This is a genomic window from Microvirga sp. 2MCAF38 (genome assembly GCF_052115485.1).
Classification (GTDB): Bacteria; Pseudomonadota; Alphaproteobacteria; order Rhizobiales; family Beijerinckiaceae; genus Microvirga.
On the sequence record NZ_JBFRGU010000002.1, the window covers coordinates 282,961 to 395,052 of the forward strand.

Sequence of the window (112,092 nt, forward strand, 5' to 3'; positions counted from 1 at the left end):
GGAATTTCTCTGCCATATCGTCCACGAAAGCCTTCGGCGTGGTGTTGTTGCGATCCGCCGTCTGCTGGATCTTGAGGCCGTGCTCGTCCGTGCCGGTCATGAAGAAGACGTCGTAGCCGTCGATACGCTTGAAGCGCGCGATGGCATCCGACGCGACGATCTCATAGGCGTGCCCGATATGCGGGGCACCATTGGGGTAGGAAATGGCCGTTGTGATGTAGTATTTTTTCTTGTCGGCCATAGCGGTCCTCTTGCTTCTAGAGCATGATCAGAACAAGTGGAAACCGGTTGTTCGCCCGGATCATGCGGCACCAAATCTAGAGCTTGATCGTGTTTCAAGCAGCCATGATCTAGCTCTAGGAACTGCTTTGAACCCAATCATGCTCTAGGCCGCTCTCCGAACCGCTTCAGCAAGATCGTCGAATAGCGCCAGGATGAATGGGCGGCGGTCGAGGTTGTAGACATCGATCTCGCGCGCCGAGCGGGCGATCTTGTCACACACCTCCACCAGCGGCGCAAGGCGGGAAGCGCCGAGATGCGCCTTCTCATGGAGCTTGTCGCTGACCCAGCGATGAATGGTCTCCAGAGTCAGTTCATAGTTTTCATCGGCATCGCGACGGGCAAGTCCTTCGGCGAGTGCGATGAACTGTTTGGTATCGGTGCCGGGAAGTGTGTCGAGAAGCGACATGACACGGTCGATAGAGGCGACCTTGTCGGCATCCAGCAATTCGAGCGTCCGGCGGGCGGACCCTTCGCTCAAGGCGATGGCGCGGCTCAAGACGCCCTCCTCCGTGTCGCTCCAGGGAGAGCCGAGGGAGCCGATCACCGATTTAATGTCCGGTTCGCTCAGAGACCGCAGCAACAGGCGGCGGCAGCGGGAACGAATGGTCGGGAGCAGCCGTTGCGGCGCATGGCTCACGATCAGAAAGATCGAGCGCGGAGGCGGTTCCTCGATGACCTTCAGAAGTGCGTTCGCACTGGCGATGGTGAGATCGTCCGCACTGTCGACGATGCAGACGCGGTAACCGCCATTTGCGGCGGTGGACGAGAACATACCAAGCGCTTTGCGAACGGCGTCGACCGGTATCGTGGCGGATGCGGCTTTCTTGTCCGTGCCCGGAGCGCGGCGCAGGACCGCGAGGTTGGGGTGGGATAACGCGGCGACCTGATGAGCGGCGCGCGACGCTTGCGAAACGTCCAGGCTCGCCGGGGCCTCAGCACGAGGATCGAGATCGAGAACCGCCCGCGCGACCCGATAGGCCAGGGTCGCCTTGCCGATGCCCTGCGGGCCGCCGATCAGCCAGGCATGGTGGAGCCGCCCGCTACGCAGCCCCTCCAGAAAGGCCGCCTCGCCTTCTCTATGCCCGAAGAACGCGAGTTGCTCACGCGGATGCCTCACCCCTTCCAGGCGATCCGTCTCGACGTTGTCCTCGGTGTCACGAGCCATGAGCTACGGCATCCCTTGAAGCAGCCGCGAGTTGCGGAAGTCTCCCCTGTATAGCCCTCCAGATCGAAGCCTCGACCTCGTCCGGATCGTGATCCGCATCAATGACCACGCACCGTCCAGGCTCGTTCGCCGCTATATCGAGATAGGCTTGGCGAAGCCTCTCATGGAAGGCAAGCCCTTCCCCTTCAAAGCGGTCGACCCTCTCTCCGTTGCCTTCGCGCCTCAGGTCGGCGCGCCGTAATCCGGCCTCGACCGGAAGATCGAGGATCAGCGTGAGGTTCGGCTTGTTGTTGCCGACGACGACCCTTTCTATGCCTTCTATCAAATGCTTATCGACGTTTCCTGATGCGCCTTGGTAAGCCCTCGTCGAGTCGGAAAACCGATCGCAGAGCACATGAATGCCCTTCATGAGCGCTGGGCGGATCGTATGCTCCAGGTGATCGAAGCGGGCGGCATAGAAAAGCAGCGCCTCGGCGAATGCGCCGAAAGGCTTTGCGCCTCCGCTCAGGAGAAAAGCCCGGATTTCCTCGGCCCGCGGAGAGCCGCCCGGCTCGCGCGTCACGATGACGGATTGCCCGCGCTCTTCGAGGCGCCGACGCAGACGGTCGATCTGGGTCGATTTTCCCGCGCCCTCGCCGCCTTCAAAGGTAATGAAAAAGCCCGTCATCAGATCCGGTGAGCGATGCTCGAAAATGCTTTCGAAAAGGTGCGGCGCGCCCAACCGGTGCTGACTTCAACCAGGCCGTCGAGCGCGCGTTGTGTGAGTGTTCCTACCCCGACATCGTCCGCTGCATAAAGCGGAATCTCAAGCGCCAGAACGTTACCCCTATTAATCTGAAGACGGGCGACTTTGGCCCCTTTGACAATCGGCGCCGTCAGAGGACCTGTATAAACGATATGTGCCGTAAGACGCTCGTTGTCGCCGCGCGGCATCAGAATACGGACGGGCTTCATGGCCGCCAACGGCAACGCCCCTTGCGACCCGCCAAAGACTTGGGCCTCGCCGACAACATCGGTTGCGGAAAAGATCGCGCGGGATTCAAACGAGCGGAAGCCCCACTCCAGAAGCTTTCGGGCCTCGCTTTCGCGGTCGCGGGCACTCTTCATGCTTGCGACCACGATGATCAGGCGTTGCTCGTTTTGAACAGCCGAACCGATCAGCCCATAACCGGATTCCTCAATATAGCCGGTCTTGAGGCCATCGGCACCGATACCCATTGCAAGCAAAGGATTTCGGTTCTTCTGGCGTATCTTGTTCCAGGTGAATTCCTCTTCCCCGAACATCTTGTAGAGATTCGGATAAGTCTCAATGACATGCAAAGCGAGTTTGGCGAGATCGCGCGCCGTAACTTTCTGCTCGGGGTCGAAATAGCCGGTTGAATTGCGGAAAGTTGAACCGGTCAGACCGATCTGTTGCGCCCGCTCGTTCATGAGCCTCGCAAAATTCTCTTCCGTGCCCGAAATCCCCTCCGCAATGGCGATGGCGGCATCATTGCCGGATTGGACTATCAGGCCACGCAGCAGGTCTTCCAGCCGAACCGTGCTGTGCACCTTCGCGAACATGGCGGAGCCGCCAGAGGGCGCCCCACCCTTTCGCCACGCATTCTCCGAAACGGTGAACTCTTTATCGAAATTCAAACGCCCATTTTTGATTTCATTGAAGACGACTTCGGCCGTCATGGTCTTGACCATGCTGGCGGGCTCAATCGGTTCGTCTGCGTTCTTTTCGAAGAGGACGGACCGCGTATCCGCGTCAATGAGAATGGCCACGGGGGCGGACGTCTGAAAGCTCTGCGCAGCGGCCGAACGAGCGCCTGCAAGCGATGCCGCGACAGCGACACCTAAAATCAGAATACAAACTGGAGATGTTCGACCAAGACCCCACCGCGAAAACCACATGACCGCATCTCCCCCAAGGGAAAGATGAATCTGTGGTCGAAGCTCGCGTAAATCAACGAGCTTGCGGCAAATCTAGCTATTTTGTCCTAGCGCGTGACGAACTTGGACTGATCAAGCGCACCAAAGGTTTCGCCACGGTGGAACTTCTGCGCGGTCGGCTCAGGCGCAGCATAGTACAGACCCGCGACCATCGGACGGGACGGCGGCAGCACGTTCACGTTGGCGGAAGAAACCACCATGGGAACCGGTGTTGCGGCACCCGGAATCGTACCGAGATCGAAGGGACGCTCGGGCGGCAACGGAATCAGGCTGACAGCCGTGCTCCGAAGCACTGGCGCGGACGGCGTAGCCGGAACGTTAGGCCCTGCCTCGGCTACCTCGTCGTTGGCTTCAAAGCTCTGGACCGCAATCGTCTCGCGGACCGGGGCCGGACGCGGAGTGGCGGCAGCTAGCATGGTTGGACCACTGCTGGTCAGGCTAGCCGGCTGCCCGTCTGTTCTCAGGCTGGCCAGAAGAATTCTATCGTCGCTGCCATTGACCGAAGCCCGGCCAACGTAGTCGACGCGAACGCGCGCGGTACCCGAGCGCTTGAAGCCAAGTGCGTCGGCGGCCCGCTCGGACACGTCGACAATCCGGTTGCCGTGATACGGGCCGCGATCATTGACGCGGACAATCATCGAATGGCCGTTCGCCATATTGGTGACGCGCGCATAGCTGGGGAGAGGCATCGTCGGGTGAGCTGCCGCGACAGAGGCGCGATCAAAAACCTCGCCATTCGCCGTCAACCGCCCGTGGAAATTCACGCCATACCACGAGGCAAGGCCTTCGCGGCTGTAGTTTTGATTTTCGCCCGGAACGTAAGTTTTTCCGGCAACGGTATAGGGCTTTCCGACCAATTGCCGCCCCCCGCCCTTCGGAACAGGCTCCCCATCGCGCACGACGCGCGGGCTGGCGGCGACGCCGTATTTCGAGTCGATGCCCCCATTCTTGGAGCAATTGGCGACGGCCAGGGCAATGAGAGTCACACCAGCCAGGCGAAACAGGGTGGAACTTGCAAAAGAGGCCGCAACCTCCTTCGAGCCTTTGGTTGAATCGGCGCGATCAAAAATCATACCGTCCGCATTCCCTAATCCGACCGAATGGTCCCGGCGAGCCAATGTGCTGGAAAATGGATTCCGGCACGATGCAATCTGGCGCTAAGGAAATGTTAAAGAGCCGAGCTTGTCAATGCCCAAGCTTCAAGCAGGCTATTATAAGGTGAATAAGAGGTTGTTCTTAAGCTTCCAGCGCAGCGAGCGGCAAGTCGAATCAAGCGGATTCATGACCCGCTCTCCACAAGATCCTCCGGGTAGGCCCGCGATAACGTTCAGTTGGCTCTACGTGACCATTCACAATTGTCCCGTACTCACGCGAACCCCTTTAAGCGAAAGCCCTCTCCCGCAGTGAGGCGCCATGGACCGAGCCAGAAATCTCTTGACGTTCCGCCCGCCGCCTTTAAGGCGTAATCTGAAATCACGCGTGCTGGAGCTCTGTCTCCTGTTTTCTGCCGAGAAGCCCTTCGGGCCTTCGCCGGAACCCTATGGAGGGGTGGCCGAGTGGTTTAAGGCAGCGGTCTTGAAAACCGCCGTGCGGGCAACCGTACCGTGGGTTCGAATCCCACCCCCTCCGCCAATGCTTTCGTCTAAGCTTTAGTTTTTATCGAGGCGTTCAACTTCCAGGAAGACGACCTGAGGCCAGCAAGGAGCGAATCGTCGATATCGCGACTCATGGCCGATCAGGGCGATGCTCACATTCTTACCTTACACCGACCGGCAGTATGAAAATATCGTCCGATTTTCGGGCCAGCGCCGTAAACGACAGCGGAAAAACCCTGATCAGTTCGCCCTAATTTCTAGAGGTCCAGCGATTTTTATCTGCAGCCGAGGCGCCGTTACCTCATATTTTTCAATGAGATAACGGCGTGTCCAGCTTAGCAGCTGAGAGATCGTGGTCCAGCGGCAACTGACCGACACCGGCGGCAACTACACGGCTGAGCTTAGCAGCTGAGAGATCGTGGTCCAGCGGCAACGAGCAGGATGCGGCGCTGCAAGCCGTGATCAGCTTAGCAGCTGAGAGATCGTGGTCCAGCGGCAACTCGGCCTATCGCGCGCCGGTAACTTTGAGAAGCTTAGCAGCTGAAAGATCGTGGTCCAGCGGCAACCGCCCTCCGCCTCAGCCTGAGAGGCAAAGTAGCTTAGCAGCTGAGAGATCGTGGTCCAGCGGCAACCGGGGCGGCTCACATACGAGCTTAGCAGCTGAGAGATCGTGGTCCAGCGGCAACCTTGGCCAGGTTCTCAAGGTCTCGGTCGCTAGCTTAGCAGCTGAGAGATCGTGGTCCGCACCGATATCGCGTGATGAGCCCGTCTTCACCCGCGTCGTCAGCGCTCCCAAAAAATAAAGGGCGCCAATGGCGCCCTTTTTGTTCACGCTTCGCGAGTGCACGTCAGATGACGTAGAAGTCCTTGTAAGTCATTTTGAGGTTCTTGGAGAGCTTCGCAATCTGAACCTGTGCTGACGAGCCCGTACCGTCCGCATCATAATACAGCGCGCCGGTCTTCTTGTTGTAGATGATGTGGTCGTCGGCATCGTGGGCTTTCGTGCCGATAGCGAACTCGCTCGCCTTCAGGACGCCCTTCTTGGCCAACCCCTTGAAGATCGACTTGGCAAGATGGATCGTATCATCTCGGGCAGAAAAATCCGTGATCGTGTCGATGTTGGTTTTCTTGCTCGGCTTCGTGTCGAATACGAAGATGTCCTTGCCTGTCCCACCGCTCAAGGTGTCGTTGCCAGCGCCGCCATAGAGCTTATCGTTACCCGCCTCGCCGCTCAAAACGTCATTGCCGCCGTAGCCGAAAATGACATCGTTACCGGCTTCTCCGGTCAACGTATCTGCGCCCGGAGTACCCTTGAGCTTCAGAGGAGCGGTCTCGACGACATTCGCCACGGTAAAGGTGAAGATCTTCGTCGCAGAAAGGCCGGACGGATCCTTGACCGTCACAGTCAGGCTGTAGCTCTTCTTCGTCTCGTAATCGAGAGCGCCGGTAAGAACCACGTTCTTGCCGTCTATGCGGAACGGGCCATCCGTGGTGTCGATGCTATAGGTGAGATTGTCTCCATCCGGGTCCGTGGCCGACAGTGTCGCGACAATGGTCGAGACGAGCGCGTCCTCCCTGACCTCTTGGTTCGAAATTTTGAGATCTGTCGGCGCCCGGTTGGTGCCGGACATCTTCATATACTGCTCGATGATCGCATCGGCCGGCTTGCCGTGCGTGTAGTAACCGTCATCAGGGCTGGGATCAGCGGGGTATTCGCTGGCGTCGTAGTTCCAAAGCCAATATCCCGCAACCCAATCCTTATTGGCCGCATCGGTAATGATCTTGAAAAAGGCCCGGAACATATCGGCTTGCTCGGCAAGATCGATCTCACCATCGCCCCATCTCCAGGGATCGTAGTTGCTTCCGTTGATGCTGCGGAAACCTGTTTCGGTGAAGATCAGTTTCTTGCCAGCCTGCTCGGCAATCCTTTTGAGAGCCTCGATGGCTGAGATGTTCTCGCCAAATCGGGCTTCAATGGGATCACGAACGTGGGAGAACTGCGAGGGTTTGGTCCACCCGTCGATAAGCTGCTGAACAGTCGGATTTTCGAGGTCGGTAAAGCTGATGTAAGGATTGGCTCCGACGTAATCCAGCTTATCCCAGAAGCTTACAGTCAGCGCTTCAGTCCAGGTCGCTGCATAAGTGAGCTTCCCGTGATACTCCTGCCGGACCGCCGAGATGATATCGAGCCAGTATTCGCGATATTCGGGCCCGGTCATGCTTTCGCATTCGTTGCCGATCGCAAATGTCGAAATGCCCTGTGCTTCAGCAAATCGCGCGTAGTGAAGGGCGGATTCTTTGTATGATGCAAACCATTTGTCCGCCCAAGCCTTCGCCTGCGCCGGCGTGGAGCCTTCCGGCGGACCGATCAGCGCATTCCATTCTTCGGTCTGAATATTCACGTGCATCTTGAGGATGACCTCAAGTCCACGTTGTTTGGCGAAATTGACCGAATAGCTGATCGAGTCATCGCTTTCGGTGCGTGGAGCGCCGTCTTCGTTGAAGCCGCCGGGCTCGTCATTGTCTCGATAGATACGAGTGGAGTTAAGCGTGTCCATATAGACTGTCGGCACGAGCACCACTTGAGAAGCGCCATCGCCCTTCATCAATTGGATGTTGTTCTCGGACCATTCCATCCGATAGTTGCCGTCCCACCACGACGGTATGCTCTCGGCTTGATATTCAAACAATCTGCTCATGTTTCAGCTTTCCTCGGGGCGACGCAGTACGTTGATGCGCCCCCACCCGGCGACGAGATGCAAAGGCGTCCTACGCGAGCTGAAATTCTAAAGCCCTCTTCGCCTCGCGCATCCTTCGTTCAGCCAGGGTCCACTGTCGCAAGGATGGGTTTTATTGGAACGTGAGCTTCGGTCTCAAATGCCAGCATACCATTCGTAGCCGCGGTCTTCCCAATAGCCGCCTTTTCCTCCCGCGATTCCAGCAAGGCTATCGGTCATCTGGATGCGCATGAGGTACTTGGCGTGCTTGTATCCAAGCTGTCGCTCAACGCGCAGTCGCAAAGGCGCTCCGTGGGCTACGGGCAGATCGTCCCCGTTCATACCGTAGGCAAGGATGGTCTGAGGGTGAAAGGCGTCGATGAGATCGAGGCTCTCATAATACTGCCCGCTTCCATCGGGCGTCTCTTCCAGAGAGTCGGCGCAGTACAGCACGGCATAGCGGGCGTTTGGCAACAGACCCGCGCTCTGCAGAACGAGACCGAGCGGGACGCCGGTCCATTTGCCGATGGCACTCCACCCTTCAACGCAGTCATGCCGTGTTATTTGTGTGCGGGACGGAAACCGTTTGAGATCTGCAAGGGATAGGCTCAGCGGATGACTGACCAGCCCATCGACCACCAACCGCCATTCGGCAAAATTGTTGTCCATCAGGCGCGCGTATTCTTCCCCGTCCGGCATGTTCGTTCCATTGACCTTGAATACGGGAGAAAGATCGGCCTCGGTATATTCGCGCGCCAAAGCTCCTTTCGATAGAAGTGCGCGCTGCGTCGCCTTCGTGACAGATTCTGCCATTTCGAGGATGTGCTGCACGCGCTCGTCCTGCGTGAGGCGATCGCACCCGCTGAGTAACAGTGCCCCCGCTCCTGCCGTCGAAAGCCTGAGGAAGCGACGCCGGGACAATACCATTGTCATGAGGGCGGCCTCTCCGGTTTAATGGCGTAGTAGCCCGTGATCATGGAACGCATGTTGTTCCAGACCCCGGAAACCAGCACCATGGCAATGTGAACGGCGACGAATGTTACGATCAGCGACGCGGTGATGAAATGGATGGTCCGCGCCGATTGGCGCCCCCCGAAAAGATCCAGCATCAAGGGAAACGCTGCGTTGACACCCGGTGACATGGTGAGGCCCGTTGCCACCATGAGCGGCAACAGCACGAAGAGGACGACCAGATACGTCATTTTCTGAAGCGAATTGTAGCGCCGCGCTTCCTGGCCTCGGGGAAATCTCAGACGTGCGTGATCGGCGATTTCTAGAACCAGATGATGCGCCGTGAGCTGATCGCGATTGGGCTTGAGATCGCGACGGAAATGTCCTGCTCCGATCCCGTAGAGCATATAGAGAAGCCCATTGGTCACGAACAACCAAGCGAAGAAGAAATGCCATCGGCGGCCACCCGCGAGATCCTGATAGCTTGGAATGGTCAGCCACGCAGGGAAAGCGCGCGGGTAAAGCTCGCCTCGTACCTCCGATGCGCCCAGAAACCCTGTCGTTGGAATGACGAGAGAGCCTACACGCGTCACGCCGCTGATGCTGTTGCCGTTCTCCAGAGTCTCGATCGAAAGCGCAGCATGGTCGTGATCGGCACCGTATTTACCCCAGTAGAGGCGCGGATGCGCATTGAAGATCTGCAATCCACTCAATAGAAGGAAGGTAATGCAGATCACATTGATCCAATGGGTCACGCGTACCGTAACCGCGTGCCGATAGACGAATGAATCTTCAGTCGGCGCCGGCACCTGGTCCTGCTCTTCCATCGGTCGCGACCCTCTAGGTCCCGCATATTATGCGATGCCGCTCTCGTCACTTGAAGGGCGGCATCTCTCTCAACGATCACTTCTTCAGCTTCATCTGCACTGCATGCTTCAGGCATTCATCATCGCGCCCGATGAACGGAGCTCTTACAAATTTCTGTTTTGAGCGTCGCTGCTTCCAGATTTTGTATAGATAGTGATCATCTTGGTGACCTCCGAGCTATAATCGCGAAGGGTCTCCTCGATCCAGCGGGACTGAATCTCGGCGGCATCCGTCAGGTTCTTACTGCTCAGGATCTTGCGCATTGTGTCGCTGTCTTTCTCAAGGCGCTTGGATACGAAGTCGACCATCTCGCGCTGAGAGTCACGGGCCGCGGTCAGCCAGGTCCCCATTCCATCCACCAATGCTCGACTGTTGCCAGCGACGAGAGAATTGTCGGCGATATGGTGCACGTTCGATGTTCCCGTCTTTTTGAGAGTTGTCATGGTTCGTCCTCCTGAACAAAACGCTCGTACTTCGGAAACGAACGGGTCGCGCCGCCACCTGTTCCAAGTCGCTCGAGCCGAATTCTGTCGCATACCGAGACGAGTTGTTCTGAGGACCTCATGAATGAGCTGAGCCGACGTCTCGTTCGGGTCGGTGCCGCGCTCCTTCGCTTACCACGTGACGCGCTATGACGCTGCGGCGTGCTAGTTCGTGATATCGTAACACTTTACAAGAGGTTGTATTGGTGCGTTATTGTCGCAATACCTGCGATGCCGAAACGGAATGCGCCTCTAACTCTACTGGAGGGTGAATTGCGAAAAAGCCTCGTCTGGGCGGCGCTTGTCGTCGGTGTCGGGTTTGGTTCCCTGCCCGGAAAAGTGACCGCCGCCGATCTTACGCTTAGGATGCAACCAGCCCCTTCTCCCTCCCCGTCGTCAGGCTGGGCGTTTCAAGCAACAATGTATGGCTGGGCAACCTCGCTCGATGGAGATGTAGGGATACGCAACCTTCCCAGCGTCAAAGTCGACGCGTCTTTTACCGACATTTTCGAGCACCTGGACGGCGCCTTCATGGGCTCTTTTCTGGCCAAGAATGGCGATTGGATGATCCTGACCGATCTCGTCTGGTCGCAATTGTCCAATGACGCGACCTTGAAGATCGCCAATGAACCGACGGTCAAGTTCAAACAGCGCATGCTGATTGCCTCAGCCATAGCGGGCTACCGGCTGCCTCTCGGCAATCCGGATGTGGACTTAAGCCTGACGGCTGGTGTGCGCTATCAACGACTTACAGCTGAGACAACGGTCATTCCGGGAGTGGTTCCTATCAGTCTGACTGGATCCCAGACGAAGGACTGGGTTGATCCCGTCGTCGGTCTGGTTCTGCAATACCGCATTGACGAGCGCTGGTTCGTCAATGCCCTCGCCGATATCGGCGGCTTTGGCGTCGGCTCGCAACTCACCTCACAGGGATTCCTTGCCGTCGGGTACAAATGGACGGAAGCAATTTCAACCGCTGTCGGCTACCGCGCGCTTTACACCAATTATAAATCCAGCAGCGATGAAACTGGAAGTTTTCGATATGACACCACGATGCACGGGCCTTTCATGAGTCTTGCGTTCCATTTTTGACGCCTGAACATGTCGAGGCATGCCTCACGAGCGGTTCGGTTAGTGAAAAGTGACAGGGGCGGCAGATGCCATTTTGTAGGGAAAGAGACTTTCGATTGACAAGGATCAATGTGACGTCAGTGGCCTTCCTTTTAAGGTAATTTTATTCACACAGGAGCGGGCATGTCGGGACACGGGGATATCGTTTCGGGATTGAGCTTCCAACCGCAGACTTCTGTTGCGGCTGTCGATCGTTCTCAGGACCGGACTGGTCCAGCAGGGCACAGCGAGCTGCTTCTTGCATTCAACCTTTTCAGACGGAGGTTTGCGGCGGATATCGTATGCGCCGTTCCCGAGGACAGGCGTGTGCCGGGGTTCATCCGAGGCGACGATTGGTATTTCGCGGGAAAAATTGAACCGCGTGGACGGCGTATCCCCGGGTTCGATCTTTCCGCGGCGAGAGAGTCATCGGCGCGTCTTGGGTTCTATCTTTTTCAAACCTGGGGCGACATCGTGTCGGATGAGACGCGGTGGCAAAATGTGCCACCTGTTCAGGCGATGCAAACCATGACGGGATATAACGGCCTCTGATCTGCTCGGATGGCCGGCGTGGAGCGGCGTTCCGATGAATCCTGCCGTGGCTCGCCACCGAACGCATCTCCCCCAGACCCTCTTTGGTCTCGTTGTGCGTGTGAGCCGAAACGATCAGGTGTGGCTCGCCGTTCTCTCCGTGCTGGTCTTCGTTGTCGGAGTGGCGCCCTTGGAACTTCAGCGCCGCATCGTCAACGACGCCTTCAAGGGAAATAGCTACGGTCCTATAGCACTATTGTGCACACTCTATCTTTGTTTTGCGCTGACCGAAGGGCTGTTGAAGCTTGTTCTAAATGTTTATCGCGGACGTGTCAGCGAGAGTGCGGTGAGATGGCTGCGTTCAATGATCCTCCATCACACTCAGCCCGAGCGGACGGTAGAGCTTCGCGGGATCGAAATGTCGATGGTGCTGGCGGAGGCCGATCCCATTGGCGGGTTTATCGGGTTGAGTGTCTCCGAACCTGTCCTCCAGGGTGGAGTTCTCATCAGCACGCTGACCTATCTTGTGTATCTTCAGCCATTAATGGGCATCATTACATTCGCAGTGCTGTGCCCGCAGGTTTTCTTCATTCCCGTCATACAGAGCGCGATCAATCGCCGGGTTCAGACCCGCATAGCGACATTGCGCGATGTCAGCGGCTCCATGCTCGGCGGGGACAAGGTGGAACCTATCCAACGGCGGAGGCTTAGAAACGTTTTTACGCTAAACGTGAGTGTATACCGGTTGAAATTCGCCATGAATTTTTTCATGAACCTGCTCAACCACCTCGGAATTACAGCCATTCTCGCTCTTGGTGGGTACTTCGTGGTCAAAGGGCAGACGGAGATCGGCACCGTCGTGGCCTTTGTTTCCGGACTGGCCCGGATCAACGATCCCTGGGGGGATCTCGTGAACTGGTTTCGCGATCTCAGAATGACCCAGGCGAAATATGAGTTGGTGTACGGCGCGGTCGAGAAAGGCCGTGTGGCTTCACTTTAGCGGCCGTCGAAAGCCGAAATGCGCACAGTGGGGCGATCAGGAATCGCTGAACTTGTCGCGACCTTTCACCTCGGCTGCAAAAACATATCCCACCCCGCGAACGGATTTGATGAAGGCAGGATGCTTCGGATCCGGTTCGATCTTTTTCCTCAGACGAACCACCTGCGCGTCGATGGTTCGCTCGAACGCGCTCAGACCTCGTCCCTTCGTGATGCCCATCAAACGGTCTCGATGCAGCACGTGCTGAGCGTTTGTTGCGAGCGCTGTCAGAAGGTTGAATTCACCGCTCGTCAAAACGACCTCCTTGCCATCGGGTGCCGTTAAGCGCCTCCGGCCGAAATCGAGCGACCAGCCTTCGAACTCGACAATTCCGCTTTGCGTAGATGTCTCGTTCGACGCTGGCGTCACCCGTCGCACAAGACTGCGAATGCGGGCTAGCACTTCACGCAGATGAAACGGCTTCGCAACGTAGTCGTCCGCGCCCATTTCCAACCCGATCACCCGGTCGACCATATCGTTGCGCCCGGTGAGCATGATGATGCCGATCGACGGATTGCTTTGTCGGATCTCGTGAGCGAGAGCGAGACCGTCCTCGCCGGGCAAAACGAGGTCCAGGAGGACAATGTCTACGGGGTCCTTGGACAGCGCGTCGCGCAGGGCCTGCCCGTTTTCCGCCGCGCTGACGTGAAACCCTTCCTCCAACAGATAGCGTGAAAGCATCTGCCGGATACGCAAGTCGTCATCGACGATGAGAACATGCGGGTTCATGTGAGGCCGCCTTAGAGTGCGTCCGTTACATTTCGTTACACAACCTTACCGTTTCTCATCAGAGCGCCACGAAAGAGTTGTATCGCATTTTCTACTCTGGGCTGTCCAAAGGCAAGACAGGAGGCTCCCATGGCCGATCTCGCGTGCCCGGATACGTATTCGCCTCTTACATATCTCGACAAAACGGGCCGAACCTTAAGGCAGTTTTTCCAAGAGCAGCCATCGGAAAATTTTCGGGCTGGGCAGACTGTATTTTGGGAGGGTGATGATGCTTCCAGTATCGTCCAGGTCGTTCAAGGTGTCCTGCGCCTGTATCGGATACTGCCAGATGGCCACCGCGCAATAACCGGGTTTGTTTTTCCAGGAGAAGTAAGAGGCGTCGCTTTTCACCAAACCTGTCTCTATACTGCGGAGGCGATCACCGATGCCCGCATTCGGCGTTACTCGTGTACGCGTCTTCGGAGATGCGCGGCAGAGGATCCCGTTTTGCGACAGGACATCGCCGCCGCGATTTCCGACGAGTTTTTACAGGCCCATGAGCAAATCGTGGTGCTGGGGTGCAAGAGTGCCGAAGAACGGGTCGCAAGCTTTCTTCTCATGATCGCGCGCAGAACTGGCAGCTTTGCATCGAGCCCGGTCGAGATCGGCGTCCCTATGACGCGCCTCGATATGGCAGACTGCCTGGGTCTGACCATCGAAACCGTTTGCCGGGTCGTCGCCAAGCTGAAGCGTTTGGATCTGGTTTCGTTCAAAGGCCGCAATCTCGCAATCCTCCATGCGCCTGCCGCCCTCGCAAACTTCGCTGGAGAAGATGTGCTCGATGGCTGCCTAGACGCCCCTGCCCTCGCCTCCTGACGTCAGCAACTCCCGCCTCTTGAGCGGATTGCGTCTCCGATTCCTGGCCTGCGAACTCATCCTTGCGAAAAATCAAACTTACGCTCGGTTGCGGGATTAACATCCTAACTTGCGCGCCCCCACGAGGAGGCCCCCTGGCGTCGCCAGAAAGGAACCTGCCATGTACACGAAGCTTCTCATCGCCACGGACGGTTCGCCTCTCTCAAAACGGGCTATCGAGCATGGGGTCGGGCTGGCAAAGGCTATTGGGGCCAGCGTCTGTTTCGTCACGGTCACCGACCGTTTTCATATCTTCACGCTCGAAACGGAACAGTTGGAAGGGACGCGGGCGAGTTTTCGAAAGGAAATGCGAGAGCAAGCTTCGCTCAGGTTCGCGGAGGCTTCTCGTATCGCGGAATCGCAAGGCGTCCAATTCACGAAAGTCCAACTCGAGGAAGACGAGCCCTATCTCGGCATCATCTCAACGGCGCAGAGACAGGCATGTGACCTCATCGTGATGGCCTCGCATGGCCGCAGCGGCGTCTCCGCTTTTCTGCTGGGCAGCGAGACGACCAAGGTCCTCACGCATTCACAGCTTCCCGTTCTTGTCGTCCATTGATGGTGAAATGATCCTCATCAAGACTGGAGATCCTCGGCGGCTTCGTTTCCCAAGATCTGTGCCAGCGTGCGCGCCAACTCGGCCGCCGTGTAGGGCTTCCTGAGTAGTTGTGTATCGTCCGACAACCCATGCTTGATCAGCTCCGGTTCGGCGTATCCCGATGTCAACAGAACCTTAAGACCTGGGCGCTTGGCGCGAACGTGTGCGGCAAGATCCTTTCCGTTCATACCCCCTGGCATGATCATGTCCGTGAAAAGCAGATTGAGTTCCGGATGAGCGTCGATCATTCCAAGGGCCTCTGGTCCATTCGCGGCTTCAAGGACGTTGTATCCGAGTTCGCGCAAGCGCCTGATCGTCAGCCTCCGCACACGCGCCTCGTCCTCGACAACCATAATCGTCTCGCCATGTGGGGTACGAATCTCAGGGGACACTGTCAGTGGAACGGCTTTCTCGGCAGTTTCCTGCTGCGCCGCTGAAAACGCATTCGGCAAGTAGAGCCGAACGGTCGTGCCGATTCCCGGTTCGCTGTAGATCTCGGCGTGGCCGCCCGATTGTTTGGCGAAGCCGTACACCATCGACAGGCCAAGGCCCGTTCCTGCTCCGACGTTCTTTGTTGTGAAAAAAGGTTCGAACGCTCGCTCTGCGACCGCACGAGACATACCGCTCCCGGTATCGGTGATCGAAATCGAAATATAACGGCCAGGGAGCATGTCCGAACGCAGCAGAACATCACCTTGATCGAATTCAATATTCTCGACGCCGATGGTCAATCGTCCGCCACCCGGCATGGCGTCGCGGGCGTTGATGGCAAGGTTCAGGATCGCATTTTGCAGTTGTCCCGGATCGACGAGCGCATGGAACGCGGTCAGCGTCGACCGGAGACTGATTTCGATATTCTCGCCTAAAGTGCGGTGCAGCAGCGGCATGAGGCTTTCCAGGAGATGCCCGACATCCGTAATCTGCGGATGCAACGGTCCACGACGACTGAAAGCGAGCAACCGTTCAGTCAGCTCCGCCCCATATTCGGTCGTTTGTAACGCTTCTCTGATGAGCGCGAGGTCCCTCGGCGCCGACAGACGCCGTTCCAGCATCTCGAGATTGCCGAGAATGACCGTCAGAAGGTTATTGAAATCATGGGCTATTCCGCCCGAGAGCTGCCCGACGGCTTCCATCTTCTGGGCTTGCCTGAGTTCCTGTTCCATACGTTGCTTCGATGTGAGATCGCGAATGAAGCCAGTGAACAATCTGGGGCGGTCACTCAGAACCTCGCCGACGGACAACTCGATGGGAAAGATCGTGCCATCCTTGCGACGGGCGCTTACCACACGACCAATTCCAATGATGCGTCGTTCACCGGTCCGGAGATAATGTTCGAGATAGCGGTCGTGCCCTTCGCGGTAGGGCGATGGCATCAGAATACTCACATTCCGCCCGACAACCTCTTCCGCCCGATAGCCGAAAAGAATCTCCGCCGAACGACTGAACGTCTCGATGAGGCCGTTCTGATAAATCGTGATGAGCGCTTCCGGCGCGGTGTCGAGAATGGGTCGCAGGCGTGCTTCTCGCTCCTGGAGCTCAGCTTCCGCTGCCTTCTTCGCAGAAATGTCCTCGATGACGGAAACGAAGTATTCGGGTTTTCCATCAGCGTTGCGGACGAGGGAAACGGTCAGATGGGCCCAAAGAATTGACCCGTTGCGCCGGATATAGCGCTTGTCCAACGAGTAGCGGGGAATATGGCCATCGAGAACCGCGCGCACGCGTTCAAGATCCACATCGAGATCGTCGGGATGTGTGATGGTTTGAAACGTACGCTCGTGGAATTCACTGTGCGAGTAGCCGAGAAGATCGCAATAGCGATCGTTGATCCTTAAAAACCGTCCGTCCAGCGCCACGTGGGCTATGCCGACGGCCGCCTGTTCGAACGTAGCGCGAAATTGGCGCTCGCTTTCCAGCAAGGCCTCGTCGGTATTCTGCTGACGCGTCGTATCGACTGCGATCAACGCAAGCCCGATGATCCGCCCGTCTTCATCTCGCAGGGGTTGGGCCGATATGTCGTAGACGATCGTGCCGGCCGGTCGTACGACTTTGACGACTTCGCGGTGACCTGCCGGCTTATCGAGGGCTCGCCACTTGAATGCGAGAAGCTCGGTCGCGGCTTCAGATGGCAGGAATTCATCATCTCTTCGCCCAAGTATGTCCGATATTTGAATGCCGGCGAAGGGGCTTGAAAGCCAGAGGTACCGGAGGTCCCGGTCGCAGACGCAGGTCACAATTCCCGCCAGACCACTCAAGCGCGAGAGGTTCTCGGAGCGAAGCAGCGCTCGTAGTTGTGCCGTGTCGCCTGGCATGGTTCCGCGATCCATGTAACGGCTGCCGAAGCTGCGCCTTGTCGAAAATGGTACTCGCCCACCAACCTGCCAGTTTGATATTTCTCAGCCTGGGCCGAGAAGCCTTTCGAGCGTGAATTAGAACAATGTCGCGAGCATGCCGATGACCGCGATGGTCATCATGCCGGTCGATAGCCAGCCTATCCAGCGCAGCCTGCCGCGTATGGCGAAGCGCCCCATGATGTCGGTGCGCGCTGCTATGAACATCATCGTCACCATCACCGGAACGGCGACGACACCGTTGATCACCGCGGTCCAGAAGAGAGCCTTGATCGGGTTGATGTCGGTAAAATTGATGATCATTCCGACGAGAGTGGCAAGCGCGACCGTTCCGTAAAATGCTTTTGCTTCCTGCAATCTGCGTGAGAACCCGATAGGCCAACGGCGTGCTTCGCCGATTGCGTAAGCCGCCGAGCCTCCAAGCACGGGAACGGCCAACAGACCAGTTCCGATGATCCCGAGACTGAAGATCCAGAATGCAAAACGACCGGCAACCGGACGAAGCGCCTCGGCAGCCTGGGCAGAGGTTTGAATATCGGTGATGCCGTTGGCATGCAGATAAGCTGCGGTCGTCACGATGATTGCCAGGGCGACGAGATTTGAGAAGGCCATTCCAACGGCGGTGTCGAGCTTGATGCGCTGCAAAGCCGCCTTGCCCTGCTCAGGTGCATCCATCAGATCCTTACGGAGAGGATAGGCCTCGATGTCCTCGGCCTCCTCCGAGGATTGCCAGAAGAACAGATAAGGACTGATCGTTGTGCCGAGCACGGCGACGATGGTCGTCAGATATTCGGTTTCCCATTTTAGGCGGGGGATGAAGAAGTTCTGCGCAAATTCCACCCAATTCACACGAGCCGTCATAACCGCCGCCAAATAGGCAAACAGGGCGAGCGTGAGCCATTTCAGGACGCTGACATAGCTCGTGTATTGGAGAAAGACCTGCATGTAGATGCAAATCCCAGCGAAGAAGAGAATATAGAGCGGCTTGGGACCGGGGAGCAGAAGATGGACCGCATCCGCCATCGCACCGAGATCAGCGCCCAGATTTATCGTGTTCGCCACGAGCAGCAGAATGACGATGATCTGGAGGAGCCAGTTCGGGTAATGCATGCGGAGCACACCGGCGATCCCATGGCCGGTCGTGCGGCCTATGCGAGCGCTGATCATCTGGATTGCGACCATCAGAGGGTAAGTGAAAAGCATGGTCCAGGAGAGCCCATACCCGAACTGGGCTCCTGCCTGGCTGTAAGTCGCGATGCCACTCGGGTCATCGTCGGAGGCCCCGGTGATCAGGCCGGGGCCTAGAACTTCGAGGAAACGAGGCTTTGTCTGCGGGACGAGAGGGCTCAGTCTTTCCGGATCCTTGTCCTCGGCAGATGGCATGACGAACCTCGCAATTCCGATTTGTCAGCTATGAGATAGGGCGCCGGTGGCGGAAGGACCTTCCAGACAGCGACAACGTGAAGGCGCCGGTCTCGGGGTTATCGCCCCCCCGGGGTCTTGGACATTCTTGCGTTACAGGACCCGGACGTGCTACGAGCGCGACCAAAGTTGGCGCAAAAACCTTTATGAATTCAGCGCTTGCGGTGCCTTTCAGGCGATCTTGTCGCGCCCTGATTTCGCACCGATCAAGCTCTGGAGCATGATCAGAACAAGTGGAAACCGGTTGTTCGCCCGGATCATGCGGCAATAAGGAATCTAGAACTTGATCGTGTTTCAAAGAGACACGATCAAGTTCTAGGGGACTGCCTCGTGCCTCAAACAAAGTTTTAAGACTGGATCCGGCGGATGAATGCTCCCGCGCCTAAAGTATCGTTCGTTTCTCTCGGTTGCCCTAAGGCGTTGGTGGATTCCGAGCGCATCATCACGCAGCTTCGCGCTCAAGGTTACGAACTGACCAAGAAGCATGATGGGGCTGACGTGGTCATCGTGAACACCTGCGGGTTTCTCGACAGCGCCAAAGCCGAGTCGCTCGATGCCATCGGTCAAGCCATGTCCGAGAACGGCAAGGTGATCGTCACCGGCTGCATGGGTGCGGAGCCCGAGCAGATCCGCGACCGTTTTCCGAATGTCCTCGCGATCACCGGGCCGCAGCAATACGAGACGGTCGTCTCAGCGGTTCACGAGGCCGCCCCGCCGGCGCACGACCCGTTCGTCGATCTGGTGCCGCCGCAGGGCGTCAAACTCACCCCGCGCCACTACGCCTATCTGAAGATCTCTGAAGGCTGCAACAACCGCTGCTCCTTCTGCATCATCCCCAAGCTGCGCGGCGATCTGGTCAGCCGTCCCATCGGAGACGTGCTACGCGAGGCCGAGCGCCTCGCCAAGGCAGGCGTGAAGGAACTGCTCGTCATCTCGCAGGACACGAGCGCCTACGGCCTCGATATCAAGTATCAACCGAGCCTTTGGCAGGACCGTGAAGTCCGCACCCGTTTCTTCGAATTGGCGAAGGAACTGGGTGAGCTCGGAATGTGGATCCGTATGCATTACGTCTATCCCTACCCTCACGTGGATGAAGTCATTCCGCTGATGGCCGAGGGCAAGATCCTGCCGTACCTCGACATTCCCTTCCAGCACGCATCCCCCTCAGTGTTGAAGGCCATGCGTCGTCCGGCCCATCAGGAAAAGACACTGGAGCGCATTCACAAGTGGCGCGAGATATGCCCGGATCTCGCCATCCGCTCCACGTTCATCGTCGGCTTCCCTGGCGAGACGGAAGAGGATGTGGACTTTCTCCTGGAATGGCTGCGCGAAGCGAAGCTCGATCGTGTCGGCTGCTTCCGCTACGAGCCGGTGACGGGCGCCCCCGCCAACGAGATCGCCGGAGCCGTGCCGCAGGAGGCCAAGGACGAGCGCTGGCACCGCTTCATGAAGACGCAGAAGGACGTCAGCGCCAAATTGCTCAAGGCCAAGGTCGGCAAGCGTCTGCCCGTCATCATCGACGAGGCTGGCGCGACGGTCGCCAAAGGCCGCTCGAAATACGACGCGCCGGAAATCGACGGCACCGTCTACGTCGCTTCCCGCCGCCCCCTGCGCGCCGGCGATATCGTCAGCGTGAAGATCGAGCGCTCGGACGAGTACGACCTGCACGGCGTGGCGGTTTAGGCTCATCAGAACTCTTCCCGCTGCCGTCATGGGCCGGATTCAATTCGGCCCATGGGCAAGGAACGAGCGCTCAGAAGCCGGCGATCTGTTTGTTTTGAATGACGTGAACCTTAGCAGCCTTCAAATCCGCAAGCGCCTTTTCGAGCGAGCCGCCTGTGTCGATGGCGCGTGCGGCGTCCTCGATGAGATAGGTCTCGAAACCTGCCGCTTTGGCGTCGAGCGCTGTCCATGCAACGCAGAAATCCATTGCAAGACCTGCGCAAAAAACGCGTTTGAACCCACGCTCCCTCAGGTAGCTCGCGAGGCCCGTCCTCGTTTTGCGGTCGGCCTCCACGAAAGCCGAATAACTGTCTATGGCGCGGTCGTGGCCCTTGCGGATCACGAGGGACGCGTGGGGAATGTCGATGCCCTTGGCGATCTCGGCACCGTGGGTGCTCTGCACGCAATGATCCGGCCAGAGCACCTGGGTCCCATAAGGCAACTCCACCGTCTCGAAGGCGTTTCGACCCGCATGGGACGAGGCGAAGGAGGCGTGGCCCGGCGGGTGCCAGTCCTGCGTCAGCACGACGTGCTTGAAAAGTTTAGCGAGCCGATTGATCGGCCCTATCACCTCATCCCCTTTCGGAACGGCCAGAGCGCCGCCGGGAAGAAAGTCGTTCTGCACGTCGGTGACGATCAGGACATCGGTGTCTGTCGGCTGAATAGATTGCGGTTCGCTCATCGCATTCTCATCAAACAAAAAGGGGCCGCCGCAAATCCGGCCGCCCCCCTCAGATTCATATCCGCAAAGGCTTATTGCGGGACCTTGTCGTCAATGCCCTTCACGTAGAAGTTCATGCCGAGCACCTGCTCGTCGGAGAGTGCCGTGCCGCCCTTGCACTCGACCTGCGAGCCGTCCTGCTTGAGAACCGGGCACTTGAACGGGTTGAGTTTGCCGGAGGTGATCGCGGCCTGCGTCTCCTCGGCCAGCTTCTTCACGTCGTCGGGCATGTTCGTGTAGGGCGACATGTGAACCATCTTCGAGGCGAGACCGCCCCAGGTGTCTTCCGACTTCCACGTGCCGTCGAGAACAGCCTTTGTGCGGGCGACGTAATAATCGCTCCAGTTATCGACGATGGCGGTAAGCTGGGCCTTCGGGGCGAAGGAGAGCATGTCGGAGGCCTGGCCGAAACCGACCTTGCCGCGCGCCTCCGCAGCCTGGATCGGAGCCGGGCTGTCGGTGTGTTGGGCCATGACGTCGACGCCCTGGTCGAGCAGCGCCTTGGCGGCGTCCGCTTCCTTAGCGGGATCGTACCAGGAGTTGGCGTAGACGATCTTGATCTTGATGTTCGGGTTGATCGACTGCGCGCCCAGGAAATACGAGTTGATGCCCGCGACGACTTCCGGAATCGGGAACGCGCCCACATAGCCGATGACGCCGGTCTTCGACATCTTGGCGGCGATCTGGCCGGTGATGTAGCGGCCTTCGTGGAACTTGGCGGCATAGGTGGAGACGTTCGGGGCGCGCTTGAAGCCCGTCGCGTGTTCGAACTTCACGTTCGGATACTTCTTGGCGACCTTCAGGGTCGGCTCCATGAAGCCGAAGGAGGTGGTGAAGATCAGCTTATGGCCGGTGCGGGCGAGTTGTTCGATGGCACGCTCGGAATCGGCTTCTGGAACGCTTTCCACGTAAGTGGTCTCGACCTTGTCGCCGAGCGCCTTGACAATGGCCTGACGGCCCACGTCGTGCTGGTGGCTCCAGCCGTAATCGCCGATCGGTCCCACATAGATGAAGCCGACTTTCAGCTTCTCCTGAGCGGATGCGACGCCCGCCGACAAAGCAAGGGCAGCGGCCCCAGCCAATGCACCCAAGATAACCCGTACACTCATCCCTGTTCCCCTGAAATGGAGGTTTCTACTATTCGTCGCAGGTCCGCCCAGGACCTGCAAGACCGAACCTGTGTATACTTTGTAGCCGTTCTGCTCACCGCTCGGGCACGAACGGTGTGCCGAGCGAACCCGGCGCGCCGATGGCCCGTCCATGACGGAACGATAGCAAAAGAAGCACCACGATCGTCGCCATGTAGGGCACCGCCGACAGCACCTGCGAGGGCACGCCGAACTGGGCCGCCTGCGCATGGAGCTGCAGCACCGACGCCGCTCCGAAAATATAGGCCCCGACGAGCGCCCAGGCAGGTCGCCAGGCGGCGAACACCACGAGCGCGAGAGCGATCCAGCCGCGCCCTGCCGTCATGCCCGGAGACCAGAAGCGCGTGTAGACAAGGGAGAGATAGGCCCCCGCCAATCCTGCGCAGGCCCCGCCGAACAGGACGGCGAGAAACCGCGTCCGCAGCACCGGCAGGCCGAGCGCATGGGCGGAGATGTGGTTCTCCCCAATGGAGCGCAAGGTCAGCCCGGCCCGCGTCCGGTTGAGGAAATAGGCGACGCCGACGGTGAGCGCGAGGGAACCATAGACGAAGACGTCCTGCGCAAAAAACAGGCGGCCGATGATGGGGATATCGCTCAGGCCGGGAACGACGAGATGAGGAATGGGATCGCGCCGCGCGCCGACAAAGGGCGCCCCGATGAGGCCCGACAGGCCAAGACCGAAAATGGTCAGGGCAAGGCCGGAGCCCACCTGATTGGCGGCAAAGCCCAGAACGACGAGAGCGAACAGGCTCGCCATGAGCGCTCCGGCGAGTGCGCCCGCCAGAATGCCGAGCACGGATGAATCGAAAGTCACCGCGACCGCGAAACTGCACGCTGCGCCCATGGCCATCATGCCTTCGAGCCCGAGATTGAGAACGCCAGAGCGTTCGACCACGAGTTCCCCGAGCGCCGCAATAAGGAACGGCGTGGAGGCCGTGATGATAGTGAGAAGGATCGCCTCGAACATGTTCATGCGTGCGCTCCCCGGCCAACGAGACGAACCCGATAGCTGACCAGCGCATCCGCCGAAAGGACGCACAGGAGCAGAATGCCCTGAAACGCGAGGGTCAGATCGAGCGGCAGTTTCAGAAGGATCTGCGCACTCTCCCCGCCGATCACAGTCAGCGAGATCACGAGTGCCGCGGCAAGAATGCCGAACGGATTCAAGCGCCCGAGGAATGCCACCGTGATCGCCGTGAACCCGTATCCCGGCGAAATCGAAGGCTGGATCTGACCGATCTGGCCCGACACTTCGGCGATACCGGCGAGGCCTGCGAGGCCGCCCGAGATCGCGAAGACCGCGAGCGTCGTCTTCTTGGGATCGAACCCGGCGAACCGTGCGGCTCTTGGTGCATCGCCCGTCAGGCGCAGGCGATAGCCGAAGAGCGAGCGGTTCATGACGATCGCTGTGACGACGACTGCAATCAGAGCGAAAAGCGCGCCGTAATGAACGCGACTTTCCTCCAGAATGACGGGCAGGGTCGCGGCCGTATCGAACGTTACCGATTGCGGAAAGTTGAAGCCCTTCGGGTCGCGCCACGGTCCACGTGACAGATAATCGAGAGTGAGTTGCGCGATATAGACCAGCATCAGGCTGGTCAGGATCTCGTTCACGCCGAAGCGGGTCTTGAGAAAGGCCGGGATCAGGCCATAAAGCGCGCCGCCGATGATGCCGAGAACAAGCATGGCCGGAACGACCCACGGTCCCGCATCGGTGCCATGGGTCGCAAGGGCAAGCCAGGAGCCGAGAATGGCTCCCATGACGAACTGCCCTTCCGCGCCGATATTCCAGAGATTGGCACGAAAGCAATAAGACAGGCCGATGGCGATCAATGTCAGCGGCGTCGCTTTCACCAATATTTCCTGAATCGCCCACGGATCGGCGAGCGGATGAAGGACGTAGACCTGGAAAGCGGCGATGGGCGAGCGACCCATCATCCAGATCACGAACCCTGCCAGAAGGAACGCGACGCCGAATGCGATGACGGGCGCAACCGTGCGCATGACGGGCGACATGGAGACACGCGGGATCAGCTCAAGCCGCATGACCGACCCCGCCACCATGCCCGACGCCGAGCATTTCGAGGCCGATAGCCTCGCGCGTCCATTCCTCCGTGGGTTTCACGGGGCTTAAGGAGCCGTGATGGATCACGGCGAGGCGGTCTGCAATTTCGAACAATTCGTCCAGATCCTGACTAATCACGACGATGGCGCTGCCGGACCGCGCCAGATCCACGAGCGCCTGGCGGATCAGACGCGCCGCGCCCGCATCGACGCCCCATGTGGGCTGGTTGACGATCAGGAGCTTCGGCCTGCGAATGATCTCACGGCCGATCACGAATTTTTGGAGATTGCCGCCCGAGAGCTTACGCGCCTGAGCATCCTCTCCGGGAGAGCGCACGTCGAACCCTTGGATGATGGAGCGCGCGAGTTTTCTGGCAGCGTTCAGAACGATGAAGCCCGATCTGCTGACCACATCCACGGCGTGATGGGAAACGAGGATGTTCTCGCTCAGGCGATGGGTCGGAGCCGCAGCGTGGCCGAGGCGCTCCTCCGGCACGAAAGCCGCGCCCAATTTACGGCGGCTGTCGATGGACTCCGTGCCGGACGGCTTTGCATTGATGACGACCGAGTTCGCGTTCTCCACCGTCGTCTCGCCCGAGAGCGCGGCGAACAACTCGCTCTGACCGTTGCCGGCAACGCCCGCGATACCGACGACCTCTCCCGCATAAGCCGTGAGGTCGATCTCGATCAGCGCTTGCCCATGCAACCCCGCCGGAGGCACCGAAAGATTACTGACCTTCAGGACTTCCACGTGATCGGCGCTCGCCGCATGGGCGGCCTTCACCTCCCCGATCTCGTTGCCCACCATCAGCGCGGCAATCTCGCGGGCGCTTCGCTCGCGCGGATCGAGGGTAGCGGTCACGCGCCCTGCCCGCAGGATCGTCGCATGACGGCAGAGGCGGCGGACCTCTTCGAGCTTGTGCGAAATATAGAGAATTGCGCAGCCATCTGCGGCCAGCTTTTCGAGCGTGACGAAGAGGTGTTCGGATTCCTGCGGCGTCAGAACGGAGGTCGGCTCGTCCAGAATGAGAAGCTTCGGATTCTGCAGCAAGCAGCGCACGATCTCGATGCGTTGTCTCTCACCGGCAGAGAGGGTCCAGACGGCCCGGTCGGGTTCAAGCGAAAGGCCGTAGGCGCGGCTGATATCGCCGAGGCGGGCGCGCACAGAGGCAAGGGTCCACGTGTCCGGCAAGGCGACGGCGATGTTCTCCGCGACGGTCAATTCATCGAACAGGGAGAAGTGCTGGAACACCATGCCGATGCCCAGCTCCCGCGCCTCGACGGGAGAGGAAATCGTCACCGGGCGGCCCTGCCAGAGGATTTCGCCGTCACTCGGCTCGATGACCCCATAAAGGATCTTCACCAGGGTCGATTTACCGGCACCGTTTTCGCCGAGGAGCGCATGGATTTCTCCTGGCGCAATGGACAAATCGATGCCGTCGTTGGCTTGAAGGTCGCCGTAGCGCTTGGAAATCTTCCTTAGTTCAACAAGAGCCGGCGTTGTTGAATTCATAGGCCCCGATCTCGGTTCACGCGGACTGACGACAGGCTGACATGTATGTCACGGCTCCCGTTGGCCGTAACCGAAATCTGTCCCAATGAACATCCTTTTGTCTGCCCCGTTGACGATCATAGGGATAGGCTTCGCCGCTCGGCAATGGCAAAAGCATCCATTATTGTGCATCGCCACTCGCTCCCCGGCCCGAGCCGATGAGGAAAACTCGTGACTAAACGCAATTTCGATATCGTCATCGTCGGGGCGGGAGCCGTCGGGCTCGCCGCAGCCCTGTCTTTCGCGCGGGACGGGTTCAAGACAGCGCTGGTCGGCAGCCTCGAGAGCCGTCGCGACGGGCGCACGGTCGCCCTTTTCGACGGGTCGGTCCGGTTTCTCGAAGCCTTGGATCTCTGGCCGGCCCTCGTTTCGCACGCGGCGCCTCTGGCGACTATGCGCCTGATCGACGATACCGGCAGCCTGTTTCGCCCCCCGCCGACCGAGTTCCATGCCCACGAAATCGGCCTCGACGCCTTCGGCTGGAACATCGAGAACGTCACGCTCCTGGAAGAACTGGCCACAGCGGCGCGCAAGCAGGACGGTCTCACTCTCATCTCGGGAATGGCGGCGGGCTTTGAGAACGTCGGCGATACAGCCTGGATCGGGCTTTCCGACGGAGAGGTTCTGAACGCGGCCCTCGTCGTCGCGGCGGATGGACGGCACTCCAAGCTGCGCCAACAGGCGGGCATTGAGGCCAAGACGTGGTCCTACCCCCAATCGGCGCTGACCGTCATTCTCGCCCATGACCGCGATCACAAGGAAACTTCGACCGAATTCCACACCCGGAACGGTCCCTTCACCCTCGTCCCCCTGCCCGGTCGGCGCTCCAGCCTCGTCTGGGTCACGAGTGCTGAGAACGCCGAGAGGCTCGCCGGAATGGACGACAGCCACCTCGCTTTGGAAATCGAACGGCAGGCCCAATCCCTGCTCGGAGCCATGCGGATCGACTGCCCTCGCGGAGTGGTGCCGATGAGCGGATTGTCGGTCAGCCGATACTATGCTCCGCATCTGGCGCTCGTTGGCGAGACGGCGCACGTCTTCCCGCCCATCGGCGCACAGGGCTTGAACCTCGGATTGCGGGACGTGGCTTCATTGCGAGACGCGGTGGTCGATGCGCGGGATGATGGCAGGTCGCCGGGCGATGAGGGAGCGCTGCGCCAATACCAAAGAGGACGCGATCTCGACGTTCGCACACGGACAACTGCAGTCGACGGCCTCAACAGGACGCTTCTTTCCGGCCTCCTGCCTGCGGATTTTCTCCGCGGAGCGGGTCTCCTGGCCGTTGGCGGGATCGGTCCGTTGCGCCGCGCCGTCATGCGTGAGGGTGTCCAGCCCCGAATCGGGGCGCCCCGCCTGATGCAGAGATCGGCTTAAGGAAAGAGATCGTAGGGCACGACGCCGATCTTGATGAGGTAGAGAAGCGTCGTCAATGAGACCATCGAAGCCAGGGTTCCGATGAGAACGCAAGCCGAGGCACGCTCTACGCCCACATTGTACTGCGTCGAGATGACGAAGATGTTCAGGGCGGGCGGAAGCGCCGCCATGATGAGGGCCGCATAAGTCCAGACCGGCCCGAAATCGCCGATGGCCGACAGGAGAACCCATACGGCGAAGGGGTGAAGGACAAGCTTGATGAAAACGAGCGCCGGGACTTCGCCGGGAATGCGGATCAGGGGACGTAAGGCGACCGTGACGCCCAGAATGAACAACGCGCAGGGGGCGGCAGCGCCCGAAAGCCACGTGACCATCTTGTCGGCCGCCATCGGCAAGGGCAGCCGACAATAGCTCGCCGTGACTCCCAAAGCTGTCGCGACGTTGAACGGATGGGTAACCACCCGCCAGATGATGTGGCGGATCGTGGCTCCGAGGCCGCGCTTCTCCACGCCTGCTACGGTCATTAGAAGCGGGACCAGCGAAAACAGCAGCAAGTTATCGAACACGAAGATCAGGACGACCGGCGGGCTCGCTTCCGCGCCGATGGCAGAGAGAACCAGCGGCGGGCCCATATAGCCGATATTCGAATAAGACCCGGCAACACCCTGCATGACCGATTGCGGAACATCGCGCGTGTGCTTCCACCCTGCCCCGAAGGACAGCGTGAAGGCGCAGAAGGTGGCGATTGTCGTCGCGGTGACGAAAGGCCAGTTCGTCAATTCTGCCAGAGGCTTATCGGCGATGAGGCGAAAAAACAGACATGGCAGCGCGACATAGATCAGGAAGAACTGCATCCAGGCCAATCCGGCCTCCGGCAACTTCACGACCTTGCCGCAAAAGAACCCGAGGCCGATCAGGCCAAAGAACGGCGCAAGCAGGTTGAAAAGCCCAATCAGGTCGGACATCGCGGGCTCCTCACACGGTCGCGCGGCGTCTTTTCGCAGGTGGGCGGCCCTGTCGCAATGGCGCGAACAGAAGGGTGTCAGAAGGAAAACGCAATGCTGGCATAAGACTTAAGGCGAAAAGTCCAGCCTTTTTCTGATCAAATTTGATGACTAAGTTCCGAGTGTTTATAGTCAAGGCGATGGGGCAGAATCCATGAAATCGCTTTTCGCCAAGTTCGGCATTGGCCAAGTCGTGAAGCACCGAAGCTATGCTTTTCGGGGCCTGATTTATGATGTCGACCCCGAATTCGACAATACGGAGGAATGGTGGCTGTCCATTCCCGAGGACGTGCGTCCGCGCAAGGACCAGCCCTTTTACCACCTCTTGGCCGAAAACGCCGAAAGCGAATACATCGCCTACGTGTCCGAGCAAAATCTAATGCTGGATGATTCGGATGAGCCTTTGCGCAATCCGATGATCGAGCAGATGTTCGTACGCGACGAGGCCGGCGCCTATCGCGCTCTCCCGGTTCTCACCCACTAGAACTTGGTCGTGTCTCTTTGAGACCCACTTGTTCTGATCACACTCTAGCAATGAACCTGCCTCGTCCGATCCCGAGACGTCCCATAACAAAAACGCCGGGCATTAAGCCCGGCGTTTTCTTTAACTCTGCGAGTGCCTTATGGCTTCGGAGCTGCTGGAGCAGCTGCGCCGGGAGCCGCAGCGCCACCGCTGCTTTCGAGCTTCTTGCGAAGTTCATCGCTCTTCTTTTCGAGCTCTTCCTGAAGCTTCTTCTGCTGCTCTTCCAGAACCTTCGGGTCGATGGCCGGGCCGTCGAAAGCCTTGCCGAACCCGGTTACCGGAACAGCGAAGGTCACCGCGCGGCTAGCCTGGTTCTGAACGCTGACATTAAGGTTCGCGCCCTTCTTGAGGGAGGCGATGAAGTCGTCTTTCACCTCGGCCTCGGCAAAACAGCCGTTCGGGAAGCAAACCGCATACTTGCCGTCCACGGTAGCACCCTGATCGACGCCGAAGCGGACGCCTGGCTGCAGAAGCAGGCCGAGCGGCATCAGGAAGCGCAGGATCTTCTTAGCCTGAGCGCCCTTGATGTCGTAGAGAGCCACGGCGAGAACCGGCTGCCCCTGATCCGACACGAAATCGCGCGTCGTGTAGCAGATTTCCGAGTTCGTGCCCTGGTCCTTACCGCAAACCTTCGTCCACTCAGGTTGCGACGGCTCGGGCTTGACCTGAACGACCATCGGGCCGTTGCCCTGCGGAGCTGCCGCGCCGGCTGCCGGAGCGGCAGGACGCGGGGCCTGAGCAGGCTGAGCCTGGGGCTTCGCGGGAGCCGGTGCCGTCTGCGCCAGAACGGGCGAGGCGCTCAGAACGAGTGCCAAAGCGGTGACCAGGCCACGATTGCCCCTCAGGCTCGCGATACGAGTCGCGAATGACATGTCGTTATTCCTCTTCAATCGGAAGGCCGGCTGCCATGAAGCGAGCCGTAAGATTTGGTAATTCGATAACCTTCAATGGGACAGTGCATCTTTGCCGATTAAGGCGAAGGCATGACGTGCAGCGTTCCTTTATCCTTTCACGAAGAAGGATTCCAGTCGCAACCCACACCTTTCTCCGTGATATCTAGTGAGAAAGAAGTCGAATCACGAGTAAGGCCGATGAATTGGACGATCAGGGTAGGTCTGCAGGCGTTTTCTGCCGCGATTCTCGCGACTTTCCTTTTAATTCAAGGCGCCTCTGCCTTGCCGGAGCGGCATGGTCTAGCCATGCATGGCGAACCCGCGCTTCCGCCGGACTTCCCTCACCTTCCCTATGCAAACCCTGATGCGCCGCGTGGAGGGCGAATCACGCAGGCTCTTCAAGGCACATTCGACAGCCTCAACCCGCTGATCGTCATTGGCGTCGCGCCGGACGTCGTCCCCCGTTACGTCTTGCAGAGCATGATGATGCGCTCGCTCGACGAGCCCTTCAGCGTCTACGGCCTCGTCGCCCGCTCGGCGGAGATGCCGGAGGACCGAAGCTCGATCATCTTCAACCTCGATCCTCGCGCTCGCTTCTCCGACGGTCACGACCTCACCGCGGAGGATGTGCGCTTCTCCTTCGACCTTCTGAAAAAGAACGGAAAACCGTTCCATCGTGCGAGTTTCGGGCAGGTGAAGGCCGTCGAGATCCTCGATCCGCTCCGGATCAAGTTCGATCTGTCCGGCTCGAACGACCGCGAGCTTCCCCTCATCATCGCGACGATGCCGATCTTCGCGGCCCATGCGACGAACGTCGAAACCTTTGCGAGCACGTCCCTGAAGCCGCTGATCGGCTCTGGCCCTTACACGATCAAGGAGGTGAGACCGGGGGAGCGTGTTCTCCTGGAGCGGCGCAAGGATTACTGGGGCGAAGGGCTTCCCGTCACTAAAGGCCTCTATAACTTCGATGAAATCGAATACGATTTTTATCGCGATAACAGTACTTTATTTGAAGCTTTTAAGGCGGGGCTTTATGATTTCAGGCTGGAAGCAGATGCCGGCCGCTGGGCGACAAGTTACGATTTCCCAGCGGTCAGGGATGGCCGCATCGTTCGTGAATCCCTGCCTATCCGCACGCCGAAGGGCATGAACGGATTCGTTTTCAACACACGCAAGGCCATCTTCGCCGACGTGCGTGTGCGCGAGGCGCTTGGCTATCTCATCGATTTCAACTGGATCAACCGCAACCTGTTCTTCGATCAGCTCCAGCGCTGCACCAGCTATTTTTCCGACTCGGATCTTTCGTCATATGGGCGCGCGCCGACGGAACTCGAGCGACGCCTTCTCTCGCCGTTCCCGGATGCCGTGCGCAGTGACATTTTGGAAGGGAGCTGGAAGCTTCCAGCCAACGACGGTTCCGGGCGTGACAGGGATGCGGCGCAGCGCGCGCTTGCGCTCTTGACTGATGCCGGATGGACTATTCAGGGCAACGTTTTGCGCCGCAAGGACACCGGCGCGCCCTTCACGTTCGAACTCATGGTGACCTCCCAAGCACAGGAGAGATTGGCGCTCAATTTCGCACAGTCCCTGGCCCGCGTCGGTGTTCAGGCCCGCGTGCGCCTTGTGGACGATGTGCAATATTGGCGGCGCGTCTCCCGCTTTGAATTCGATATGGTGCAAACGGTATGGCCGGTTTCCGCCTCCCCCGGCAACGAGCAGCGCAATCGCTGGGGATCGCTGGCGGCGACGCGGCCGGGGTCGTTGAATTATGCGGGCGCCGCCTCTCCTGCCATCGATCGCGTGATCGACGCGATGCTCGAAGCCAAGGGCAGAGAGGATTTCGTATCCACCGTTCGCGCGCTCGATCGTGTTCTCCTGTCCGGTTTCTACGTCGTGCCGTTGTTTTATGTGCCCGATCAATGGATTGCCCATAAATCCAATTTGAAGCGCCCTGAATCGACGCCGTTATTGGGCACACATATCGACCTCTGGTGGCTCGCCGCTCCCTGAATGGGCGTTACGCTCCCGTTCATTTAGACCATGAAACAAATGGGTCCTGAGAGCGTTTGAAGCAGACTTTCTGCGTTGAAATGCTCATGCGACAGGGTTCGACATGAACGATTTGAAGCAGGTTCTTGTGGTCGATAGTGGGGATAGAGCGCCGGACAGCGCGCTCTCGGCGGAACTCGCCAGCATGGGTTATGCCAGCATTACCACGCCTTTTGAGACCGCCGACGATGTTCTTGCTCTCATCCCGAGCCCTGTGGCAGTCGTGCTGCAAATGCCGGATGATGCGACCTTGGTGGAGCGTTCAGGATTTCTCGCCCTGGCCCAGCGCCTCAGGAATTTGCTCGGCGATGCCGGAGTACCGGTTGTCGTGCTGAACGGAACCGACACGCATATCTCACCCAGTCTTCTGAAACGCAGGCCCGAGATCATCCGCATCAACGCGACACTAGCCTCATAACCGCGCTTTCCACCAAGCCACCGGGCGCGCACCTCAAGCCGCCTTTTTCTCGGCGATGCGTGCGAGGTTGCGCAGGATGGTGGTTGCAGACTTGATGCGGTCGTTCGGATCCTCGATGTCGCGGATGAACACGATCTTCATGTCCGGGCGAACCTTTGCGAAGGAAGCCTGCTCCGCCACATAGGCGATGAGGCCGCCCGGGTTGGCGTAGGAATTGTCGCGGAAGGACACGATGATGCCCTTCGGACCGCCATCAACCTTTTCCACGTTGGCGCGGCGGCACAGAACCTTGATCGCCATGATCTTGAGAAGTTGGTCGACCTCCGTCGGCAACGGGCCGAAACGGTCGATCATCTCCGCGCCGAAAGCATCGATCTCCGCGTCTGTCTCCAGCGTCGAGAGGCGGCGATAGAGTCCGAGACGCAGTTGCAAATCCGAGATGTAGCTCTCCGGGATCATGACCGGCGCGCCAACCGCTATGGTGGGCGACCATTGATCCTCCGTCGGCTCCTCGATGCCCGCCTTCAACTGTGCCACGGCCTCTTCCAGCATCTGCTGATAAAGCTCGTAGCCGACTTCCTTGATGTGGCCGGATTGCTCCTCGCCCAACAGGTTGCCCGCACCGCGAATATCGAGATCGTGCGAGGCGAGCTGGAAGCCCGCACCCAGCGTGTCGAGGGTTTGCAGAACCTTCAGGCGACGCTCGGCCTGCACGGTCAACGTCCTGTTGGCCGGCACCGTGAAGAGCGCATAGGCGCGGGTTTTCGAGCGCCCGACGCGACCGCGCAATTGGTAGAGTTGCGAGAGGCCGAACATGTCGGCGCGATGCACGATGAGGGTATTGGCGGTTGGAATGTCGAGGCCGGATTCCACAATCGTCGTGGAGAGCAGGATGTCGTATTTGCCTTCGTAGAAGGCCGTCATGACGTCTTCCAACTGGCCCGCCGCCATCTGGCCATGAGCGATGCCGACTTTCGCCTCCGGCACTTCGCGGTCGAGGAAGGTCTTCACGTCGGCAAGATCGTCAAGACGCGGCACGACGTAGAACGCCTGCCCTCCTCGATAGCGCTCGCGCAACAAGGCCTCGCGCGCAAGAAGCGGATCGAAGGGCGTCACGAAGGTGCGAACCGCGAGACGATCCACCGGCGGTGTCGTGATCAGGGACAATTCGCGCACGCCCGTGAGGGCGAGCTGCAGGGTGCGCGGGATCGGCGTCGCGGAAAGCGTCAGCACGTGGACCTCAGCGCGAAGCGACTTCAGACGCTCCTTGTGCGAGACGCCGAAATGCTGCTCCTCGTCGATGATGATGAGGCCGAGGTCCTTGAACTGGATTGCTTTGCCCAAGAGCGCGTGGGTGCCGACGACGATATCGACCGAGCCATCTGTAAGGCCCTCCTTCGTCTTCTTCATATCGGCGGCGGGAACGAAACGCGACGCCTGTGCCACGTTCAACGGCAGCCCCCGGAAACGCTCCGAGAACGTTCTGAAATGCTGGCGGGCCAGAAGCGTCGTAGGCACGACGACGGCGACCTGCTTGCCGTTCATGGCCGCGACGAATGCGGCACGCAGCGCCACCTCCGTTTTGCCGAAGCCGACGTCGCCGCAGACAAGACGATCCATGGGCCGCCCGCTGGCGAGATCGTCCAGAACGGCCTCGATGGAGTTGAGCTGGTCTTCCGTCTCATCGTAGGAGAAACGGGCCGCGAACTCGTCATAGAGCCCTTCCGGCGGCAAGAGACGCGGAGCCTCTTTCAGAATGCGCGCGGCGGCGATCTTCATCAATTCGCCCGCCATCTCGCGGATGCGCTGCTTCATGCGCGCCTTGCGCGCCTGCCAGTTTCCGCCACCGAGCTTGTCGAGCTGGACTTCCGTTTCCTCCGAGCCATAGCGCGTCAGAAGCTCGATATTCTCCACCGGCAGGAAGAGACGGTCGCCACCGGCATAGTGCAATTCGAGGCAATCATGCGGCGCACCGGCGGCCTCGATGGTCTTCAACCCTTCGAAGCGCCCGATACCGTGGTCTACGTGCACGACGAGATCGCCGGGGGTAAGCGCCGCGACCTCGGTCAGGAAGTCCTGCGGCCGTTTCGACTTGCGTTTCTGGCGAACGAGACGGTCGCCCAGAATGTCCTGCTCGCTGATGACGGCAAGGCCGCCGACCTCGAAACCCGCTTCCAGATTCCAGACAGCGACAGGAATTTCCGTCTTCGGCAGAGCCATCGCGTCGGTGAGACGTGAAACGGGTTTCGTCTGTCGCAGATCGTGATCCTGCAACACATGAGCCAGACGCTCGCGTGAACCTTCCGACCACGCGCCGACGATGACACGGTGGTTCGATTTCTGCAGGTCGCGGATATGCTGGACTACGGTCTCGAAAACGTTCGAACTTTCATCCGCCCGTTCGGCGATGAAGTTGCGCCCGCGCCTGGCTTCGCAATCGACGATGACGCGGCCTTCGCTCTCAGGAATGGCGAAGGGTGTCAGACGCGCCACCGAGAGGCCCGCCGTGCGGTCCGCCCATTCCTCCGGCTTCCAGTAAAGCGCCTCAGGCGGTAGCGGGCGATAAGGCGCGACACCTGGCTGGCTTTCACCGAGCGCGGAATGGCGGGCGTCATAATAGTCTTTCACCTGCGACAGGCGTTCGCCCACCGCATCGTCGACCAGCGCGTCGAACACGACGGGGACGTTCGGCACATAGTCAAGAAGCGTATCGAGATGGTCGTGGAAGAGCGGCAGCCAATGCTCCACGCCGGGATAGCGTCGGCCTTCGCTGATGGTTTCATAGAGTCGGTCGTCGCGCGTCGGTGCGCCGAACATCGCCACATAGGTTTGCCGGAAACGCTTGATGCTCTCCGTGGTGAGCTGCACTTCGCTCATCGGAACGAGGTCGAGGGCCCGCAGCGTGCCTACCGTCCGTTGGGTCTCAGGATCGAAGGAGCGGATGGATTCCAGCGCGTCGCCGAAGAAGTCGAGACGGACGGGACTTGGCAGTCCTGCCGGATAGAGATCGATGATGCCGCCGCGCACCGCATATTCGCCCGTGTCGCGCACGGTGCCGGTGCGCATGAAGCCGTTGATCTCCAGCCATTCGATCAGGAGTTTCGTATCGACGATGTTGCCGGGCGCAGCAGAAAATGTCTCGGTGGCGATGCGCGAGCGCGGCGGCACGCGCTGCACCAGGGCGTTGACCGTAGTCGAGAGAATGCGTGGGCGTTCCTCTGAGGATTTCGAACGGGTCAGCCGAGCAAGCGTCGTCATCCGCTGGGCGGTGATGGCCGTATTGGGCGACACCCGGTCATAGGGCTGACAATCCCAGGCAGGGAACGTCAGAACCTCGATTTCCGGCGCGACGAAACCAAGGCCGTTGATGAAATTCTGCTGGCGCAGGCCGTCACGGGAGACATGAACCAGAACCGCCGGTCCATCGACAAGGCCTGACAACGCTCGCGCGAGATCGCCGACGACGAGTGCGTCAAATCCGTCCGGGACGCTCGAAAGCGTCAGGCTTTGGCCCTTTTTCAGGGTGTCGAGGGCGCGTGTTAGAACAGATTTCATGGATCAAACGGCTAAGCAGGAAAGAATGACGTGGCAGGACACTGGTTCAATTGTGAATCGGCGATGTGTGGGTGTGGAACTCCTTCAGGCGCAGAAACAGGGCGGTGTCGTAGTTCGACGGGGTTTCGATCTCGCCCGTGATCCAGCCGAGAAGATCCCGATCCTGCGCCTCGATCAAGCGCTCGAATTCGGCCACTTCGTCGTCGGAAAGGTTCCCGATCTCGGCATCGGCGAAACGGCCCATGATCAGGTCCATCTCCCGCATGCCCCGATGCCAGGCGCGGAACAGGATCTGGCGTCGCCGCACATCGAGGTCGGCGCTGCTGCGTGTCATTCCGCTCATGGGACTCTCCTGCCGTTGAAACGAGCATGATCCGTTCGGAAAAGTCGACTGCCGCTTTTCCGGATCTTGCTCAGGTGCTTCACAATGCGTTCGCCGCTATATAAACGGCTGAACCCGTCTTGCCACCCCGGTCGAATGTCCTTGCGTCCCTCCCTTCTCGATCCGCTTTTCGCGCCCGCAACGACCCTGCCGGGCGTCGGCCCCAAGATCGCGCCCCTCCTCGACCGTCTCCTAGGCGAACCGGGGCGTATGACGCGGGTTCTGGATCTGCTTTTTCACGTGCCGAGCGGTGGAATCGCCCGGGATATCAAGGGTTCCATTGCCGATGCGCCCATCGGCGAACCGGTTACGCTTGCCATCACGGTGGCAGCGCATCGCCCCACCCCACCCGGCCGCCGCGGTCCTTATCGCATCGTGGTGGAGGATGAGACCGGGGATGTGGTGCTGGTTTTTTTCAACGGCCAGAAGCCGAGGCTTGAAAAGCTCCTGCCGGTCGGAGAGCGGCGATTCGTTTCCGGCAAGATCGAGATGTGGGACGGCGTCCGCCAGATGGTCCATCCGGACCGCATTCTGGACGAGCGGAGCATCGCCACGCTTCCCGCCGTCGAGGCCGTCTATGGCCTGACCGAGGGACTCTCGTCCCGCATGGTCGGGCGCTACGTGGGCGGTGCGCTCGAAAAGGTGCCGGTGCTGCCCGAATGGCAGGACGCCACCTGGCTGGATAAAAACCGCTTTCCGCCCTTCCGGGAGGCACTCAATGCGCTGCACAAGCCGGAGCATGCTTCTCAGTTGTCTGAAGAGGCGCTCGCCAAGTCCCCGCATCGCTGCCGCCTCGCCTATGATGAACTCCTCGCTTCGCAACTGGCGCTAGCCCTCGTGCGAAGCCGCATGCGCCGCCTGCCGGGGCGGGTGAATGCAGGCGATGGCAGCCTCGTTACGCGGATCGAGAAGGCGCTTCCCTTCGGCTTGACCGGCTCGCAAGCCAAGGCTGTCGTCGATATCCGGCACGATCTTGTCGCCGACAAAAGAATGCTGCGCCTGCTCCAAGGCGATGTGGGCTCCGGCAAGACCGTGGTGGGACTTCTCTCCATGGCGAGTGCCATCGAAGCCGGACGACAGGCTGTCCTGATGGCGCCGACCGAGATTCTGGCACGGCAGCATTTCGAGCGCATTGCGCCGCTTGCGCGCGAAGTCGGTCTAAATATCGCCCTCCTCACCGGACGCGACAAAGGTGCTGGACGCAAGCAGACGCTCGGGGGACTGGCTGACGGCAGCATTCACATCGCCGTCGGCACTCATGCGTTGTTTCAGGAAGACGTGGCTTTTCACGATCTCGGCCTTGCCGTCGTCGATGAGCAGCATCGTTTCGGCGTGCACCAGCGCCTCGCCTTGGGCGCTAAAGGCGCGGCGGTCGATATTCTGGTCATGACCGCGACACCGATTCCGCGAACGCTCGCCCTCACCTATTTCGGCGACATGGACGTCTCGGTCCTCTATGAGAAGCCGGCGGGGCGTAAGCCGATTTCCACCAAACTCATCTCCATCGAGCGGCTCGATGAGGTGATCGGTGCGATCGGGCGCTCCATCGAGCACGGCGACCGCGTCTATTGGGTCTGCCCGCTCGTCGGCGAATCTGAGACCGTCGATCTCGCCGCAGCCGAGGAGCGTTTCGAGCAGTTGCGCCAGGTCTTCGGCGATCAGGTCGGACTCGTCCATGGCAAGATGGCGGGCCGCGATAAGGACGCCGCCATGGAGGCTTTTTCCACCGGGAAGACGAAGATTCTCGTCTCCACGACCGTGATCGAAGTCGGCGTCGACGTACCGGAAGCGACCGTGATGGTGATCGAGCACGCGGAGCGCTTCGGCTTGGCGCAGCTCCATCAGTTGCGTGGTCGGATCGGTCGGGGGTCGCGCGCCTCGACCTGTCTTCTCGTCTACAAGGGTCCACTCGGACAAACCGCGCAGGCCCGGCTCGAAATGATGCGCCAGACCGAGGACGGCTTCAAAATCGCGGAAGAGGATCTGCGTCTGCGCGGCGAAGGCGAAATCCTCGGCACCCGGCAATCAGGTTTGCCCGCTTTCAAACTCGCGCGCCCTGAGATCGACGGGGAGCTTCTGGTAACGGCTCGGGATGACGCGCGTCTTGTCGTGGAACGCGACCCGGAACTGACATCCGAGCGTGGGCAGGCACTGCGTGTGCTGCTTTATCTTTTTGAGCGAGACGCGGCGATCCGGCTTTTGCGGGCCGGCTAAGCAGAAGTCGCAAAAGTGAGAATTTATTAGTAGCGACTCGCACGCTCCTCACAGCCTCACCCTGAGGAGGCGCGTAGCGCCGTCTCGAAGGGCGAGGCGTCTCCAGTGCCCACTGGACCCTCCTTCGAGACGCGGCTTTGCCGCTCCTCAGGATAAGGTCAGTGTTTTGCCGAGAAGTGTCATTCCCGGCCGGAGCGGAGGGGAAGGGAATCCATAGCGCCGCGCTTGATCGTGGATCCCTTTCCCTCGCCTTCGGTTCGCCGGGGATGACACCGCGCGGCTCATCGCTCCTCAGATGAGGGTTGAGGTCCTCAAAACGAGAGTTGATGGAGCCGTAGCTCGGTCGGAGACGACACAAGCCGCCCCTACTCCACGGTCACCGATTTCGCCAGATTGCGCGGCTGATCCACGTCCTTCCCCATGAAGACCGCCGTATGATAGGCGAGCAACTGGATCGGGATCGAATGCACGAGGGGCGCGACCAGGGGATGGGCCATCGGCATCACGATGGTTGCCAAGGTCTCAAGGCCCGTTTCCAGCGCGCCCTTCTCATCGGTGACGAGAACGATGCGGCCTCCGCGCGCGGCGACCTCCTGCATGTTCGAGACGGTCTTTTCGAATACCGCATCATGAGGCGCGATGACGATGACCGGGAGCGTTTCGTCGATGAGAGCGATGGGGCCGTGTTTCAGTTCTCCGGCCGCGTAGCCTTCCGCGTGGATGTAGGAGATTTCTTTGAGCTTCAGCGCCCCTTCCAACGCCAGCGGGTAGGACGTTCCGCGACCGAGATAGAGCACGTCCTTAGCCTTCGCGAGATCGCGGCTCAAAACCTCGATTTGCGCCTCGCGCTTGATCGCTTCGCTCATGAGACCGGGGACGCCGATGAGCGCGCCGATCAGGTCGCGCTCTTCCTCCGGCAAAACGGTTCCCCGCGCGCGCCCGGCCGCGATGGCAAGGCACAGCAACACCGCCAATTGGCAGGTAAAAGCCTTCGTCGATGCGACACCGACCTCGACGCCGGCGAGCGTCGGTGCGACGACCGAACTTTCCCGCGCCATGGTGGAGGATGGCACATTCACCACGGACAGCACGTGCTGCCCTTGCTCTTTCGCGTAGCGCAAGGAAGCGAGCGTGTCCGCCGTCTCGCCCGATTGGGACACGAAGAGCGACAGACCACCCGCATCGAGGGGAGCTTCGCGATACCGAAACTCCGACGCGACGTCGATCTCGACAGGAATGCGCGCCAGACGCTCGAACCAGTATTTCGCAATCAGCCCGGCCAGGTAGGCCGTCCCGCAAGCTGAAATCGAGATGCGTTGCAAATTCTTGAAATCGAACGGAAGCGCGAAGGGAAGCTCGACCCGCCCGGCGGCGAAATTCACGTAATGCGCGAGCGTGCGACCGACGACCTCGGGCTGCTCGTGAATCTCTTTCGACATGAAGTGACGGTGATTGCCTTTATCGGCAACGAAAGCACTGGTGACGATCTTGTTGCGCGCCCGTTGAACACGCTGGCCGGATGCATCATGGATCTCGACGCTATGGCGGCTCAGAATCGCCCAGTCGCCATCTTCAAGATAGCTGACTTCATCCGTGAAGGGCGCAAGCGCCAGGGCGTCGGAACCAAGATAGGACTCGCCCACACCGTGACCGATAGCGAGCGGCGCGCCATGCCGCGCGCCCACCAGAAGGTCGTCCTCGCCGCTGAACAGAAAGCCGAGCGCAAACGCCCCGCGCAGACGCGGCAGGGTGACAGCGACAGCCTCGATGGGCCCGCGCCCCTGATGCATCTCATAAGTCACGAGTTGCGCCACGACCTCCGTGTCGGTCTCGGTCTCGAAGCGAATACCCTTTGCCTCCAGACCGGTTTTCAACTCGCGGAAATTCTCGATGATGCCGTTGTGAACAACCGCGACTTTATCTGTCGAATGAGGATGCGCGTTCGTCTCATTCGGCTTGCCGTGAGTCGCCCAGCGGGTATGGCCAATGCCGATGTTGCCGGACAAAGGAGACTGGGAGAGCTTCTGCTCCAGGTTCCGAAGCTTTCCTTCGGCCCTGCGACGTTCGATCTTATCGTTCTCGAGAGTTGCCACACCCGCGGAATCGTAGCCGCGGTATTCCAAGCGTTTGAGGGCATCGACGATTTGGGGTGCGACCGGGCTTGTTCCCAGAATTCCGACGATACCGCACATATTTAGCCCTATCTCTTGAGATTTTTATCAAAGTCACGCTTGTGGTCTTGCTACTGGGGTTGTCCCTAGACCTCAAATCAACTTGCGTGACGGATTGTTTCGAAGCCCCGTCGCGAAACCAGACGCTTGAAATAGATCACTTGCGCTTGGCGGCGAGAGATTTCTCGCGGAAGGCCTTAGCCCATTCTTCCTTGACGACCTGCCGCCCGCGACCAAGCGCGAGCGCATCCTCGGGCACATCCTCCGTGATGACGGAGCCCGAGCCGATAAAAGCGCCCTTGCCGATGGTGACGGGAGCGACGAGCGACGAGTTCGAGCCGACGAACGCGCCCTCGCCCACCACCGTCCGATATTTGCCGAAACCGTCATAGTTACAGGTGATCGTACCCGCGCCGACATTGACGTCAGCGCCGATGGTCGCGTCTCCAAGATAGGTCAGGTGGCCGACCTTCGCGCCAGGCCCGAGGTCGGCGTTCTTGATCTCGACGAAATTGCCCACCTTCGCCTTGGGGCCGATGGACGCGCCCGGACGCAGCCGCGAGAAGGGGCCGATGCCCGCCGCTTTTGAGATCTTGGCACCTTCCAGATGGCTGAAGCTGTGAATCACGGCATGATCCTCGGCGACAACGCCGCGACCGAACACCACGTGAGGCTCGACGACGACGTCCCGTCCGAGCTTCGTGTCGTAGCTGAAGAAAACCGTTTCAGGAGCAACGAGCGTGACGCCGGACATCATCGCGGCCCGGCGAAGGCGCTCTTGCATCATCCGCTCTGCCTGCGCGAGCTGGACGCGGTCGTTGACGCCGTGAATCTCCTCCTCGGGAACCACCGCGATAACGGCCCTCTCACAGAGAGTCTGGGCAATGGCGACGACGTCGGTCAGGTAATATTCGCCCTTGGCGTTCTTGTTATCCAGCTTGTCGAGCAGGGTCAGAGCTATATCGCCTCGGATCGCCATCAGCCCGCCGTTGCAGAGGGTGATATTGCGCTCCTCCTCCGATGCGTCGCGGTGTTCGCGAATGTCGAGAAGCCGGTCGTCCGACATGAGGAAGCGGCCATAGCCGGTCGGGTCTTTCGCCTCGAAGCCGAGAGCGACGATGGCCGCACCTTCCGCCAGAGGTGCACGAAGCTTCATGAAAGTCTCGACCGTGACGAGCGGCGTATCCGCGAAGGCGACGATCACATCATCGAGCCCACGCGCCAGGGCGCTTCTCGCACTCAAGACGGCATGACCGGTTCCGAGACGCTCCCGCTGGGTAAAGATTTCGGCATCGGGAAGCGCGGCGCCGATCTCTTTCGCCACATCGTCGCGGTCCGGCCCGATGACGACCGCGACCCTGTCGGCGCCAGCTTGACTCACGGCCGCAAGCGCATGGCCGAGCATCGAACGCCCGGCGACTTGATGCAGGACCTTCGGGATATCGGATTTCATCCGGGTACCCTCGCCTGCGGCAAGGACGACGGCGAGGCAGCTTCGAGATGAGCGAGCGGCTGAGTTCATGCGGTTTCGTTCCCATGGGGATCGCAGCAGCTATCCCAGACCGAGGCATTCACGCAATATGTGTAGAATATTTACTTAAGATGCTGAGCTGGCCATTCATCTAGCGATAAGAAAGACTAAACTATAATAAGGGACATTCACTCCCGCCAATCGTATCACAATAACATAAGAGCACTGCCGTGCCGCTTCGACCGGACTTGCCCCGCACCTTTTCTCCAAGCCGACGCGATGTGCTGGCCTATGCTGGCGTCTCTCTGGCCGGACTGGCTTTGACCTCGAATGCGGTTGCCCAAAATCAAACGCCGCAAGCCTTTATTCAGGCGCGCTTGGGTGACGGGCAGCGTTTCGACGCGACGGCCGTCATCGATATTGCGAGGCAATTGGCGAAGAAGCCGTTCGTCGCACCGCCCAATGACCTGCCGGACGCGTTCTCGAATCTCACCTACGACCAATACATCGCCATCAAGACGAAGCAGCCTTTCCAGATCTGGGCCGGCGACAGCCGCGGCATTATTGTCGAGCCGCTGCATCGTGGATTCGTCTTCACGAACGCGGTCGATCTCTATCTGATCGAAGACGGCGCGAGTCGTCGCGTGGGCTACGACGCCTCGCGGTACGATTTCAATGGCGTCAACGCGCCGAACAACCTTGGGGATATCGGCTTCTCAGGGTTCCGCCTTTTGGCAAATCCGGGAGACGGGCCGTCCTACGATTTCGCGATCATTCAGGGTGCGACCTTCTTCCGCGCCCTCGCCAAAGGCCAGAACTTCGGCGCCATGGCGAGAGCGCTGACCCTGAAGCCAGCCGAAGCGCGCGGAGAGGAATTCCCCTTCTTCCGGGCTTTCTGGCTCGAACGCCCAGCCCCCGGAAGCAACAGCATTACCATTCACGGCGTCATCGATTCCGAATCGACGACCGGCGCGGTCCGTATGACCTTCCGCCCCGGCGACATGACGATCGTCGATGTGGAGACTTCGCTCTTCCCGCGTGTGAATCTCGAACACGTGGGTCTCGGCGGGATCGGCTCGACCTATTTCTTTGGCCCGAACGACCGTCGCAACATCGACGACATTCGCCCGGCTGTCTACGAATCGACGGGCCTCCAGATCTTCAACGGCAAGGGCGAATGGCTCTGGCGGCCTCTGCACAATCCCGAAACGTTACAGATCTCGGCATTCGTGGACAAATCGCCCAAGGGGTTCGGCCTGGTCCAGCGCGAGCGCTCCTACGAGACGTTCCAGGACGACGACCAGCATTTCGAGCGCCGCCCGAGCGTCTGGATCGAGCCCTTGGGCGATTGGGCCGACGGAAGCGTGCAGCTTCTCGAGATTCCGACCGATTCCGAAATCAACGACAACATCCTGACCTATTGGCGACCCAAGGCGGCCATGGCCGCCGGCTCTGAGGTCTCATTCGCCTACCGCCAATATTGGTGCTGGACCCCGCCGGAGCGCCCACCGCTCGCAACCGTGATCGCGACGAGAACTGGCCAAGGACGTTCCGGCCGCCGCCGCCGTTTTATCGTCGATTTTGCAGGCGATAGTCTCTTGGGCATCCCTGCCGGGGATCTCAAAGCCGTCTTGAATGTCGGACCTGGCTCGTTTCAGAATCTGAAGCTGTGGGCATATCCGGAGAGAAAGACGGCACGCGTCGCTTTTGAGCTTGACCCCGGCAACGAAAACGCGTGTGAAATGCGGCTTATCCTTGAGGCTGACGGGAAGCAGATTAGCGAGACATGGCTCTATCGTTGGACACCGTAAGTCCCGATGCGGATTCAACCGCCACCGCGCGGTTCGGGGCTTCCATGCCACCTGAAAGCCGTCTCCACATGCCGACCCAGTCGCTTTGGCGATGGTCGGCATCCGAGGAGCGCAAGTTTGTCGTTCAGCATAGCAAACCTTTGCTCGCGCGGCTTTTCGTCTTCGGCGGTGCGCTCGCTCTGACCGCCTATGGCACCTACGAGATGTATCAGGTTGTGGCGGTGAGCCGCACCACGATCCTCCAGTGGGTTCTCGTCGCGCTGTTCACCGTCAACTTCTCTTGGATTGCGCTGGCATTCACGAGCGCTCTTCTGGGCTTTTTCGTTCTGCTCAATCGTCCGGAACTGCCGGCCTTCCCGAAGGCGCTGAAGAGCCGCACAGCCATCGTGATGCCAGTCTACAACGAACAGACCGCACGCACTTATGCGGCCCTCGAGGCCATTTTCGAATCCGTCGAGGCGACAGGCCTCGGGGCGAATTTCGACTATTTCATCCTCTCCGACACCACGAACGCCGACGCCTGGGTTGCCGAGGAGCGCGCTTTTCTGGCCCTGCGCGAGCGGATGGCGCCGAATGCGAACCTCTATTACCGGCATCGGCCCAAGAACTATCACCGGAAGGCGGGCAACATCGCCGATTTCGTTTCGCGGTGGGGCGGGCATTACGAGCAGATGCTCGTTCTCGACGCGGATTCGCTCATGACCGGCGAGTGCATCGTGCGCCTCGCTGGCGCGATGGAAGACGACCCTGATGCGGGCATCATTCAGAGTCTTCCGCTCATCATCAATCGCAACACGCTCTTCGCGCGCCTTCAGCAATTCGCGGCCCGCGTAACGGGGCCGGTGATCGCGACAGGGCTCTCGGCCTGGATGGGCCGTGACGGCAACTATTGGGGCCACAACGCCATCATCCGGACGAAGGCGTTCGCAGCTCACGGCGGATTGCCGGACTTGAGAGGTAAGCCTCCTCTCGGCGGACACATCCTCAGCCACGATTTCGTCGAGGCCGCGCTGCTTCGACGCGCCGGGTGGACCGTCTACATGCTGCCGGAGCTGGAGGGCTCCTATGAGGAAAGCCCGCCGTCCCTGATCGACCTTGCGGCGCGCGACCGGCGCTGGTGCCAGGGCAATCTCCAGCACATGCGGGTGATGATGGCGAAGGGGTTGAAAATGCCGACGCGCCAACATTTCGCGACCGGCATCATGTCCTACCTCGCCTCCCCGTTCTGGCTGTTCCAGCTGATCGTCGGTATCGCCCTCGTGCTGCAGACGACCTACATCCGGCCGGAATATTTCGCGAAGGACTTTCGCCTGTTCCCCATCTGGCCGCGCTTCGATCCCGAGCGCGCGCTTACGCTGTTCGCGTTGACGATGGGCATCCTGATCGCTCCGAAGATCTTCGGCCTGCTCCTGATGCTCCTGCAGAAGGAAAACCGCCGCGCATGCGGCGGCGCGATCAGGCTCGTGGTCTCGACGGTTCTGGAGATCATCCTCGCCGCCCTCCTCGCGCCCATTCTGATGCTGATCCAATCCGGCTCGGTGTTTCAGATCCTGCTCGGCCGCGATACGGGCTGGCAGCCGCAGCGTCGTGACGACGGCTCCATCCCGATGAAGGACATCGTGCGTCGGCATCGCTGGCACACGGTGCTGGGCGCTTTCGCCGGCATCTCCGCGTTCCTGATCGCGACGTCCCTGTTTCTCTGGATGTCGCCGACCATCGTCGGTCTACTCCTCGCCATCCCCCTGTCGTGGCTCAGTGGCCAGCTCGGCGCGGGTCTCGCGCTCAAGAAAATCGGGTTGCTGATGACGCCTGAGGAGCATACGCCGCCAGCCATCGCGCAGCGGTCGAACGCACTCCAACAAAGCAACGCTGCGTCCGGTTTCGACGACGCTGACGGCCTGATGGCGCTTTATCGCGATCCCGCTCTTCGTCAGCAGCACATCGAGATGCTGCCGCCGCTGCCGCACCGCAAACGCGGCGACATCGAAACAGACCGCGCTATCGCCGAAGCCAAGCTCGTCGATGCCGAGACGATCGAAGACGCCTTGAGCTGGCTCAAGGCGAAAGAAAGAATGGTCGTTCTGCACGACCGTGCCCTGCTTTCAATGGCAATGAACCTCAAGCCGGCGTTGGCGCAAACCGTTGCCGCTGAATAAGGTTTGTGCACCCGGCTGGTGGATTTCGGCTCAGCGGCCTGTGAGCTTCGGCCCTTCAGCCAATTCTCTCAAAAGCCAATCGCGAAAGGCTTTGATCTTGGTCGAGCGTCGCTTCGCCTTCGGATAAACGAGCCAATAATCGCGGTCGCTTCTGGCAACAATGTCGAATGGTTGAACGAGCTGACCCGAGGCAAACTCCGTGGCGAAGAAGCTCGGGTTGACGAGGGCCATCCCCTGCCCGGCCACAGCGGCCAAGCCTTCGAAATGCTGGACGCCAAGTGAGTTGTCCGGCCGATCGGATAGATCGACCCCTTCGACGCCGGCCGCGCGGAACCAATCGAGCCACCAAAGATCGCCCGGCGAGAGAATCGGCAGTTTCAGGATGTCCGCGGGGGTCGTGATCGAGTGCCCCTCCAACAGGGCCGGACTGCAGGCGGCGGTGAAATGGTTTGGTATGAGAAAGTGCGCTTCCAAACCCGGCCACTCGCCAAGACCGCTCCGAATACCGATGTCGAACTTGCTGCGAGCCAGATCGACCACCTCGCCGCCGGTTGCGATCTGAATCGCAACGTCAGGACGGAGCGCCTGGAACCGACCAAGCCGGGGGATGAGAACACTCGCCGCAAACGTCGTCAGAACAGTGATGGACAGCACGCTCCTGACGCTCTCATCCACTTCGGCGAACGCGCTTTCCAGAATGCCGAACGCCTCGGACACCGCTGGCGCCAGTCTCATTCCCTTTTCGGTCAGAACAACCTGACGCGGAAGGCGGACGAAGAGAGGGTCTCCGATGCGGTCTTCCAGAACCTTGATCTGATAACTCACCGCCGCCTGGGTCATGCCCAGTTCCTCTGCCGCGCGCGTGAAGCTCCGATGCCGGGCGGCAGCCTCGAACACACGGATGGCGCTCATCGGGGGAAGCTTCATCAGGTCTCATCCATAAGGTCACCTTATGGCAGCCCTTTCGCTTCCGCTTTGTCAAGTCGAGAGCGCGGGATCAGTTTGTCCCTCAAGGACTGACACCGACGCCCTAAGGAGGGCTGGACCGATGAGATATGATGAAGCCCCCCGCGCTCGCAGTGTCGAACACCTGTGGCTGCGCCTGAAACTCTGGATAGTGTCGCGCCGCACGCGCCGCATTCATGGACGCGACTTGCTCGATCTCACCGACCACGAAAGGCGCGATATCGGCCTCAACGAGCCGGTGCGCTTCGCCGATTGGAAAAGCCTCGAAAGGGTGCTCAGGCCGTGAGACTGCCGCTTCGCGCGACAGCCATCAGGATGCGAGGCGGCTCGGCTTCAGTTCCCCACTCTGTTCCAGCAATGAGTGGCCGGTGGAGGCGATATGAGCCTCGATGCGCTTGAGATCGCGCACGATGTCCAACTGCAGGGCGCTTGTGTCGCCAGCGGTCTTACCGGAGCGCAATTGCTCGAGGTGGTTTTGCGTGACGGCGCGCTCCAGCTCCCGGAAATGCTCCTTCTCCGCCACAAGCCGACGCGCGGATGCGATGTCCTGGAACATCAGGACGGATGCCGCGAGCTGAAGATGCTCCAGCAAATTGGCATGCATGCGCGTGATGTCGGCAAGTGCTTCCTTCGGCAGGCGCAGGTGGTTCCTGATCCGCTTCGCCGCGAGTTCCATCAGGTTCTTGTCGACGATATCGCCCACGTGTTCGAGATTGATGGCGAAGGCGAGAATATCTGAGAGACGCCGCGCCTCTTCCTCGCTCAGAGCTTCATGGTTGATCGAACTCAAATAGCGACGGATCGCGCTGTAGAGACGGTCGACCACATCGTCCGTCCGGGTCACGGCCTCGACTTGGCTGAGATCGCCGCTCTGGAACAGATCCTGCGAGCCACGAAGCATGGTCTCGACCACGTCCGCCATGCGCAGCACCTCGCGCGCGGCGTTCGACAGCGCGACCGACGGTGTGTCGAGAGCGTCCGCGTCGAGATATTGCGGCATGCCTGGGTCCGACGCCTTGACCTGCGCCGGGAGAACCTTTTCCAGAAGCTTTGCGATGGACGGCAGCGGCAGAATGAAGATCAATGCCAGAGCCACATTGAAAAGCGTGTGGAAGTTCGCAGCCAGACGGGCCGGATCGCCTTCGAAGCGAGCCAGGAAGGTCACGGTTTGGTCAAGGAAGGGCAGAGCAACCGCGCAACCCAGAAGGCGTATGGCGAGATTGCCTACCGGCACCCGAAGCTTGACCGGATCGCCGCCCGTGCCTTCGAGCAACGGGTTGAGAGCTGTGCCGAGATTGGCGCCCAGCACCATGGCAAGAGCCGAATGGTTGTCGATGACGCCGGCGGAGGCGAGCGACATGATGAAGAGCATCGCCGCGACGCTCGAATGCGCCGCCCAGGCGAGGATGCCCGCCAGCAGCACCAGAATGATCGGATCCGGCGCAATCGCCGCCAGAACGCTCTTCAGCACGGCGGAAGATTCGATGGGGTGAATGGTCTCCGAGAGCAGATGCAGCGACAGAAGCATCAGGCCGAGCCCGATGGTCACGCGACCGAGATCCCGCACACGGCTCGTCGAGCCCTGCCGATAGGCCACGAACCCGGCGAAGATCAGCACCGGGAAAATCAGCGAAATATCGAAAGAAAGAACCTGGACGATCAGTGTCGAGCCGACATTTGCGCCCAGCATCACCGCAAGTGCTGGAATCAAATCCACCGCTCCGCCCGCGGTGAAGGATGAAACCATCAGAGCCGTCGCTGTGCTGCTCTGCAAGACCGTCGTCACTCCGAGGCCCGCGAAGAACGCCCTCAACCGCGTGCTGAGACCCACACCAAGGATCCAGCGCAGGTCGCTCCCAAAAGCGCGCTGCACTCCGCTATTGACCATGTTGATGCCCCACAAAAGCAGGGCAATTTCACCCAGAAGGTGAACCAGGACGGCGGTAGCGGACATTCAACTCCCCTAGAGATGCGCGCGGACGAAAGATCGATTCGATTGCATAGGCTGCCGAAACCGATCCGGCAATCAGGTTGCCGGCTAATAATAGGGATAAATCGACACAATGCACCTTCCGAGAAGAAAATCCTGAATTTTCAGGCGATCCGTCGCGATGGGACGTGGACATGGTCTGGTGCGATGCACTTCTTCGCAGATCAGCTTCGGAGCCCCCTCGACGCACCGAGAATTGTCCTGTGAGTTTCATTCATCAGGAGCCGAACATCGTCGCCTCGGCTCTTGAGTCCTCGGCTCGCAGGATGAATTCTCCGCGTCATTTCCAATCAAGGATTCGGCGTCCGAAAGTAGATTCATGGCCAAATTGCATTTCCACTACTCGGTGATGAACGCCGGTAAGACCACTCAACTCCTGCAGGTTCGCTACAATTACATCGAGAACGGTGGCCTGGTTCTGCTGTTTACAAGCTCTATCGACGACCGCGCCGGGGTCGGAAAGGTGTCGTCTCGCATAGGACTTTCCGCTGACGCCGTCCCGCTTCGCCCGTCCGAGGATCTCGAAGCCATAGTGACCGGGATCCACAAGAAGACACCGGTCACGGTGGTGCTGATCGATGAAGTGCAGTTCCTGACGCCCGATCATATCTGGCAGGCCGCGCGCATCGTCGACCACCTCAAGATTCCTGTGATGACCTATGGCCTGAAAAACAACGTTTTCGGCGAGTTGTTCAGCCCCGCCATCTGCACTCTCCTGGCCCTCGCCGAGGACATCAAGGAGATCAAGCAGCTCTGCCATTGCGGCCGCAAAGCGACGATGATCCTGCGCTACGACCCCAATGGAAACGCGGTAAAAACCGGCGAAGTCATCGAGATCGGCGGCGAGAGCCGTTACATCTCGGTCTGCCGTCCCCACTGGGTCGACGGCGACATCGGCCCCGCACGCAAGGCGATCACATCCGGCTAGGCCGCGCACCGCCGAGGCAGCGCAAGCCCAACATCGGGTTCAAGCTTTTCGTTGTATAGCTGGCATGCTGCCGAGCAATCCGACAAGTTGGGCTTGCCGGTTCGTATTCGTCTTGGAAAAAACAGACCTCAGTTGAGTCCTGAGCGTTTCATGCGACAGGTTCCACTGCCCCGCCAACTCTCGCAGTGACCCGCCCGCAGCCAGCGCGTGAGCCAGCTTGGCTTCAGCACTCGTCAGGTTGAACATCTGGCGCAGCATTTCGGGAGACGTCGAGGCTGTCCCCGCCAAGGGCGTCACCATCATGAGAACGGCGTCGTCTCCAAGGACATCGCGGGCTTCTCCCGAGATGGGTGCCAGACGCGCGACAGCCGCGGAACGATCCTCCGTCTCCGGAATGGAAATGACAGACGTCCAGGCCCGGGGATCGCCGCGCGAGACCTGATCGAGCATCTCTCTGAGAGCCGATTGTGCATGCGCATTCCGAAACGTTATGCGCCCCCACGCGCCCGTTACGACCCAGGCCTCGCTGTTCTGAAAAGCTGCATTGGCAGCGATGATCACACCCTTTCGTGTGATAACGGCTGTGGCAAAGCCGACAGTCTCCAAAGCATCGACCACCGAGCGGGCGTACTGCACGCCGAGACGTGCATAGAGAACGATGGAGCGGGACAGGTGAGGCTTGAGATGATTTAGAAGGGCGAGGCCCTTGTCGTCGATCGAGCCGCTCACGAACCGCCGCTCGATCTGAAGAGTCGCGCTCACGCCGTCAGGCGATGAAACACTCATTCCCGTGCACCAGCCAAAGCCCTTGGGATGAAAGAATCCCGCATAGGTGGGATCCGTCGCCAGTTCATCGGGCGTATAGAGATCGACAACACGGCTGAAGCGCCCGTCGGCCGCTCTCAACCGAGGCGTCCAGGTGTCTTTTCTTCCTGGTACGTCAGCAAGCCATTCCTGATAAATACCCGCAACGCCTTCTGAAATGCCGGTTCCCGTGCGATTTTGCGCTTTAAAAAATAACGATCCACCGGCGCTGCCCGTAATCTGGGCGATTTTGTCCAGGACGCCAGGCCACCGATCGGGGACCATTGAGGCCTCATAAATGTCGTCCAACAAAGCGTATTCCATTGCGGAAATTGCTGACCTTAAGTGTAATTACTAAGCTCTGCCGCAAAATACGTTAAGGAATCAGAATGAACAATGCGTAATTTGGTCCTATGAGATAGATAAAATTCTTGCCGCCTTCTCATGGCAAAAAGCCTCTTGGACACGACAAAGCTCGTTGCTCAAAGCGGTCAACCGCAAACAAGGGAAGGAAAACCGACCTTAAGCCATTGAAATCGTTGGCGACCCCGGCAGGGCTCGAACCTGCGACCTACTGCTTAGAAGGCAGTTGCTCTATCCAGCTGAGCTACGGGGCCTAAACCGCAGGGCTAACGGTTAGTGGGACCAGGGATCCGTGCGGTTGAACTTGAAATTGTCCGAATAGGACATGGTGCGCCGCTTCACTTCTTGCGGCTCCTCGACACGATAGGGAATGCCCTCGCGGCGGGCATAGGCCACAGCTTCTTCCTCGGTGTCGAAAGAGAGGCGCAATTGCTGGCGCGTGTCGGCCGAGCTGGTCCAGCCCATGAGCGGTTCAATCTCACGCGGCTTATCCTGCTCGAAGACGAGAAGCCATTGCTTTGTCCGGGCGAGACCGGACTGGGTGGCGGACTTGGCCGGCTTGTAGATCCGTGCGGGCATGAGCGTGTCGATTTCTCTCGTCGAAAACCGATGATTTGGTCGGGGCGGCAGGATTCGAACCTGCGACCCTCTGCTCCCAAAGCAGATGCGCTACCAGACTGCGCTACACCCCGACGGCATTAACGGCTGGGTTTCTCTACCGTTGGGGGGCTTTGGGCGCAAGTCCTTTGGGGATAGGAACGAACCGGAACCGGTGGAGGTGATACGGGGATGCAAAGTCCGGGGAAGTCCGGGGAATGTGGCTCGAGCATCCTCGCTCTTCATCCACAACGAAAATGGCGCCGCAGGATGGAAGCTACGGCGGATTGCCGGGCGTGGCGGAGCGTGGACAGCCTTCGCATTCGCTGACCTCTCCCACACCTCTCTGCCCTCGCACCTCAGCGTGGGAGTTGTGTAAAAACGCTGAATACGTCGCCGAGGTGCGTCGGCCACGAATAGCCCAATATTCGGACGAAATGGGATGGCTCTCGTCCTTGCTGGCGATGCCGGAAATCGCGGCGTCACCCAAATCTCGATGACATTGGGGAACGCGCTGAACCTTGACATGCGTTCCCACATATCGAAAATCGCCACATACCGTGGCGATAACCATCAATATGGCATGTAGCGGCATGACCGCTACATGATGTGGCATGACGAGCGAAATACAGATTCGGAAAGAGCAAGGCGTGCGGTTGGCTGCGGCCAGGACCGAGGCGGGTTACAGATCCGGCCGGGCGGCCGCGCTCGAAAACGGTTGGCCCGAGAGCACCTATCGCGCCCACGAGGCAGGCACTCGCACCATCGGCCTCAACGATGCCGAACGCTACGCAGAGCGCTTCCGCGCGGTCGGCGTTTCCGTGACCGGCAAGGGCATTCTCTACGGCCCGGACGATGCCGCCAAAGGCGGCGGCGCGGTCAAGGAGGTCGTGAAGAGCGGAAGTGCTAAAGGGACCGGCGGCAAGCGCGTGGGCGGTCAAGGCGCCCTCGCCTCAACCTCATCGGAACCGGAACGTCGCGCCTCACCCAATGTAGATCTTTCCCGGGCGGAACCTGCGCCGCTGCTGCACCGCTTCGGCGGCCCGCGCGACGTGCCGGAATTCGGTGCGGCCGCCGGCGGCAAGCTCGGCGACGCAGATTTCCGCTTTAATGGCCAAGTCGTCGACATGGCCCCCCGCCCGCCGGGCATCCTCAACCGAAAGGATGTCTACGCACTTCGCGTCACGGGCGAGAGCATGTATCCGAAATTCGAGGAAGGCGATCGCATCTACGTGGACCCCCACCGCCCTCCCCGCGTGATGGACTACGTGGTGGTCGAGTTGCAATCCGACGAAGACGGCGAAAACGGTGAAGGCTTCATCAAACGCCTGCTCCGCAAAACCCCCTCCAAAGTCGTCGTCCAGCAATTCAATCCCGCCAAGGAACTTGAATTCGACCTGGACCGCGTAAAGGGCCTGCACCGGGTGATCCCGCAGGATGAGCTTTTGGGGATTTGAGAGACTGGTCGGCGAGTAGACATGTTCCACCCGGCTGGACCGAGCGGAACATGATTGTGGATTTGATCAGGCCGGAATCCGCTGGTCGTATTCCTTCTTGAGGCGGCTCCAGCCATCCCAGAACGGTGCCGGCTCTTTGCCTGTCGCGCGGGCGACCAAAGTGTCGAGGTGCATGTGCCAGCCGGCGCTGACGTTCAGCAGGGTCGCGCGGTCGGGCACGCGGCGATGGATCACGGTGAGCAGCACTTCGCTGCCTTCCTGCTCAAGTTCGAAGGAGACGCCGCCGGTGCTTCCCCAGGTAATGGCGAGCTTGTGAGGCGGATCGAGCTCGGTGATCCGGCTCTGCATCCTTTGTTCTTCGGGAAAACCGGGCGGCCGCTGGCCGGGCGAGCTGGAAAGCTCGTCGTTTCGCCAAACGAACTCGAAGGGAGCGTCGACCTTCATCTCCATCTGGCCCGCTGCCAACCACTGGCGGCGCAGCTCGCTCTGCGTGAGATATGCCCATACACGCTCGATGGGGCCGGGCAGAAGGCGCTGGATCTTCAACGTGGCAGGTTCGGTCAGCACGCCATAGGCGTCGAGGGTCTCAAGTTGGGTCATTGGTCGTCTCCTTTGGGTGCGGGAATGCGGGCATCCTCCTCGCGGAGGAGTCGTTCGAGCACATCCAGACGGTCGGTCCAGAAGCGCTCGTAGAAGCCCAGCCACTGGTGGGCGCTGGCGAGCGGTCCAGGGTCGAGGCGGCACAGATGGGTACGGCCGCGCACCTCGCGACGGATCAACCCGGCGCTTTCCAACGCTTTGATGTGCTTTGAGGCGGCGGCAAGAGAGATCGCGAAGGGTTCCGCAAGCTGGCCCACCGTTCGTTCGCCGCCCGCGAGTTCCCGAAGCATCCGCCGACGCGTGGCGTCGCCGAGGGCGTGAAAAACGGTATCCAGCTGAGGTGCGTTTAATTCAACCATGCGGTTGAATATGAGTTACGATACACGATTAGTCAACCGATTGGTTGAATAATCGACTGACTGGGGTTCAAGTCGTCACGGCCAACGCGCGCCCCCTTCGAAGCGCCCTACTCCGGCTCAGGCACGGGAATGCTCATCGTGCAGAATACGCCCTCGGGCAGGTAATCAAGGCGCACGTCGCCCTTCAGCTCACGGAGACCGCGTTCGAGCACCCGCGAACCGAACCCCTGGCGGACCGGCGGTGTGACGGGTGGACCGCCTTTTTCGCGCCAGAACAGGATCAGCCGGTTCCCCTGCGGCGTCTGCTCGATTTTCCACTCGATGAGGATCGATCCCGTCTGATTGGCGAACGCGCCATATTTGACGGCGTTTGTCGCCAGTTCGTTGAACGCGATGCCCAGCGTCAAGGCCGCGCTCGGCGAGAAGCGGATGTTCTCGCCTGAAAGCACGACGCGCTTCGCCCGGTCGTTATCGATCACAAATGGTTCCAGCGCGTCGGCGATCAGGTCACCCAAACCTGCGCTTTGCCAACTGCCGCGGGTCAACAAGTCGTGCGACCGCGAGAGAGCCATGAGCCTGGACTCGATAGTCTTCCCGATGGTCTTGGGGTCGGCCCCTGTTTGCAAAGCCTGCCAAACAATCGATTGCACCGTCGCGAGGGTGTTCTTCACGCGGTGGTTCAATTCGTCGATGAGCATCCGGGATTGCGATTGCTCCTTCTTGTGGGCGGTGAGATCGATGAAGGATGCAAAATACTGAACGATATCGCCCGCCTCGTCCCGCACAGGGCTTATGAAAAGCGCGGCCCAGAACTCGCTGCCATCCTTACGGCGATAGCGAATTTCCTCACCGCTCTTTTCGCTGCCTTCGAACTCGGCCTGGATCCGCGCCAACGCATCGGTGTCAGCGCCATGCGCCATGAGGAAATTGAAGCTTTGCCCAAGCACTTCTTCCCGGGTGTAGCCTGTGAGCGCGAGAAAGGCGTCGTTGGCGAAGATGATCGGATTGTCGGGGACTTTCGCATCGGTGAACACCATGGCCATTCGCGTCGAGGCGGCTGTAACGACGAACGGGCCAAGCATGTCGCGGAGCCGCTCGACTTCCGCCTCCGCTGCTTTAGGTTCCTCGGACTTGCTTCCCATGTCTGGCATAAGAGAACCCGATCCAATTGCACCAGGCCGGGCCTGGGCTTCCGCTCCCCGGCGCCCAGTCTCTCACGACCCCGCCGCCCCTTCACTTCCCCAACTCGTCACACCCCGGCCAGAGCGAAGCGGATGGCGTGTCAAGGTTTATAGGAGGGTCGGCGACCGGATTCATGGGAGGGATTCATGCGTCTCGGCTACGAGCGCCTTGAGCCCCCTCACCCCCGCAACCCCGGCGCTTCCTGCCCCGTCCTCTGGACATACTCCGTATATCCGCCCCCATATTGGTGCACGCCCTCCGGCGTCAGCTCGAGAACCCGGTTGGATAGCGCCGCCAGGAAGTGGCGGTCGTGGGAGACGAAGAGCATGGTGCCCTCGTAGCGTGAAAGCGCGGTGATGAGCATTTCCTTGGTGGCGATGTCGAGGTGGTTGGTGGGCTCGTCGAGGACCAGGAGGTTTGGCGGATCGTAGAGCATCTTGGCCATGACGAGGCGGGCTTTCTCGCCACCCGAGAGCACGCGGCATTTCTTTTCCGCGTCGTCGCCCGAGAAGCCGAAGCATCCGGCGAGCGTGCGGAGCGAGCCCTGCCCCGCTTGCGGGAATTGGTCTTCCAGCGATTGGAATACGGTGCGCTCGCCGTCGAGTACCTCCATTGCGTGCTGGGCGAAGTAACCCATCTTCACGCTGCCGCCGACGGCGACCGTTCCTTGATCGGGCGTGGTGGTGCCCGCAACGAGCTTCAACAGGGTCGATTTGCCCGCGCCGTTCACGCCCATGACGCACCAGCGCTCCTTGCGGCTCACCATGAAGTCGAGCCCCTCGTAGATGATGCGGCTGCCGTAGCTTTTGTGGACATTCTTCAGGCTGATCACGTCGTCACCTGAGCGGGGTGCCGGCAGGAAGTCGAATGTCACGGATTGCCGACGTTTGGGGGGCTCCACCCGGTCGATCTTCTCCAGCTTCTTCACACGGCTCTGCACCTGCGCGGCGTGGGAGGCGCGCGCTTTGAAGCGCTCGATGAACTTGATTTCCTTGGCGAGCATGGCCTGCTGCCGCTCGAACTGGGCCTGCTGCTGCTTTTCGTTGAGCGCGCGTTGCTGCTCGTAGAATTCGTAATCGCCGGAATAGGTCGTCAGGTTGCCGCCGTCGATCTCGAGCACCTTGTTGACGATGCGGTTCATGAACGCGCGGTCGTGCGAGGTCATCAGCAGCGCGCCGTCGTAACCCTTCAAAAATTCCTCAAGCCAGATGAGGCTTTCCAGGTCCAGATGGTTGCTCGGCTCGTCGAGCAGCATCACGTCCGGGCGCATGAGGAGGATGCGGCCGAGCGCGACTCGCATCTTCCAGCCGCCGGACAGGCCGCCCACGTCGCCGTCCATCATCTCCTGGCTGAAGCCGAGCCCCGCGAGCACTTCGCGCGCGCGGCCTTCGAGCGAATAGCCGTCCAATTCCTCGTAGCGGGCCTGCACCTCGCCATAGCGCTCGATGACCCGGTCGAGATTGTCCGCCTGATCCGGATCGACCATCGCGGCTTCGAGATCCCGCAGCTCGGCGGCGACCTCGCTCACGGGGCCCGCGCCGTCCATCACCTCGGACACGGCACTGCGGCCCGCCATTTCGCCCACATCCTGACTGAAATAGCCGATGGTGACGCCGCGATCGACGGAGACCTGGCCCTCGTCGGGTTCCTCCTCCTTGTTGATCAAGCGAAAGAGTGTCGTCTTGCCCGCGCCGTTGGGGCCGACCAGACCGATCTTCTCTTCCTTCTGGAGGGTCGCGGAAGCCTCGATGAAGAGGATGCGGTGGCTGTTCTGCTTGCTGACGTTCTCGACGCGAATCATGATTTCCGGTGGGCCTTGAAGGATTTGCGGCGGCCTTACCATGTGTCGTCCTTGCAGACGAGCGCCCTGAGGCGGGCAATCTGCCGCTCCACACCCGGTGAAGCCTCCCTCGCCGCGCGACGTTTTCGGCGTTGACAAGCGGGCTGGACGGGCTCTTTGTGCGCTCAACGTTCATCGGCACGTGAGCCGATCCGGTCGCAGCCTACCCGGTCAAAACAAGGAACCCAGGTGAAGACTCTCGTCGTCTGTTCCGGCGGATTGGATTCCGTCACTCTCGCCCACAAAGTCGCGGCGGAGCGCGTTCTCACGCGTCTCGTATCCTTCGATTACGGCCAGCGCCACAAGAAGGAGCTGGATTCCGCACGCGCCTGCGCCGCGCGCCTTGGCGTGCCTCACGACGTTGTCGATATCGCGGCCGTCGGACGCCTGCTGACAGGCTCGGCCCTGACCAGCGGTGAAGCTGTGCCCGAAGGGCATTATGCCGAAGATTCCATGCGGGTGACCGTCGTGCCCAACCGCAACGCCATCATGCTGGCGATCGCCTTCGGGATTGCGGCGGCGGAAGAGGCCGATGCGGTGGCCGCCGCCGTCCATGGGGGCGACCATTTCATCTATCCGGATTGCCGCCCGGATTTCATCGAGGCGTTCGAGACGATGCAGCGCCACGCTCTGGACGGGTTTGCGAAGATCGCGCTCTACACGCCGTTCGTGCGGCTGAACAAGGCCGATATCGTGCGCGAAGGCGCGCGCCTCGGCGTTCCGTTTGGCGAAACATGGTCCTGCTATCAGGGCGGCGATCTTCATTGCGGGCGCTGCGGCACCTGCGTCGAGCGACGAGAAGCGTTTCATCTCGCGGGCGTGGACGATCCCACGTCCTACGAGGATCCGGATTACTGGATCGAGGCGTGCCGGGAGCATCAGGCCCGACAATCGGCATAGGCGCGGCCATGTACACCATCGCCAAACGATTTACGTTCTCGGCCTCACACGTAATCGGCGGCCTGCCTGCGGAGCATCCGTGCGCCCGGCTTCACGGCCACAATTACGAAGTGGAAGTCGTGCTGGAATCCGCCACGCTCGACCCGGTCGGCTTTGTCCGCGATTATCGCGAGTTGTCGGCGCTGAAAGACTTCATCGACGACAATCTAGACCATCGCCACCTCAACGATGTGCTGGGACACGACCGCACGACGAGTGAAGTCATCGCGAAATGGCTCTACGACTGGTGCAAGGCGCGCTGGCCGGAGGTCGCAACCGTGCGCGTCAGCGAGACCCCACGGACATGGGCGGAATATCGGCCATGAAAGCGTCTATCCGCATCAGCGAAATCTTCGGTCCGACCGTGCAGGGGGAAGGTCCGTTGATCGGTCGCCCGACGGTGTTCGTGCGCACGGGCGGCTGCGATTACCGCTGTACGTGGTGCGACACGCTCTACGCGGTGCTGCCGGAGTTTCGCGAGGAATGGACGCTGATGAGCTCCGCCGAGATTCTGGCGCGGGTCGAGCGTCTGGCGGGCTCCGTGCCGGTGCTCGTATCACTCTCCGGCGGCAACCCGGCGCTTCAGCCGTTGGAACCGCTCATCGCGCAGGGCCATGGCAAGGGATACACGTTCGCGCTGGAAACCCAAGGCAGCGTGTCGCAACCGTGGTTCGCGGCGCTCGACTGGCTCATGCTGAGCCCGAAACCGCCCTCCTCCGGCATGACGACAGATTGGCAGGCACTCGACGATTGCGTCGCGGCGGCAGGAAGTGGCCCAGGCCGCGTCCTCAAGGTGGTCGTGTTCGACGAGGCCGACTACGCCTATGCCCGCCTTGTGGCAGACCGCTATCCGGCCCTGCCGATCTACCTCCAGGTCGGCAACCCCGCTCCACTGATGACCCATGCAGGACCGGGCAAGGAAGACGCCGACATCGACGACGTGATGAAGGGCTTCCGCTGGCTCGTCGACAAGGTGGCGGCAGACCGTTGGTTCTCCGCGACAGTGCTGCCGCAACTCCACGTGCTGGCGTGGGGCAACAGGCGCGGATTTTAGTTGCATCGATAGATCCATGAAGCGCGGCGTTCGTTGCAGTTCCGCCGCAGAGAAAACCAATCGTCTTACGTGTGGGTAGATCGATGGAAGTTCTAAGCTCTTCCTTTTCCTCTACAATCAAAGATGTCGGCGCATGAACGCGCCGGCATCCGCAAGGGCCTGACGTCCGGGTGCCAGATGCGCATTCCACATGGGCCAGGCATGAATCATGTGGGGCCAGATCTGCAACGTCACAGCCACATCCTGCGCGCCCGCCGCAGCCGCGAAGCGGGTCGCATCCGCAAGCAGCGCCTCGTCCGAGCCGACCTGGATCAGGAGCGGCGGCAGGCCCTTCAGGTCGGCATAGAGCGGCGAGACACGCGGATCCTTTCGGTCGATCTCCGGTGGAAGATAGGCATCGGCAAGCTCGGCGAGATAATCCTTGTGAATGAGCGGATCGATTGCTTCCTTGGTGGTGAGCGTCGCGCCCGACAGGGTAAGATCGGTCCAGGGAGACACCAGCCAACCGCAGGCAGGCAAAGCCGCCTGCGCGTTGCGCAAGGCGTTGATGAGCGCAACTGTAAGCCCTCCGCCGGCGCTGTCCCCACCGACCGCGATGTTCTCCGCCGCAAGGCCCTGCGCGATCAAAAATCGCCACGCGGCCATCGCGTCATCGAGCGCGGCTGGAAACGGGTTCTCCGGTGCGAGGCGATAGGCGACGCCGAGCGTCCGCACGCCCGCCGCCCTGCCCGCCTCCGTCACCAGACGCCGATGGCTGAGGACGGAGCCTGAGCAATATCCACCGCCGTGAAAGAACATGAGCACTCGTGAGGCAACGCTCCCCGGCGCGATGGACCATTCCGCCGAGAACCCATCCAGTTCAACCGGCTCCAGCTCGATATCATCGGCAACAGGCCAGACCGATCCCACCTCATCGATACGCCGCCGCCGCTCATCCCACCCGACCGGTCGAGGCTTGGCCCCCAGCAAAGCGCGAATGGCATCGATCTCGCTCTGGCCCACCGTCTCGCCCTCCCAAGGAAGCGCCCCACCGCTGCGCTTCGAGACAACGCGCAAGCCGTGCAAAGGGTCGAGGGCGCTACGCGTTGCGTGCGCCGGAAGGACGACGCAGGGTACGATGAAGGACGGCCTCGGCACCTACACACGCAATAGGAGATGCTTCTCCCGGTGATCGGAACGGAAGGCCGCCCTAGACTCTATTACGCGAAAAAAGTTTCGACGGATGTCGATCCGGCCGATGTTCGTTCGTCGTATGGGTAGGAAGGCCGATGTGGGCTTTCGGTGGATCAAAGGAGAAAGACGATGCGCGTGATGGTTATGGTGAAGGCCACTAAGGACAGCGAAGAGGGCATCCTGCCCTCGACCGAGCTGCTCGAGGCCATGGGTAAGTTTAACCAAGAGCTGATCAATGCCGGCATCATGCTGGCCGGCGACGGTCTGAAGCCATCGAAACAGGGCAAGCGCGTGGCTTTCGACGGCGCGAACCGCACCGTCCTCGACGGCCCCTTCGCCGAGACCCGCGAACTGGTTGCCGGCTTCTGGCTCTGGCAGGTGAAGGACATGGCTGAAGCGCTCGCGTGGGTGAAGCGCTGCCCCAACCCGATGCCAGGCCCGAGCGAGATCGAGATCCGCCCTATCTATGAAATGGCCGATTTCGCCGAAACCCTGACACCGGAGGTCGCTGAACTGCACGACCGAAACCGCGAAAAAGCGACGCGCCGCTGACGCTTTGCCGGACACCGGAGTGCGGCCCCCGCTTGCCGTGCACCGATAAGAGCAAACCGATACTCACGCTCTGACGCTCGGTCGGGGCATACCCAAAGGGACCCTCAATGCCCAAGATGATTTTCGTGAACCTGCCGGTGAAGAATCTCGCCGCCGCGACCCGTTTCTATCAAGCAATCGGGTGCGACAAGAATGACCAGTTCAGCGATGAGAACACAGCCTCGATGGTCTGGTCGGACACCATCACCTTCCACCTTCTGACACACACCTCCTTCTCGACCTTCACGGCGAAACCTATCGCCGACGCGCACAAGACCATCGCCATGCTGATGGCCCTGTCGCGCGACAGCCGCGAAGAGGTGGATGCCATCGTCGAGGCTGCGGCGGCTGCCGGTGGCAAGGCCGACATCCGCGAGCGCCAGGACCTGGGCTTCATGTACGTCCGCACCTTCGAGGATCCCGACGGCCATGTGTTCGAGCCGGTCTGGATGGACGTCGCCGCGGCGATGGCCGGGCAGCAAGCCGTACCGGCCTGACGACGCCAGGCGCAAGGAGAAAAACCAAGGGTCGGCTTGCCCTGCGTGCCAGCCGACCACCGCAACAATCCTCGCTCAGTAAGGGTGTCGGTCTTTCTTGTTGGTCCACGCTTCATAGGCTTTCAAACCGGTCGCACGCTCGAAGCCAGGCGTCACCGCGATGCGCCGTTGATCCCACGGCTTGACGAAATCTTCGTATTGGAAGGCGTCGTCGAAACCGATCTCGCTCGTGTCCTCGAGGCTGGCGGCGAAGTAGACGTGGTCGATACGGGACCAGTAGATGGCGCTCATGCACATGGGGCACGGCGCGCCGTTGATATAGATATCGCAGCCTTTCAGCATGCGGGCACGCTCGGGCACGGGATCCGGAGAACCGGGCTCACGCGGAATCATCTCGAGGATCGTTCCCTTGCTGTAGTCGCTGCCCAGAAGCGCCTTGGGATTGAGCCGCGCCGAGGCATCCATGATCGCGGTAACTTCGGCATGATAAACCGGGCAGCCGGTGAGGAGCACGCGGTTCTGACCGCGCCCGATAATCTCGCCGTCCTTGACGATGACGGCGCCAAATGGCCCGCCCCAGCCTTTCTCGACCGACTCGATAGCGAGTCTGGTCGCCTCGGCCATGAATTTGCGCTTATCGCTCTCCGAAGCCTCCTTCGTGACGGCCTCGCCCGCTGCACTCGCCGGCCTCGCAAGAGCAACGGTTGTGGCGGCACCCGCCGCGAGACTGCGGACAAGGAAGCGACGCCGGTCATCGGAGACAGGATCATCACAGCGAAAGCGTGACATGGATTTTCCTACAATTAACGCAAGGGAAGCTTAAGAATACATACTTCACCTTGGCTGGATAGAGAATTTTTGGGTAGCCGCCTCCTCGTTTCGCAGGACCGAAATCCGCCATTGCTTGCCTCGCTCCTCGCGCTCCCATAAACCGGAGGCGTGGCGACCGACACCCATCACGCAATCGAGACGGTCTTCCGGATCGAACAGGCCAGGCTCATCGCGGGCCTGGCGCGGATGGTGCGCGACGTCGGCGTGGCCGAGGAGCTGGCGCAGGACGTTCTCGTGACCGCCCTCTCCGAATGGCCGAAGACCGGGATCCCGAGAAATCCCGGCGCATGGTTGATGGCCACGGCCAAGCGCCGGGCCATCGACGGGATCCGTCGTGACAGGATGCTCGCGAAGAAACACGCGGAGATCGGTCGGGACCTTGAGGACGAGCGCGACACCAGCGTCGAGGCCATTGAGGCCGCCATGGACGACGACCTCGGCGACGAGCTTCTGGGCCTGATCTTCACCGCCTGCCATCCAGTCTTGTCTCGCGAGGCACGAACGGCCCTGACCCTGCGCCTGATCGGCGGCCTGACGACCGACGAGATCGCCCGCGCATTCCTGTCCAGCGAGGCCACCATCGCCCAACGCATCGTCCGGGCCAAGAAGGCGCTCGGCAAGGCTCGCCCGGCTTTCGAAGTGCCACGCGGCGAGGAGCGGATGCAACGCCTCGCCTCGGTTCTGGAGGTCATCTACCTGATCTTCAATGAAGGTTACGCCGCCACCGCTGGCAAGGACCTGACCCGTCCCAACCTTTGCGCGGAAGCCCAGCGCCTGGGCCGCATTCTCGCCGGCCTAGCCCCCGACGAGCCCGAGGTCTTCGGCCTCCTCGCCTTGATGGAAATCCAGGCCTCGCGCCTTTCCGCCCGCCTCGGCCCGGATGGCTCACTGGTTCCCCTGCCTGAGCAGAACCGTGCCCGTTGGGACCAGTTGCTGATCCGCCGGGGCCTCGCTGCCCTGGAACGCGCCGAGGCACTCGGTGGCGCAAACGGCCCCTATGCCCTGCAAGCGGCGCTTGCCGCCTGTCATGCACGTGCCCACAAGGCCGAGGAGACGGACTGGAAGAGAATTGCAGCACTCTATGACACCCTGCGTGAGAACATGCCCTCGCCCGTGGTCGATCTCAACCGGGCCGTGGCCCACAGCATGGCTTTCGGCCCGGAAGCCGGTCTGACGCTCTTGAGCGAGATTGATCAGGCCGCTTCCTTACGCAACTATTCGTCGCTGCCGGCAGCAAAGGGAGATTTTCTATTCCGAGCGGGTCGATTTGCCGAAGCCAAGGATCAGTTCCAGCGCGCGGCTGCGCTTTCCCGAAACGAGCATGAAAAGGCTTTTCTTCTCAAGCGTGCAGCGGCCTGCGACGGCTGAACACAATCAAAGATTGTTCTAAGCCATTCTCACGAAGCCCATATTGTCACCGATAACGGTTGTCGGGCCGATGGGCAGCGGCTCGGGATTGCTGAGATCGAGCTGGACGAAATCGAGTTTGTCTTTCCATGCCTTTTTGAGGAAGTCGCCGAAGGCGTGAATCGTGAGTTGCTCCCCAGGACACCGCCGGTAGCCGAACCCGAAAGGTGCGAAACCGGCATAGTCGCACACCGGAAGCGGCTTGTTGTCGATCTTGCCGAAGACGGTTCCGAAGGCGCTGTTTTCCATCGATCCCTTACGACCGTCATTCAGGTCGAAACTCGTCTTGTCGAACGGGCATTTTGCAAAGCCCATGGAAAGCGCCTTGGCTTCGTCGATGTCCTGACTCGTGGGCTCGTGTTCATAACGAGACGGATCGAATTCGGCAGGGTTCGTCCAATGCACCGGATCCTTACTCGTCGACGTATGCGGCGTCACCATGTAGCCATGACGCTCGAAATACGGCGGTCTGGTTTCGCTGAGAGCGGAAATGCTTCCACCATTGGGTGAAATGGTGCGGAACAGTTCCATGGTGAAGCGCTCCAGCGGCGTGAACGGCGCGCCATTGGCGCTGTCGAAATCGCTCTCCATGGTCTTCTTGAACCATGACCTGACGGCCGAATCTCCCGTGCCCGAGCCGAGCCTCAGCATGATGTTGTAGAGCGTGTTCCCCCACTGGCTGAACGCCACGAAGTTATGGAAACATTCGAACACCACATCCTTGGGGGCGAAGTATTCTCCATCTCCCGCGTTCTTGATCCAGTACCAGGCAAATGTCCCTTCCGGATTCTGGATCTTGCCTGCTTTCATGTCGGAGATTTTCTCCGCGATCCACTCCTTGAGGTACGCGAGGTTCGAGCGCACCGTCATGTAATTCTCGTACACGATCCGTTGCGTCGGATCGCGATAAGCGAGAACCGTGTTGAAGCTGTTCCCGATCTGGCGCACGCGGTCGGGGATCTGGTCATGCGATACGCCGAGATGGAGATCCCAATAGAGATCCCAATAGGCCTCGAGATAGGGCCGCATTAGCGGCTTTTTGGCGTTTGCATCCGACATGAGCTTGTCGAAGAACGCAACAACCTTGGGGCCGTATTTTTCCCGATAGAGATCGGGGGTCACAGCCGACATGTAAATCCGCTTTCTGCGATTGTCCGGACCGCGCTTTTCAAGCCCTTGCAGAAACACCGTCACGCCGTGTTCCGGATCAGGCTGCCACGTCTCACTCAACAAGCCCCAAAGGTCATACGGCAGAGCGTTTTCCTTGGTGAGCTCCACCCCGATCATAGGCAGCATCGGCTGCTCCCCATGATAGGTGCTCACTAGAAAATACGGGACGATCACATGCTCGAAATAACCAGGGTCGAAATCTCTCGCGAATTGCGCTCGCAGACGCGCCGCAGCGGATGCGACGTCCGCTGGTGAAAGAGGTTGTCCCGCAGCAGGTGGCGATTGTGGAAGAGCGGCGTTTGTGGACAGAGCGACAGCGGCGGTAGCACCACCGGTCAAGAACGTACGTCTTTTCATGATGGGATCCTCTGGAACGAACGAGAAGTTCAAATTTCCGTCGAAACGCCTGCCAGTCGAAACGCATGCAATGACTGTAGAGCTAGTCTGATCCCTCTTTTAGGCAAGGCCACATCGCCTCGCTCTTCGCCTCCGAATGAACCGCTCAGTTCCAGCGACTTCTTGACGATCCGTTCCAAGTCCATGCCTGGATTGAAAGTCTTTACCTGCCTTGAGGCAGTGAGCCTCTTACGACCCCTTTCGAAGCTGGATGATACGCTCGATCCAGGTTACCGCGCGGCCGAGTCCGAGCGTCGACATCAAGGCGTGGAATGGTGTCCGGTTGCCGGAGGATGCGCCGCTCGGGCCGCTCGCCTTCAACCAGGGGCGCCGCCCCGTGCGGATCTGTCTCAAGTCGATGTCCTTGAAGCCGAACGGAGGCACGCAAGGCGTGGCATATCCCGGATAACCTGAAAATCCGACACGGTCGGGAGGCAATACGTAGCCTACCTCGCGTTTTTCCGTTTCGGGAAATGTCCTTCGATAGAGATGGTTGTCCACCACTGTGCCGAGATACTGGCCGTTGAGATCGACCGCGTCATCGTCATCCCAAGGGAACCAGCCGATCCAGTTTCCTTTTTGATCGAACAGGTAACGGTCGTTTGGAGTGCGACGGAAGGCGATCCAATCCCCGGATGACGCAAAATAATGCTGCATCCCGGCGGGCACTTCCCCAACCCATCGGGAATTGAGCTTCATCGGCTCGGCGGGTTTGAGCAATGGCTCGACATTCGCGTTATCGACAGCCGCCTGATCGAACGCCACAACATCTTCTGTTCTGCCGGGCTGAGGCGGGCGCGGCGGTTGCGATTTGTTTCGAAGCCGCTTGAGGGGCAGACGCGTGTGGGTGGAAACCCAGCCGATTTCCCGGCGCTCGGGCACGAGATAAGCCCGCTCCCCTTCCATCCTCTCGATGCGGCAAGTGATCGTTCTCTTGTCACCGGGGAAACGGTATTCAACCGTTGCTCCGACCTGCAACTGAACGCCATCGACCAAGACAGATACCGTTTCTGCGAGACTTCCAGACGGCAAGTCGTCATCCAGCGAGACTCGATCCGTGACCTTGGACCGTTCGACGGCTTCGACAATAAGCCGCGCAACTTCGCGGTGACGTTGACCGACAGGTCTCGCTTCCGATTGCGCCCGCTCCGGATACCAGGTGCCACCTATCTTGGTGAGCAACTCCGCGACGAGTTCGACTTCCTCTTTGGTCACTCTGCTTTCCCCACTGATGTTGACGCTGTTGCGCGTCGAGCCTTCCAGGCTTCTCGATGGCGAGTCAGGATGCCAATTCAGTCGTGCTCGGCGCGAGCGTCTGGAGCGACACCCAACCGACATTCGGCTGCACGGGAACGAGATAGACGCGACCATGATCCATGCCCTCGATGCGACAGGTGATCGCTCTCTTTTCGCCCGGCGGGCGATACGCGACCGTCACGCCCACATAGAGCTGGTCATCCTCGGCAAAATTGAACGGTTTGCTGTCTCGCGTACCGGCTGAAGCGTCCTGCTTCTCTGCGTCACGTTCAAGCACACCAAGGATGAGACGAGCCGCGTCGCGATGCCGGTTGTTGACGGCTCGCAATGCAGGCCGCGTCCGTTCCGGATAGGACGAGCCGCTGATCTTTGCGAGCAACTCGGCGACAAGTTCGATTCTTTCTTCACTCAAAGCCCAGCCTCCCCCGACATGCCCTAAGGGAAACTACAAAACTTCTCCCAAGAACGCCACAGCTTGGAAGGGGTAACCCCTCCCTCTCGCCGTCATTCCGGGGCCGCGCAGCGGAGCCCGGAATGACGGAGATTGAGGTCCCCGAGAGACTGCATTCCCAACACACCGGGCTTCAATACCCGCCTCCGAAATCGGGAACTCCCGCATCACTTCGCGCGAAGGTTGCATAGACGAAGCGTATCTGTGATGAATAAATCCCCGGAGGATTCATCGCATGACTTCCGACACCAGGACTTGCCCCCGCTGTGCTCGAACGGTGAAAGCCGAAGACTTGGTTTGTCGATACTGTCACCACGATTTCGAGGCGGCGGCGGCCTTCGTTCAGAGCAGCGGAATGGGAAACTCCATCCTCAAGATCGTTGCGCTCATTGCCATTCCGGTGGTCGGTTTCATGATTTATCTGATCGCGGAGGAGGTCAGTAAAACCGAGCATTATGCAACGAGCATGGGCATGTCCGTTTCGGAATGCCAGACGCACGAACTGGCAACTGGACGCGACCACAGTTTGGCCGAGAAATTCTGCAGCCGCCAGGTTCCGAAAACAGGGGGACTATTCTGGACGTCGCCCCCATCGGGCTCCGGCTTTTCACACCCACCGAAGCCCTGATTTGTCGATCGCGCGACGTCCCGTATCCGTTCTCTGTTGATTTAATTCCGCGACAGCGCCATAACGCAACGTTACGGCATGCCGAAGTTTAGACATTCGACGAAAGTATCGCGGAAAATTGCGACGGTCCAACAACTCCCCCAGAGGCTGGCCGAGATCAAGATATACAATAAATGAAACTTGATTTTTTCACGCTCTACTTAGTCATCCTGCTCAACTCGGTCATGCTTTGCATCGTATGGGCAGGATTTTGCTATATTCATCAAAATATTCATGGCGCGCGTTTCTTGCTGGCGGCGTGTCTGCTGACCACGACAGGCGGCTTGTTGCTGGCGTTCGAGCACACGCAATATGCGCGCGTTTTCAGCATCGCGGGAAATGCGTTCGTCATTTTCGGATTTTGCATGGTGTGGACGGGCGTCCGATGCTTCTACGGCATGCGAGCGCTGTGGCGCGTGAACGCGCTCGTCATGCTCGGCGGCATCGCCGTGATGATCTTCGCGGGCGATGATCGCGCAAGCCAAAATGTGAGTTATGCGATTGCCCAGCTGGTTCCCATGAGCCTGGCCTTCATCGTCCTGATCGGCCATGGCCGAAGTCTCGGCGGCATTGTTTCTGCCTGCGCGCTCGCTGTTGCAATGGCGGGACAGGGAACCGAGACGATCCTGAACATCGCGAGGCTGACCGGCGCTCTTTCGACCGAACGATACTACGATGTCGCGTCATACCTGCTCGTTGCCGTTATTTTTGGCGCGAGCCTCTGGAATCTCGGCTTCTTGCTGCTGGCAATCGACCGTTTGCGCGCCGAGCTCGCCCAACTCGCGAGGCTCGACGATCTGACCGGGCTGCCCAATCGGCGCAGCCTTTTGGAAATCGCGGATCGTCGCCTCGCCCGCGCCCGTCGAAACGGTTTGAGCCTGGCGCTGCTGTTGATCGATGTCGATAAATTCAAGGAAATCAACGACACCTTCGGGCATGCGGCGGGTGACGCCTGTTTGGTGCACTTCGCGGATACGGTTGCCGACAAACTCGGCTCAGGCCAGACCCTGGCAAGATTGAGCGGGGATGAATTCGGGATTGTCATGATCGACGCTGCGGATGAACACGCAACGGCGATAGCGGATGAGTTGGTCCGGCTGGTTGCGACCACCCCATTCTGCTGGCGCGGCAAGACGATCCCGCTTTCCATCAGCATCGGCGTGGCGGTGTGGCACGAAGGCGTTACGCAGACGCTCTCGGCTCTCTTCGAAGCGGCGGATATCGCCCTCTACGAGGCGAAACGGCGCGGCCGCAATGGCTATGCGGTGGCGCACAAACTCCAGCAGCCGATCGCCTTGGTCAACGCTCGTTTGCTGTCAGCTTCGATTTGATCGGAATTCGACGCGACCGACGGATTAAACTTACCCCGCCCGCCCCGCCTTCGATGGCAGCGGGAACAGGGTCAGGAATGTCTTGGCGAGTTTACGGTCTCCCGTGGTCTTCACGACGCCATCCGCCTCCAACGCTTCGAGCGGCTCCCCCGTATAGATGGCGCGGGCGATCTCGGGGGCGGTTCCGGTGAAGATGAGGTCGGCTTTATCGAGCGGTCCGCGGGCGATCTCGATCCGGCCTTGCGCCAGATGTCCGAGGAAGGTCTCCTCGCCAACATGGAAGCCGATACGCGCGTCGATGCCCTTGGACCTTTCAGGGGCGAGCATCGTGCGCATCGACAGCATCAGGGACACGCTGCTGAACGGCAGGCTTGGATCATGTATGGGCGAGCGCGCCGCCCAGCGGCCGAGAACTTGGAAGATCGGCTCGCTCTCGTAGCCCCATTCCGTCAACTCATAGACCTGGCTCGAGGCGGGCGGCGGCAGCTTGCGACGCACGAGCACGCCGACCTCTTCCAACCCTTCGAGACGCTGGGTCAGCACGTTGGCGCTGATCCCCGGCAGGCTCCCGCGCAGGTCGCTGAAACGCTTCGGCCCCAGCATCAATTCACGCATCACCAGGAGCGCCCAGCGCTCTCCGACCAGATCGAGCGCATGAGCCGCAGCGCAGGCATCGTCATATTGGCGGCGAGACCGAGGCTCCATCTCAGTAGTAATTTTTTCTAACTTCATGGTTGCTATGGATAACTTTTTGGGGAATCCATGTCAAACCAATCACGGGAGGAGATAACTCATGCAAAAGCTGATCTTTGTGAACCTGCCAGTCAGCGATCTCGAGCGAGCCACGGCGTTCTACGAGGCGGTGGGCGCTCATAAGAATGAGCAGTTCTGCGACAACACGGCGTCGTGCATGGTGTTTTCCGAGACCATCCACACGATGCTTCTGACTCACGACAAGTTTCGGCAGTTCACGCCGAAGAAGATCGCCGATGCGCGGGAGGTCAGCGAGGTGCTGATCTGCATCTCCGCCGACAATCGCGCGGCTGTCGACGAGATGGTCACCAAGGCGGCGGCCGCTGGCGGCAAGGTCGATCCCGGCCCGAAGCAGGATTATGGTTTCATGTACGGGCGCAGCTTCGAGGATCTGGACGGGCACATCTGGGAGGTCATGTGGATGGATATGGCGGCTGTCGCTGCAGCCGGTGAGATGACGCCAGCCTGATCCTCGCCCTCCTCTCACGAAGCGATCCTTCCAACAAAGGACGCTTTCACCGCCGGGTGGATTCCGCAGGACCCATTCATGGTCGTGATCGTTACCTTCGAGCCGGAGGAGACGCGGATCCGCTACAGCGCCGCGTGCGGCATTGAACGAAGGACGCTGAGGATGGACCACCGTCGCGAGGCAGCTTGCGGAGCTCGCCGAAGAGCGCGCTCCCATGCAGGCGGCTTGACTCCGCCTAAGAGCAACCAGATGGAGAAAAACGATGAGCTATATCGACGGTTTCGTCATTCCCGTGCCTGCCGATAAGAAGGAAGCTTATCGCGCGATGGCCACCAAGGCGGTTCCGATTTTCAAGGAACATGGCGCGACCCGCGTCGTCGAATGCTGGGGTGACGACATCCCCGACGGCAAGGTGACGGATTTCAAAGGCGCGGTGAAAGCCGAACCCGGCGAGACCGTCGTCTTCTCCTGGATCGTCTGGCCCTCGAAAGAGGTCCGCGACGAGGGCAACAAGAAGGTCATGGCCGACCCGCGCATGAAAATGGTGGAAGACATGCCCTTCGACGGCAAGCGTATGATCTATGGCGGGTTCGAACTGCTGCTCGACAGCAAGCGGTGATTGGGGAGCGGCGACACGCTGCCATTAAGCACAGCCCTCCCACCCGTCATGGCTGAGCCTGTCACCGCAATCCGGCTTCAGCTTATTCCATGAGGAAGTCGGCAATGGCCGACTTCCGCCATCCGCGGCTCTCTCCAAACCGCGCACCCAAGTCCAAGCCGTGGATTGCGGATCAAGTCCGGCCGTATCGGTGAAGTGTGAGGGAGCGCCTCTCAATAGAACCCACAAAATGCTTGTGGCGGCTAAACACGAAGCTTCTTGAGTTCGCGCATAAGACGCGCATTCTCTTCCTTCAATTGCCGGATCCGTGACTCCGCGGCCTTGGCGTGATCGATGCCCCACTCGTAGACGGTCCTGACAATCACATCGCCCTGCTTTCCCGACGTCTTGGGGCTCAGCAGATCCCACCATGTCGTGCCCAGCCCCTTGACCAACCGGTGAGCCGCAAGAGCCGCCGAGGCTCGCTCGCCTGGATGATCGGAACCGAGCATTCCCAGAATCCTGGTCAGCTTGATGAGTTGTCCTTGCCGCATTGCACCCCCGGATATCGCCCAAAGGGGGATCTAAGGATCGTTGTAAAAGTCTGACAGGGGCAAGCGCGCATCCTTGGCTTGTCGCAGGATGGGTTGCTCAATCACGACGATAATGTAATATGATTGGCGTTGGGCATGAATGGCCCGACCATCCCCAAAAATCATCCAAAAACGCTCCATGCCCCCTCCGCTCAGCCAGCGGTCGCGCGTGTGCGCTCAATCTTCGCATCCCGAGGCGCGGGTGTATGACGATCGATGCGCAGGAATGACACGCGCTCTCCTGGTCATTTCAAAGCCGCAAAGCAGAAGCCAGGAATCGGGGCATCTTCCCTGCGAAAATGTAGCGACAGGCAAGTGATCGCTACATCGCGCGTTGACAAAATTCGCTACTTTATGTAGCTATTCATCATCTAATGGATGGCGGTCATGGCGCTCAACACAAGGAGAATTTCTATAGCAACGACAAGGCACTGGCCGTCGCGCACCCCTTCAGGCCCTCGAAAACCCGGCTAACTGGCGCGACCCCACACGCTCGCCCTGTGGCAATACGGCCCTTTCAATCCCCATGCACGAAGCAGGAGCTTAAGCCCATGTCGAACCGCGATATGCGAAGCCGGCAAGTCCGCTCTGTCATCGAACGCGCCAATTACGACGCTCGTGCCCGCCCGGTGACCCTACCGTCTCTGCGTTCCTGCTACGGCGGGCAGACTGTCACGTATCTGGAGGGTCGGCTGCGCATCGAGGCAGAGACCTCTTCTGTAAATAAAAACTCTTCTCTCGACAGGCGTTAAAGGCGAGACGCGTCAGCGCTTGAACAGCGGGTGTTCCACCTTGTCGCCGGCCTTGATTCCGAGTTTTGCCGCAGTTCCTGCATTTAGCTCAAGCACGGCGAGCACAGGTTCGCCCGAAGAAATCGTTCGGGTCGACAAGGGTTCGGTATTGGCCGCGATCCGGGCGATGGTTCCGTCCGGGCGGATGAAGAGCATGTCGAGCGGGAGGTAGGTGTTCTGCATCCACATGGAGACCGGCTCCACGCGGGCGAAATCGAACAGCATGCCCCGGTCGGCCCCCATTGAGCGGCGGAACATCAGGCCTTGGGCCCGGTCGGCATCGTTGCGGGCGACCTCAACCTGGAAGCTCTGCCGCTGGCCGCCCTGAGTGAGAATGGAAAGCTGCTCGAAAGTCTGAGCCTGGCTGTGGCCGACCGTCAGGAGACTCGCTCCGAAGACGATCAGGAAGAGCGCGACAATGCGCTTCGCAACGAACGCCATCAGTGCGAGTGCGGCAAGGTCATGTCAGCCAGGCGAACCTCAGCGGCCATGAGGCCTTTCGATCCGTCGCCGAAACGCACCAGGACACGGTCGCCGGGCTTCAACTCAGCAATGCCGTAACGCCGCAATGTCTCCATGTGCACGAAAATGTCGGGTCCGCCCTCGCCTTGTGACAGAAAGCCGAAGCCGCGCAGCCTGTTGAACCACTTCACCACAGCCGGTTCGAGCCCGCTTGTCGGCGTCACCTGCTCATGGGTCCGCGCGAGCGGCAGCTCAGAGGGGTGAAGGGCGGTGGATTGATCGAGCGACACGACACGGAAAGCCTGGAGTCCGCGGGGCCGCTGGACGGCCTCCACGACAATCCGGGCGCCCTCGTTCGCGGCCTGATACCCGTCACGGCGCAGGCAGGTCACGTGGAGAAGCACATCCGGCATGCCGTTGTCGGGAACGATGAAGCCGAAGCCTTTGGCGACATCGAACCATTTGATGTGGCCGGACACCTGAACCAGGTCCAGAGGCTTCTCCGCCGAGAGGTCCAGGCTCGTTTCGCGGTCCTGGTCGAAGGAGCCCTCCGCCCTCCGCGAATTAAATGAATTTGAACCGAAATCGTTGGACATGAAGAAACCCGTACTCGAATCAAGGGCACGATTCTTAATGAGAAGATAACACCGTCCTGAATCCGGAAAAGCCCGAAACGACAATTTATCGTCCTGATCGTTACCGCGCTACCGTACAAACGATTCCAGAACCGGCCCAATTTCCGCGTGAATGACGAGATCGGCCACCTCATCGAGCGGGGTTTTCTCGCGGTTCAGAATGATGAGTTTCGCGCCGTTTTTCTTTGCCAGCAAGGGCAAGGACGCCGCCGGATAAACCACCAGCGACGAGCCGACGACAAGGAAGAGATCGCAATCGGTCGCCAATTCATGAGCCTTTCTCATCGCATCGACAGGCATCGCCTGCCCAAACGAGATGGTCGCGGATTTTAGTACGCCACCGCACATTTCGCAGACCGGGGCAGCGCCACGCTGCTCAAAAATCGTGCGTATCGGCGCCAGCTCATGGCGCGTGTTGCATTCGAGACAGCGTGCATAGGTGCCATTGCCATGAAGTTCGACGGTTCTCTCCGCAGGAATGCCGGATTCCTGATGTAGCCCATCAATGTTCTGGGTGATGACGGCCGTCATCTTGCCGACCGCCACGAGTTCGGCAAACGCGCGATGACCGCGATTGGGTTTTGCCTCGCGATAGAGATCGTCCATCGTGAACTTGCGCCGCCATGCCTCTTGGCGTGCGGCGGGACTGGCGACGAACAGATCGAACGGGATCGGTTTGTTACGCATCCACGGGCTATCGGGCGAGCGGAAATCGGGCACGCCGCTTTCGGTCGAAATACCGGCACCCGTGAAGCCGACGACGGCGCGCGCCTCGGCGATCATGTCCTGCAATTTTGCAATTTCATCTTGAAGTTGATCCGTCATGGCAATTGATATGGGGGCACACCTGCCCTACGCCATCCCGTGTAACAGGATCGAACATTTTGAAAGTTCAGCCCTCGTCTCAGGCGATCGCGTCCCAGCGTTGGGATATGATCGACATCGCCCGCGGCCTCGCGATCTGCGCGATGATCGTCTATCATTTCAGTTGGGATCTCAGTTACCTACAGCTGATTGCGACGGATATCGTTCAAGATCCCGGCTGGCGTTGGTTCGCACGCTCGATTGCGGGATCGTTCCTGTTTCTCGTGGGCATAGGCCTCGCTCTCGCACATGCACGCGGCTTCAACAGGGTCGGGTTCCTGTGGCGACTTCTGCGCATCGGCGGCTCTGCGGCGCTGATTACGGTCGCCACCTATTTCGCCTTTCCGGAAACGTATATTTTCTTCGGCATCCTGCATTGCATTGCTGTGTCGAGCGTGTTGGCCCTGCCCTTTCTGCGTGTGCCGATCTGGTTGGTGCTCGCGGCGGCGGCGGCATGTTTCATCGCGCCGTTCGTCTTCACCAGCCCGAGCCTCGATGCGCCGTGGCTGGATTGGCTCGGTCTTGGATCATTCGAGCCATCGGCAAACGATTATGTGCCGATCTTCCCATGGTTCGGGCTCGTGCTCATCGGTCTCGGCGTCGGCAAGATGTTGCTGGTATGGCCAGGATCCATGGATATCGCGCGCTGGAAAGCCGTGAACGTGCCTTCACGCGGTCTGATCTGGGCCGGGCGCAAGAGCCTTCCCATCTACCTAATCCACCAACCGCTGCTGCTGGCTCTCCTCTACGGCGTGCTGCAGCTCACAGGCCCCAACCCGATCGCCCAAGCGCAACCGTTCCTGTCTCAATGTGAAGCCGATTGCACGGCCAGCAAGGCTAACGCCGCTCTTTGCCGGGCCACCTGCGCCTGCGTCGCCACGAATTTGCGCGGCACTCCCGTATGGTGGAAGCTTCTGGCAGATCAGCTCGAAGCGGATGATCAGATCCAGGTTTCGCGAACCATCCAGCAATGCCTTCGCGTGACGCCGCCGAATTAAACCTGCAGCGAGAGCGCAATCGTAACGGCCACCGCACATCCTACAAAGGAGACGAGCGGAAAGCTCAACGCGTCAAGTTCGTCGAACTTGCCCGCGAGCGTTTGAAGGCGCATGACAGCCATGTCGCGTGAAGGTGATGCGGTGTCGGTGAACACAAGATAGCCTTCGCAGCCAATGAAGCCGGGCTTAAGCCCGGCGCRCGACGGAGGCTTCGCCATGCTTCAGGATTATCTCAAGGATCTTCCCCTCGTCGCCATTCTGCGAGGCCTGACGCCCGATAACGCCGAGGCCGTTGGGATGGCGCTTGTCGATGCCGGTTTCGGGATCATCGAAGTTCCTCTGAACTCGCCTCACCCGTTTCGCAGCATTGAAATCCTGGCCAAGGTTCTGCCGAAAAACATCCTCGTCGGCGGAGGAACCGTGCTCGACGTAGCCTCCGTGGATGGCGTTCGGGATGTCGGCGGCCATCTCGTCGTCATGCCACATGCGGATACGGAGGTGATCCGCCGCGCCAAAGAACTTCGGATGATCTGCACGCCGGGCGTGGCAACTCCGACGGAGGCATTCGCGGCGCTGAAAGCCGGTGCGGATGCGATCAAGATTTTTCCCGCAGAAGCCATTCCGCCCTACGTGATCAAGGCGTGGCGCGCGGTGCTTCCCCCGGACACCATCGTCCTGCCGGTCGGTGGCATCCGGCCGGACACCATGCGGTCCTATGTAGAGGTGGGAGCGAACGGCTTCGGCCTGGGCTCGGCTTTGTTCACACCGGGCATGCCGGTTGACGAAATCTCCCGCAACGCCCGCGCCTTCGCGAGGGCCTGGAGCGAACTGAGAGCAAGCTAGAGTCGTTTTCATGGACGCTGTCTCACTCTCGCCCAAGATCGCCGGGCGGCACGCCTCTCCGCTCAAGATCGCCTTCGGCGGCATGGCCGCGCTTGCGGTCGCCATGGGGATCGGGCGTTTCGCGTTTACGCCCTTGTTGCCCATGATGCTGAACGATCGGGTAGTGGATTTGCCATCCGGGAGCTGGCTCGCGACGGCGAATTATGTCGGCTATCTGCTGGGGGCTTTGCTATGCACCGTTCAGCCTCGAATTTGGGCCGGCAATCCGCGCCTTCCGGCTATCGCCAGCTCGACATTCGTGCGCGCCGGACTAGCGCTGACGGTTCTGCTGACCTTGGGCATGGCATTCCATGCTCCCGGTCTCTGGCCATTGCTGCGGTTTCTGTCGGGCGTGGTGAGTGCGGTCGTCTTCGTGTTCACGTCAAGCTGGTGCATGGCACGCCTCGCCAAGGCTAACGCCTCGCCGCTCGGTGGTCTGATCTTCGTCGGCCCCGGCGCAGGCATTGCCGCATCGGGCCTTCTCGCAAGCGCCATGGTCGCGTTGCATTGGACGGCGGCCACCGGCTGGCTGGTCTTCGGAGTGCTCGCCGCAGCGTTGACCGCCCTGGTCTGGCCGATCTTTCAAGGCGCAGACGACTCTCGCCCACTCGTCCCGGTCGGATCCGATGGAGGCGCGCGCTCTCGGGGAACGGCTGAACTTGCTTTCCTCACCTTCGCCTACGGCCTTGCCGGATTCGGATACATCATCACCGCGACGTTCCTGCCTGTGATCGCGCGCGAGGCTCTGCCGCCGTCTCCATGGCTCGATATGTTCTGGCCGATTTTCGGGTTGGGCGTGATGAGCGGCGCTTTCCTCGTGACGCGGATCCCGTCCCGGTACGATTATCGCTATCTCCTGACAGGTTGCTACGTGTTGCAGGCCGCCGGAATTCTCTTGAGCCTGTGGCTTCCGAGTTTGAGCGGGTTCGCACTTGGCAGCCTTCTCCTCGGCGTTCCCTTTACGTCCATCACGTTCTTCGCTCTGCACGAAGTCCGCCGCCTGAGTCCCACGAATGCTGCAAGCATGATGGGCTTGCTCACAGCCGTTTACGGCATCGGTCAAATCGCGGGTCCGCCCCTGACGACCTTTCTTCTCGATCATACAGGAACCCGCGCGGAAGGATTCGGCCTGGCATTGGAGATCGCAGCCCTCGCTCTCGCCACGGGGGCGGTCATCTACCTCGCCCTGACGCGGGCTTATCCGCTTTCGCGAGCGGGGCGTTAGTCCACGCTTCGCGCGAGACACCAGAAACCGTTTCCTCGAACCGCCTTTTCTCACGGGCCGCGCAAATGCTTGCGCAGCCCCGAAGCATTGGATGTAGAAGGACGGCGTTCCTCTACTTAGGAAAATAGAATTAATACAACAACTTCAAGAAACACATTTTGGTCACAATGCATTGCCAAGTTGAATTGACGCACATGAGAATAATATCTCGGGCGTATCAAATTGGGGGAATGTATAAATATGAATATTTATATTCATCTAAATCATCATATGCCTGCAATATTACAATTAAATTCAGAATCAGATAAAATATCAGCACGCATATCTTCTACAGCACATCGCGAACGCCCGGCGATTTAAGCCAATAGTAAAATAGCGCCCTCGCGTTTCATCCCTCCGGCTCTCAGTCGGTTTCATTTCCAGCAGTTGCCTCACCGCGTTCAATCAAGGCGGGCCCATGTCAGCGGCTCGTGCCTTTCCATCGAGTTGGGGCATTCCACCCGACTTTTCTTCAAACCACCGTCGCGTTTTCCAGTTCTAAAAAAGGGGAAAATTCATCATGGCCGTTACACCGACCAAAACTCTTCAAGGCTTCCCGGATGCAAAGAGCACCGGCGTTCCGGATGGCGTAAAACTCACGCCGCAATCCGGGGATTTGACCATCACGACACCGGGCGCCGTCATCGACGCGCGCGACATCAAAGGGACCGTGTGGATTCTGGCTCCGAACGTGACGATTCAGAACAGCCGCATCACAGCGACCGATTGGACGGCTGTCTGGATCAAGCCCGGCGTCACGGGCACCGTGATCAAGGATTCCGAAATCCAGAACATCGGAAGCAGCAAAGACGGCGCCAACGGCATCGTCGGTGAAGGAACATTCCTGCGAAACGACATCTCCCACGTGGAGAACGGCTTCAACATATTCGGGCCGAGCGTCATCCAGGACAACTACATCCACGATATGTACGCCCCCAACGTGCGTATCGGAACCGTGTGGGGAGGCCCGCACTACGATGGCGTCGAGATCAACGGTGGCCATGACATCTTCATCAAGCACAACACGATCATCAACGACAACAACCAGACCTCCGCGGTGATGATCGATAACGATGGAGCGCCTGTCTCCAACATCCAGGTGGACGGCAATTACCTCGCCGGAGGCGGTTACACCGTCTACTCGGACGGCAGCTTCAGCGGCGGGTCGATTACGGGCGTATCGTTCACGAACAACTATCTCGGCGAAGGCCAGTGGGGCTACTACTACTTCAAGGGTAACAGCCCGACGGTCTCCGGCAATGTGGAGCTGGGTTATACTTGGCCCACGCCCGTCTCGGGCTCCACGACTCCGACGCCTACTCCCGACCCGACGCCCACGCCCGGCAAGATCGTCGGCACCAGCGGCAATGACGTGATCAAGGGCACGGCTGGCGCGGACACGATGGAAGGTCTTGGCGGCAATGACACCTATACCGTCAACCACACCGGCGATATCGTCATCGAGGCCGCCGGCAAGGGCACCGACAAGGTCGAAAGCACCATCAGCTACACGCTGACCGCCAATGTCGAGAATCTCCAGCTCATGGGCACGGGGAACATCAACGGCACCGGCAACGAGCTGAACAACACCATCACCGGCAACGACTCCGCCAACGTCCTGAAAGGCGGCGCGGGCGACGACACGCTCAACGGCTGGGGCGGCAAGGATACCCTCTACGGCGGCGCCGGAAAGGACACCTTCCAGTTCAGCTCCGTGCACAGCGCCAACGGCGACAAGGTGATGGATTTCGTCCACGCAGTCGACAAGCTCGACTTCAGCAAGATCGACACGAATTCCAGCAAATCGGGCGATCAGGCCTTCATCTTCGACGGCTACAAGACCGGCAGCCAGAACGGCCATCTCTGGGCCGTCGAGGACACCGCCGCCAACGTCACGCACATCTACGGCAAGGTCGACAACTTCGTCTTCCAGGTAGACCTCGCCGGCACGAAACTCGCGCTCGCGGCCTCGGATTTCTATCTGTAAGCCGGTTCAGACCACTGCCATCGTTCGCGGCTCGTCAATGTCTTGATGAGTCGCGAACGATCTTGTCTTTCGCCTCAGATGACGAAGAAGTCCTTGTTCGTCATCTTGAGGTTCTTCGAGAGGGTCGCGATCTGGACCTGGGCGGCGCCGCCTGTGCCATCGGCATCGTAGTAGAGCGCGCCCTTCTTCTTGTCGTAGATGATCCGGTCATCCGCATCGTGCGTCTTCGCGCCCACGTAGAAGGCGTCGGCTTTCAACACGCCCTTCTTGGCGATCGCCCGGAAGATCGATTTGGCGAGGTGAATCGTGTCGTCCGCCACCGAGAAATCCGTGATCGTGTCGACGTTGGTGCTCTTGTTCGGACGCGTGTCGAAGACAAACACGTCCTGGCCCGTGCCACCGGACAAAGTGTCCTTGCCGAGACCGCCATAGAGCTTGTCGTTGCCAGCCTCGCCCTTGAGCACGTCGTTGCCGGCCGCACCATAAAGAACGTCGTTGCCGGCTTCGCCCGTCAATTCGTCGGCACCACCTGTGCCGAAGAGAGTCAGCGGGTTCGCTTCCACCACATTGGTCACGCCGAAGGTGAAAGCCTGCACCGTTGAAAGGCCGAACGTATCCTTGGCGGTCACGGTGAGACTGTGGCTCGTCTTGGTCTCATAATCGAGCGCACCGGTCAGGACGAGGTTGTTGCCGTCGATGCGGAACGGGCCGTCCGTGCCTGCCAGCGTGTAGGTGAGCGCATCGCCATCCGCATCCGTCGCGCGCAGGGTCGCCACAATGGTGCCTGTAAGAGCGTCTTCAGCCACTTGCGTCGTCGACAGAGCGAGACCGGTCGGTGCGGTGTTCCAGAGCGCGACAGTCTTGTCGGTGAATTTCAACAGCCGGACATCGCGCAGAAGATCGGTGCCGTCGGGGCCTGTCACCGTGAACGTGCCGTCGCCATTTTTGGTGACCTGCGACTGCGTCGCCGTGCCGGAGAAGATCGCCGTATTGATGCCGGTGCCGCCATCGAGCGTGTCGTCGCCGAGGCCACCGTTGAGCGTGTCGTTGCCGCCGTGGCCGGTCAGGATGTTTGCAAGGTCGTTGCCCGTGAAGTGATCCGAGCCGGATCCGCCTTCGAGATTTTCGATGGAGATCAGGGTATCGAGGCCGTAACCCGTGTTCTGTGCCTGGCCTTGCTTGTTCAGATCGACCACGGCACCGATCATGTCGGAGAAAAGAGCCGTATCGGAACCACCGCCGCCGCCGAGCGTGTCGTTTCCTAAACCACCATCGAGCGTGTCGTTGCCGGAAGACGTCCCAATTGAATTGTCTCCGGCATTACCTGTCAGGAAATGATTGCCGGAACCGGCAGCCGTCACATTTTCAACATTCAGGATTGTCTTGAATCCTATTCCCGTGTCTTGAACATTCGTGACACCAAGCTTCAATCTGAAGCTCGTATTTCCGCTGAGCAGTTGGATCGTATCGATCCCAGCCCCAGCGTCGATAAAGTCATCGCTCATCCCGACGAGGATAGCGTCGTCGCCGCTTCCGCTCCAAAGCGTGTTCGTACCGGATCCCATGGAAATGGTGCTGTTGATAAGGATCCCGTCGCGGTTGTCAAAAATGTCGTCACCGTCCCCGAGGCTGACGTCGCCTTTGATAATCCCACGATTCACAACTGTATCGCCCCCCTGGGATCCCTCTATCGCCCGTTGAAAGTTAACACCGCCGCCGAGAATCTTGCCGATGTTAACGAGCTTGGTAGATCCAGGTCGCGGCAGTTCCGGATCAACCGCCATTTCAAATGCGATTGCGATGCCTTGCTGACTGGAAATGGTTCCGTCATTGAAGACATCAATAATGAAGCCCTTCAGGCGCGCACCTTCATGCCTTCCGCCAAGAAACCCGCTGTTCTTGAGGCCTTGATAAGAGAAAGGATCGCCCGCCAAATAGAGCCCTTTCTCCTCCCCGTAGACAGATCCACCAATTCCGATCTCGATATTGCTGTCCCATCCGGCCGCATAAATTCCCCATTGCTGCGCGGAGACGCTGCCCAGGACCGTAGCGTTCAGGTTGCCCACTGGGGCGTGGATGCCATTCGCGCCATCGCCTGTCGCCGACAGCGATCCATTGGCTTCGATCAGATAAGTACCGCCATTCGCTGCGACGGACGCGTGCGCTCCGTTTGCTGTCTGTGTTGGCTGAACGGAATTGATAACTGTAAGGGACATGAACGGTTTCCTTGATGAATGACCGTTTCATGCCACGCATGACGTTACGTCTCCCCCGTCGAACGATTAGGTTTGAAATGCGGGAATACTGAATGCTCGGACAAGCGCTTCCTGATGAAGCGTCGTAATCCGCGCTGCAAAGGCGTTCATGAGTATATTTTGACGAGCATCGGATGGCCGAAGCCAAGATCAAGCTAAATACTTGAAAGAATGGCGCGCCCTACGGGACTCGAACCCGTGTTTTTGCCGTGAAAGGGCAACGTCCTAGACCGCTAGACGAAGGGCGCCGGGGCAGCGTTGCTGCCGGAACGGGCGGACATATAGATGGGTTCTTTCGCGTCGGCAAGCGCTTCGTTGCGTTATTCCGGCTTTGCCACATCGCTCACGCGAAGCGCGACTTTTTCACCCCCGCCCCAACGATCGATCGAGAGTGTTCCGGCCACATGGAGCGGGCTGCCGACGGCGTCTGCGAGCGCTTGCCCGAGGGGTTGTCCGACCGCGCGAAACGCTATGCCACCAATGAAAGCGCCATCTCCACCGCGCAGTTTCACGCGGACATGGCCGCCGCTGCCGACCTCGCGTGCTTCGACGAGGCGATGATGAGGGAAGACGAAAACCGGTTCCGGTTGGCCGGAGCCGAAAGGCCCTGCCCGCTCGATGGCCGTCACGATTTCGGGTCTGACAGCGCCGGCAGTCAGGGTCGAATCGATAGCGAAGCGGTCGGTTTCGCGGGCGATCTCGAATGTCGCCAGCAGGCGCTCGGCCATGAAGTCCCTGAAACGGTCGAGATCGGTGGCGCGGATCGTCACACCGGCCGCCATGGCGTGTCCGCCGCCCTTGATGGCGATTCCGGCATCAACAGCCGCCCGCACCGCCCGGCCAAGATCGACGCCGGGGATCGAGCGGCCCGACCCCGTCGCATTTCCTTCCCCATTCAGGGTGAAGGCAAAAGCGGGGCGATTCGTCTTTTCCTTGGTGCGCGCCGCAATCAGCCCGACGATGCCCGCATGCCATTCGCCCGACGCGCCGACGATGAGCGGCAGATCGGGATTGGCGTCCAGCATGAGCAGGGCCTGCGCCTCCGCCTCCGCGATGGCGACCTGCTCGATGGCCTGCCGCTCGCGGTTGAGCTGATCGAGTTCACCCGCCAGACGTCCGGCGACAACCGGATCGTCCGTCAAAAGCAGTTTCGCGCCGAGCGCGGCATCACCGATGCGTCCGCCGGCATTGATGCGCGGGCCGATGAGATAGCCGAGATGCCAGCTTTCCGGAGCGCCGGAGAGACCAGCCACGTCGAGCAACGCGGCAAGTCCGAGCCGCCCGCGTTTGCGCATGATCGAGAGGCCTTGCCGCACGAAGGCACGATTGAGCCCGACAAGCGGCACGACGTCGGCGACAGTCGCAAGCCCGACGATATCGAGGCTCGCCATGAGATCCGGCTCGGCGTTCCCGTTGAAGAAGCCCCTCGCCCGCAAGACACGGCTGACCGCCACGAGAGTGAGAAACACCACGCCGGCCGCGCAAAGATAGCCGAGACCGGACAGATCATCCTGGCGGTTGGGATTCACCAAAGCGTCAACAGCAGGCAATTCGTTCGGTGCCTGGTGATGGTCGATCACGAACACATCGAGACCGAGATCCTTCGCCGCGCCCAATGTGTCCACGCTGGCTGTGCCGCAATCGACGGTGACGAGCACTTGTGCGCCTTGCGCTTTGAGCGCGCGGATCGCCTCGATATTCGGGCCATAACCCTCGGTAATCCGGTCCGGAATGTGAATCGCGAAAGGTACGCCGCAGGCGCGCAGATACTCGGCCATCAGTGCGGCGCTGCACGCACCGTCTACATCGTAATCGCCAAAGATCGCCACCGTCTTACGCGCGACGATAGCGTCGGCGAGTTGCTCGGCCGCTGCCTGCATATCCGTGAGTTGATAGGGATCGGGCATCAGATCCCGAAGGCGCGGATTGAGAAAGATCTCGGCATCCTGCACGCCGACCCCGCGCCCGGCGAGAACGCGGGCGAGAATGTCCGGCAAGCCGTGCGTCTGCGCAATCGCGAGCGCAATCGTGCTTTGCGCGGCGTCGCAACGCTCGATCCAGGTACGGCCCTGCGCTGAGGAGGTTATGCCAAGAAAAGGACGGGGCGAAAGAATGGGAGCTGATTCGGTCACGGGATCAGCTTACAGGCAAAAGCCCCGGAATGAATCCCCCGCGATGAGCAATCACCTCAAACTCGAAGGACGAACCGGCAATCGAGCTTTCAGCCTGTGAGTGCCTGCAATGAAGGCTCCAACCTAACGTGAAGCCAGGACGTTCTCAGAACAGCTTCCGATACTGGATGAACCCGCTTCTGCTGGCGATCTTCTCGTAGAGTTCCTGCGCCGTCTTGTTGGATTCCTGGGTCAGCCAATGAACCCGGCTCACGCCATCGCTCTTTGCTTGTGCATAGACCGCTTCGATGAGCGCTCGCCCGACACCGCGATTGCGGGCTTGCCCGGCGGTGAAGAGATCCTGGAGATAGCAGTAATCGCCAATCGTCCAGGTGGAGCGGTGATAGATGAAGTGGACGATGCCGACGACCTGCCCGTCCAAAGTCGCGACGAGGCAATGCATGGGCTCGGCGGGGTCGAGTAGACGTCTCCACGTGACCGCCGTCACCTCCGGCGCAATGACGGCTTCGTAGAAATCGAGGTAGCCCTGCCAAAGCACTTCCCAAACGGGCTTGTCGGCGATTTGGAGTGGGCGGATTTCAAGCTTACTCGCGTCGCTGCTCATCGCGTCTCCCTCGCATCAGTTTTCAGGCAAAAGCGATCCGGAGAGGACATTAGCGTCCTCTCCGGATCGTCATCACGCTAGTCGAGGTGGAACTTCGACAGTTCGCGGTGCTCCGCGAAAATGCGGCGCACGGTGCCGGTGGCGGAGCGATAGACGACGGTTTCCGTCTCGATCACGTCGCGACCGAAATGGACGCCCTTGAGGAGGCCGCCATCGGTGACGCCTGTCGCGGCGACGATCACGTCACCGCGTGCCAGATCGGTCATGTCGTATTTGCGGTTCGGATCGGTGACGCCCATCTGCAAGGCGCGCGAGCGCTTCTCTTCGGAATCGAGGATCAGACGGCCCTGCATTTGGCCGCCGATGCAGCGAAGCGCGCCAGCCGCCAGCACGCCCTCAGGCGCTGCGCCGATGCCCATATAGATGTCGATGCCGGTTCTCTCGGGCGTCGTCGTGAAAATGACGCCTGCAACGTCGCCGTCCGAAATCAAACGCACGCCAGCGCCCGTCTTGCGGATCGCCGCGATGAGTTCGGCATGGCGGGGACGATCCAGCACGAGAGCGTTCAACTCGCTCGTTTTCACGCCCTTGGCCTTGGCCAGCGCATGGAGGTTTTCCTCCGGCGAGGCATCGAGATCAACAACGCCCTGCGGGTAGCCGGGGCCGATGGCGATCTTATGCATGTAGACGTCGGGCGCCGCGAGCAAGGTGCCGGCCTCGGCCATGGCCATCACTGCAATCGAGCCGGGCATGTCCTTGGCGCAGAGCGTGGTGCCTTCCAGCGGATCGACGGCGATATCCACCTTCGCGCCGTTCTTGTTGCCGACACGCTCGCCGATGAAGAGCATCGGCGCTTCATCGCGCTCGCCCTCGCCGATCACGACGGTGCCGTCGATGGGGAGCTTGTTCAATTCGCGACGCATGGCATCGACGGCGGCCTGATCGGCAGCCTTCTCGTTGCCCCGACCGCGAAGACGCGCGGAGGCGACGGCCGCGCGCTCGGTGACGCGGACGAGTTCGAGGGTCAGGATGCGCTCGATGAGCTGGCCCGGTTGGACGGTAATGCCTTGCGACATGGAAGTTGCGGCTCCTCTAGGAAAGACGGCTCGATGACCTTATTCGCGTTCGATACGGATGACTTGGGGCGGCTCGGCGATAAGACCATCCGCGGAAATTTTGTCGATTGCCGAGCGGATTGCAGATTCCGTGGCCGCGTAAGTGATGAGGACCAGGGACACGGGGGCGCCGGAGCGGCCGTGAGGATCACGGGTCGCGGAGGCCTCCGAGCGCTTCTGTAGAATGCTCTCGAGAGAGATTTCCGCTTCCGCCATACGCGTGGCGACACCCGCCGCGATGCCCGGACGGTCATGCACAGTCAGGCGGATATAGTAGCCGCCTTCATGGCGCTGAACCGGCGAGCGCGGAGCTTTCTCCAAGCGCTCGGCGGCGCGCCCGAACGGCGCTTGCAGGGAACCTGATGCCACGTCCACGAGATCGGCGACGACCGCCGACGCGGTTGCGTCCCCACCCGCGCCAGGCCCGATGAGGGTCAATTCCTTCACCGCATCGGCATCGATGGTGACGGCGTTCGTGACGCCCATCACCTGAGCGATGGCGGAGGATTTCGGCACCATGGTCGGATGGACGCGCTGTTCGATGCCGGTCTTGGTACGCTCGGCCACTCCCAGCAGCTTGATCCGAAAACCGAGCTCGTCGGCCATTTTCAAATCGAGCGGCGTAATCGAGGAAATGCCTTCCACGTAAACCGCATCCGCATCGACCTGCGTACCGAAGGCGAGGCTCGTCAGAAGAGCGAGCTTGTGGGCTGTGTCGAACCCTTCAACGTCGAAGGTCGGATCGGCCTCGGCATAGCCGAGACGCTGAGCGTCTTTAAGGCATTCGGCGAAGGTCAGCCCCTCAAGTTCCATGCGCGAGAGAATGTAATTGCAGGTGCCGTTGAGAATTCCGTAGAGGCGCGAAATCTTGTTGCCCGGCAGGGCCTCCCGCAAGGTCTTGACGACGGGGATGCCACCGGCGACCGAAGCTTCGAAGGCGAGCGTAACGCCTTTGGCTTCCGCAGCCTCGGCCATGGCCAGTCCATGCTTGGCCAGAAGCGCCTTGTTCGCAGTCACCACATGCTTGCCTGCAGCAAGTGCCGCCTCGACAGCTTCACGCGCCGCGCCTTCCGACCCACCGACGAGTTCCACGAAACAATCGATGTCGTCGGATTGGGCGAGCCTCACCGGATCGTCGAACCAGCGATAGGCGGACAAATCCAGGCCGCGGTTCTTCGCCTTGTCGCGTGCGGAGACCGCCGTGACCAGGATAGAGCGGCCGCATCGTTGCGTCAGTTCATCGGCTTGGCGGCCGAGGATCTGAATAACGGATGCACCAACCGTACCGAGGCCGGCAATTCCAATGCGAAAAGGCTGTGTCACGGACAACGCACTCCGTTGAAAGTCGCGATGCTCTTTACGACTGCTACGGTTGCATGTCCATGCGGCCAACCTCTCGCGACCGCGGGCCTTCAACCTGCGCGCGAAAGCGGAACGACGTTGTGCAGGGTCTGGTCGGCTGTGTCGAAGAACTTGCGGATGTTGCGGGCGGCCTGGCGGATGCGCTGCTCGTTCTCCACAAGGGCGATACGCACATAATCGTCCCCGTGTTCGCCGAAGCCGACGCCGGGTGCGACAGCCACATCCGCCTTCTCCACGAGCAGCTTGGAGAATTCGAGGCTGCCTAGAGACCGGAATTTTTCAGGAATTTGCACCCAGGCGAACATGGATGCTGTCGGCGCCGGTACAGTCCAACCCGCTTTATCGAAGGATTCGACCAACACGTCCCGACGGCGCTTGTAGACGGCGCGCATCTCCTTGATGCAATCCTCCGGCCCGTTCAGGGCGGCGGTCGCTGCGACCTGAATTGGCGTGAACGCTCCGTAATCGAGATAGGATTTCACGCGCGCCAAAGCGGCGAGCAGGCGCTCGTTACCGACCGCGAAGCCGATACGCCAGCCCGCCATGGAGAAGGTTTTGGACATGGACGTGAACTCGACAGCCACATCGACGGCGCCGGGGATCTGGAGGATCGAGGGCGGCGGGTTGGCATCGTCGAAATACACCTCGGAATAGGCGAGATCCGAAAGGATGAAGATCTCATGCTTTTTCGCGAAAGCGACGAGATCGCGATAGAAATCGAGGGACGCCACATAGGCCGTCGGGTTCGACGGATAGCAGACCACCAGCGCGATGGGTTTGGGGATCGAATGCGCGATGGCGCGCTCGGCCGCGGGGAAGAAGTCGGGGGTCGGCTCTGCGGGCACGGAACGGATGACGCCGCCGGCCATCAGGAAGCCGAAGGCATGGATCGGATAGCTCGGGTTTGGCACGAGAACCACATCACCAGGCGCGGTGATTGCCTGCGCCATGTTGGCGAAGCCCTCTTTCGACCCGAGCGTCGTGACGACCTGGGTATCCGGATTCAGCTTCACCCCGAAGCGGCGCTCATAATAGGCGGCTTGAGCGCGGCGCAGACCGGTAATGCCCTTGGAGGCCGAATAACGATCCGTGCGCGGCTTGCCGACGGTCTCGATCAGCTTGTCGATGACATGCTGAGGCGCCTGCTGGTCCGGGTTGCCCATGCCGAGGTCGATGATATCCGCGCCATTGGCCCGGGCGGCGGCTTTAATCCGATTGACCTGCTCAAAAACGTAAGGGGGAAGACGTTTGATGCGGTGGAAATCGGACATGGCAGGTTCCTGGTTCAGTTCTCGGATCGTCCCGAGTGTCTCATTTAAGGGTTTGTTGACGGCGACTTTTTGGCTTTCGTCATATTGGCAGGCGTCAGGGCCGGATCGGGCAGTGGCGTGCCCCCGGCAGCAGCGGCGGCGGCGCCGGCATTCGCGTTTCTCGCGCGCAGCGAATCCATTTCCGTTTCAGCATCCTTGACCTGCTGAGCATTCTTGGCCGGATTGGTTGGCCCAGGCTTGGCTGTGCCGATCGAAATGAAATCGATGTCGTTGGGCCGCGATTGAACGACGAACCCCTGAGGCTGCGCCGTGGTCGGCCCCAGCCCGGTGGACCTGACAAAGTCACCGGCGGCATTCCCGCAAGCTGCGAGAGAGACACCCAGGCCAACTAAAATCGTCACCCGAGACACGATAGCTACTACACAAGTCATCATAACATCCAAAAATGATGGCAAGGATCTGGCGTTTGATACGCTTCAATCGCTAAAATGTCGGAAACACGTTTCACGAGCAATGGCAACGGGTTCTGGAAGGATATGTCCCAATGACTAAACCGGTCGATGAGGACAGCAGGGTCAGCGCGAGCCCGGATTTCGAGGCTCTCTCCCGCAATATCGCCCTTTTCATGGAAGAAGCGGGCAAGGCGACCGCCGCATATTTGAAGCCCATCGAGAAGGGCGAAAAGCAGGCCCGCTTTGCCGACGAGGCCTCCGAGATGGTGAAAACCCTCGGGCACGTGGCCGAATCGTGGATGGTCAATCCGCAAAAGAGCGTCGAAGCCCAGTCCCGGCTCGGGACGCAATTCCTGAATCTCTGGGCCTCCACCTTTAAGCGTGCCCAGGGCGAAGAGATCGAGGATATCGCCAAGCCGGAGCCGAAGGACAACCGGTTCGCCGATCCGGAATGGACCCAAAACCCCGTCTTCGACTTCCTGAAACAGGCCTATCTCATCACCTCCCGCTGGGCGGAGGGCCTCGTGGACGACGCGGAGGGGATCGACGAGCAGACCCGCCGAAAGGCTCATTTCTACATCAAGCAGATCTCCGGAGCGCTCTCCCCCTCCAATTTTGTCCCGACCAATCCTGAGCTGCTGCGCGGAACCTTGAAGGAAAACGGCGCCAATCTGGTGCGTGGCATGAAGATGCTGGTGGAGGATATCGAGGCCGGAGGCGGCGAATTACGAATCCGTCAGTCTGATCCGAGCGGTTTCAAGATCGGCGTCAACATCGCAACGACACCGGGCAAGGTGATCTATCGGAACGAATTGATCGAGCTCATCCAGTATGCGCCGACCACGAAAAAAGTGCTGAAGCGCCCTCTCCTGATCGTTCCGCCCTGGATCAACAAATACTACATTCTGGACCTCAACCCGGAAAAGAGCTTCATCCGTTGGGCGGTTTCGCAAGGCTTGACGGTCTTCTGCATCTCCTGGGTCAACCCGGACGAGAGCCACGCGGAGAAGAGCTTCGAGCATTACATGCGCGAGGGCATTTTCTCGGCTCTCGAAGCGATCGAGGAAGCGACCGGGGAGAAGAAGGTTTCCGCCATCGGCTATTGCGTCGGCGGCACGCTCCTTGCCGCGACGCTCGCCCATATGGCCGCAAAGCGGGACAAGCGGATAGAGAGTGCGACGTTCTTCACGGCGCAGGTGGATTTCGCTTATGCGGGCGATTTGAAGGTTTTCGCGGACGAAGGACAGATCAAGGCCGTCGAGGCGGTCATGAAAGAGCGCGGCTATCTGGAAGGCTCGCATATGGCGCATGCCTTCAACATGCTTCGCCCGAACGACCTGATCTGGCCCTACGTGGTCAGCGTCTACCTCAAGGGGAACGCGCCCTTCCCATTCGACCTGCTCTACTGGAATTCGGATTCCACGCGGATGCCGGCGGCGAACCACGCCTTCTATCTCCGCAACTGCTATCTCGAAAACAAGCTGGCGAAGGGCGAAATGGAGCTCGGCGGCGTCGAGCTGAAGCTCAAGAAGGTCAAGATTCCCATCTTCAGCCTCGCCACGAAGGAGGACCACATCGCCCCGGCGAAATCGGTCTTCATCGGCGCGCAGGCCTTCGGTGGTCCCATCGAATTCGTTCTTGCCGGATCGGGCCATATCGCCGGCGTCGTCAATCCGGTCTCCAAGCCGAAATACCAGTATTGGAGCGGCGGCGCCGTTGAGGGAGCGCTGGAAACATGGCTGGCTTCGGCGACCGAGACAGCCGGAACCTGGTGGCCCCATTGGTTCGAATGGATCAGGGATCAGGCCCCGAAGGAGGTGCCCGCCCGTATCCCCGGCACCGGAAAGCTCCCCGCCCTATGCGACGCGCCCGGAACTTACGTGCTTACGAGGGCGTAGGCGGGACGACCGACGAACCCGCGGCGCGTTTCGCGAAAGCGAGACGCCGCTCGCTAAGTATCAGCCCAGGCACTTGAAGGCATGCAACAAAAAAGGCCGGCATCTCTGCCGGCCTTTCTCGTCATGCTGTGCTCTCAGTACTTGCGAATGACCGGGGCCGGGATGGCCTTTGCCGGATTGTCCCAGCGGTATTTCAGCGAAGCCGAGATGATATCGACGCTGGAATCCACGTCCGCCTTGAACACGACGCCCCGGGTGGGGAAGATCGGGTTGCCGGGACGGATATCGATGCCGGTGTCTCCCACGGGGAGAATGTGGGTATAGGCCAGATCAAACGAGAGATTGTCGCTCCAGTTATAGGTCGCGCCCAGAGACAGCCAGACGCGGTCGGAGTCAGGCAGGCGCGGATTGCGCGTGTTGACGTCGATCGGCGAAATCTCATAGCCGACACCGGCGCGGACAGCCCAAGCCGGGTTGAAGCGGTATTCACCGCCGGCGGAGAAGAACCAGCCATCCTCATAGTCGAGTGGCAGATAGGGAGCCGCACTCAGCAGAGTGCCGGTCAGACCGTTGAACACACGCGGATTGCCGAGACGGCTCCAGTTCGTCCACTCGACCGTGCCGTTGAGCGTAAAGGCATCCGTGACTCTCTGAGTGATGCCGACCGAAACCGACTCAGGCAAAATGAGGCTGGCCTTGATCGGAATGCCGAAGTGCTGGAACTGACCTTCAAGATCCTGCTTCACCGCCGACCGGAAGCCAATACCGATCGAGGTTCCAGCAAACGGAGTCAGCGTCGCGCCGAGCGAATAACCGATACCCCAACTATCGCCGTCGAGACCCGCGCTCGCAGCGAAGGGCGACGGCGCGGTCGGGGTCGGCCCGATCGCGGAGAAATAGCGCACCTTGAAATACTGAGCGCGGATACCGGCGCCGACGGACAGCCAATCATTGACCTTGTAACCGATGGTCGGCATCACCTCGGCGGAGAACACCTCGGTCGTGCGTGCATAGAGCTGACCTGCCCAAATCGGCCTCGGCTTGGTCGCGAGGCCGAACGGCGCGCCCACATAGAGACCGAGCCAGGTGCTATCGTTGAGCTGGAAGCTGGCATAGGTCGCGGGCACGACTGCATCCTGGCCGATATCGCCGGAGCCTCCGAGGCCGACGAGCCCCGCGGGAACCGTGTAGATCGGCTTGACCTTGGATTCCGGGATGATGCCGGAGAAGTGGCTTTCGAACTGCCACCCCGGAGCCATCGTGATGGTGGCCGGGTTCCAATACATGGACGACACGCCGGCCGAACCAGCAGCCACACCGGCAAATGCTTCGCCAAGGCCTGTGGCGCTCTGCTCCCGGAGGGCGAACGCACCAGCAAAGGCGCTGCTCTGCGCTGAAACAAGCGCGGCCAGAGAAACGGCGGCCAATGTCGAAGTACGAGTGAAGCGGCTCATGATTATTTTCCTGGCCCTCTAAGTGATTATGATTCTCGCGGAGCAACCGCGTTAGAGGACAATCTGCCGTTGCTTTATTTTGGCCGCAATTGGCCAAAAGCGATTTTCACCAACACTCGACGATTTAGAGGTAACGAAACGTAAGTGGCTTTTTACTTAAGATTCAACTCAAGTAATCTGTATAGACGTTAGTCAAAAAACTAGTTCATACCTAAACCAATGTATTTCAAAGTTGTCATGAGGTTTCATATCAGATCGGCAAAATAGCCCGCGAAAGCATTTCGCGAGCCATCGTGACAGAATAGCAACAGCTAAAAAGCCGGGGCTTGATGCCGACTTATCGCCAGATCTAAGCCAACCCGAGCATCAGTTTAATGTTCTGAACGGCTGCCCCTGAGGCTCCTTTGCCCAGATTGTCGAGGCGCGCGACCAGAACCGCGTGGTGGTAATTCTCTTTGCTGAAGACACGCAGCTCCATCCGATCCGTATCGTTCAGAGCCTCGGGCTCGAGACGCTCGACGCGCTTATCCTGGGAATGGGTCGGCACGACGCTCACCTGACCGCCCTCCCCGTATCTCTTGGCGAGGACAGCTTCGATGTCGACGGCGGTGGGCTTACCCGGCAGGAGATCGAGATGCAGAGGCACGCTCACCAGCATGCCCTGCCGGAAATTGCCGACGGACGGGATGAAGATTGGCCGCCGGGTCAGGCCTGTGTTCTTCTGCAATTCGGGGACATGCTTGTGCTCGAAGCCGAGACCATAAAGTTCGAAGGCAGGCGCCGTGCCGGCCTCGTAGGCCTCGATCATCGAGCGGCCGCCGCCAGTATACCCGCTGACCGCGTTCACGCTGATCGCATAATCGGGTGGAATGATGCCCGCATCGACGAGCGGACGGATCAACGCGATGGCACCAGTGGGATAACAGCCGGGATTGGCGACCCGATCGGCTCCGGCAATGGCCTGCCGCTGCTCGGGCGCGAGTTCCGCGAAACCATAGACCCAACCTGGACTGACCCGGTGCGCGGTGCTCGCATCGAGAATGCGAGGTTTGCTGCCCGGCAAGGCGTCAACGAGCCCGACAGTCTCGCGCGCGGCATCGTCATGCAGACACAAGACGACGAGATCGACCTGGCTCAGGATCTCGCGTTTCGCATCAACATCCTTCCGCAAGTCATGGGCAATGCTGCGGATTTCGATTCCAGGGACATTCGCAAGACGTTCGCGGATGCCCAAGCCGGTCGTACCGGCTTCCCCGTCGATGAAGACCGTCTTGAGCGCCTGGGATTGGGACGCGGTGCCTTGCAGTGAGGTGGTCATGACGTGGAAACCTGACGAAAGGGGCCTGTGGCGTGGATATTTCAACCTTATGGGGTCTTGTCCAGTCCCCGAACGACAAGGCGCATTCGTCCTCGACGCATGACGCCTGCGCAAACAAAAAGGGCGGCTCGAAAGCCGCCCTTTGAGGCTCCTGTGAAGGAGATAAAGCTTAGCGCTTCGAGAACTGGAAGCTGCGGCGAGCCTTGGCCTTGCCGTACTTCTTACGCTCGACCACACGCGAGTCGCGGGTGAGGAAGCCTTCCTTCTTGAGCGGCGAGCGAAGCTCGGGCTCATAGTAGGTCAGCGCCTTGGCGAGGCCGTGGCGCACAGCGCCGGCCTGACCGGAGAGACCACCACCGTTGACGTTCACGACGATGTCGTACTGGCCGTCGCGGTTCGCGATCTGAAGCGGCTGCTTCAGGATCATGCGAAGAACCGGGCGGGCGAAATAGACTTCAACCGGGCGGTCGTTGATGACGATCTTGCCCGAGCCGGGCTTGATCCAGACGCGGGCGACCGCGTCCTTACGCTTGCCGGTGGCATAAGCGCGGCCGAGCGAGTCGATCTTCTGAACGTGCTTCGGAGCTTCCGGAGCAGCGGCCTGGGCGTTCTGGCCCAGATCGGCGAGAGACTGAAGAGTCGCCATGATTAGCCCCTCACATTCTTGCTGTTGAGGGCGCCGACGTCCAGCGCCTCAGGCTGCTGAGCCGTATGCGGATGCTCGGTGCCCTTATAGACACGAAGATTGCCCATGATCTGGCGGAAGAGCGGGCCACGCGGAAGCATGCGCTCCACGGCCTTCTCGACGATGCGCTCCGGGAAACGACCATCGAGGATGAACTTCGCGGTCCGCTCCTTGATGCCGCCCGGATAGCCGGTGTGGTGATAGTACACCTTCTGCTCGCGCTTGCGGCCGGTGAACACCACCTTGTCGGCGTTGATCACGATAACATTGTCGCCGCAATCGACGTGAGGCGTGTAGTTGACCTTGTGCTTGCCGCGCAAGCGCATGGCGACAACCGAAGCGAGACGGCCAACAACAAGGCCCTTCGCATCGATCACAACCCACTTCTTCTCGACTTCGGCGGGTTTCAGCGAAGTAGTCGTCTTCATCGCGCTGGATCCCGTGGGAGCTGCAAAGCTCCGGTTATGAAACGAAGAACCGCCGCGGAGTGCGGCGGTGAGTGGGCGTGGTTTAGAGGGATTACGTGCACAAGTCAACGTTCTGGAGAACGTATTGGAGGCCTTGAACACCTTATAAATCAACGCTCTTCGTCATACGGTATTTAAATACCATATTTGCGGTATCTATATACCACACAAATACGTTCTGTCCCTTTCAAATGTGGCTATGGCTTGTTAACGGGCGGATTTGATACGAAGTTCTTTGGCCTATATTCCTTTAACCTCTGCCGTAAGCATTGCATCGAGCGAAAGGGATTTTATGACCGACGAACTCGTCTTCTACACTAATCCGATGTCGCGCGGCCGTATCGCCCGTTGGATGCTCGAAGAGCTTGGCCGGCCCTATCGGACGGAAGTGCTCGAGTTCGCTTCCTCGATGAAGGATCCGGCCTACCTGGCGATCAATCCCATGGGGAAGGTTCCGGCGATCCGTCATGGCGACACGTGGTAACGGAGGCGGCAGCGATCTGCGCCTATCTCGCGGACGCCTTTCCGGAGGCAAGCCTTGCACCGCCGCATGGGGATGCCCGGCGCGGTCCCTATTACCGCTGGATGTTCTTCGCGGCAGGTCCCGTCGAGGCGGCCTTGAGCAACAAGGCACTCGGTTTTCAGGTGCCGACGGAACGGCGTGGGATGGTCGGGTACGGAAGCATCGAGCAGGTCGTCGACGCTCTGGAATTCGCAGTTTCCCAATCGCCTTACATCGCGGGCGACAGCTTCACGGCGGCGGATGTCTATGTGGGATCGCAAATCGGCTGGGGCATGATGTTCGGCACGCTGGAGAAACGGTCGGCCTTCGAGGCCTATTGGCAGCGGATCAGTTCACGCCCGGCGGCCATCCGGGCAAGGCAGATCGATGATGCGCTTGTTCCTGCTCAGGCCTCATCGAAGTCGTGAGGTTGAGCAGCGCGGAGCCTTGAGCAGGCGGGAAGGCCATTCTCTCACGCTGGTATCGAATATGTGCCCGTCGCATGGCATACCACGTCCGCCTCCCCTTCCGAGTAAAGCGAAACCTCTCCGACCGCCAGACGCTTGCCGACCTTGAGCAGGCGGCACTCCGCGATCATTGGGGCGAGCTTCGGCTTTCTGAGAAAGTTGAAATTCAGGTTTGTCGTGACAGCGAGAGCCACAGGGCCGATCTGGGCCAAGATCGCCGCGTAGAGCGCCAGATCGGCGAGCGCCATCATGGCGGGGCCTGAGATCGTCTCACCCGGTCTCAAGTGCTTTTCATGAGCCTCCATTCGCATGCGCGCGAAAAGCGGCCCAACCTCTTCAACCTGGAACGTGCGTCCACCGTAATGGATCTGGGGGAACTCTCGATCCAGGAAGTCCTCGACCTCCTGGCGGGTCATGGCGACGGCGTCACGTGGCATCTGGGTTCAATCGCTTCGTTGAATTGTGTGGCTTTCTTTCATAGGTTTGCGGGATGGATCACGACAATTACCCCAACGACTATATTCGCGGCATCCTCAAGAGGGTGAAGACGATCGCTCTCGTCGGCGCCTCGCAGAATCCGGATCGCGCAAGCTTTCAGGTGATGAATTTCCTGCTTCAGCACGGCTATGACGTCATTCCCGTCAATCCCGGCCTCGCCGGTCAGGAGCTTTTGGGACAGAAGGTCTTTGGCACGCTCGCCGATATCCCTTCTCCCATCGACATGATCGATATCTTCCGCAATTCGGAAGCCGCCGGTCTCGTGGTCGACGACGCGCTGGCGCTGAAATCCCTGCCCACGGCCATCTGGATGCAGCTCGACGTGCGCAACGACGAGGCTGCGAAACGAGCCGAGGCCAAGGGCGTTCAGGTGGTGATGAACCGCTGCCCGAAGATCGAACTCGCGGATATCGCCTAGATCCCTTGACCAACGAACATTTCGTTCGTTAAAAAGAACCCTCTAAATCAATAGGGAGGGTTTCTTATGGCTGAGCGAGTGCCGGGATTTAGCACGCTTTCGATTCACGCGGGCGCCGCGCCGGATACGGCGACGGGCGCGCGGGCAACGCCGATCTATCAGACCACGTCGTTCGTGTTCGACGATGTGGATCATGCGGCCTCCCTCTTCGGGTTGCAGGCCTTCGGCAACATCTATTCGCGCATCGGCAACCCGACCAACGCCGTTCTGGAAGAGCGCGTCGCGGCTTTGGAAGGTGGCACGGCGGCTCTTGCGGTGGCATCCGGCCACGCGGCGGAATTTCTGGTGTTCCACGCCCTGCTTCAGCCGGGCGACGAGTTTGTAGCGGCCAAGAAGCTGTATGGCGGCTCGATCAACCAGTTCAACCATTCCTATAAGAACTTCGGCTGGAACGTGGTGTGGGCGGATTCCGACGAGCCGTCCACCTTCGAGACCGCCATCACCCCGAGGACAAAGGCGATCTTCATCGAATCCATCGCCAATCCCGGCGGCGTCATCGTCGACATCGCCGCGATCGCCGCCATTGCGAAGAAGCACAAGATCCCACTCATCGTGGATAGCACGATGGCGACCCCCTATCTGATCCGCCCCTTCGAACACGGCGCGGACATCATCGTCCACTCGGCCACGAAGTTCCTGGGCGGTCATGGCAATTCCGTCGGCGGGGTCATCGTGGACGGCGGCACGTTCAACTTCGCGGGCGACGAACGCTACCCCATGCTCTCCAAGCCGCGTCCGGAATATGGCGGCATGGTGCTCGGCGAGACCTTCGGCAATTTCGCGTTCGCCATCGCCTGCCGGGTGCTGGGCCTGCGCGATCTCGGCCCTGCGCTCTCGCCCTTCAATGCGTTCCTCATCCTCAACGGCATCGAGACCCTGCCCTTGCGCATGCAGCGCCATTCCGACAATGCGCTCAGCGTTGCCGAACATCTGGCGCAACACGACAAGGTCACGTGGGTCAGCTATCCTGGCCTCAAGTCGGATCGCTATCACAACCTCGCCAAGCAATATTGCCCCAAGGGCGCGGGCGCGGTTTTCACCTTCGGCCTGAAGGGCGGCTATGAGGCGGGTGTGAAGCTCGTGTCGAACCTCAAGCTCTTCTCGCATCTGGCGAATATCGGCGACACCCGCTCGCTCGTGATCCATCCCGCCTCCACCACCCACCGCCAGCTCACCGACGAGCAGAGACGTGAGGCAGGTGCCGGTCCAGAGGTCGTGCGTTTGTCCATCGGCCTCGAGGACAAGGAAGACCTGATCGCGGATCTCGATCAGGCGCTTGCGGCGGCATAAGAACAGGCATCGTCAACTAGCGACGACAAAAAGCTTTTACAACGGGCGGCAACTTTAAAATCCCGCCCGTTGAGTAAACGTCGCGAAGCGAAGTTTACGCGACATGTCGCGAAAGGTCTCCCGCAACGACGCCTGCTGGTCGGCAGGAGTGAGGGCAGAAACGATCGAGGCCGTCTTGGTCTCGAAGAAGCCAACCTCGTCGCTACGGATTTCAAGAATTCCGGCATCGAGGATTTCGCCCGCGCGGACTTCGATGACGTTGGTACCCTTGATTGGAACGGCCTGCCCTGTTTCGTCGGAAAAGAGCGTGGGCTTATCCGCCCCCATCCAGACCTTCTTGTTCGTGTAGTCGCAGGCAATCGAGGTCACGGCGTACGTGCCGGGCGCAATCGATACAAACCGATCCTTGATCTCCTTGTAAGTCATGTCGTCGACGATGCGTGAAAAGTTGAACGTCAAAGTGTCTTTGAAGAGTTCGGCCGAGGCCTGCAGTTGGCTCTTGCTGTCAAAGGACATGATATAACCAATATCGACGTAGCGGCTCATATCCAGTTGCGTTCCTTGGATCCGACGCAAGCGTGCGACTCCATGCGGGCAAGCGCCTCCGTCCTTCCAAATGCGGGCCACGATCAAGGATGGCTCACCTGACCCGGACGCTTTTGATTTCCGAGGCGGCTCCTTCGCCATGACGCTGGATGGAATGCCCATTCCTGCGAGAACCGCAAAGCCCGCGGCAAGTCCCTGCATCATCGTGCGTGAAATCATGATCCCGTCCTCAATTATTCGGCGAGTTGTATCTATGTTTCACTCACAACGATAGGCATCCATTTTCGCTCGCCGAGCGCTAACTCCAACAGGGCCTTTTGGAAGGGAGCGACCCATGGAAGACCACGTCTACAAGATCGTCGAGCTTGTCGGGACGTCGAGCTTGTCGGGACATCGAAAGAAAGCATCGAGGGAGCCATTCAGACCGCCATTTCGCGCGCAGGAAAGACCCTGCGGAATTTGAGGTGGTTCGAAGTCGTGCAGACGCGCGGGCACGTGGATGGCGGCAAGGTGCGCCATTACCAGGTGGTTTTGCGGGCTGGGTTTACGCTCGATGAGGGCGATGACTAGCGCGATTGCGCTCTTCGCCCAGCGCGTTGAGACGGATGCGCGTCAAATTTGACGACCATCAAAAAGAGGGCGCCCGCCACGTGGCATAAAGACTTCTCGCAAGAGGAGGATGATATGCCCCTGTTCATTACCCAAGGTCGCTTCACGCCGGATGCGGTAAAGGGGATGTTGGCGAACCCCGAAAATCGCGAGGAGGCTGTCGGCCAGTTTTTCGCGAAGTCCGGAGGAAAGCTCCTGGGCTATTACATGACCTTCGGCGAATACGACTTCCTCGTCGTGTCCGAAGGGCCTTATGAAGACGCGGCAATCTCGGCAATCGTTGCGATAGCCGGTGGCGGGGTCTCGCATTTGAAGACTACGCTGGCAATGAGTTCCAGCGACATGAAAAACGCTTTCGCCAAGGCAGGGCCTATCGCTGCGAGTTTCAAGGCTGCCGGCGTCAAGACGTGATCCGCTGCGCGGCCACAAGCTCCGACTTTCGTCGCTGGCGTGTCCTTCTGCTGGGCTTACGCGACCTGCCCCGCGCACCAGCCCGACGACCACGCCCACTGAAAATTGTAGCCCCCGAGCCAGCCGGTGACGTCCACCGCTTCGCCGATGAAGTAGAGACCGGGGACGGCCCTGGCTTCCATGGTGCGTGAATCGAGATCGCGCGTGTCGACGCCGCCGAGGGTCACTTCCGCCGTGCGGTAGCCCTCAGAACCCGCTGGTTTAAAGCGCCATTGCTTCACAGCGGCAGCGATGCGCTGCAAGTTCTTGTCGGAAAAATCGGCGAGGTTTTTCAACACGCCCTGTTCTTCCTCGGCGATCATTTGCGCAAGACGCTTCGGCAGGATGCCCGCAAGCGCGGTCTGAAGCGCCTGCCGCCCATTTTGCGCCCGCGCCACTCGCAGAGCTTCGAACACGTCTATGCCTCGGGCCATATCGACCGAGATTTCGTCGCCCTCGCGCCAATAGGATGAGATTTGGAGGATGGCCGGACCGCTCAAGCCGCGGTGGGTGAACAGCATCGCTTCCTCGAAGCGCGTCTTGCCTTTTGAGGCCACGGCATCGACAGCGACACCCGCAAGCGGATTCAAGCGTTCGAACGTATTGGGCTCCAGCGTCAGCGGCACGAGCGCCGGGCGTGTTTCGGTGAGGCGCAGGCCGAATTGCTGCGCAACGTCGTAGCCGAAACCCGTCGCGCCCATCTTGGGGATCGACTTGCCCCCGCTCGCAATGACAAGCGACCGGCATCGCGCCGCGCCGTTCGAAAGACGCAATTCGAAGGGCTCACCGTTGCGCTCGATCCGTTCGACCGATGTGCCGAGCCGCAATTCTACACCGTGGCGTTTCATCTCGCCGACCAGAAGATCAATGATCTGTTTCGCGGAGCCGTCGCAGAAGAGCTGCCCCAAAGTCTTCTCGTGATAGGCGATGCCGTGTTTCTCGATGAGCGCGATGAAATCGCGCTGCGTATAGCGCCGCAGCGCCGAGATACAGAAGCCTGGATTTTGCGAAAGGTAATTGGCCGGCGCTGCGTGGAGATTAGTGAAGTTGCACCGCCCTCCTCCGGAAATGCGGATCTTCTCGCCGGGCGCGGAGGCGTGGTCGAGGATCAGCACAGAGCGCCCGCGCTTGCCCGCCTCGATAGCGCACATCATCCCGGCCGCTCCCGCGCCGACCACCACTACGTCGAAGAGATCCAAGACACGCCTTTCCAAACGCTACGCTCGAACAAAGCGCGTTATCCGGCAATGGAGGAAAGGGCAAGGCGGGATGGTGATGCTCGGGACGGCTCCTATTCCCGCGATGCGGAACGCCAAGCCGACGAGGCGGCCATCGCCACCATGCTCGCGCGTTACGTCGCGCCCTCTTCGTTTTGCCACTCCGAGGAGCCGCCCTACATGACGCCGAGGGTATCGCGCAGAGCGCGCGAAAGCCCCGATCCATGATGACGGAGCTTGGCATGCCTCATAGTCGCGCCCGTACCTTGGTCGTGGTTGCCGACGGACGAAAAGCCCTTCTACTTGACGATACGGGCACAGCTCTCCAGCCTCAGCTGCATCTCAAGCAAAGCCTGCATGCGGCCGACAATCCGTCGACACGGGATCAAGGGACGGACAAGCCCGGACGCTCGTTCCAGAGTGTGGGCATGATGCGCAGCGCCATGGAGCAGACGGATTGGCACGAATTGGCCGAGCGCCAATTCGCGCTGGACGTTATCGCCGCAATCAAGTCTCTCCACCAACAGGAACCCTTTTCAGCTTTGACGCTCGTCGCGCCGCCGCGAACGCTCTCGTATTTCCGGCAGGAAATGCCGGAGCTCCTGAAGAAGCTCGTCAGGTCCGAAATCGCCAAGGACCTCACTAAATTGCCGGCGCAGGAAATCGAGCGCCATTTGACGCCGGAATGAGCGTCAACCGCGTTTATTCGTTTTCCTATTCCATGAATTCAACAAACGGAGGCACAGATGACCATTCTCAAGCTTGATCGCGGCGAATGGGGCGCTTTCTGCGATCGCGTGTCAAAGAGCGTGCGAGGGAAAGTCGCCGAGGTGCAGCTCGTCTCACCGAAACTCGGCAGCCAGACCGAAGCGCGGTGGTTGCCGTTCATCGGCCTCGTTTACGACCCGAAGAACGACACCATCGAGATCGCACTCGAGGGGCTCGACCACATCGTCCGGAATCCGACCGAATTCTATGCGGATGAAAACGCCGGCGGCCTTGCAAACCTCGAAATCATCAACGCTGACGGGGTTCGCGAAATTCTTACATTGCGCGATCCGGTCATGCTTCCGCATCGGAGTGTGCTGTAGCCATCCGGTCAATGCGGCAGCTTGGCTGCCGGTACTTCCATTTTCTGGATTTCCGGCGTGTTGGCGAAAAGGTCCGGGGCTTTCTCCATCAGGGCCTTCGCGACCTTGCCAGCCATGTGGGCCTGGCGCCCCGCTTCATCATCGAAGACATCGAAAATGCCGAAGGTATTCGGGCTCATCTTCAAGGCGAACCAGGCCTTTGTGCCGGGCTCCTCCTCGACCACGGGAAGACCGCTTTTGAGAAAGGTTTCGACCTCGGCTTCCTTGCCGGGCTTCGCTTCCAGATGCACGTAAAGTCCGAGCTTGACCATGTCGTTCTCCTCCTCCAATGCGTGCGGTTGAGCCAAGGTGGGTGTCGCAGCCTACTTGATGGCCACGATCTCGACTTCTGCGTGGCCGGCCTGAGCCACGTCGCCAACGCGCTTTTGCATCAGGGCCTGAGCCAGTGGCGACACATAGGAAATGGTACCTTTGACTGGATCAGCCTCGTCTTCACCGACGATGCGATACGTCAGCTTCTTTCCGTCGCTCCGATGAAGAACGACGGTCGAGCCGAAATGAACTTCGTCGTTATTCGCGGGCGGATCGATCTCCTGAGCGGATGCCCGTCGAGCGGTCCAATAGCGCAGATCCCGCGTGGCATTCGCAAGCGCCGCACTGTCGCCGGTCCGCTGCGCTTCCGCCCGGACCTCCTGCAAACGGTCGAGTTCGGCCTCGATATGGGCAAGCCCTTCGGGGGTCACGAAATTCGGGTGCGGCGAGAGCGGGCGATCGGGCAAATCCTCGAACGCCTCACCTCCCTCGGATTCTTTGACAAATGCTCTGCTCATGACAAGCTAAGCGCGAAGAGGGGCGGCAGGTTCCATCAATCGTACATTGCTTTTTCAAGTTCATGGCTCGCCGCGGCATTGGCCTGAAATCGCTCACGCCTAAAGCAGCCCTTTCGCTAAGTCGCACACCTCCGCTAAGGAAAGAGCGCGTCACACTTTTTCGGATTCCACCATGGATCTCTCGCTCATTGGCTCCGCTGCCCTCGCCGGGTTCGTCTACGGCATCACGCCGGGGCCTGGGGTTCTCGCCGTTCTCGGCATCGGAGCGGCGAGCGGGCGGCGAGCGGGCGCGGCGTTCCTTATCGGCCATCTCGCGGGCGACGTGCTGTGGTGCGGTCTGGCTCTGGTCGCCATCATCGGCGTCACCACCATCGGTTCGTTCGTTTTCGATGTGCTCGGTACGGTGAGTGGGCTCTATCTGTTCTGGCTCGGGTGGCGGGCCGTGCGCGTCAAACGCTCATCCGACGGCAGACTGGAAATTCCCGTGCATCGGCCGCTGCTGCACGGATTGACCTTCGGCATAACCAATCCCAAGGCTTATCCGGTGGCGGTCGCGACACTTACCGCGCTTCTCTCCGCGAAAGCCGGGATGCTCACCTGGGGGATGCTCCCTGCCCTGCTCGTCGCGAGCTGCCTCGGCGGCGTACTCGCCTATGCGATCCTCGTCGCCATCATCGGCGCGAGCGCCGTGCGGCGCACCTATCGCCGTTATGAAGTGGCGATCACCCGCGCTTCCGGCCTGATGTTCATGGGCTTTGCGCTGAACGCGCTCTATCACGCGGTGCCGGGGCTCTTCGTGCCAAAGCGCGCCTGACAGCTATCAGAACTCGCTCGCGCATGCGCGACAGCCATGCCGAGCACGGCCATGGCGAAGACCTGATGCATCAGTCCCGCCCAGAGTGGCACTACCAGGAGCAACGTCACGATGCCGAGCGCCATCTGCGCAAACGTCATCCCGGCAAGAGCCGTGGCGCGCCGCGCAGCTTTCGAGCCTCCGGCGGTCCGGCGCATATGCCATGCATGCCAAAGGGCGAAAGCCACGAGCGCATAAGCGAGAAGCCGGTGATTGAACTGCACCAGCACGACGTTATCGACGAAGTTCTCGATCCACGGATGTACGGAGAACAGAGCCGATGCGGGCGGAACGAGGTTCCCGTCCATCAGCGGCCAGGTGTTGTAGGTCAGGCCCGCTTTCGACCCGGCGACGAGGCCGCCCAATGCGATTTGGAGGAAGACGAGAGCAACGAGAATGCGCGAGGCCCTTCTCGCATCCGCATTCGCGGACCGTTCATTCAATCCGGCCGCGACCCAGACGAGACAGGCCAGAATGAAACTCGCGACGGTCAGATGAAGCATCAGCTTGATCGGAGCGACCGCCGTCATGCCGGCTTCCAGCCCTGACGCCACCATGATCCAGCCGATGGCGCCCTGGAGACCGCCGAGCGCGCCGATACCGAGAAGCGTGAGGGCGAACTTCCCCTTGATGGTGCCGCGCATCCAGAACCAGACCAGCGGCAGGAAGAACACGAATCCGATCAGTCGCCCGAGCTGGCGGTGGCTCCATTCCCACGCATAGATGAACTTGAACTCGGAGAGCGTCATGCCCTTGTTGACGAGTTCGTATTGCGGGATCTGACGGTATTTCTCGAACTCAGCCATCCAGGCCTGTTCGGAGAGCGGCGGGAAAGCGCCCGTGACAGGCTTCCACTCGGTAATGGAGAGGCCGGAGCCGGTCAGGCGCGTCGCGCCGCCGACAGCCACCATGGCGACGACGAGGGCCGCCAGGATGTAGAGCCAGATCCGAACGGGAGCCATATTCCGCTGGCGGGGAATTATGTCCAGCGCCCTACCCTGATCGACGGCTGCGACAGCCATGCTCAACCTCATTCTCACTTTGGGCTTGAACCCATGATATGGCCTGTCCCATAGATGCGGAATTGAGACGAAGCAACGACTGCCGGTGACGCATCTCATGATCGGTGGGAAAATTCAGGGTGAAAGTCTTTAATGAGCAAGCGCAATCGCAAGCTGATCGGAACGGTCCTGATGCTGGTCTTCGTCGCCATCTACGCGCCGATTGCCATGGCGCTGGCCGAGAGCCGCATCGTCGAGGCGCCAAAACTGGTGCAAACGCTGGCTTATATCGTTCTGGGCCTTGCCTGGGTTCTGCCCATCATGCCGCTGATCCGCTGGATGGAAAAGCCGGATGAGGTCTGACGTATTCCAATAAAAAGGCCCGCTCGAAACGCGGGCCTTTTTTGTATTCGTCTCAGCGGCAAACCGTGCGGCGGCGCGGCTGCCAACCCCAACCGGGGACCCATTCGCTGTAGCGCTCCGAGAAGCAACTCTCCTGCACATAAACGGGTGGCGGGGGCGGCGGCGGATAATAAGCCGGCTCCGGCGGGGGCGCGTAATAAACAGGCTCCGGCGGCGGGACATAAACCCGCGGCGGCGGGGCGGCATAAACGGGTCCTTGCGAGGCGGCAATCGCTCCGCCGACGGCAAGACCACCCAACACGCCAAGCGCTGCTGCAGCCCCGGGCGACAAGCGGTCACGGGCGGCTGCGGGCTCGGCAGCTGCCAAACCACCCACGAGGGCAAGAGCGGCAATCGCACCGGAAGAGAAACGGAAGATCTTCATTGATCGTCACCTCAGAATCGACTCAGGGCCACCGGCCAGGAATCTTCGGCGACAGATATACCCGCTCGAACCTCGCTAAAAGCTGAACGAACCGTGGCAATATCGTGACGTGCCACTTTGTTTCAAAAGAGAGTCAGCAAATCGTAAACGTCGTGCAATCTCAATCGGCCGCTGTCCGCAATGGAACCGACAGCAAAACGCGGATGAGATCCGCCTGCCGATTGGTCTCCGTCTTGCGGAACAGGTTCTTCAGATGGAAAACCACCGTCGTCTGCGCGACGTCCAATTCCTCCGCGATCTGATCGAGGCGCTTCCCATCGATCAGCATCATGGCCACGCGCGTCTCGGACGGCGTGAGATTGTACAGACGCACAAGCGTATCCCCCGAAACCTTGGTGCGTTGCTCGGTGTCGATCAACAGCAGCACGACGGCATCGGGTTCGTCATCAGGTGCGAAGCGCTGCCCCGGCACAAGCGCCAGATACGGCCGACCACCCGACAGGCGAGGAAAGGAGACGATCTCGTCGAGATGTTCCTCATGAAAGGCGCGCGTGACACTCTCGTGCAACTTCGCGTTCGCCTTCGGAACGGAGCCTCTCAGCTTTCCTTCCTGGACACCCAACCCGTCGTCCTCCGCGAGAATGCGCTCGGCTTCCTTGTTGGTCAGGCGAACGTTACCTTCCTTGTCCAGCACTGCAACGCCCACAAGAAAGCGGTCGAAGGCAAATGTCGCCTTGTAGAGCGCTTCCATCGCGCGGCCACGCGACGAACTCAAAATCTCCTGCCAGGCCTCTTCCGCCTTCTGCACAGCACCGTGTCGCACGCGGGACACTTGTTCCAACCGCGTCGCGACGGTCGCAAGGAGAATCTCGTAATCGATAGGCTTGACGAGATAATCGTCCGCGCCCGCCTGTTTGCCGACCAGCACGTCGTTCCGATCGGCCAACGCCGTCAGGAAAATGAAGGGAACGTCTGCGAGCGCACCGTTCTCGCGCATCACCTTCAACACGTCATAACCGCCGAGACCCGGCATGGTGATGTCGCAAAGCACGAGATCGGGCCGATGGCGATCGAGAATCGCCAAGGCCTCCTTGCCGTTCGCGGCTTCGAGAACTTCATAATTCGCAGCGACAAGCTCCTCTGCGATGTCGCTTCGAAGATCCTCTTCGTCTTCGATGCACAAGATCGTGGGCTGAGCATTCATCGTAGCCATTCACGCAGCTTTCGGGGCTTGATCGACGCTTGAGATAGGCAGATCGAAGGTAAATATGGACCCGATCGCCTCATGACTTTCAACCTGAATCTGTCCACCATGTAAATGCATGATTTTCTGAGCGAAATTCAAGCCGATTCCGGTTCCCGCGATTCCAGAAGCCGTCCTGGCGCGATAAAACCGCTCGAATATTTTCGACAACTCGTCCGGCGGAATGCCAATCCCGTAATCGCCGACCGAGCAGAAAGCACGTTCATTCTCAACCCATAGTTTTATTTTAACACGAGGTCTGTCACCAGAATACTTGATGGCATTCGATAGCAAGTTGATGACAACCTGCTCGATCAGAATGCTGTCGCAATGAACCTTGATCGGTTGCTCGGGAACTTCGAGATCGATTTCGGCATGCGAGCTCAACTCCTTGTGGCGCTCGCAGATATCCCAGACCAAATCGACAAGGCTGCACCAGGCGAGATTGAGTTCGATCCGCCCTGCGTCGAGACGAGCCGCATTGAGCACGCTTTCCACAAGACGCGTCAGGCGGCTCGTGGCGCTTCGGATACGCTGAGCGCGCGTGACGATCTCGTCGTGAGTTACGTTGACACCTCGCCGGATAAGGCGCTGCGCACTGGAGTCCAAAATGGCCAACGGCGTGCGGAACTGGTGAGACACCATGGAAACGAAACTGCGATAGGCGTTTGTCGTCTCGCGTTCGCGATCGAGCGCGGATTGCAAGGCCGTTGCAGCGTGCTTGTAGCCGGAGATATCCGTCAAACGAACGAAGATGGTACCACCGTCGGCACGCGTCACGGAAAGTTGCGCCCATTCATCCTTGTTGATCCGCAAATCCACGGCGAATTCCGCGAAAACTTCGCCCGCAGTCAGAAGATGCGGGTCCGCTCCCTCGCACATGGCGAAACATTTGAGGAAGGTCGTGAGCGTCATCTCCTCACGACACCACAAGACCACCGGCTCCGCTGCGCGGATCCGCTCATTGGCAAAAAGGAGGTTGCCGGTGGCATCGAACGCGGCGAAGCCTTCCGGCGCCGTATCGATGGCGGCGATCAGGCGGCGCTCTGCCTGGCGCAACGCCGCAGTGCGCTGCTGGACCTTGATTTCGAGATCCACATTCTGCTGTTCCGCCTGTTTGCGAGCCTGCCAACTCTCGGTGATATCGCGCAGGAATGCGATGCCGAGATTCCGCTCCGCCATGTCCAGCGGGAAGCAATGGATCTCCAGGCAGCGTTCGCGCCCGTCCGGCGAAATACCCTCGTCCTCGATAACCGAGCTTGTGCCCATGATGGCCTGCGCCAGGGCGCTACCCACCTCTTCGCGTGAAAAAAGAGGCACCGCCTCCCGCAGTGGACGATCGACGGAATCCGTCGCGTCCAGGTTGAGCAGAACCTCCATTCCGGGGTTCCAGAGCAGACAGGTGAGATCCTCGTTGAAGATCACGATGCCCTGGTTGCTGATGTTGTTGATGACCAGATCCGAGAATTCCTGCTCCTGCCGCAGAAGACGTTTGGCCTGCGTCGCCTCGCTGAGGCCTTTGTAGAGACGCACCAAAAGAAATGAAGCGCTTACGAATATCCCGAGAATGAACAACATACTCTCGACGACGACGCGCAGATACTTCACTCGCGTGTTTGTGCCTTCCTGACGGTTGAAGATCATGACCTTGTTGGCGACATCCCGCAGGAAGTAGGCGATCTCCCTTGTTTGCGTCCTCACGTGAACCGCTGTTTGAGGATCGATTTTACCGTCATCCTCGAAAAGCGATTCCGCTAGGGTCAGCTGGAGGTAGTTGTTCTTGAGATCGGAAAGGTCTCCGAGCCTGTCGATGAGTTGCGCCTGCGAACCCTCCAGAAGCGCCGAAAGGCGACTGATGAGAATGGCGAGGCGGTATTTGGGGGTCTGCTCCGGATCGGCGATAACTTCCCCGGCTGCGGATCTGGCAAGGCTCTCCGCGAGAAGAACAGCTTCGAACTGTGTTTGCGTGACCATCCAGAGGTTTGCGTGCGTGTCCTCGCTGCGCAAATCCGTTTCCACATGCAGAAGGCGCGCCACGGTGAGCGCGAAGCAGACCGTCAACGTCGCAATCGCCACGAGCGACAATATCGCTGATTTGTAGTTCTTCAGCTTGCCCGGCATGGTTAGTCGACGTTCAACTTCTTCAACTGCCAGATCGAGCGCGCATCCATGACCTCATTCTTCAGCTCTTCCGGGAATCGGTCGAGGGGGTAGACGATCCAGAGTGGGCCGCGATCCCGCAGGCTCAGGGACTTTCCGTCGAGACTCATGGCGATGATCGGATCGTATTTGAGATCGCTGATGGGGATGTTGACCTGATAGTCGTTCAGAGCTGAAGCCTGCAATTGCTGCCCCTTGGCCTTCACCCGCTCCAGTACCGCCCGGAGGGGAACGCCTTCCACCGCCTTCGCACCGTCCCACCACGTGGAGTGCGTCGTGATCGTTGCCTGTCCCAATTGTACGAGCATCGCCTTGTCGAACCGCGCCTGCCCTGGGGCGTTCATGGTTTCGATATTACCCGTGATCACGAGCACGACCGGGCCCGTCGGAGAGGGCAACACCTCTTCCGCCCTCACGGAGAAGGGCACCAGAAAAGCGGCGATCACGAGAGCTGGAAAGCGCATCGAAGGGTTCTCACGTCTGCGGGATCGAATTCCCATAGGGAATACTGCAAACGATATAGGATATCGCCTTCGAATGCACCACCAAACTCTACGTAATATTATTACAATGCGCATACCTAAGGCTTCAACCATATGGCCTCTTCAGCATGATTTGCAATGTTATACTAATTAACCGTGATTTTGCATGTGCCCAACCGCACGAAGCAGCTTGCAAGCCCGAAACGACCGTCAATTCCATGTGAGGTCGACCACATAAGAGAATGGCTGACCGGGCTGCGCCTTGTCCTACAGATTCTCAATGCTTTATATGGGGAGCGAAGCTTCGGCATTGGCGCTTCAGCCGCCAACGTAAAAGGGAGTCGGAAAATGCGGAAATTCTTTCTCACCCTGGCAGGAGTTGGCGCGCTCCTCACGGCCATGCCCGCTGCAGCGGAACCCCTATCGCGCGCGAAAGGCGGGGTCGATCTCAGCCAGGCCTATCCGAATGAAAGCTATACTCAGTATTACTATCGACGCGGGTATTATAGGCCGTATTACGGCCCCCGTTACTATCGCCCCTATAATGATGGCAGTGCCGCTTTAGCCGCCGGTGCGGCGGGCCTTGCCGCCGGCGCCTTGATCGGCGGAGCATTGGCGAGCCAGCCCGCCCCATCGGCGCTCCCCGCCCCTCCGGGCACCGTCAGCCCATCGGTGGCCGCTTATTGCGCGCGCAAATATCGCTCCTACGATCCGGCGACAGGAACGTACCTGTCGACGAACGGTATGCGTTACGTCTGCACCCCGTAATACGCAATCCGCCGGCGCGGCCAGTTCTGTCGCGCCGGTTTCTCGCGCGTGAATTCTAGCCCCTCAGGCAAGAGCTCATGAAGTTTTTGCGGGCATCGCCAGCCATGTGTTTGGTTGAGGCCTCCGTGTTGCAAGCCTTCATCTTCTCCTGCTGAGGAGTGAGCCCCATCGGGGTCGTCGAGCCAGTTTTTCCAGCCAGACAATCCGACATGAACGTCTTGCGCGCATCACCCGCCATGTGTTTCGCGGCGGCGTCGGTATTGCAGGATTTCATCCGTTCCTGCTGAGGCGTCAGCTGTTGCGCCTGGGCGCCGAGGGCAGAGACGACGAGAAACGCGGTTGCGAGCGGAACGAATATTCTCATGACTTTCTCCATCGCCCCCGCCTGTAATTAGACGGAATGCAGAACCGGGGAAGGTGTTCCAATCTCCCCGAAATGACGCAGTCACGTTTACCCGAAGCGCGGGTGGTAACTCAGTTTGATCCGCGCTGTTCCCTCCCCCCTTGCGGGGAGGGGTAGGGGTGGGGGCTGAAAAGTCAGAGCGTTGCCTGTGATCCGATAAGCAGGAAGCCTGCTACAGCGCCAGACGTATGAAAGTTTCACCCAGTCAAACACCCCCACCCTTCGTCCCTCCCCGCAAGGGGGAGGGAAAGCCTGTACCCTATCCTCATCAAACTGAGTCACGACGAAGCGCGGCGTCATTTGACAAGCGATGCCCTGTGGCTACGATACCGGGCATGAACCCAATTGCCATCAAGCCCCGAGGCCTGCTCTCCGCAGGATTGCTGATCGCACATTCCTAAGCCCCGGGCCGAGGAGCGCGTCGTCGCGCCCCACCCCGGACAGGTTCATATCTGATCCCAAACCAAGCCAGTCCCTTTTGCTTCTCAAAGAAGTTCAAGCGACGCTCAACGATTCTTGTGGAGTTCCATCATGTCCACCCCCTTGGCCACAATTCCCGCGAAACGCCGCGGCCAACAGAAGAAGCCGCCGATCAAGATCAACAAGGCGGATCACGAACGCCTGCTCAAGTTGGCGGAAGTTGCAGCCAACCGGATGCCGGAAGTCTCCGACTATCTTTTCACCGAGCTCGAGCGCGCCCGAATCATCCCGGTTGGCGCGAACACGCCCTCCCTCGTCGTCATGGGATCAACGGTCACGTTTCGCGATGAGCAGACGGGCAGAACCGAGCGCGTGACGCTCGTCTTCCCCGAGAACGCGAATATCGACGAGAAGCGCATCTCTGTCCTCACCCCCATCGGCGCGGCTCTCATCGGCCTCAGCGAAGGCCAATCGATCACCTGGCCGACGAGAATCGGCGAGGAGCATCGACTGCATGTGATCGCTGTCGAGTAGGTGCGCAGGTGAGTGGTGGCACCCGGCATTACGCGGCGCGCTCTCGAACTGAGGCGTCGCCGACGCCGCCCTTGGTTTTTTCATATACAAAGTATATACGCTATATATACGAATCATATATGGAGACCCCGGTGGGCATTGTGAACATCGATGACGATCTGCACGATCAGGTGCGCAGGGCGAGCAAAGTATCGTGCCGTTCGATCAATGCGCAGGCCGCCTACTGGATCAAGGTCGGCATGCTATGCGAGACCAATCCGATGCTCAGTTTCACTGAGATCATCGAGCGCGAGCTTAGTTCCGCAGGCGTTTCGGCTCAGCCGCTGGCCGTGAGTGACGTATGACGAAGCAGCCTCAGGAACTGGCATTACTGGCCGAATCCGGCCGATTACTGGCGTCCGTATTCGGGCTGCTGGATCGAACCTCGCTCGTCGGCAAATCAACACTTCAGATCAATGATATGGTTGAGCGTTTCATCGTTCACGATCTGCAGGCCCGCCCCGCGAGCAAGGGTCAATACGGTTATGATTTTGTGTTGAATTCTTCGGTGAACGACGTGGTCTGCCACGGCGTTCCGTCGCAATCGCGCGTGCTTCGAGACGGCGACATCGTCAATTTTGACATCACGCTTGAGAAGAACGGCTATATCGCAGATTCCAGCAAAACCTATCTCGTTGGCGACGTAAATCCAGCCGCGAAGAGACTCGTCCAGACCACCTACGAAGCCATGTGGAGGGGCATCCGGGCGGTTCGCCCGGGCGCGTGGCTTGGAGACATCGGCTGGGCGATCGAACGACATGCCAAGCGAAATGGCTATTCTGTGGTGCGTGAATATTGCGGTCACGGCATCGGCCGGGAGATGCATGAGGAACCACAGGTTCGGCACTTCGGAAAACCGGGAACTGGCCTCGTCCTCCGCGAGGGCATGGTTTTCACGATCGAGCCGATGCTCAATCGAGGTCGACCGAGTGTGCGAACTGAAGCTGACGGTTGGACTGTTGTGACGAGAGACGGGTCGCTTTCCGCACAGTTCGAGCACACCGTCGCCGTTACAGCGTCCGGCGTGTCGGTACTGACGCTGAGTCCTGACGCTTGAAATCTTGAGGATAGAGCGAGCCTGCATTCTCCCCGATCTCCAGGATTGGACGTTCAAGCCCCGCACGCCCAAGCACGGTTGTGCCGTTCTCGAAGCCATCCTTCTCAAGGCATCGAAACAGCAAAGCCGCCTGATGGCGGCTTCTCGCAAGGTTCGAAATTTAGGAAATAATGGTCGGAGCGAGAGGATTTGAACCTCCGACCCCTAGTCCCCCAGACTAGTGCGCTAACCGGGCTGCGCTACGCTCCGACGCCTTTACGGCTGCAGGTCAATTAGCTTTCGAGTCGGCGTAGCGCAAGTCCCCAAATTCAC

At 60.0% G+C, this 112,092-nt stretch carries 106 protein-coding genes, 5 tRNA genes, 1 pseudogene and 1 CRISPR repeat array (1 of these 113 only partly in view); of the genes and pseudogenes, 44 read left to right on the plus strand and 68 right to left on the minus strand.

Going from position 1 to position 112,092, the window contains the following annotated elements; all coding sequences use genetic code 11:
• From metG to AB4072_RS05790, 5 genes are all read right to left on the minus strand, one after another.
• A protein-coding gene (metG, locus tag AB4072_RS05770) for a methionine--tRNA ligase (protein ID WP_441966154.1) crosses the window boundary here: on the minus strand, positions 1–241 show its 5' end (the start). 1,310 nt of this gene lie to the left of the window's left edge; 241 of the gene's 1,551 nt are visible here — the first part of the coding sequence; its start codon is at positions 239–241; the stop codon falls past the left edge of the window.
• A gap of 144 nt (positions 242–385) precedes the next feature.
• A complete protein-coding gene (locus AB4072_RS05775; protein ID WP_441966156.1) occupies positions 386–1,447 on the minus strand; it encodes a DNA polymerase III subunit delta' in 1,062 nt (353 codons plus the stop codon).
• Positions 1,437–2,114 carry a dTMP kinase gene (gene tmk / locus AB4072_RS05780; RefSeq protein ID WP_441966157.1) on the minus strand — a complete coding sequence of 226 codons (678 nt, stop codon included), beginning with the start codon at positions 2,112–2,114 and terminating at the stop codon, positions 1,437–1,439. Before tmk ends, AB4072_RS05775 begins: the two co-directional genes overlap by 11 nt.
• Positions 2,114–3,346 carry a D-alanyl-D-alanine carboxypeptidase family protein gene (locus tag AB4072_RS05785; RefSeq protein ID WP_441966158.1) on the minus strand — a complete coding sequence of 411 codons (1,233 nt, stop codon included), beginning with the start codon at positions 3,344–3,346 and terminating at the stop codon, positions 2,114–2,116. The genes tmk and AB4072_RS05785 overlap by 1 nt, the downstream gene beginning before the upstream one ends.
• A gap of 86 nt (positions 3,347–3,432) precedes the next feature.
• On the minus strand, positions 3,433–4,458 hold the full coding sequence (locus AB4072_RS05790) for a septal ring lytic transglycosylase RlpA family protein (RefSeq protein ID WP_441966159.1): 1,026 nt from the start codon (positions 4,456–4,458) through the stop codon (positions 3,433–3,435).
• Positions 4,459–4,927: 469 nt separating this feature from the next.
• Between AB4072_RS05790 and AB4072_RS05795 the strand changes: the two genes are divergently transcribed.
• Positions 4,928–5,017: transfer RNA gene (locus tag AB4072_RS05795), tRNA-Ser, on the plus strand.
• 295 nt (positions 5,018–5,312) lie between these two features.
• Positions 5,313–5,612: a CRISPR direct-repeat array (repeat unit 36 nt; unit sequence AGCTTAGCAGCTGAGAGATCGTGGTCCAGCGGCAAC).
• Positions 5,613–5,828: 216 nt separating this feature from the next.
• On the opposite strand, the gene AB4072_RS05800 is transcribed toward AB4072_RS05795, so the two are convergent.
• The 4 genes from AB4072_RS05800 to AB4072_RS05815 form a co-directional block, all read right to left on the minus strand.
• Positions 5,829–7,679 carry a glycoside hydrolase family 113 gene (locus tag AB4072_RS05800; RefSeq protein WP_441966161.1) on the minus strand — a complete coding sequence of 617 codons (1,851 nt, stop codon included), beginning with the start codon at positions 7,677–7,679 and terminating at the stop codon, positions 5,829–5,831.
• Positions 7,680–7,853: 174 nt separating this feature from the next.
• The gene (locus tag AB4072_RS05805; protein WP_441966162.1) at positions 7,854–8,630 is read right to left on the minus strand and encodes a molybdopterin-binding protein; all 777 of its coding nucleotides are present in this window, start codon (positions 8,628–8,630) and stop codon (positions 7,854–7,856) included.
• On the minus strand, positions 8,627–9,475 hold the full coding sequence (locus AB4072_RS05810; RefSeq protein WP_441966163.1) for a cytochrome b/b6 domain-containing protein: 849 nt from the start codon (positions 9,473–9,475) through the stop codon (positions 8,627–8,629). The genes AB4072_RS05805 and AB4072_RS05810 overlap by 4 nt, the downstream gene beginning before the upstream one ends.
• A 144-nt stretch (positions 9,476–9,619) precedes the next feature.
• Positions 9,620–9,958, minus strand: a complete 339-nt coding sequence (locus AB4072_RS05815; RefSeq protein WP_441966165.1) for a phasin family protein — start codon at positions 9,956–9,958, stop codon at positions 9,620–9,622.
• Between the two features lie 201 nt (positions 9,959–10,159).
• Here AB4072_RS05815 and AB4072_RS05820 point away from each other — a divergent pair, with 201 nt between their 5' ends.
• Both AB4072_RS05820 and AB4072_RS05825 read left to right on the plus strand, forming a co-directional pair.
• The gene (locus tag AB4072_RS05820; RefSeq protein WP_441966167.1) at positions 10,160–11,089 is read left to right on the plus strand and encodes a hypothetical protein; all 930 of its coding nucleotides are present in this window, start codon (positions 10,160–10,162) and stop codon (positions 11,087–11,089) included.
• A 604-nt stretch (positions 11,090–11,693) separates the two neighbouring features.
• On the plus strand, positions 11,694–12,638 hold the full coding sequence (locus AB4072_RS05825; protein ID WP_441966169.1) for an ABC transporter ATP-binding protein: 945 nt from the start codon (positions 11,694–11,696) through the stop codon (positions 12,636–12,638).
• Between the two features lie 36 nt (positions 12,639–12,674).
• Here AB4072_RS05825 and AB4072_RS05830 read toward each other — a convergent pair whose 3' ends face one another.
• Entirely contained in the window at positions 12,675–13,406 is a 732-nt protein-coding gene (locus AB4072_RS05830) for a response regulator (protein WP_441966170.1), read from the minus strand.
• 129 nt (positions 13,407–13,535) lie between these two features.
• Here AB4072_RS05830 and AB4072_RS05835 point away from each other — a divergent pair, with 129 nt between their 5' ends.
• Together AB4072_RS05835 and AB4072_RS05840 are read left to right on the plus strand one after the other, a co-directional pair.
• A complete protein-coding gene (locus tag AB4072_RS05835; RefSeq protein WP_441966172.1) occupies positions 13,536–14,261 on the plus strand; it encodes a Crp/Fnr family transcriptional regulator in 726 nt (241 codons plus the stop codon).
• A gap of 160 nt (positions 14,262–14,421) precedes the next feature.
• Positions 14,422–14,859 (plus strand): universal stress protein, encoded by a 438-nt coding sequence (locus tag AB4072_RS05840; protein ID WP_441966174.1) that lies wholly within the window; start codon positions 14,422–14,424, stop codon positions 14,857–14,859.
• Positions 14,860–14,876: 17 nt separating this feature from the next.
• Here the strand turns inward: AB4072_RS05840 and AB4072_RS05845 are convergent, their stop codons facing one another.
• Both AB4072_RS05845 and AB4072_RS05850 read right to left on the minus strand, forming a co-directional pair.
• On the minus strand, positions 14,877–17,222 hold the full coding sequence (locus tag AB4072_RS05845) for a PAS domain S-box protein (RefSeq protein ID WP_441966175.1): 2,346 nt from the start codon (positions 17,220–17,222) through the stop codon (positions 14,877–14,879).
• A gap of 102 nt (positions 17,223–17,324) precedes the next feature.
• Positions 17,325–18,629 carry an NRAMP family divalent metal transporter gene (locus AB4072_RS05850; RefSeq protein ID WP_441966177.1) on the minus strand — a complete coding sequence of 435 codons (1,305 nt, stop codon included), beginning with the start codon at positions 18,627–18,629 and terminating at the stop codon, positions 17,325–17,327.
• Positions 18,630–19,034: 405 nt separating this feature from the next.
• Between AB4072_RS05850 and rimO the strand changes: the two genes are divergently transcribed.
• Entirely contained in the window at positions 19,035–20,351 is a 1,317-nt protein-coding gene (gene rimO, locus AB4072_RS05855) for a 30S ribosomal protein S12 methylthiotransferase RimO (RefSeq protein WP_441966179.1), read from the plus strand.
• Between the two features lie 70 nt (positions 20,352–20,421).
• Here the strand turns inward: rimO and AB4072_RS05860 are convergent, their stop codons facing one another.
• The 5 genes from AB4072_RS05860 to AB4072_RS05880 all read right to left on the minus strand — a co-directional run bounded on the left by AB4072_RS05860 (position 20,422) and on the right by AB4072_RS05880 (position 25,836).
• Positions 20,422–21,072, minus strand: coding sequence for a nicotinamidase (locus tag AB4072_RS05860; protein WP_441966181.1), 651 nt, complete (start codon positions 21,070–21,072; stop codon positions 20,422–20,424).
• 71 nt (positions 21,073–21,143) lie between these two features.
• Positions 21,144–22,220: a BMP family ABC transporter substrate-binding protein gene (locus AB4072_RS05865; RefSeq protein WP_441966183.1), complete on the minus strand. Its 1,077-nt coding sequence runs from the start codon at positions 22,218–22,220 to the stop codon at positions 21,144–21,146.
• A gap of 94 nt (positions 22,221–22,314) precedes the next feature.
• Positions 22,315–23,232 (minus strand): ABC transporter permease, encoded by a 918-nt coding sequence (locus AB4072_RS05870; protein ID WP_441966184.1) that lies wholly within the window; start codon positions 23,230–23,232, stop codon positions 22,315–22,317.
• Positions 23,229–24,305 (minus strand): ABC transporter permease, encoded by a 1,077-nt coding sequence (locus AB4072_RS05875; RefSeq protein WP_441966186.1) that lies wholly within the window; start codon positions 24,303–24,305, stop codon positions 23,229–23,231. Before AB4072_RS05875 ends, AB4072_RS05870 begins: the two co-directional genes overlap by 4 nt.
• Positions 24,295–25,836 (minus strand): ABC transporter ATP-binding protein, encoded by a 1,542-nt coding sequence (locus AB4072_RS05880; RefSeq protein WP_441966188.1) that lies wholly within the window; start codon positions 25,834–25,836, stop codon positions 24,295–24,297. Before AB4072_RS05880 ends, AB4072_RS05875 begins: the two co-directional genes overlap by 11 nt.
• 210 nt (positions 25,837–26,046) lie before the next feature.
• Between AB4072_RS05880 and AB4072_RS05885 the strand changes: the two genes are divergently transcribed.
• Positions 26,047–27,249 carry a UbiH/UbiF family hydroxylase gene (locus AB4072_RS05885; RefSeq protein ID WP_441966189.1) on the plus strand — a complete coding sequence of 401 codons (1,203 nt, stop codon included), beginning with the start codon at positions 26,047–26,049 and terminating at the stop codon, positions 27,247–27,249.
• Here AB4072_RS05885 and AB4072_RS05890 read toward each other — a convergent pair.
• Positions 27,246–28,214 (minus strand): AEC family transporter, encoded by a 969-nt coding sequence (locus AB4072_RS05890; RefSeq protein WP_441966191.1) that lies wholly within the window; start codon positions 28,212–28,214, stop codon positions 27,246–27,248. The two genes, AB4072_RS05885 and AB4072_RS05890, sit on opposite strands and share 4 nt — an antisense overlap.
• 193 nt (positions 28,215–28,407) lie before the next feature.
• Here AB4072_RS05890 and hspQ point away from each other — a divergent pair, with 193 nt between their 5' ends.
• Positions 28,408–28,737 carry a heat shock protein HspQ gene (hspQ, locus tag AB4072_RS05895; protein WP_441966192.1) on the plus strand — a complete coding sequence of 110 codons (330 nt, stop codon included), beginning with the start codon at positions 28,408–28,410 and terminating at the stop codon, positions 28,735–28,737.
• Positions 28,738–28,874: 137 nt separating this feature from the next.
• Here hspQ and AB4072_RS05900 read toward each other — a convergent pair whose 3' ends face one another.
• On the minus strand, positions 28,875–29,648 hold the full coding sequence (locus AB4072_RS05900) for an invasion associated locus B family protein (protein WP_441966193.1): 774 nt from the start codon (positions 29,646–29,648) through the stop codon (positions 28,875–28,877).
• 219 nt (positions 29,649–29,867) lie between these two features.
• Here AB4072_RS05900 and AB4072_RS05905 point away from each other — a divergent pair, with 219 nt between their 5' ends.
• Positions 29,868–31,679 (plus strand): extracellular solute-binding protein, encoded by a 1,812-nt coding sequence (locus AB4072_RS05905; RefSeq protein ID WP_441966195.1) that lies wholly within the window; start codon positions 29,868–29,870, stop codon positions 31,677–31,679.
• A gap of 103 nt (positions 31,680–31,782) precedes the next feature.
• Positions 31,783–32,136 (plus strand): hypothetical protein, encoded by a 354-nt coding sequence (locus AB4072_RS05910; RefSeq protein ID WP_441966197.1) that lies wholly within the window; start codon positions 31,783–31,785, stop codon positions 32,134–32,136.
• A 33-nt stretch (positions 32,137–32,169) separates the two neighbouring features.
• Here the strand turns inward: AB4072_RS05910 and mfd are convergent, their stop codons facing one another.
• Together mfd and AB4072_RS05920 are read right to left on the minus strand one after the other, a co-directional pair.
• Positions 32,170–35,691 carry a transcription-repair coupling factor gene (gene mfd, locus AB4072_RS05915; RefSeq protein ID WP_441966199.1) on the minus strand — a complete coding sequence of 1,174 codons (3,522 nt, stop codon included), beginning with the start codon at positions 35,689–35,691 and terminating at the stop codon, positions 32,170–32,172.
• 46 nt (positions 35,692–35,737) lie between these two features.
• A complete protein-coding gene (locus tag AB4072_RS05920; RefSeq protein ID WP_441966201.1) occupies positions 35,738–36,034 on the minus strand; it encodes an FAD assembly factor SdhE in 297 nt (98 codons plus the stop codon).
• Positions 36,035–36,169: 135 nt separating this feature from the next.
• Here AB4072_RS05920 and recG point away from each other — a divergent pair, with 135 nt between their 5' ends.
• Positions 36,170–38,287: an ATP-dependent DNA helicase RecG gene (gene recG / locus AB4072_RS05925; protein WP_441966203.1), complete on the plus strand. Its 2,118-nt coding sequence runs from the start codon at positions 36,170–36,172 to the stop codon at positions 38,285–38,287.
• 365 nt (positions 38,288–38,652) lie between these two features.
• Here the strand turns inward: recG and glmS are convergent, their stop codons facing one another.
• The gene (gene glmS, locus AB4072_RS05930) at positions 38,653–40,479 is read right to left on the minus strand and encodes a glutamine--fructose-6-phosphate transaminase (isomerizing) (protein WP_441966205.1); all 1,827 of its coding nucleotides are present in this window, start codon (positions 40,477–40,479) and stop codon (positions 38,653–38,655) included.
• A gap of 136 nt (positions 40,480–40,615) precedes the next feature.
• Positions 40,616–41,980, minus strand: coding sequence for a bifunctional UDP-N-acetylglucosamine diphosphorylase/glucosamine-1-phosphate N-acetyltransferase GlmU (gene glmU / locus AB4072_RS05935; protein ID WP_441966206.1), 1,365 nt, complete (start codon positions 41,978–41,980; stop codon positions 40,616–40,618).
• A 179-nt stretch (positions 41,981–42,159) separates the two neighbouring features.
• Here glmU and AB4072_RS05940 point away from each other — a divergent pair, with 179 nt between their 5' ends.
• Both AB4072_RS05940 and mdoH read left to right on the plus strand, forming a co-directional pair.
• The gene (locus tag AB4072_RS05940; RefSeq protein WP_441966208.1) at positions 42,160–43,740 is read left to right on the plus strand and encodes a glucan biosynthesis protein; all 1,581 of its coding nucleotides are present in this window, start codon (positions 42,160–42,162) and stop codon (positions 43,738–43,740) included.
• A complete protein-coding gene (gene mdoH / locus AB4072_RS05945) occupies positions 43,716–45,896 on the plus strand; it encodes a glucans biosynthesis glucosyltransferase MdoH (protein WP_441966210.1) in 2,181 nt (726 codons plus the stop codon). The genes AB4072_RS05940 and mdoH overlap by 25 nt, the downstream gene beginning before the upstream one ends.
• Before the next feature lie 30 nt (positions 45,897–45,926).
• On the opposite strand, the gene AB4072_RS05950 is transcribed toward mdoH, so the two are convergent.
• Positions 45,927–46,823, minus strand: a complete 897-nt coding sequence (locus tag AB4072_RS05950) for a LysR substrate-binding domain-containing protein (RefSeq protein WP_441966212.1) — start codon at positions 46,821–46,823, stop codon at positions 45,927–45,929.
• A 121-nt stretch (positions 46,824–46,944) separates the two neighbouring features.
• Between AB4072_RS05950 and AB4072_RS05955 the strand changes: the two genes are divergently transcribed.
• Positions 46,945–47,148 carry a hypothetical protein gene (locus AB4072_RS05955; protein WP_441966214.1) on the plus strand — a complete coding sequence of 68 codons (204 nt, stop codon included), beginning with the start codon at positions 46,945–46,947 and terminating at the stop codon, positions 47,146–47,148.
• Positions 47,149–47,172: 24 nt separating this feature from the next.
• Here AB4072_RS05955 and AB4072_RS05960 read toward each other — a convergent pair whose 3' ends face one another.
• Entirely contained in the window at positions 47,173–48,816 is a 1,644-nt protein-coding gene (locus AB4072_RS05960; protein WP_441966215.1) for a Na/Pi cotransporter family protein, read from the minus strand.
• A gap of 355 nt (positions 48,817–49,171) precedes the next feature.
• Here AB4072_RS05960 and AB4072_RS05965 point away from each other — a divergent pair, with 355 nt between their 5' ends.
• Positions 49,172–49,780 (plus strand): thymidine kinase, encoded by a 609-nt coding sequence (locus tag AB4072_RS05965; protein WP_441966216.1) that lies wholly within the window; start codon positions 49,172–49,174, stop codon positions 49,778–49,780.
• Positions 49,781–49,819: 39 nt separating this feature from the next.
• Here the strand turns inward: AB4072_RS05965 and AB4072_RS05970 are convergent, their stop codons facing one another.
• The 4 genes from AB4072_RS05970 to AB4072_RS05985 form a co-directional block, all read right to left on the minus strand.
• Positions 49,820–50,869 (minus strand): helix-turn-helix transcriptional regulator, encoded by a 1,050-nt coding sequence (locus AB4072_RS05970; RefSeq protein ID WP_441966218.1) that lies wholly within the window; start codon positions 50,867–50,869, stop codon positions 49,820–49,822.
• A gap of 255 nt (positions 50,870–51,124) precedes the next feature.
• Positions 51,125–51,201: transfer RNA gene (locus AB4072_RS05975), tRNA-Arg, on the minus strand.
• 19 nt (positions 51,202–51,220) lie between these two features.
• Positions 51,221–51,526 carry an ETC complex I subunit gene (locus AB4072_RS05980; RefSeq protein ID WP_441966219.1) on the minus strand — a complete coding sequence of 102 codons (306 nt, stop codon included), beginning with the start codon at positions 51,524–51,526 and terminating at the stop codon, positions 51,221–51,223.
• A gap of 36 nt (positions 51,527–51,562) precedes the next feature.
• Positions 51,563–51,639 (minus strand) — tRNA-Pro (locus AB4072_RS05985).
• 555 nt (positions 51,640–52,194) lie between these two features.
• On the opposite strand from AB4072_RS05985, the gene AB4072_RS05990 reads away from it, so the two are divergent.
• On the plus strand, positions 52,195–53,001 hold the full coding sequence (locus AB4072_RS05990; protein ID WP_441966221.1) for a S24 family peptidase: 807 nt from the start codon (positions 52,195–52,197) through the stop codon (positions 52,999–53,001).
• A gap of 66 nt (positions 53,002–53,067) precedes the next feature.
• On the opposite strand, the gene AB4072_RS05995 is transcribed toward AB4072_RS05990, so the two are convergent.
• From AB4072_RS05995 to AB4072_RS06010, 4 genes are all read right to left on the minus strand, one after another.
• Positions 53,068–53,601 carry an SRPBCC family protein gene (locus AB4072_RS05995; protein ID WP_441966223.1) on the minus strand — a complete coding sequence of 178 codons (534 nt, stop codon included), beginning with the start codon at positions 53,599–53,601 and terminating at the stop codon, positions 53,068–53,070.
• The gene (locus AB4072_RS06000) at positions 53,598–53,960 is read right to left on the minus strand and encodes an ArsR/SmtB family transcription factor (protein ID WP_441966225.1); all 363 of its coding nucleotides are present in this window, start codon (positions 53,958–53,960) and stop codon (positions 53,598–53,600) included. Before AB4072_RS06000 ends, AB4072_RS05995 begins: the two co-directional genes overlap by 4 nt.
• Before the next feature lie 107 nt (positions 53,961–54,067).
• A complete protein-coding gene (locus AB4072_RS06005; protein ID WP_441966227.1) occupies positions 54,068–55,102 on the minus strand; it encodes an HWE histidine kinase domain-containing protein in 1,035 nt (344 codons plus the stop codon).
• Positions 55,103–55,320: 218 nt separating this feature from the next.
• Positions 55,321–56,943: an ABC-F family ATP-binding cassette domain-containing protein gene (locus tag AB4072_RS06010; protein WP_441966229.1), complete on the minus strand. Its 1,623-nt coding sequence runs from the start codon at positions 56,941–56,943 to the stop codon at positions 55,321–55,323.
• A gap of 228 nt (positions 56,944–57,171) precedes the next feature.
• Here AB4072_RS06010 and queC point away from each other — a divergent pair, with 228 nt between their 5' ends.
• Genes queC through queE form a run of 3 tightly spaced genes read left to right on the plus strand, consistent with a single transcriptional unit; the run spans position 57,172 to position 58,975 of the window.
• Positions 57,172–57,882: a 7-cyano-7-deazaguanine synthase QueC gene (gene queC, locus AB4072_RS06015; RefSeq protein WP_441966231.1), complete on the plus strand. Its 711-nt coding sequence runs from the start codon at positions 57,172–57,174 to the stop codon at positions 57,880–57,882.
• Between the two features lie 8 nt (positions 57,883–57,890).
• Entirely contained in the window at positions 57,891–58,247 is a 357-nt protein-coding gene (queD, locus tag AB4072_RS06020) for a 6-carboxytetrahydropterin synthase QueD (RefSeq protein ID WP_441966555.1), read from the plus strand.
• Positions 58,226–58,975 (plus strand): 7-carboxy-7-deazaguanine synthase QueE, encoded by a 750-nt coding sequence (queE, locus tag AB4072_RS06025; RefSeq protein WP_441966233.1) that lies wholly within the window; start codon positions 58,226–58,228, stop codon positions 58,973–58,975. The genes queD and queE overlap by 22 nt, the downstream gene beginning before the upstream one ends.
• 117 nt (positions 58,976–59,092) lie before the next feature.
• Here the strand turns inward: queE and AB4072_RS06030 are convergent, their stop codons facing one another.
• Positions 59,093–59,977 carry an alpha/beta hydrolase gene (locus AB4072_RS06030; RefSeq protein ID WP_441966556.1) on the minus strand — a complete coding sequence of 295 codons (885 nt, stop codon included), beginning with the start codon at positions 59,975–59,977 and terminating at the stop codon, positions 59,093–59,095.
• Between the two features lie 300 nt (positions 59,978–60,277).
• Here AB4072_RS06030 and AB4072_RS06035 point away from each other — a divergent pair, with 300 nt between their 5' ends.
• Both AB4072_RS06035 and AB4072_RS06040 read left to right on the plus strand, forming a co-directional pair.
• Entirely contained in the window at positions 60,278–60,700 is a 423-nt protein-coding gene (locus AB4072_RS06035; RefSeq protein WP_441966235.1) for a YciI family protein, read from the plus strand.
• Between the two features lie 107 nt (positions 60,701–60,807).
• Positions 60,808–61,236, plus strand: coding sequence for a VOC family protein (locus AB4072_RS06040; RefSeq protein WP_441966236.1), 429 nt, complete (start codon positions 60,808–60,810; stop codon positions 61,234–61,236).
• A gap of 75 nt (positions 61,237–61,311) precedes the next feature.
• On the opposite strand, the gene AB4072_RS06045 is transcribed toward AB4072_RS06040, so the two are convergent.
• Positions 61,312–62,025: a nucleoside deaminase gene (locus AB4072_RS06045; protein ID WP_441966238.1), complete on the minus strand. Its 714-nt coding sequence runs from the start codon at positions 62,023–62,025 to the stop codon at positions 61,312–61,314.
• Between the two features lie 150 nt (positions 62,026–62,175).
• Here AB4072_RS06045 and AB4072_RS06050 point away from each other — a divergent pair, with 150 nt between their 5' ends.
• Positions 62,176–63,435 (plus strand): RNA polymerase sigma factor, encoded by a 1,260-nt coding sequence (locus AB4072_RS06050; RefSeq protein ID WP_441966240.1) that lies wholly within the window; start codon positions 62,176–62,178, stop codon positions 63,433–63,435.
• Between the two features lie 18 nt (positions 63,436–63,453).
• On the opposite strand, the gene AB4072_RS06055 is transcribed toward AB4072_RS06050, so the two are convergent.
• The 3 genes from AB4072_RS06055 to AB4072_RS06065 form a co-directional block, all read right to left on the minus strand.
• On the minus strand, positions 63,454–65,001 hold the full coding sequence (locus tag AB4072_RS06055; protein WP_441966241.1) for a hypothetical protein: 1,548 nt from the start codon (positions 64,999–65,001) through the stop codon (positions 63,454–63,456).
• 228 nt (positions 65,002–65,229) lie between these two features.
• Positions 65,230–66,255 (minus strand): hypothetical protein, encoded by a 1,026-nt coding sequence (locus AB4072_RS06060; RefSeq protein WP_441966243.1) that lies wholly within the window; start codon positions 66,253–66,255, stop codon positions 65,230–65,232.
• Positions 66,256–66,319: 64 nt separating this feature from the next.
• Positions 66,320–66,709, minus strand: a complete 390-nt coding sequence (locus AB4072_RS06065) for a hypothetical protein (protein WP_441966245.1) — start codon at positions 66,707–66,709, stop codon at positions 66,320–66,322.
• Positions 66,710–66,983: 274 nt separating this feature from the next.
• On the opposite strand from AB4072_RS06065, the gene AB4072_RS06070 reads away from it, so the two are divergent.
• Entirely contained in the window at positions 66,984–67,376 is a 393-nt protein-coding gene (locus AB4072_RS06070; protein WP_441966246.1) for a hypothetical protein, read from the plus strand.
• 173 nt (positions 67,377–67,549) lie between these two features.
• Complete coding sequence (locus tag AB4072_RS06075; protein WP_441966248.1) at positions 67,550–68,746, plus strand: GGDEF domain-containing protein; 1,197 nt, start codon at positions 67,550–67,552, stop codon at positions 68,744–68,746.
• Between the two features lie 30 nt (positions 68,747–68,776).
• Here AB4072_RS06075 and AB4072_RS06080 read toward each other — a convergent pair whose 3' ends face one another.
• Complete coding sequence (locus AB4072_RS06080) at positions 68,777–69,478, minus strand: winged helix-turn-helix transcriptional regulator (protein ID WP_441966250.1); 702 nt, start codon at positions 69,476–69,478, stop codon at positions 68,777–68,779.
• Between the two features lie 61 nt (positions 69,479–69,539).
• On the opposite strand from AB4072_RS06080, the gene AB4072_RS06085 reads away from it, so the two are divergent.
• Both AB4072_RS06085 and AB4072_RS06090 read left to right on the plus strand, forming a co-directional pair.
• A complete protein-coding gene (locus AB4072_RS06085) occupies positions 69,540–69,968 on the plus strand; it encodes a VOC family protein (RefSeq protein ID WP_441966251.1) in 429 nt (142 codons plus the stop codon).
• Between the two features lie 262 nt (positions 69,969–70,230).
• A complete protein-coding gene (locus AB4072_RS06090; RefSeq protein ID WP_441966253.1) occupies positions 70,231–70,587 on the plus strand; it encodes a DUF1428 domain-containing protein in 357 nt (118 codons plus the stop codon).
• A 242-nt stretch (positions 70,588–70,829) separates the two neighbouring features.
• On the opposite strand, the gene AB4072_RS06095 is transcribed toward AB4072_RS06090, so the two are convergent.
• From AB4072_RS06095 to AB4072_RS06110, 4 genes are all read right to left on the minus strand, one after another.
• Positions 70,830–71,078: a hypothetical protein gene (locus tag AB4072_RS06095; RefSeq protein ID WP_441966255.1), complete on the minus strand. Its 249-nt coding sequence runs from the start codon at positions 71,076–71,078 to the stop codon at positions 70,830–70,832.
• A gap of 845 nt (positions 71,079–71,923) precedes the next feature.
• A complete protein-coding gene (locus AB4072_RS06100) occupies positions 71,924–72,391 on the minus strand; it encodes a DUF192 domain-containing protein (protein WP_441966256.1) in 468 nt (155 codons plus the stop codon).
• Positions 72,391–73,008 carry a cold-shock protein gene (locus AB4072_RS06105; protein WP_441966258.1) on the minus strand — a complete coding sequence of 206 codons (618 nt, stop codon included), beginning with the start codon at positions 73,006–73,008 and terminating at the stop codon, positions 72,391–72,393. Before AB4072_RS06105 ends, AB4072_RS06100 begins: the two co-directional genes overlap by 1 nt.
• A gap of 108 nt (positions 73,009–73,116) precedes the next feature.
• A complete protein-coding gene (locus AB4072_RS06110) occupies positions 73,117–73,872 on the minus strand; it encodes an SIR2 family NAD-dependent protein deacylase (RefSeq protein WP_441966260.1) in 756 nt (251 codons plus the stop codon).
• Between the two features lie 59 nt (positions 73,873–73,931).
• Between AB4072_RS06110 and AB4072_RS06115 the strand changes: the two genes are divergently transcribed.
• A complete protein-coding gene (locus tag AB4072_RS06115; protein WP_441966262.1) occupies positions 73,932–74,909 on the plus strand; it encodes a DUF1624 domain-containing protein in 978 nt (325 codons plus the stop codon).
• On the opposite strand, the gene AB4072_RS06120 is transcribed toward AB4072_RS06115, so the two are convergent.
• Positions 74,906–75,127, minus strand: coding sequence for a hypothetical protein (locus AB4072_RS06120; protein WP_441966264.1), 222 nt, complete (start codon positions 75,125–75,127; stop codon positions 74,906–74,908). The genes AB4072_RS06115 and AB4072_RS06120 overlap by 4 nt on opposite strands.
• On the opposite strand from AB4072_RS06120, the gene AB4072_RS06125 reads away from it, so the two are divergent.
• The 3 genes from AB4072_RS06125 to AB4072_RS06135 all read left to right on the plus strand — a co-directional run bounded on the left by AB4072_RS06125 (position 75,126) and on the right by AB4072_RS06135 (position 79,042).
• A complete protein-coding gene (locus AB4072_RS06125) occupies positions 75,126–75,752 on the plus strand; it encodes a 2-dehydro-3-deoxy-6-phosphogalactonate aldolase (RefSeq protein WP_441966265.1) in 627 nt (208 codons plus the stop codon). The genes AB4072_RS06120 and AB4072_RS06125 overlap by 2 nt on opposite strands.
• Positions 75,753–75,762: 10 nt before the next feature.
• Complete coding sequence (locus AB4072_RS06130) at positions 75,763–77,016, plus strand: YbfB/YjiJ family MFS transporter (protein ID WP_441966267.1); 1,254 nt, start codon at positions 75,763–75,765, stop codon at positions 77,014–77,016.
• Between the two features lie 559 nt (positions 77,017–77,575).
• Positions 77,576–79,042, plus strand: coding sequence for a hypothetical protein (locus tag AB4072_RS06135; protein WP_441966269.1), 1,467 nt, complete (start codon positions 77,576–77,578; stop codon positions 79,040–79,042).
• Positions 79,043–79,116: 74 nt separating this feature from the next.
• On the opposite strand, the gene AB4072_RS06140 is transcribed toward AB4072_RS06135, so the two are convergent.
• The 8 genes from AB4072_RS06140 to AB4072_RS06175 form a co-directional block, all read right to left on the minus strand.
• On the minus strand, positions 79,117–81,258 hold the full coding sequence (locus AB4072_RS06140) for a cadherin domain-containing protein (protein WP_441966271.1): 2,142 nt from the start codon (positions 81,256–81,258) through the stop codon (positions 79,117–79,119).
• Between the two features lie 211 nt (positions 81,259–81,469).
• Positions 81,470–81,545: transfer RNA gene (locus tag AB4072_RS06145), tRNA-Glu, on the minus strand.
• Between the two features lie 72 nt (positions 81,546–81,617).
• Positions 81,618–83,429: a single-stranded-DNA-specific exonuclease RecJ gene (recJ, locus tag AB4072_RS06150; RefSeq protein ID WP_441966273.1), complete on the minus strand. Its 1,812-nt coding sequence runs from the start codon at positions 83,427–83,429 to the stop codon at positions 81,618–81,620.
• A 145-nt stretch (positions 83,430–83,574) separates the two neighbouring features.
• The gene (locus AB4072_RS06155) at positions 83,575–84,033 is read right to left on the minus strand and encodes a GNAT family N-acetyltransferase (RefSeq protein WP_441966275.1); all 459 of its coding nucleotides are present in this window, start codon (positions 84,031–84,033) and stop codon (positions 83,575–83,577) included.
• A 77-nt stretch (positions 84,034–84,110) separates the two neighbouring features.
• On the minus strand, positions 84,111–85,109 hold the full coding sequence (gene glpX, locus AB4072_RS06160; RefSeq protein ID WP_441966279.1) for a class II fructose-bisphosphatase: 999 nt from the start codon (positions 85,107–85,109) through the stop codon (positions 84,111–84,113).
• Positions 85,110–85,148: 39 nt separating this feature from the next.
• The gene (locus tag AB4072_RS06165) at positions 85,149–86,471 is read right to left on the minus strand and encodes a homoserine dehydrogenase (protein WP_441966282.1); all 1,323 of its coding nucleotides are present in this window, start codon (positions 86,469–86,471) and stop codon (positions 85,149–85,151) included.
• 89 nt (positions 86,472–86,560) lie between these two features.
• On the minus strand, positions 86,561–87,781 hold the full coding sequence (locus tag AB4072_RS06170) for an LL-diaminopimelate aminotransferase (RefSeq protein WP_441966284.1): 1,221 nt from the start codon (positions 87,779–87,781) through the stop codon (positions 86,561–86,563).
• Positions 87,782–87,825: 44 nt separating this feature from the next.
• Entirely contained in the window at positions 87,826–88,236 is a 411-nt protein-coding gene (locus tag AB4072_RS06175) for a hypothetical protein (protein ID WP_441966286.1), read from the minus strand.
• Between the two features lie 89 nt (positions 88,237–88,325).
• On the opposite strand from AB4072_RS06175, the gene AB4072_RS06180 reads away from it, so the two are divergent.
• Positions 88,326–90,131: a PHA/PHB synthase family protein gene (locus AB4072_RS06180; RefSeq protein WP_441966288.1), complete on the plus strand. Its 1,806-nt coding sequence runs from the start codon at positions 88,326–88,328 to the stop codon at positions 90,129–90,131.
• Between the two features lie 134 nt (positions 90,132–90,265).
• Here the strand turns inward: AB4072_RS06180 and AB4072_RS06185 are convergent, their stop codons facing one another.
• From AB4072_RS06185 to rplM, 4 genes are all read right to left on the minus strand, one after another.
• A complete protein-coding gene (locus AB4072_RS06185; protein ID WP_441966290.1) occupies positions 90,266–91,585 on the minus strand; it encodes an OmpP1/FadL family transporter in 1,320 nt (439 codons plus the stop codon).
• Between the two features lie 349 nt (positions 91,586–91,934).
• Complete coding sequence (gene argC, locus AB4072_RS06190; RefSeq protein WP_441966292.1) at positions 91,935–92,903, minus strand: N-acetyl-gamma-glutamyl-phosphate reductase; 969 nt, start codon at positions 92,901–92,903, stop codon at positions 91,935–91,937.
• 169 nt (positions 92,904–93,072) lie between these two features.
• Positions 93,073–93,549 carry a 30S ribosomal protein S9 gene (rpsI, locus tag AB4072_RS06195; RefSeq protein WP_441966294.1) on the minus strand — a complete coding sequence of 159 codons (477 nt, stop codon included), beginning with the start codon at positions 93,547–93,549 and terminating at the stop codon, positions 93,073–93,075.
• Between the two features lie 2 nt (positions 93,550–93,551).
• Positions 93,552–94,016 (minus strand): 50S ribosomal protein L13, encoded by a 465-nt coding sequence (gene rplM, locus AB4072_RS06200; protein WP_441966296.1) that lies wholly within the window; start codon positions 94,014–94,016, stop codon positions 93,552–93,554.
• Positions 94,017–94,347: 331 nt separating this feature from the next.
• On the opposite strand from rplM, the pseudogene AB4072_RS06205 reads away from it, so the two are divergent.
• A pseudogene (locus tag AB4072_RS06205) lies at positions 94,348–94,985 on the plus strand (glutathione S-transferase family protein).
• 44 nt (positions 94,986–95,029) lie between these two features.
• On the opposite strand, the gene AB4072_RS06210 reads toward AB4072_RS06205, so the two are convergent.
• On the minus strand, positions 95,030–95,461 hold the full coding sequence (locus AB4072_RS06210) for a PaaI family thioesterase (RefSeq protein ID WP_441966298.1): 432 nt from the start codon (positions 95,459–95,461) through the stop codon (positions 95,030–95,032).
• A gap of 53 nt (positions 95,462–95,514) precedes the next feature.
• On the opposite strand from AB4072_RS06210, the gene AB4072_RS06215 reads away from it, so the two are divergent.
• Positions 95,515–95,940, plus strand: a complete 426-nt coding sequence (locus AB4072_RS06215) for a CoA-binding protein (RefSeq protein ID WP_441966300.1) — start codon at positions 95,515–95,517, stop codon at positions 95,938–95,940.
• Positions 95,941–96,006: 66 nt separating this feature from the next.
• On the plus strand, positions 96,007–97,290 hold the full coding sequence (locus AB4072_RS06220) for an O-acetylhomoserine aminocarboxypropyltransferase (protein WP_441966302.1): 1,284 nt from the start codon (positions 96,007–96,009) through the stop codon (positions 97,288–97,290).
• 54 nt (positions 97,291–97,344) lie between these two features.
• On the opposite strand, the gene AB4072_RS06225 is transcribed toward AB4072_RS06220, so the two are convergent.
• On the minus strand, positions 97,345–97,836 hold the full coding sequence (locus AB4072_RS06225) for a hypothetical protein (RefSeq protein WP_441966304.1): 492 nt from the start codon (positions 97,834–97,836) through the stop codon (positions 97,345–97,347).
• A 405-nt stretch (positions 97,837–98,241) separates the two neighbouring features.
• Between AB4072_RS06225 and AB4072_RS06230 the strand changes: the two genes are divergently transcribed.
• On the plus strand, positions 98,242–98,406 hold the full coding sequence (locus AB4072_RS06230) for a dodecin (protein ID WP_441966558.1): 165 nt from the start codon (positions 98,242–98,244) through the stop codon (positions 98,404–98,406).
• 114 nt (positions 98,407–98,520) lie between these two features.
• Positions 98,521–98,856 carry a GYD domain-containing protein gene (locus AB4072_RS06235; protein ID WP_441966306.1) on the plus strand — a complete coding sequence of 112 codons (336 nt, stop codon included), beginning with the start codon at positions 98,521–98,523 and terminating at the stop codon, positions 98,854–98,856.
• A 56-nt stretch (positions 98,857–98,912) separates the two neighbouring features.
• On the opposite strand, the gene AB4072_RS06240 is transcribed toward AB4072_RS06235, so the two are convergent.
• Positions 98,913–100,094, minus strand: coding sequence for an NAD(P)/FAD-dependent oxidoreductase (locus tag AB4072_RS06240; RefSeq protein ID WP_441966308.1), 1,182 nt, complete (start codon positions 100,092–100,094; stop codon positions 98,913–98,915).
• A 260-nt stretch (positions 100,095–100,354) separates the two neighbouring features.
• On the opposite strand from AB4072_RS06240, the gene AB4072_RS06245 reads away from it, so the two are divergent.
• Complete coding sequence (locus tag AB4072_RS06245; RefSeq protein WP_441966310.1) at positions 100,355–100,801, plus strand: baeRF12 domain-containing protein; 447 nt, start codon at positions 100,355–100,357, stop codon at positions 100,799–100,801.
• 57 nt (positions 100,802–100,858) lie between these two features.
• On the plus strand, positions 100,859–101,203 hold the full coding sequence (locus AB4072_RS06250) for a DUF5335 domain-containing protein (RefSeq protein WP_441966312.1): 345 nt from the start codon (positions 100,859–100,861) through the stop codon (positions 101,201–101,203).
• A gap of 8 nt (positions 101,204–101,211) precedes the next feature.
• Here the strand turns inward: AB4072_RS06250 and AB4072_RS06255 are convergent, their stop codons facing one another.
• Both AB4072_RS06255 and greA read right to left on the minus strand, forming a co-directional pair.
• A complete protein-coding gene (locus AB4072_RS06255) occupies positions 101,212–101,514 on the minus strand; it encodes a putative quinol monooxygenase (RefSeq protein ID WP_441966314.1) in 303 nt (100 codons plus the stop codon).
• Positions 101,515–101,565: 51 nt separating this feature from the next.
• Positions 101,566–102,033: a transcription elongation factor GreA gene (gene greA, locus AB4072_RS06260; protein ID WP_441966316.1), complete on the minus strand. Its 468-nt coding sequence runs from the start codon at positions 102,031–102,033 to the stop codon at positions 101,566–101,568.
• A 172-nt stretch (positions 102,034–102,205) separates the two neighbouring features.
• Here greA and AB4072_RS06265 point away from each other — a divergent pair, with 172 nt between their 5' ends.
• Positions 102,206–102,847 carry a LysE family translocator gene (locus AB4072_RS06265; RefSeq protein ID WP_441966318.1) on the plus strand — a complete coding sequence of 214 codons (642 nt, stop codon included), beginning with the start codon at positions 102,206–102,208 and terminating at the stop codon, positions 102,845–102,847.
• Here the strand turns inward: AB4072_RS06265 and AB4072_RS06270 are convergent.
• Positions 102,808–103,848 carry a COX15/CtaA family protein gene (locus AB4072_RS06270; protein WP_441966560.1) on the minus strand — a complete coding sequence of 347 codons (1,041 nt, stop codon included), beginning with the start codon at positions 103,846–103,848 and terminating at the stop codon, positions 102,808–102,810. The genes AB4072_RS06265 and AB4072_RS06270 overlap by 40 nt on opposite strands.
• A gap of 192 nt (positions 103,849–104,040) precedes the next feature.
• Between AB4072_RS06270 and AB4072_RS06275 the strand changes: the two genes are divergently transcribed.
• Positions 104,041–104,250 carry a DUF2842 domain-containing protein gene (locus AB4072_RS06275; RefSeq protein WP_441966320.1) on the plus strand — a complete coding sequence of 70 codons (210 nt, stop codon included), beginning with the start codon at positions 104,041–104,043 and terminating at the stop codon, positions 104,248–104,250.
• Between the two features lie 52 nt (positions 104,251–104,302).
• Here AB4072_RS06275 and AB4072_RS06280 read toward each other — a convergent pair whose 3' ends face one another.
• The 4 genes from AB4072_RS06280 to AB4072_RS06295 form a co-directional block, all read right to left on the minus strand.
• A complete protein-coding gene (locus tag AB4072_RS06280; protein ID WP_441966321.1) occupies positions 104,303–104,674 on the minus strand; it encodes a hypothetical protein in 372 nt (123 codons plus the stop codon).
• 160 nt (positions 104,675–104,834) lie between these two features.
• Positions 104,835–105,878, minus strand: coding sequence for a response regulator (locus AB4072_RS06285; RefSeq protein ID WP_441966323.1), 1,044 nt, complete (start codon positions 105,876–105,878; stop codon positions 104,835–104,837).
• Positions 105,879–105,887: 9 nt separating this feature from the next.
• Positions 105,888–108,038 (minus strand): PAS domain-containing sensor histidine kinase, encoded by a 2,151-nt coding sequence (locus AB4072_RS06290; protein WP_441966325.1) that lies wholly within the window; start codon positions 108,036–108,038, stop codon positions 105,888–105,890.
• Positions 108,039–108,040: 2 nt separating this feature from the next.
• Positions 108,041–108,541, minus strand: coding sequence for a molybdopterin-dependent oxidoreductase (locus AB4072_RS06295; RefSeq protein WP_441966327.1), 501 nt, complete (start codon positions 108,539–108,541; stop codon positions 108,041–108,043).
• Between the two features lie 366 nt (positions 108,542–108,907).
• Here AB4072_RS06295 and AB4072_RS06300 point away from each other — a divergent pair, with 366 nt between their 5' ends.
• Positions 108,908–109,327: a BA14K family protein gene (locus tag AB4072_RS06300; protein WP_441966328.1), complete on the plus strand. Its 420-nt coding sequence runs from the start codon at positions 108,908–108,910 to the stop codon at positions 109,325–109,327.
• A 55-nt stretch (positions 109,328–109,382) separates the two neighbouring features.
• Here AB4072_RS06300 and AB4072_RS06305 read toward each other — a convergent pair whose 3' ends face one another.
• Positions 109,383–109,691: a PsiF family protein gene (locus AB4072_RS06305; protein WP_441966330.1), complete on the minus strand. Its 309-nt coding sequence runs from the start codon at positions 109,689–109,691 to the stop codon at positions 109,383–109,385.
• A 570-nt stretch (positions 109,692–110,261) separates the two neighbouring features.
• Here AB4072_RS06305 and rnk point away from each other — a divergent pair.
• From rnk to map, 3 genes are all read left to right on the plus strand, one after another.
• The gene (rnk, locus tag AB4072_RS06310; RefSeq protein ID WP_441966332.1) at positions 110,262–110,684 is read left to right on the plus strand and encodes a nucleoside diphosphate kinase regulator; all 423 of its coding nucleotides are present in this window, start codon (positions 110,262–110,264) and stop codon (positions 110,682–110,684) included.
• A 131-nt stretch (positions 110,685–110,815) separates the two neighbouring features.
• Positions 110,816–111,028, plus strand: coding sequence for a ParD-like family protein (locus tag AB4072_RS06315; protein WP_441966334.1), 213 nt, complete (start codon positions 110,816–110,818; stop codon positions 111,026–111,028).
• Positions 111,025–111,780, plus strand: coding sequence for a type I methionyl aminopeptidase (gene map / locus AB4072_RS06320; RefSeq protein WP_441966336.1), 756 nt, complete (start codon positions 111,025–111,027; stop codon positions 111,778–111,780). The genes AB4072_RS06315 and map overlap by 4 nt, the downstream gene beginning before the upstream one ends.
• 171 nt (positions 111,781–111,951) lie before the next feature.
• Here map and AB4072_RS06325 read toward each other — a convergent pair.
• Positions 111,952–112,029 (minus strand) — tRNA-Pro (locus tag AB4072_RS06325).
• Positions 112,030–112,092 lie beyond the last annotated feature (63 nt).

What these genes read in the sequence shown, in the direction of transcription:
- AB4072_RS05775 (WP_441966156.1), bottom strand. Translation starts at nt 1,447, where the DNA reads ATGGCTCGTGACACCGAGGACAACGTCGAGACGGATCGCCTGGAAGGG.
- tmk (WP_441966157.1), bottom strand. Translation starts at nt 2,114, where the DNA reads ATGACGGGCTTTTTCATTACCTTTGAAGGCGGCGAGGGCGCGGGAAAA.
- AB4072_RS05785 (WP_441966158.1), bottom strand. Translation starts at nt 3,346, where the DNA reads ATGTGGTTTTCGCGGTGGGGTCTTGGTCGAACATCTCCAGTTTGTATT.
- AB4072_RS05790 (WP_441966159.1), bottom strand. Translation starts at nt 4,458, where the DNA reads ATGATTTTTGATCGCGCCGATTCAACCAAAGGCTCGAAGGAGGTTGCG.
- AB4072_RS05800 (WP_441966161.1), bottom strand. Translation starts at nt 7,679, where the DNA reads ATGAGCAGATTGTTTGAATATCAAGCCGAGAGCATACCGTCGTGGTGG.
- AB4072_RS05805 (WP_441966162.1), bottom strand. Translation starts at nt 8,630, where the DNA reads ATGACAATGGTATTGTCCCGGCGTCGCTTCCTCAGGCTTTCGACGGCA.
- AB4072_RS05810 (WP_441966163.1), bottom strand. Translation starts at nt 9,475, where the DNA reads ATGGAAGAGCAGGACCAGGTGCCGGCGCCGACTGAAGATTCATTCGTC.
- AB4072_RS05815 (WP_441966165.1), bottom strand. Translation starts at nt 9,958, where the DNA reads ATGACAACTCTCAAAAAGACGGGAACATCGAACGTGCACCATATCGCC.
- AB4072_RS05825 (WP_441966169.1), top strand. Translation starts at nt 11,694, where the DNA reads ATGAATCCTGCCGTGGCTCGCCACCGAACGCATCTCCCCCAGACCCTC.
- AB4072_RS05830 (WP_441966170.1), bottom strand. Translation starts at nt 13,406, where the DNA reads ATGAACCCGCATGTTCTCATCGTCGATGACGACTTGCGTATCCGGCAG.
- AB4072_RS05835 (WP_441966172.1), top strand. Translation starts at nt 13,536, where the DNA reads ATGGCCGATCTCGCGTGCCCGGATACGTATTCGCCTCTTACATATCTC.
- AB4072_RS05840 (WP_441966174.1), top strand. Translation starts at nt 14,422, where the DNA reads ATGTACACGAAGCTTCTCATCGCCACGGACGGTTCGCCTCTCTCAAAA.
- AB4072_RS05845 (WP_441966175.1), bottom strand. Translation starts at nt 17,222, where the DNA reads ATGGATCGCGGAACCATGCCAGGCGACACGGCACAACTACGAGCGCTG.
- AB4072_RS05850 (WP_441966177.1), bottom strand. Translation starts at nt 18,629, where the DNA reads ATGCCATCTGCCGAGGACAAGGATCCGGAAAGACTGAGCCCTCTCGTC.
- rimO (WP_441966179.1), top strand. Translation starts at nt 19,035, where the DNA reads ATGAATGCTCCCGCGCCTAAAGTATCGTTCGTTTCTCTCGGTTGCCCT.
- AB4072_RS05860 (WP_441966181.1), bottom strand. Translation starts at nt 21,072, where the DNA reads ATGAGCGAACCGCAATCTATTCAGCCGACAGACACCGATGTCCTGATC.
- AB4072_RS05865 (WP_441966183.1), bottom strand. Translation starts at nt 22,220, where the DNA reads ATGAGTGTACGGGTTATCTTGGGTGCATTGGCTGGGGCCGCTGCCCTT.
- AB4072_RS05870 (WP_441966184.1), bottom strand. Translation starts at nt 23,232, where the DNA reads ATGAACATGTTCGAGGCGATCCTTCTCACTATCATCACGGCCTCCACG.
- AB4072_RS05875 (WP_441966186.1), bottom strand. Translation starts at nt 24,305, where the DNA reads ATGCGGCTTGAGCTGATCCCGCGTGTCTCCATGTCGCCCGTCATGCGC.
- AB4072_RS05880 (WP_441966188.1), bottom strand. Translation starts at nt 25,836, where the DNA reads ATGAATTCAACAACGCCGGCTCTTGTTGAACTAAGGAAGATTTCCAAG.
- AB4072_RS05890 (WP_441966191.1), bottom strand. Translation starts at nt 28,214, where the DNA reads ATGTCCGACCTGATTGGGCTTTTCAACCTGCTTGCGCCGTTCTTTGGC.
- hspQ (WP_441966192.1), top strand. Translation starts at nt 28,408, where the DNA reads ATGAAATCGCTTTTCGCCAAGTTCGGCATTGGCCAAGTCGTGAAGCAC.
- AB4072_RS05900 (WP_441966193.1), bottom strand. Translation starts at nt 29,648, where the DNA reads ATGTCATTCGCGACTCGTATCGCGAGCCTGAGGGGCAATCGTGGCCTG.
- AB4072_RS05905 (WP_441966195.1), top strand. Translation starts at nt 29,868, where the DNA reads ATGAATTGGACGATCAGGGTAGGTCTGCAGGCGTTTTCTGCCGCGATT.
- AB4072_RS05910 (WP_441966197.1), top strand. Translation starts at nt 31,783, where the DNA reads ATGAACGATTTGAAGCAGGTTCTTGTGGTCGATAGTGGGGATAGAGCG.
- mfd (WP_441966199.1), bottom strand. Translation starts at nt 35,691, where the DNA reads ATGAAATCTGTTCTAACACGCGCCCTCGACACCCTGAAAAAGGGCCAA.
- AB4072_RS05920 (WP_441966201.1), bottom strand. Translation starts at nt 36,034, where the DNA reads ATGAGCGGAATGACACGCAGCAGCGCCGACCTCGATGTGCGGCGACGC.
- recG (WP_441966203.1), top strand. Translation starts at nt 36,170, where the DNA reads ATGTCCTTGCGTCCCTCCCTTCTCGATCCGCTTTTCGCGCCCGCAACG.
- glmS (WP_441966205.1), bottom strand. Translation starts at nt 40,479, where the DNA reads ATGTGCGGTATCGTCGGAATTCTGGGAACAAGCCCGGTCGCACCCCAA.
- glmU (WP_441966206.1), bottom strand. Translation starts at nt 41,980, where the DNA reads ATGAACTCAGCCGCTCGCTCATCTCGAAGCTGCCTCGCCGTCGTCCTT.
- mdoH (WP_441966210.1), top strand. Translation starts at nt 43,716, where the DNA reads ATGGCTCTATCGTTGGACACCGTAAGTCCCGATGCGGATTCAACCGCC.
- AB4072_RS05950 (WP_441966212.1), bottom strand. Translation starts at nt 46,823, where the DNA reads ATGAAGCTTCCCCCGATGAGCGCCATCCGTGTGTTCGAGGCTGCCGCC.
- AB4072_RS05955 (WP_441966214.1), top strand. Translation starts at nt 46,945, where the DNA reads ATGAGATATGATGAAGCCCCCCGCGCTCGCAGTGTCGAACACCTGTGG.
- AB4072_RS05960 (WP_441966215.1), bottom strand. Translation starts at nt 48,816, where the DNA reads ATGTCCGCTACCGCCGTCCTGGTTCACCTTCTGGGTGAAATTGCCCTG.
- AB4072_RS05965 (WP_441966216.1), top strand. Translation starts at nt 49,172, where the DNA reads ATGGCCAAATTGCATTTCCACTACTCGGTGATGAACGCCGGTAAGACC.
- AB4072_RS05970 (WP_441966218.1), bottom strand. Translation starts at nt 50,869, where the DNA reads ATGGTCCCCGATCGGTGGCCTGGCGTCCTGGACAAAATCGCCCAGATT.
- AB4072_RS05980 (WP_441966219.1), bottom strand. Translation starts at nt 51,526, where the DNA reads ATGCCCGCACGGATCTACAAGCCGGCCAAGTCCGCCACCCAGTCCGGT.
- AB4072_RS05995 (WP_441966223.1), bottom strand. Translation starts at nt 53,601, where the DNA reads ATGACCCAACTTGAGACCCTCGACGCCTATGGCGTGCTGACCGAACCT.
- AB4072_RS06000 (WP_441966225.1), bottom strand. Translation starts at nt 53,960, where the DNA reads ATGGTTGAATTAAACGCACCTCAGCTGGATACCGTTTTTCACGCCCTC.
- AB4072_RS06005 (WP_441966227.1), bottom strand. Translation starts at nt 55,102, where the DNA reads ATGGGAAGCAAGTCCGAGGAACCTAAAGCAGCGGAGGCGGAAGTCGAG.
- AB4072_RS06010 (WP_441966229.1), bottom strand. Translation starts at nt 56,943, where the DNA reads ATGATTCGCGTCGAGAACGTCAGCAAGCAGAACAGCCACCGCATCCTC.
- queD (WP_441966555.1), top strand. Translation starts at nt 57,891, where the DNA reads ATGTACACCATCGCCAAACGATTTACGTTCTCGGCCTCACACGTAATC.
- queE (WP_441966233.1), top strand. Translation starts at nt 58,226, where the DNA reads ATGGGCGGAATATCGGCCATGAAAGCGTCTATCCGCATCAGCGAAATC.
- AB4072_RS06035 (WP_441966235.1), top strand. Translation starts at nt 60,278, where the DNA reads ATGCGCGTGATGGTTATGGTGAAGGCCACTAAGGACAGCGAAGAGGGC.
- AB4072_RS06040 (WP_441966236.1), top strand. Translation starts at nt 60,808, where the DNA reads ATGCCCAAGATGATTTTCGTGAACCTGCCGGTGAAGAATCTCGCCGCC.
- AB4072_RS06045 (WP_441966238.1), bottom strand. Translation starts at nt 62,025, where the DNA reads ATGTCACGCTTTCGCTGTGATGATCCTGTCTCCGATGACCGGCGTCGC.
- AB4072_RS06055 (WP_441966241.1), bottom strand. Translation starts at nt 65,001, where the DNA reads ATGAAAAGACGTACGTTCTTGACCGGTGGTGCTACCGCCGCTGTCGCT.
- AB4072_RS06070 (WP_441966246.1), top strand. Translation starts at nt 66,984, where the DNA reads ATGACTTCCGACACCAGGACTTGCCCCCGCTGTGCTCGAACGGTGAAA.
- AB4072_RS06075 (WP_441966248.1), top strand. Translation starts at nt 67,550, where the DNA reads ATGAAACTTGATTTTTTCACGCTCTACTTAGTCATCCTGCTCAACTCG.
- AB4072_RS06080 (WP_441966250.1), bottom strand. Translation starts at nt 69,478, where the DNA reads ATGAAGTTAGAAAAAATTACTACTGAGATGGAGCCTCGGTCTCGCCGC.
- AB4072_RS06085 (WP_441966251.1), top strand. Translation starts at nt 69,540, where the DNA reads ATGCAAAAGCTGATCTTTGTGAACCTGCCAGTCAGCGATCTCGAGCGA.
- AB4072_RS06090 (WP_441966253.1), top strand. Translation starts at nt 70,231, where the DNA reads ATGAGCTATATCGACGGTTTCGTCATTCCCGTGCCTGCCGATAAGAAG.
- AB4072_RS06095 (WP_441966255.1), bottom strand. Translation starts at nt 71,078, where the DNA reads ATGCTCGGTTCCGATCATCCAGGCGAGCGAGCCTCGGCGGCTCTTGCG.
- AB4072_RS06100 (WP_441966256.1), bottom strand. Translation starts at nt 72,391, where the DNA reads ATGGCGTTCGTTGCGAAGCGCATTGTCGCGCTCTTCCTGATCGTCTTC.
- AB4072_RS06105 (WP_441966258.1), bottom strand. Translation starts at nt 73,008, where the DNA reads ATGTCCAACGATTTCGGTTCAAATTCATTTAATTCGCGGAGGGCGGAG.
- AB4072_RS06110 (WP_441966260.1), bottom strand. Translation starts at nt 73,872, where the DNA reads ATGACGGATCAACTTCAAGATGAAATTGCAAAATTGCAGGACATGATC.
- AB4072_RS06125 (WP_441966265.1), top strand. Translation starts at nt 75,126, where the DNA reads ATGCTTCAGGATTATCTCAAGGATCTTCCCCTCGTCGCCATTCTGCGA.
- AB4072_RS06130 (WP_441966267.1), top strand. Translation starts at nt 75,763, where the DNA reads ATGGACGCTGTCTCACTCTCGCCCAAGATCGCCGGGCGGCACGCCTCT.
- AB4072_RS06135 (WP_441966269.1), top strand. Translation starts at nt 77,576, where the DNA reads ATGGCCGTTACACCGACCAAAACTCTTCAAGGCTTCCCGGATGCAAAG.
- AB4072_RS06140 (WP_441966271.1), bottom strand. Translation starts at nt 81,258, where the DNA reads ATGTCCCTTACAGTTATCAATTCCGTTCAGCCAACACAGACAGCAAAC.
- AB4072_RS06155 (WP_441966275.1), bottom strand. Translation starts at nt 84,033, where the DNA reads ATGAGCAGCGACGCGAGTAAGCTTGAAATCCGCCCACTCCAAATCGCC.
- glpX (WP_441966279.1), bottom strand. Translation starts at nt 85,109, where the DNA reads ATGTCGCAAGGCATTACCGTCCAACCGGGCCAGCTCATCGAGCGCATC.
- AB4072_RS06170 (WP_441966284.1), bottom strand. Translation starts at nt 87,781, where the DNA reads ATGTCCGATTTCCACCGCATCAAACGTCTTCCCCCTTACGTTTTTGAG.
- AB4072_RS06180 (WP_441966288.1), top strand. Translation starts at nt 88,326, where the DNA reads ATGACTAAACCGGTCGATGAGGACAGCAGGGTCAGCGCGAGCCCGGAT.
- AB4072_RS06185 (WP_441966290.1), bottom strand. Translation starts at nt 91,585, where the DNA reads ATGAGCCGCTTCACTCGTACTTCGACATTGGCCGCCGTTTCTCTGGCC.
- argC (WP_441966292.1), bottom strand. Translation starts at nt 92,903, where the DNA reads ATGACCACCTCACTGCAAGGCACCGCGTCCCAATCCCAGGCGCTCAAG.
- rpsI (WP_441966294.1), bottom strand. Translation starts at nt 93,549, where the DNA reads ATGGCGACTCTTCAGTCTCTCGCCGATCTGGGCCAGAACGCCCAGGCC.
- rplM (WP_441966296.1), bottom strand. Translation starts at nt 94,016, where the DNA reads ATGAAGACGACTACTTCGCTGAAACCCGCCGAAGTCGAGAAGAAGTGG.
- AB4072_RS06210 (WP_441966298.1), bottom strand. Translation starts at nt 95,461, where the DNA reads ATGCCACGTGACGCCGTCGCCATGACCCGCCAGGAGGTCGAGGACTTC.
- AB4072_RS06215 (WP_441966300.1), top strand. Translation starts at nt 95,515, where the DNA reads ATGGATCACGACAATTACCCCAACGACTATATTCGCGGCATCCTCAAG.
- AB4072_RS06220 (WP_441966302.1), top strand. Translation starts at nt 96,007, where the DNA reads ATGGCTGAGCGAGTGCCGGGATTTAGCACGCTTTCGATTCACGCGGGC.
- AB4072_RS06225 (WP_441966304.1), bottom strand. Translation starts at nt 97,836, where the DNA reads ATGAGCCGCTACGTCGATATTGGTTATATCATGTCCTTTGACAGCAAG.
- AB4072_RS06235 (WP_441966306.1), top strand. Translation starts at nt 98,521, where the DNA reads ATGCCCCTGTTCATTACCCAAGGTCGCTTCACGCCGGATGCGGTAAAG.
- AB4072_RS06245 (WP_441966310.1), top strand. Translation starts at nt 100,355, where the DNA reads ATGCCTCATAGTCGCGCCCGTACCTTGGTCGTGGTTGCCGACGGACGA.
- AB4072_RS06250 (WP_441966312.1), top strand. Translation starts at nt 100,859, where the DNA reads ATGACCATTCTCAAGCTTGATCGCGGCGAATGGGGCGCTTTCTGCGAT.
- AB4072_RS06255 (WP_441966314.1), bottom strand. Translation starts at nt 101,514, where the DNA reads ATGGTCAAGCTCGGACTTTACGTGCATCTGGAAGCGAAGCCCGGCAAG.
- greA (WP_441966316.1), bottom strand. Translation starts at nt 102,033, where the DNA reads ATGAGCAGAGCATTTGTCAAAGAATCCGAGGGAGGTGAGGCGTTCGAG.
- AB4072_RS06265 (WP_441966318.1), top strand. Translation starts at nt 102,206, where the DNA reads ATGGATCTCTCGCTCATTGGCTCCGCTGCCCTCGCCGGGTTCGTCTAC.
- AB4072_RS06270 (WP_441966560.1), bottom strand. Translation starts at nt 103,848, where the DNA reads ATGGCTCCCGTTCGGATCTGGCTCTACATCCTGGCGGCCCTCGTCGTC.
- AB4072_RS06275 (WP_441966320.1), top strand. Translation starts at nt 104,041, where the DNA reads ATGAGCAAGCGCAATCGCAAGCTGATCGGAACGGTCCTGATGCTGGTC.
- AB4072_RS06280 (WP_441966321.1), bottom strand. Translation starts at nt 104,674, where the DNA reads ATGAAGATCTTCCGTTTCTCTTCCGGTGCGATTGCCGCTCTTGCCCTC.
- AB4072_RS06285 (WP_441966323.1), bottom strand. Translation starts at nt 105,878, where the DNA reads ATGAATGCTCAGCCCACGATCTTGTGCATCGAAGACGAAGAGGATCTT.
- AB4072_RS06290 (WP_441966325.1), bottom strand. Translation starts at nt 108,038, where the DNA reads ATGCCGGGCAAGCTGAAGAACTACAAATCAGCGATATTGTCGCTCGTG.
- AB4072_RS06295 (WP_441966327.1), bottom strand. Translation starts at nt 108,541, where the DNA reads ATGCGCTTTCCAGCTCTCGTGATCGCCGCTTTTCTGGTGCCCTTCTCC.
- AB4072_RS06300 (WP_441966328.1), top strand. Translation starts at nt 108,908, where the DNA reads ATGCGGAAATTCTTTCTCACCCTGGCAGGAGTTGGCGCGCTCCTCACG.
- AB4072_RS06305 (WP_441966330.1), bottom strand. Translation starts at nt 109,691, where the DNA reads ATGAGAATATTCGTTCCGCTCGCAACCGCGTTTCTCGTCGTCTCTGCC.
- rnk (WP_441966332.1), top strand. Translation starts at nt 110,262, where the DNA reads ATGTCCACCCCCTTGGCCACAATTCCCGCGAAACGCCGCGGCCAACAG.
- map (WP_441966336.1), top strand. Translation starts at nt 111,025, where the DNA reads ATGACGAAGCAGCCTCAGGAACTGGCATTACTGGCCGAATCCGGCCGA.